This is a genomic window from Paracoccus sp. TD-10 (assembly GCF_048270675.1).
In the GTDB taxonomy this organism is placed as follows: Bacteria; Pseudomonadota; Alphaproteobacteria; order Rhodobacterales; family Rhodobacteraceae; genus Paracoccus; species Paracoccus pantotrophus.
In genome coordinates this window covers 1,542,501-1,651,924 of the sequence record NZ_CP182418.1, presented here as the reverse complement: position 1 = coordinate 1,651,924, position 109,424 = coordinate 1,542,501, and the positions used below count along the sequence as shown (strand labels likewise).

At 67.9% G+C, this 109,424-nt stretch carries 102 protein-coding genes, 4 tRNA genes and 1 pseudogene; 66 read left to right on the top strand and 41 right to left on the bottom strand.

Annotated elements, in window-relative coordinates; translation table 11 throughout:
* The first annotated feature begins 86 nt into the window (after positions 1 to 86).
* The 5 genes from ACNKFW_RS08155 (at position 87) to ACNKFW_RS08135 (ending at position 8,861) form a co-directional block, all read left to right on the top strand.
* On the top strand, positions 87 to 1,838 hold the full coding sequence (locus ACNKFW_RS08155; protein ID WP_418024118.1) for a sigma-54-dependent Fis family transcriptional regulator: 1,752 nt from the start codon (positions 87 to 89) through the stop codon (positions 1,836 to 1,838).
* Between the two features lie 157 nt (positions 1,839 to 1,995).
* Positions 1,996 to 4,143, top strand: a complete 2,148-nt coding sequence (locus tag ACNKFW_RS08150) for a hydantoinase/oxoprolinase family protein (RefSeq protein ID WP_147428333.1) — start codon at positions 1,996 to 1,998, stop codon at positions 4,141 to 4,143.
* Positions 4,144 to 4,163: 20 nt separating this feature from the next.
* The gene (locus ACNKFW_RS08145) at positions 4,164 to 6,479 is read left to right on the top strand and encodes a hydantoinase B/oxoprolinase family protein (RefSeq protein ID WP_147428115.1); all 2,316 of its coding nucleotides are present in this window, start codon (positions 4,164 to 4,166) and stop codon (positions 6,477 to 6,479) included.
* Positions 6,480 to 6,546: 67 nt separating this feature from the next.
* Positions 6,547 to 7,047 (top strand): acetone carboxylase subunit gamma, encoded by a 501-nt coding sequence (locus ACNKFW_RS08140; protein ID WP_024845000.1) that lies wholly within the window; start codon positions 6,547 to 6,549, stop codon positions 7,045 to 7,047.
* A gap of 161 nt (positions 7,048 to 7,208) precedes the next feature.
* On the top strand, positions 7,209 to 8,861 hold the full coding sequence (locus ACNKFW_RS08135) for an acyl-CoA dehydrogenase family protein (RefSeq protein WP_418024117.1): 1,653 nt from the start codon (positions 7,209 to 7,211) through the stop codon (positions 8,859 to 8,861).
* Here the strand turns inward: ACNKFW_RS08135 and ACNKFW_RS08130 are convergent.
* Genes ACNKFW_RS08130 through ACNKFW_RS08100 form a run of 7 tightly spaced genes read right to left on the bottom strand, consistent with a single transcriptional unit; the run spans position 8,846 to position 14,503 of the window.
* A complete protein-coding gene (locus ACNKFW_RS08130; protein WP_167521765.1) occupies positions 8,846 to 9,775 on the bottom strand; it encodes a DNA/RNA non-specific endonuclease in 930 nt (309 codons plus the stop codon). The genes ACNKFW_RS08135 and ACNKFW_RS08130 overlap by 16 nt on opposite strands.
* Complete coding sequence (locus ACNKFW_RS08125) at positions 9,775 to 10,029, bottom strand: hypothetical protein (protein ID WP_143091259.1); 255 nt, start codon at positions 10,027 to 10,029, stop codon at positions 9,775 to 9,777. The genes ACNKFW_RS08130 and ACNKFW_RS08125 overlap by 1 nt, the downstream gene beginning before the upstream one ends.
* Positions 10,030 to 10,047: 18 nt before the next feature.
* Positions 10,048 to 11,595 (bottom strand): S8 family serine peptidase, encoded by a 1,548-nt coding sequence (locus ACNKFW_RS08120; protein ID WP_231493200.1) that lies wholly within the window; start codon positions 11,593 to 11,595, stop codon positions 10,048 to 10,050.
* 30 nt (positions 11,596 to 11,625) lie between these two features.
* Positions 11,626 to 11,913, bottom strand: a complete 288-nt coding sequence (locus ACNKFW_RS08115; RefSeq protein ID WP_418024116.1) for a hypothetical protein — start codon at positions 11,911 to 11,913, stop codon at positions 11,626 to 11,628.
* Positions 11,910 to 13,436, bottom strand: a complete 1,527-nt coding sequence (locus tag ACNKFW_RS08110) for a xylulokinase (protein ID WP_418024115.1) — start codon at positions 13,434 to 13,436, stop codon at positions 11,910 to 11,912. Before ACNKFW_RS08110 ends, ACNKFW_RS08115 begins: the two co-directional genes overlap by 4 nt.
* A gap of 38 nt (positions 13,437 to 13,474) precedes the next feature.
* Positions 13,475 to 13,804, bottom strand: a complete 330-nt coding sequence (locus tag ACNKFW_RS08105; protein ID WP_418024114.1) for a cupin domain-containing protein — start codon at positions 13,802 to 13,804, stop codon at positions 13,475 to 13,477.
* Positions 13,805 to 13,828: 24 nt separating this feature from the next.
* Complete coding sequence (locus ACNKFW_RS08100; protein ID WP_418024113.1) at positions 13,829 to 14,503, bottom strand: hypothetical protein; 675 nt, start codon at positions 14,501 to 14,503, stop codon at positions 13,829 to 13,831.
* A 115-nt stretch (positions 14,504 to 14,618) separates the two neighbouring features.
* Here ACNKFW_RS08100 and ACNKFW_RS08095 point away from each other — a divergent pair.
* From ACNKFW_RS08095 to ACNKFW_RS08085, 3 genes and pseudogenes are all read left to right on the top strand, one after another.
* Positions 14,619 to 15,376 (top strand): IS5-like element IS1248A family transposase gene (locus tag ACNKFW_RS08095; RefSeq protein WP_114669439.1). Its coding sequence is split into 2 segments (ribosomal slippage): positions 14,619 to 14,940 and positions 14,940 to 15,376, totalling 759 coding nucleotides; the frame shifts between segments, so codons are not numbered across the junction.
* 73 nt (positions 15,377 to 15,449) lie between these two features.
* Positions 15,450 to 15,737, top strand: a pseudogene (locus ACNKFW_RS08090) (transposase); the annotation flags it as partial.
* Positions 15,635 to 16,237: an IS5 family transposase gene (locus tag ACNKFW_RS08085; RefSeq protein ID WP_230998488.1), complete on the top strand. Its 603-nt coding sequence runs from the start codon at positions 15,635 to 15,637 to the stop codon at positions 16,235 to 16,237. The pseudogene ACNKFW_RS08090 and the gene ACNKFW_RS08085, both read left to right, overlap by 103 nt.
* A gap of 359 nt (positions 16,238 to 16,596) precedes the next feature.
* Here ACNKFW_RS08085 and ACNKFW_RS08080 read toward each other — a convergent pair whose 3' ends face one another.
* Positions 16,597 to 17,553: an IS5 family transposase gene (locus ACNKFW_RS08080; RefSeq protein WP_147427392.1), complete on the bottom strand. Its 957-nt coding sequence runs from the start codon at positions 17,551 to 17,553 to the stop codon at positions 16,597 to 16,599.
* 30 nt (positions 17,554 to 17,583) lie between these two features.
* Positions 17,584 to 18,201 carry a transporter substrate-binding domain-containing protein gene (locus tag ACNKFW_RS08075; protein WP_418024112.1) on the bottom strand — a complete coding sequence of 206 codons (618 nt, stop codon included), beginning with the start codon at positions 18,199 to 18,201 and terminating at the stop codon, positions 17,584 to 17,586.
* A 205-nt stretch (positions 18,202 to 18,406) separates the two neighbouring features.
* Between ACNKFW_RS08075 and ACNKFW_RS08070 the strand changes: the two genes are divergently transcribed.
* Positions 18,407 to 19,186: a hypothetical protein gene (locus ACNKFW_RS08070; protein ID WP_418024111.1), complete on the top strand. Its 780-nt coding sequence runs from the start codon at positions 18,407 to 18,409 to the stop codon at positions 19,184 to 19,186.
* 254 nt (positions 19,187 to 19,440) lie between these two features.
* On the opposite strand, the gene ACNKFW_RS08065 is transcribed toward ACNKFW_RS08070, so the two are convergent.
* Positions 19,441 to 19,517 (bottom strand) — tRNA-Arg (locus ACNKFW_RS08065).
* 93 nt (positions 19,518 to 19,610) lie between these two features.
* Positions 19,611 to 21,041: an ATP-binding protein gene (locus ACNKFW_RS08060; protein ID WP_024845329.1), complete on the bottom strand. Its 1,431-nt coding sequence runs from the start codon at positions 21,039 to 21,041 to the stop codon at positions 19,611 to 19,613.
* 239 nt (positions 21,042 to 21,280) lie between these two features.
* Between ACNKFW_RS08060 and rpmH the strand changes: the two genes are divergently transcribed.
* From rpmH to ACNKFW_RS08010, 10 genes are all read left to right on the top strand, one after another.
* On the top strand, positions 21,281 to 21,418 hold the full coding sequence (rpmH, locus tag ACNKFW_RS08055; RefSeq protein ID WP_011747211.1) for a 50S ribosomal protein L34: 138 nt from the start codon (positions 21,281 to 21,283) through the stop codon (positions 21,416 to 21,418).
* 32 nt (positions 21,419 to 21,450) lie between these two features.
* On the top strand, positions 21,451 to 21,894 hold the full coding sequence (gene rnpA, locus ACNKFW_RS08050; RefSeq protein WP_147428109.1) for a ribonuclease P protein component: 444 nt from the start codon (positions 21,451 to 21,453) through the stop codon (positions 21,892 to 21,894).
* Entirely contained in the window at positions 21,891 to 22,133 is a 243-nt protein-coding gene (gene yidD / locus ACNKFW_RS08045; RefSeq protein ID WP_024845327.1) for a membrane protein insertion efficiency factor YidD, read from the top strand. Before rnpA ends, yidD begins: the two co-directional genes overlap by 4 nt.
* A 63-nt stretch (positions 22,134 to 22,196) precedes the next feature.
* Positions 22,197 to 23,090, top strand: coding sequence for a tRNA 2-thiocytidine(32) synthetase TtcA (gene ttcA, locus ACNKFW_RS08040; protein ID WP_024845326.1), 894 nt, complete (start codon positions 22,197 to 22,199; stop codon positions 23,088 to 23,090).
* 60 nt (positions 23,091 to 23,150) lie between these two features.
* Complete coding sequence (locus tag ACNKFW_RS08035; RefSeq protein WP_418024110.1) at positions 23,151 to 24,431, top strand: EAL domain-containing protein; 1,281 nt, start codon at positions 23,151 to 23,153, stop codon at positions 24,429 to 24,431.
* Between the two features lie 437 nt (positions 24,432 to 24,868).
* Positions 24,869 to 26,788: a membrane protein insertase YidC gene (gene yidC, locus ACNKFW_RS08030; RefSeq protein WP_024845324.1), complete on the top strand. Its 1,920-nt coding sequence runs from the start codon at positions 24,869 to 24,871 to the stop codon at positions 26,786 to 26,788.
* Entirely contained in the window at positions 26,785 to 27,543 is a 759-nt protein-coding gene (locus tag ACNKFW_RS08025) for an MOSC domain-containing protein (protein ID WP_024845323.1), read from the top strand. Before yidC ends, ACNKFW_RS08025 begins: the two co-directional genes overlap by 4 nt.
* Complete coding sequence (yihA, locus tag ACNKFW_RS08020; protein WP_024845322.1) at positions 27,540 to 28,190, top strand: ribosome biogenesis GTP-binding protein YihA/YsxC; 651 nt, start codon at positions 27,540 to 27,542, stop codon at positions 28,188 to 28,190. Before ACNKFW_RS08025 ends, yihA begins: the two co-directional genes overlap by 4 nt.
* Before the next feature lie 61 nt (positions 28,191 to 28,251).
* Complete coding sequence (argB, locus tag ACNKFW_RS08015) at positions 28,252 to 29,151, top strand: acetylglutamate kinase (protein ID WP_024845321.1); 900 nt, start codon at positions 28,252 to 28,254, stop codon at positions 29,149 to 29,151.
* A 107-nt stretch (positions 29,152 to 29,258) separates the two neighbouring features.
* Complete coding sequence (locus tag ACNKFW_RS08010; protein WP_024845320.1) at positions 29,259 to 29,777, top strand: SixA phosphatase family protein; 519 nt, start codon at positions 29,259 to 29,261, stop codon at positions 29,775 to 29,777.
* Here the strand turns inward: ACNKFW_RS08010 and ACNKFW_RS08005 are convergent.
* Together ACNKFW_RS08005 and ACNKFW_RS08000 are read right to left on the bottom strand one after the other, a co-directional pair.
* A complete protein-coding gene (locus ACNKFW_RS08005; RefSeq protein ID WP_024845319.1) occupies positions 29,774 to 30,739 on the bottom strand; it encodes a 1-phosphofructokinase family hexose kinase in 966 nt (321 codons plus the stop codon). The genes ACNKFW_RS08010 and ACNKFW_RS08005 overlap by 4 nt on opposite strands.
* On the bottom strand, positions 30,739 to 31,146 hold the full coding sequence (locus ACNKFW_RS08000) for a metallopeptidase family protein (RefSeq protein ID WP_024845318.1): 408 nt from the start codon (positions 31,144 to 31,146) through the stop codon (positions 30,739 to 30,741). The genes ACNKFW_RS08005 and ACNKFW_RS08000 overlap by 1 nt, the downstream gene beginning before the upstream one ends.
* A gap of 77 nt (positions 31,147 to 31,223) precedes the next feature.
* On the opposite strand from ACNKFW_RS08000, the gene gltX reads away from it, so the two are divergent.
* Positions 31,224 to 32,549 (top strand): glutamate--tRNA ligase, encoded by a 1,326-nt coding sequence (gltX, locus tag ACNKFW_RS07995; protein WP_147428107.1) that lies wholly within the window; start codon positions 31,224 to 31,226, stop codon positions 32,547 to 32,549.
* A gap of 782 nt (positions 32,550 to 33,331) precedes the next feature.
* Positions 33,332 to 34,666 carry a trigger factor gene (tig, locus tag ACNKFW_RS07990; RefSeq protein WP_147428106.1) on the top strand — a complete coding sequence of 445 codons (1,335 nt, stop codon included), beginning with the start codon at positions 33,332 to 33,334 and terminating at the stop codon, positions 34,664 to 34,666.
* A gap of 192 nt (positions 34,667 to 34,858) precedes the next feature.
* Here tig and ACNKFW_RS07985 read toward each other — a convergent pair whose 3' ends face one another.
* From ACNKFW_RS07985 to rpsF, 4 genes are all read right to left on the bottom strand, one after another.
* Positions 34,859 to 35,674 carry a hypothetical protein gene (locus ACNKFW_RS07985; RefSeq protein WP_024845315.1) on the bottom strand — a complete coding sequence of 272 codons (816 nt, stop codon included), beginning with the start codon at positions 35,672 to 35,674 and terminating at the stop codon, positions 34,859 to 34,861.
* A 156-nt stretch (positions 35,675 to 35,830) separates the two neighbouring features.
* Positions 35,831 to 36,415 carry a 50S ribosomal protein L9 gene (gene rplI / locus ACNKFW_RS07980; protein ID WP_024845314.1) on the bottom strand — a complete coding sequence of 195 codons (585 nt, stop codon included), beginning with the start codon at positions 36,413 to 36,415 and terminating at the stop codon, positions 35,831 to 35,833.
* Between the two features lie 12 nt (positions 36,416 to 36,427).
* Complete coding sequence (rpsR, locus tag ACNKFW_RS07975) at positions 36,428 to 36,655, bottom strand: 30S ribosomal protein S18 (RefSeq protein ID WP_011747229.1); 228 nt, start codon at positions 36,653 to 36,655, stop codon at positions 36,428 to 36,430.
* Positions 36,656 to 36,673: 18 nt separating this feature from the next.
* Positions 36,674 to 37,069 (bottom strand): 30S ribosomal protein S6, encoded by a 396-nt coding sequence (gene rpsF / locus ACNKFW_RS07970; RefSeq protein WP_024845313.1) that lies wholly within the window; start codon positions 37,067 to 37,069, stop codon positions 36,674 to 36,676.
* Between the two features lie 288 nt (positions 37,070 to 37,357).
* On the opposite strand from rpsF, the gene ACNKFW_RS07965 reads away from it, so the two are divergent.
* Entirely contained in the window at positions 37,358 to 37,939 is a 582-nt protein-coding gene (locus ACNKFW_RS07965; protein ID WP_147428105.1) for a YceI family protein, read from the top strand.
* Between the two features lie 69 nt (positions 37,940 to 38,008).
* Here ACNKFW_RS07965 and ACNKFW_RS07960 read toward each other — a convergent pair whose 3' ends face one another.
* Complete coding sequence (locus ACNKFW_RS07960) at positions 38,009 to 39,031, bottom strand: cytochrome-c peroxidase (RefSeq protein WP_147428331.1); 1,023 nt, start codon at positions 39,029 to 39,031, stop codon at positions 38,009 to 38,011.
* A gap of 191 nt (positions 39,032 to 39,222) precedes the next feature.
* Between ACNKFW_RS07960 and prfA the strand changes: the two genes are divergently transcribed.
* The 3 genes from prfA (at position 39,223) to ACNKFW_RS07945 (ending at position 42,167) form a co-directional block, all read left to right on the top strand.
* Complete coding sequence (gene prfA / locus ACNKFW_RS07955) at positions 39,223 to 40,278, top strand: peptide chain release factor 1 (RefSeq protein WP_024845310.1); 1,056 nt, start codon at positions 39,223 to 39,225, stop codon at positions 40,276 to 40,278.
* A 4-nt stretch (positions 40,279 to 40,282) separates the two neighbouring features.
* Positions 40,283 to 41,110, top strand: coding sequence for a peptide chain release factor N(5)-glutamine methyltransferase (gene prmC / locus ACNKFW_RS07950; RefSeq protein ID WP_147428329.1), 828 nt, complete (start codon positions 40,283 to 40,285; stop codon positions 41,108 to 41,110).
* 247 nt (positions 41,111 to 41,357) lie between these two features.
* The gene (locus ACNKFW_RS07945) at positions 41,358 to 42,167 is read left to right on the top strand and encodes a DUF4167 domain-containing protein (protein WP_024845308.1); all 810 of its coding nucleotides are present in this window, start codon (positions 41,358 to 41,360) and stop codon (positions 42,165 to 42,167) included.
* A gap of 3 nt (positions 42,168 to 42,170) precedes the next feature.
* Here ACNKFW_RS07945 and rsmA read toward each other — a convergent pair whose 3' ends face one another.
* The 6 genes from rsmA to lptF all read right to left on the bottom strand — a co-directional run bounded on the left by rsmA (position 42,171) and on the right by lptF (position 50,031).
* A complete protein-coding gene (rsmA, locus tag ACNKFW_RS07940) occupies positions 42,171 to 43,019 on the bottom strand; it encodes a 16S rRNA (adenine(1518)-N(6)/adenine(1519)-N(6))-dimethyltransferase RsmA (protein WP_024845307.1) in 849 nt (282 codons plus the stop codon).
* On the bottom strand, positions 43,016 to 43,984 hold the full coding sequence (pdxA, locus tag ACNKFW_RS07935; RefSeq protein WP_024845306.1) for a 4-hydroxythreonine-4-phosphate dehydrogenase PdxA: 969 nt from the start codon (positions 43,982 to 43,984) through the stop codon (positions 43,016 to 43,018). The genes rsmA and pdxA overlap by 4 nt, the downstream gene beginning before the upstream one ends.
* Before the next feature lie 69 nt (positions 43,985 to 44,053).
* A complete protein-coding gene (locus ACNKFW_RS07930; protein WP_028710119.1) occupies positions 44,054 to 45,328 on the bottom strand; it encodes a peptidylprolyl isomerase in 1,275 nt (424 codons plus the stop codon).
* A 31-nt stretch (positions 45,329 to 45,359) separates the two neighbouring features.
* The gene (locus ACNKFW_RS07925; protein WP_147428103.1) at positions 45,360 to 47,765 is read right to left on the bottom strand and encodes an LPS-assembly protein LptD; all 2,406 of its coding nucleotides are present in this window, start codon (positions 47,763 to 47,765) and stop codon (positions 45,360 to 45,362) included.
* A complete protein-coding gene (gene lptG / locus ACNKFW_RS07920) occupies positions 47,765 to 48,886 on the bottom strand; it encodes an LPS export ABC transporter permease LptG (protein ID WP_024845303.1) in 1,122 nt (373 codons plus the stop codon). The genes ACNKFW_RS07925 and lptG overlap by 1 nt, the downstream gene beginning before the upstream one ends.
* Positions 48,883 to 50,031: an LPS export ABC transporter permease LptF gene (gene lptF / locus ACNKFW_RS07915; RefSeq protein ID WP_147428102.1), complete on the bottom strand. Its 1,149-nt coding sequence runs from the start codon at positions 50,029 to 50,031 to the stop codon at positions 48,883 to 48,885. The genes lptG and lptF overlap by 4 nt, the downstream gene beginning before the upstream one ends.
* A gap of 130 nt (positions 50,032 to 50,161) precedes the next feature.
* Between lptF and ACNKFW_RS07910 the strand changes: the two genes are divergently transcribed.
* The gene (locus ACNKFW_RS07910; RefSeq protein ID WP_024845301.1) at positions 50,162 to 51,763 is read left to right on the top strand and encodes a leucyl aminopeptidase; all 1,602 of its coding nucleotides are present in this window, start codon (positions 50,162 to 50,164) and stop codon (positions 51,761 to 51,763) included.
* A complete protein-coding gene (locus ACNKFW_RS07905) occupies positions 51,763 to 52,212 on the top strand; it encodes a DNA polymerase III subunit chi (protein ID WP_024845300.1) in 450 nt (149 codons plus the stop codon). Before ACNKFW_RS07910 ends, ACNKFW_RS07905 begins: the two co-directional genes overlap by 1 nt.
* A gap of 589 nt (positions 52,213 to 52,801) precedes the next feature.
* Here the strand turns inward: ACNKFW_RS07905 and ACNKFW_RS07900 are convergent.
* The 3 genes from ACNKFW_RS07900 to ACNKFW_RS07890 all read right to left on the bottom strand — a co-directional run bounded on the left by ACNKFW_RS07900 (position 52,802) and on the right by ACNKFW_RS07890 (position 53,926).
* Positions 52,802 to 53,074 carry a hypothetical protein gene (locus tag ACNKFW_RS07900; RefSeq protein WP_028710120.1) on the bottom strand — a complete coding sequence of 91 codons (273 nt, stop codon included), beginning with the start codon at positions 53,072 to 53,074 and terminating at the stop codon, positions 52,802 to 52,804.
* Complete coding sequence (locus ACNKFW_RS07895) at positions 53,074 to 53,760, bottom strand: DUF6538 domain-containing protein (protein WP_147428101.1); 687 nt, start codon at positions 53,758 to 53,760, stop codon at positions 53,074 to 53,076. The genes ACNKFW_RS07900 and ACNKFW_RS07895 overlap by 1 nt, the downstream gene beginning before the upstream one ends.
* 91 nt (positions 53,761 to 53,851) lie before the next feature.
* Positions 53,852 to 53,926 (bottom strand) — tRNA-Thr (locus ACNKFW_RS07890).
* Between the two features lie 144 nt (positions 53,927 to 54,070).
* Between ACNKFW_RS07890 and ACNKFW_RS07885 the strand changes: the two genes are divergently transcribed.
* The 7 genes from ACNKFW_RS07885 (at position 54,071) to ACNKFW_RS07855 (ending at position 59,098) form a co-directional block, all read left to right on the top strand.
* Positions 54,071 to 54,259, top strand: a complete 189-nt coding sequence (locus ACNKFW_RS07885; RefSeq protein WP_074990784.1) for a hypothetical protein — start codon at positions 54,071 to 54,073, stop codon at positions 54,257 to 54,259.
* Entirely contained in the window at positions 54,260 to 55,543 is a 1,284-nt protein-coding gene (gene murA / locus ACNKFW_RS07880; protein ID WP_024845535.1) for a UDP-N-acetylglucosamine 1-carboxyvinyltransferase, read from the top strand.
* The gene (locus tag ACNKFW_RS07875) at positions 55,536 to 56,015 is read left to right on the top strand and encodes a DUF2948 family protein (RefSeq protein WP_024845536.1); all 480 of its coding nucleotides are present in this window, start codon (positions 55,536 to 55,538) and stop codon (positions 56,013 to 56,015) included. The genes murA and ACNKFW_RS07875 overlap by 8 nt, the downstream gene beginning before the upstream one ends.
* A 210-nt stretch (positions 56,016 to 56,225) precedes the next feature.
* Positions 56,226 to 57,536 (top strand): histidinol dehydrogenase, encoded by a 1,311-nt coding sequence (gene hisD / locus ACNKFW_RS07870; RefSeq protein ID WP_024845537.1) that lies wholly within the window; start codon positions 56,226 to 56,228, stop codon positions 57,534 to 57,536.
* On the top strand, positions 57,533 to 58,021 hold the full coding sequence (locus ACNKFW_RS07865; protein ID WP_024845538.1) for a UPF0262 family protein: 489 nt from the start codon (positions 57,533 to 57,535) through the stop codon (positions 58,019 to 58,021). Before hisD ends, ACNKFW_RS07865 begins: the two co-directional genes overlap by 4 nt.
* A 66-nt stretch (positions 58,022 to 58,087) precedes the next feature.
* The gene (locus ACNKFW_RS07860) at positions 58,088 to 58,483 is read left to right on the top strand and encodes a low molecular weight phosphatase family protein (protein ID WP_231486904.1); all 396 of its coding nucleotides are present in this window, start codon (positions 58,088 to 58,090) and stop codon (positions 58,481 to 58,483) included.
* A gap of 78 nt (positions 58,484 to 58,561) precedes the next feature.
* Entirely contained in the window at positions 58,562 to 59,098 is a 537-nt protein-coding gene (locus ACNKFW_RS07855; protein ID WP_147428100.1) for a PAS domain-containing protein, read from the top strand.
* Between the two features lie 36 nt (positions 59,099 to 59,134).
* Here the strand turns inward: ACNKFW_RS07855 and edd are convergent, their stop codons facing one another.
* Positions 59,135 to 60,937, bottom strand: coding sequence for a phosphogluconate dehydratase (gene edd, locus ACNKFW_RS07850; protein WP_024845541.1), 1,803 nt, complete (start codon positions 60,935 to 60,937; stop codon positions 59,135 to 59,137).
* A gap of 115 nt (positions 60,938 to 61,052) precedes the next feature.
* On the opposite strand from edd, the gene ACNKFW_RS07845 reads away from it, so the two are divergent.
* The 6 genes from ACNKFW_RS07845 (at position 61,053) to ACNKFW_RS07820 (ending at position 68,066) form a co-directional block, all read left to right on the top strand.
* Positions 61,053 to 62,249 (top strand): RSP_2647 family RNA methyltransferase, encoded by a 1,197-nt coding sequence (locus tag ACNKFW_RS07845; protein ID WP_147428099.1) that lies wholly within the window; start codon positions 61,053 to 61,055, stop codon positions 62,247 to 62,249.
* Positions 62,246 to 62,830: an RSP_2648 family PIN domain-containing protein gene (locus ACNKFW_RS07840; protein WP_028710123.1), complete on the top strand. Its 585-nt coding sequence runs from the start codon at positions 62,246 to 62,248 to the stop codon at positions 62,828 to 62,830. The genes ACNKFW_RS07845 and ACNKFW_RS07840 overlap by 4 nt, the downstream gene beginning before the upstream one ends.
* Positions 62,831 to 62,905: 75 nt before the next feature.
* The gene (gene zwf / locus ACNKFW_RS07835) at positions 62,906 to 64,357 is read left to right on the top strand and encodes a glucose-6-phosphate dehydrogenase (RefSeq protein ID WP_024845544.1); all 1,452 of its coding nucleotides are present in this window, start codon (positions 62,906 to 62,908) and stop codon (positions 64,355 to 64,357) included.
* Positions 64,354 to 65,028 (top strand): 6-phosphogluconolactonase, encoded by a 675-nt coding sequence (gene pgl / locus ACNKFW_RS07830; RefSeq protein WP_147428098.1) that lies wholly within the window; start codon positions 64,354 to 64,356, stop codon positions 65,026 to 65,028. The genes zwf and pgl overlap by 4 nt, the downstream gene beginning before the upstream one ends.
* A gap of 1 nt (position 65,029) precedes the next feature.
* Positions 65,030 to 66,634 carry a glucose-6-phosphate isomerase gene (gene pgi / locus ACNKFW_RS07825; protein WP_147428097.1) on the top strand — a complete coding sequence of 535 codons (1,605 nt, stop codon included), beginning with the start codon at positions 65,030 to 65,032 and terminating at the stop codon, positions 66,632 to 66,634.
* Between the two features lie 142 nt (positions 66,635 to 66,776).
* Positions 66,777 to 68,066: a PQQ-dependent sugar dehydrogenase gene (locus ACNKFW_RS07820; RefSeq protein ID WP_024845547.1), complete on the top strand. Its 1,290-nt coding sequence runs from the start codon at positions 66,777 to 66,779 to the stop codon at positions 68,064 to 68,066.
* A gap of 13 nt (positions 68,067 to 68,079) precedes the next feature.
* Here ACNKFW_RS07820 and ACNKFW_RS07815 read toward each other — a convergent pair whose 3' ends face one another.
* Both ACNKFW_RS07815 and ACNKFW_RS07810 read right to left on the bottom strand, forming a co-directional pair.
* Complete coding sequence (locus ACNKFW_RS07815; protein ID WP_024845548.1) at positions 68,080 to 68,955, bottom strand: glycosyltransferase family 2 protein; 876 nt, start codon at positions 68,953 to 68,955, stop codon at positions 68,080 to 68,082.
* Positions 68,952 to 69,581 (bottom strand): hypothetical protein, encoded by a 630-nt coding sequence (locus tag ACNKFW_RS07810; RefSeq protein WP_167521767.1) that lies wholly within the window; start codon positions 69,579 to 69,581, stop codon positions 68,952 to 68,954. Before ACNKFW_RS07810 ends, ACNKFW_RS07815 begins: the two co-directional genes overlap by 4 nt.
* A 224-nt stretch (positions 69,582 to 69,805) precedes the next feature.
* Between ACNKFW_RS07810 and infC the strand changes: the two genes are divergently transcribed.
* From infC to ACNKFW_RS07785, 5 genes are all read left to right on the top strand, one after another.
* Positions 69,806 to 70,345 (top strand): translation initiation factor IF-3, encoded by a 540-nt coding sequence (gene infC, locus ACNKFW_RS07805; protein WP_036748168.1) that lies wholly within the window; start codon positions 69,806 to 69,808, stop codon positions 70,343 to 70,345.
* Between the two features lie 12 nt (positions 70,346 to 70,357).
* Entirely contained in the window at positions 70,358 to 70,819 is a 462-nt protein-coding gene (gene dut / locus ACNKFW_RS07800; RefSeq protein WP_024845551.1) for a dUTP diphosphatase, read from the top strand.
* A 22-nt stretch (positions 70,820 to 70,841) separates the two neighbouring features.
* Positions 70,842 to 71,873 carry a HesA/MoeB/ThiF family protein gene (locus tag ACNKFW_RS07795; RefSeq protein ID WP_147428327.1) on the top strand — a complete coding sequence of 344 codons (1,032 nt, stop codon included), beginning with the start codon at positions 70,842 to 70,844 and terminating at the stop codon, positions 71,871 to 71,873.
* Positions 71,874 to 71,902: 29 nt separating this feature from the next.
* Positions 71,903 to 73,939, top strand: coding sequence for a M3 family metallopeptidase (locus ACNKFW_RS07790; protein WP_024845553.1), 2,037 nt, complete (start codon positions 71,903 to 71,905; stop codon positions 73,937 to 73,939).
* 254 nt (positions 73,940 to 74,193) lie between these two features.
* Positions 74,194 to 74,970 carry a class I SAM-dependent methyltransferase gene (locus ACNKFW_RS07785; protein ID WP_147428096.1) on the top strand — a complete coding sequence of 259 codons (777 nt, stop codon included), beginning with the start codon at positions 74,194 to 74,196 and terminating at the stop codon, positions 74,968 to 74,970.
* 16 nt (positions 74,971 to 74,986) lie between these two features.
* On the opposite strand, the gene ACNKFW_RS07780 is transcribed toward ACNKFW_RS07785, so the two are convergent.
* Positions 74,987 to 75,589 carry an SH3 domain-containing protein gene (locus ACNKFW_RS07780; protein WP_024845555.1) on the bottom strand — a complete coding sequence of 201 codons (603 nt, stop codon included), beginning with the start codon at positions 75,587 to 75,589 and terminating at the stop codon, positions 74,987 to 74,989.
* Positions 75,590 to 75,680: 91 nt separating this feature from the next.
* Here ACNKFW_RS07780 and ACNKFW_RS07775 point away from each other — a divergent pair, with 91 nt between their 5' ends.
* A complete protein-coding gene (locus ACNKFW_RS07775) occupies positions 75,681 to 76,691 on the top strand; it encodes a 2-hydroxyacid dehydrogenase (protein ID WP_024845556.1) in 1,011 nt (336 codons plus the stop codon).
* A gap of 160 nt (positions 76,692 to 76,851) precedes the next feature.
* Positions 76,852 to 79,344 carry a GcvT family protein gene (locus ACNKFW_RS07770; protein WP_024845557.1) on the top strand — a complete coding sequence of 831 codons (2,493 nt, stop codon included), beginning with the start codon at positions 76,852 to 76,854 and terminating at the stop codon, positions 79,342 to 79,344.
* 56 nt (positions 79,345 to 79,400) lie between these two features.
* Here the strand turns inward: ACNKFW_RS07770 and ACNKFW_RS07765 are convergent, their stop codons facing one another.
* The 4 genes from ACNKFW_RS07765 to lipB form a co-directional block, all read right to left on the bottom strand.
* Entirely contained in the window at positions 79,401 to 79,892 is a 492-nt protein-coding gene (locus ACNKFW_RS07765; RefSeq protein WP_024845558.1) for a DUF2244 domain-containing protein, read from the bottom strand.
* A 16-nt stretch (positions 79,893 to 79,908) separates the two neighbouring features.
* Positions 79,909 to 81,585, bottom strand: coding sequence for a cytochrome c oxidase subunit I (gene ctaD / locus ACNKFW_RS07760; RefSeq protein ID WP_074990786.1), 1,677 nt, complete (start codon positions 81,583 to 81,585; stop codon positions 79,909 to 79,911).
* A 171-nt stretch (positions 81,586 to 81,756) separates the two neighbouring features.
* Positions 81,757 to 82,221, bottom strand: a complete 465-nt coding sequence (locus ACNKFW_RS07755) for a c-type cytochrome (protein ID WP_147428095.1) — start codon at positions 82,219 to 82,221, stop codon at positions 81,757 to 81,759.
* A gap of 144 nt (positions 82,222 to 82,365) precedes the next feature.
* Positions 82,366 to 83,022, bottom strand: a complete 657-nt coding sequence (lipB, locus tag ACNKFW_RS07750) for a lipoyl(octanoyl) transferase LipB (protein ID WP_147428094.1) — start codon at positions 83,020 to 83,022, stop codon at positions 82,366 to 82,368.
* Between the two features lie 225 nt (positions 83,023 to 83,247).
* Between lipB and metH the strand changes: the two genes are divergently transcribed.
* From metH to ACNKFW_RS07730, 4 genes are all read left to right on the top strand, one after another.
* The gene (metH, locus tag ACNKFW_RS07745; protein WP_147428093.1) at positions 83,248 to 87,009 is read left to right on the top strand and encodes a methionine synthase; all 3,762 of its coding nucleotides are present in this window, start codon (positions 83,248 to 83,250) and stop codon (positions 87,007 to 87,009) included.
* 77 nt (positions 87,010 to 87,086) lie between these two features.
* Positions 87,087 to 87,173: transfer RNA gene (locus ACNKFW_RS07740), tRNA-Leu, on the top strand.
* A 437-nt stretch (positions 87,174 to 87,610) separates the two neighbouring features.
* The gene (locus ACNKFW_RS07735; protein ID WP_374327593.1) at positions 87,611 to 87,910 is read left to right on the top strand and encodes a translation initiation factor 2; all 300 of its coding nucleotides are present in this window, start codon (positions 87,611 to 87,613) and stop codon (positions 87,908 to 87,910) included.
* 628 nt (positions 87,911 to 88,538) lie between these two features.
* Positions 88,539 to 89,825, top strand: a complete 1,287-nt coding sequence (locus ACNKFW_RS07730; protein WP_024845587.1) for an O-acetylhomoserine aminocarboxypropyltransferase/cysteine synthase family protein — start codon at positions 88,539 to 88,541, stop codon at positions 89,823 to 89,825.
* A gap of 40 nt (positions 89,826 to 89,865) precedes the next feature.
* Here ACNKFW_RS07730 and ACNKFW_RS07725 read toward each other — a convergent pair whose 3' ends face one another.
* Positions 89,866 to 90,714 (bottom strand): SIMPL domain-containing protein, encoded by an 849-nt coding sequence (locus ACNKFW_RS07725; protein WP_147428092.1) that lies wholly within the window; start codon positions 90,712 to 90,714, stop codon positions 89,866 to 89,868.
* 209 nt (positions 90,715 to 90,923) lie between these two features.
* Between ACNKFW_RS07725 and ACNKFW_RS07720 the strand changes: the two genes are divergently transcribed.
* Positions 90,924 to 93,881, top strand: a complete 2,958-nt coding sequence (locus ACNKFW_RS07720) for a hypothetical protein (RefSeq protein ID WP_147428091.1) — start codon at positions 90,924 to 90,926, stop codon at positions 93,879 to 93,881.
* A gap of 363 nt (positions 93,882 to 94,244) precedes the next feature.
* Here ACNKFW_RS07720 and ACNKFW_RS07715 read toward each other — a convergent pair whose 3' ends face one another.
* A complete protein-coding gene (locus tag ACNKFW_RS07715; RefSeq protein WP_114669493.1) occupies positions 94,245 to 95,513 on the bottom strand; it encodes a bifunctional folylpolyglutamate synthase/dihydrofolate synthase in 1,269 nt (422 codons plus the stop codon).
* A gap of 16 nt (positions 95,514 to 95,529) precedes the next feature.
* Positions 95,530 to 96,462: an acetyl-CoA carboxylase, carboxyltransferase subunit beta gene (accD, locus tag ACNKFW_RS07710; protein WP_024845591.1), complete on the bottom strand. Its 933-nt coding sequence runs from the start codon at positions 96,460 to 96,462 to the stop codon at positions 95,530 to 95,532.
* A 112-nt stretch (positions 96,463 to 96,574) separates the two neighbouring features.
* On the opposite strand from accD, the gene cls reads away from it, so the two are divergent.
* The 5 genes from cls to ACNKFW_RS07685 all read left to right on the top strand — a co-directional run bounded on the left by cls (position 96,575) and on the right by ACNKFW_RS07685 (position 101,326).
* Positions 96,575 to 97,978: a cardiolipin synthase gene (gene cls, locus ACNKFW_RS07705; RefSeq protein WP_231493251.1), complete on the top strand. Its 1,404-nt coding sequence runs from the start codon at positions 96,575 to 96,577 to the stop codon at positions 97,976 to 97,978.
* Positions 97,979 to 97,989: 11 nt separating this feature from the next.
* Positions 97,990 to 98,313 carry a 4a-hydroxytetrahydrobiopterin dehydratase gene (locus ACNKFW_RS07700; protein ID WP_024845593.1) on the top strand — a complete coding sequence of 108 codons (324 nt, stop codon included), beginning with the start codon at positions 97,990 to 97,992 and terminating at the stop codon, positions 98,311 to 98,313.
* A 69-nt stretch (positions 98,314 to 98,382) separates the two neighbouring features.
* Positions 98,383 to 100,116 (top strand): dihydroxy-acid dehydratase, encoded by a 1,734-nt coding sequence (gene ilvD, locus ACNKFW_RS07695; RefSeq protein WP_024845594.1) that lies wholly within the window; start codon positions 98,383 to 98,385, stop codon positions 100,114 to 100,116.
* An 11-nt stretch (positions 100,117 to 100,127) separates the two neighbouring features.
* Positions 100,128 to 100,913, top strand: a complete 786-nt coding sequence (locus ACNKFW_RS07690; RefSeq protein ID WP_024845595.1) for a DUF6478 family protein — start codon at positions 100,128 to 100,130, stop codon at positions 100,911 to 100,913.
* 26 nt (positions 100,914 to 100,939) lie between these two features.
* Complete coding sequence (locus ACNKFW_RS07685) at positions 100,940 to 101,326, top strand: hypothetical protein (RefSeq protein WP_024845596.1); 387 nt, start codon at positions 100,940 to 100,942, stop codon at positions 101,324 to 101,326.
* A 24-nt stretch (positions 101,327 to 101,350) separates the two neighbouring features.
* On the opposite strand, the gene ACNKFW_RS07680 is transcribed toward ACNKFW_RS07685, so the two are convergent.
* On the bottom strand, positions 101,351 to 102,070 hold the full coding sequence (locus tag ACNKFW_RS07680; RefSeq protein WP_114669496.1) for a GNAT family N-acetyltransferase: 720 nt from the start codon (positions 102,068 to 102,070) through the stop codon (positions 101,351 to 101,353).
* Positions 102,067 to 102,807, bottom strand: coding sequence for a competence/damage-inducible protein A (locus tag ACNKFW_RS07675; protein ID WP_147428089.1), 741 nt, complete (start codon positions 102,805 to 102,807; stop codon positions 102,067 to 102,069). Before ACNKFW_RS07675 ends, ACNKFW_RS07680 begins: the two co-directional genes overlap by 4 nt.
* 125 nt (positions 102,808 to 102,932) lie before the next feature.
* Here ACNKFW_RS07675 and map point away from each other — a divergent pair, with 125 nt between their 5' ends.
* Entirely contained in the window at positions 102,933 to 103,736 is an 804-nt protein-coding gene (gene map / locus ACNKFW_RS07670; protein WP_024845599.1) for a type I methionyl aminopeptidase, read from the top strand.
* 170 nt (positions 103,737 to 103,906) lie between these two features.
* On the opposite strand, the gene ACNKFW_RS07665 is transcribed toward map, so the two are convergent.
* Entirely contained in the window at positions 103,907 to 104,926 is a 1,020-nt protein-coding gene (locus ACNKFW_RS07665; protein WP_024845600.1) for a LacI family DNA-binding transcriptional regulator, read from the bottom strand.
* Between the two features lie 98 nt (positions 104,927 to 105,024).
* Between ACNKFW_RS07665 and ACNKFW_RS07660 the strand changes: the two genes are divergently transcribed.
* The 8 genes from ACNKFW_RS07660 to ACNKFW_RS07625 all read left to right on the top strand — a co-directional run bounded on the left by ACNKFW_RS07660 (position 105,025) and on the right by ACNKFW_RS07625 (position 109,224).
* A tRNA-Arg gene (locus tag ACNKFW_RS07660) sits at positions 105,025 to 105,101 on the top strand.
* Positions 105,102 to 105,158: 57 nt separating this feature from the next.
* Positions 105,159 to 106,322 (top strand): hypothetical protein, encoded by a 1,164-nt coding sequence (locus ACNKFW_RS07655; protein ID WP_147428088.1) that lies wholly within the window; start codon positions 105,159 to 105,161, stop codon positions 106,320 to 106,322.
* The gene (locus tag ACNKFW_RS07650) at positions 106,315 to 107,037 is read left to right on the top strand and encodes a hypothetical protein (protein WP_147428087.1); all 723 of its coding nucleotides are present in this window, start codon (positions 106,315 to 106,317) and stop codon (positions 107,035 to 107,037) included. Before ACNKFW_RS07655 ends, ACNKFW_RS07650 begins: the two co-directional genes overlap by 8 nt.
* 87 nt (positions 107,038 to 107,124) lie before the next feature.
* Positions 107,125 to 107,637 (top strand): DNA packaging protein, encoded by a 513-nt coding sequence (locus tag ACNKFW_RS07645; protein ID WP_147428086.1) that lies wholly within the window; start codon positions 107,125 to 107,127, stop codon positions 107,635 to 107,637.
* The gene (locus ACNKFW_RS07640; RefSeq protein WP_244314580.1) at positions 107,627 to 108,004 is read left to right on the top strand and encodes a phage terminase large subunit family protein; all 378 of its coding nucleotides are present in this window, start codon (positions 107,627 to 107,629) and stop codon (positions 108,002 to 108,004) included. Before ACNKFW_RS07645 ends, ACNKFW_RS07640 begins: the two co-directional genes overlap by 11 nt.
* Before the next feature lie 6 nt (positions 108,005 to 108,010).
* The gene (locus tag ACNKFW_RS07635) at positions 108,011 to 108,682 is read left to right on the top strand and encodes an HK97 family phage prohead protease (protein ID WP_418024109.1); all 672 of its coding nucleotides are present in this window, start codon (positions 108,011 to 108,013) and stop codon (positions 108,680 to 108,682) included.
* Positions 108,682 to 108,900, top strand: coding sequence for a phage head-tail joining protein (locus ACNKFW_RS07630; RefSeq protein WP_147428084.1), 219 nt, complete (start codon positions 108,682 to 108,684; stop codon positions 108,898 to 108,900). The genes ACNKFW_RS07635 and ACNKFW_RS07630 overlap by 1 nt, the downstream gene beginning before the upstream one ends.
* 3 nt (positions 108,901 to 108,903) lie before the next feature.
* Positions 108,904 to 109,224 carry a DUF2190 family protein gene (locus ACNKFW_RS07625; protein WP_147428083.1) on the top strand — a complete coding sequence of 107 codons (321 nt, stop codon included), beginning with the start codon at positions 108,904 to 108,906 and terminating at the stop codon, positions 109,222 to 109,224.
* Positions 109,225 to 109,424: the final 200 nt, after the last annotated feature.

Sequence of the window (109,424 nt, the reverse complement as noted above, 5' to 3'; positions counted from 1 at the left end):
GCAGAGACATGCCGGAAAGCATCCAGAAGGAGGACTGGGAGCGATTCCGCGCGCTGGGGAGCGTGCCCCCCAGCATACGGGAGGTCGTGCTCAGATCCTGGGTCAGGTCCAGGGGGCGGAAAGAGATCGAGACCCTCAAGCGCGCGCCCAGCGTCGCCCAGGACGAGTTGCGCGTGATCCGCCACCGCAACCAGCGCCTGCGCTCGGCCGCGCAGACGGCGATCCGCCGCGCCGGCTACATGCTGAACGATGCCGGGATGATGCTGCTGCTTTGCGACCGCAGCGGCGTGGTGATGGAGGCCGAGGGCGATGCCCGCATCCTGTCGCGCGGCCAGGAAAACCACCTGCATCCCGGCGGCCATTGGGACGAGGACGCCATCGGCACCAATGCGATCGGAACCGCGCTGCACCTGGCCAAGCCGGTCACCATCTCGGGCGTTGAGCATTTCTGCGAGGCGATCCAGCGCTGGTCCTGCGCCGCCGCGCCGATCCGCGATCCGTTCAACGGCGCGCTTCTGGGCGCCATCGACATCTCGGGGCCCTCGGGGCAGCCCTTTGGCCAGGTCGCGGCCTTTTCCGTGACCCTGGCCATGCAGATCGAGGAGGCGATGCGCAATGCCGGGCTGCAGGAGCATCGCCGCCTGGTCGAGCGGCTGCTGGCCGAGCGCCGCGAGCGCGCCGGCGATGCGATCATGGTGCTGGACCGTTTCGGCCAGCCGGTCTGGTCCAGCGCCGGTTTCGACGCGGCGGCGGGCCGGGCCTGGGACGGCGAGGGCAGGGCGCTGCACCTGCCGGCCGAAGCGCGCGACGGCGATCCGGGCCATCTGGCCGCCCGGCTGCGGCAGGTTCTGCCCCATGCCGACGTGGACGTGCTGGCGGATCGCGGCGACATGCTGGGCGTCATGCTGACCCTGCCGCGGCCCGGCTTGCGCAGCCGATGCCCGGCTGATCCGGCCGTCGGCCTGGCGCAGATCGCCCAGAGCGGCGCCTGCCTGGGCCCGATCTGCGCCGCCGCGGCGAAATATGTCGAGGGTGGCGTGCCCCTGCTGATCGAGGGACCGGTGGGAGCGGGAAAGGAGACCCTGGCCCGCGCGCTGCACGGTGCCGGTCCGCAGGCCGGCCAGCCCTTCGAATTCGTCGATTGCAGCCTCTTGGACGCCGATGCGCTGCGCGACGACCTGGTCGACGCGGGTGCGCTGACACGGCTGGCCGAAAGCGGCGGGACGCTGTGCCTGGACGAGCCGGGCCAGGCGCCGCCGCCGGTGCAGGCGCTGCTGGCGCAGGTGCTGGCCCATCTGCGCCGCGCGGCCGGGGCGCCGCTGCAGTTTCTGTCGCTGTCCTCGGTCGGCCTGGCCGAGCGGATGGCCCAGGGCGAGCTGCGCAGCGACCTGTATTTCCGCCTGGCCGCCGCCACGCTGCGCCTGCCCGCGCTGGCCGAGCGGCGCGACGACCTGCCCGGCCTGATTCGCCGCTTTGCCGCGGCCTATCCGCAGCAGCGCCATGGCCGGGCGCTGCGCTTTACTCCGGCGGCGATGCTGCATCTTCAGGCGCATGACTGGCCGGGCAACCTGCGCGAGTTGCGCAATCTCATGGAATCGCTGGGCGCGACCTCGCTGAGCGGGCTGATCGACGTGGCGGACCTGCCGCGGCACCTGACCCGGCCCGCCGGGCCGCGGGCCGAAAGCACCCTGCGCGACCGCGAGCGGGCCGAGATCGCCGCCGCCCTGGCCGAGGCGGGCGGCAACATGACCGAGGTCGCCCGGCGGCTGGGGATCGCGCGCTCGACGCTGTATCTGAAGCTGGACCAATACGGCATCCCGCGCCCCCGCCGCGACTGACTGACGCCCGCGACTGGCGCCCCGGCATCTGTCCGCCCGCTGTCCGCCTATTGTCCGATGCATCGTCCGAAAACCGGACAACACGGGGCCGCCCCCCGGTTCCATCCTGTCATCACGCCACGGGAGGGTGGCGCAATGGGAGGAGAAAACCGTGCCATTGGACAAATCCAACAATCGCAAGGTGCAGGTGCTGGGCATCGATGCCGGCGGCACCATGACCGATACGTTCTTTGTCGACAGCGAGGGCGATTTCGTCGTCGGCAAGGCGCAATCGACGCCGCAGAACGAGGCGCTCGGCCTGATCGCCAGTTCCAAGGAGGGGCTGGAACATTGGGGCCTGACGCTGGAGGAGGCGCTGTCCGAAATCCAGACCGGCGTCTATTCCGGCACCGCCATGCTGAACCGCGTGGTGCAGCGCAAGGGCTTGCGCTGCGGGCTGATCGTCAATGCGGGGATGGAGGATTTCCACCGCATGGGCCGCGCCATCCAGGCCTATCTGGGCTTCGCCTACGAGGACCGCATCCACCTGAACACGCATTACTACGACGAGCCGCTGGTGCCGCGCCACCTGACGCGCGGCGTGATGGAGCGGGTGGACATGTCCGGCACCGTGGTGATCCCGCTGCGCGAGGACACCGCCCGCCAGGCCGCCCGCGACCTGATCGCCCAGGATGTCGAGGGCATCGTGATCTCGCTGCTGCACAGCTATCGCAATCCCGGCCATGAACGCCGGGTGCGCGACATCGTGCTGGAGGAGATCCAGAAATCCGGCAAGGCGATCCCGGTCTTCGCCTCGACCGACTATTACCCGGTGCGCAAGGAAACCCACCGCACCAACACCACGATTCTGGAAGCCTATGCCGCCGAGCCCTCGCGCCAGACGCTGAACAAGATCACCAGCGCCTTCAAGGAGAACGGCTCGAAATTCGACTTCCGGGTCATGGCGACGCATGGCGGCACCATCAGCTGGAAGGCCAAGGAACTGGCGCGCACCATCGTCTCGGGCCCCATCGGCGGGGTGATCGGGGCGAAATATCTGGGCGAGGTGCTGGGCTATTCCAACATCGCCTGTTCGGATATCGGCGGCACCTCCTTCGACGTGGCGCTGATCACCCAGAACGAACTAACGATCCGCAACGACCCGGACATGGCGCGGCTGGTGCTGTCGCTGCCCTTGGTCGCCATGGATTCGGTCGGCGCGGGGGCGGGCAGCTTCATCCGGCTGGACCCCTATACCAAGGCGATCAAGCTGGGGCCGGACAGCGCCGGCTATCGCGTCGGCGTCTGCTGGGCCGAGTCGGGGATCGAGACCGTGACCATCTCGGACTGCCATGTCATCCTGGGCTATCTGAACCCCGACAACTTCCTGGGCGGGCAGGTCAAGCTGGACCGCGAACGCGCCTGGAACGCCATGAAGGAGCAGATCGCCGACCCGCTGGGCCTGACGGTCGAGGATGCGGCGGCGGGCGTGATCGAGCTTCTGGACAGCGACCTGCGCGACTACCTGCGCTCGATGATCTCGGGCAAGGGCTCGACGCCGGGCAACTTCGTCTGCTTCAGCTATGGCGGCGCCGGTCCGGTCCATACCTACGGCTATACCGAGGGGCTGGGCTTCGAGGACGTGATCGTGCCGGCCTGGGCCGCGGGCTTTTCCGCCTTCGGCTGCGCGGCGGCGGATTTCGAATACCGCTATGACAAGTCGCTGGACATCAACATCGCCAGCGACGCAAGCGCCGATCTGAAGGCCAACCAGGCCAAGACCCTGCAAGCCGCCTGGGAGGAGCTGCGCGAGCGGGTGCTGGAGGAGTTCGAGATCAACGGCTACAGCCCCGACCGGGTCAAGCTGCAACCGGGCTTCCGCATGCAGTATCGCGGCCAGCTGAACGACCTCGAGATCGAAAGCCCGATCATGCAGGCGCATTCCGCCGAGGACTGGGACAAGCTGGTCGAGGCCTTCAACGACACCTATGGCCGGGTCTATGCCGCCTCGGCGCGTTCGCCCGAACTGGGCTATTCGGTGACCGGCGCGATCATGCGCGGCACGGTGCCGATCCCGAAGCCGAAGATTCCGAAAGAGCCCGAGGCCGGCCCGACCCCGCCCGAGGAGGCCAAGCTCGGCACGCGCAAGTTCTACCGGCACAAGCAATGGGTCGATGCCCAGCTTTACCGGATGGAGGCGCTGCAGCCCGGCAACCGCATCACCGGCCCCGCCGTGATCGAATCCGACGCGACGACCTTCGTGGTGCCGGGCGGGTTCGAGACCTGGCTGGACGGTCACCGCCTGTTCCACCTGAAAGAAGTCTGATTTCCCGGGGAGGAAACATCATGAACATGCAATCCAAAGTCGAGACGCGCGGCATCGTCCGCGGCGGCGAGACGCTGAAGCAGCATCGCGACCGGTTGATGGAGGCCACCAAGCGCACGAAACATTACGCCGGCCTCGACCGGCTGGAGCTGCGCGACAGCGACCCGATCAAATACAACAAGCTGTTCTCGCGGCTTCGCGCCGGGGTGGTCGACGCCCGCGAGACCGCCAAGAAGATCGCCGCCTCGCCCATCGTCGAGCAGGAGGGCGAGCTGTGCTTCACCCTCTACAACGCGGCGGGCGATTCGATCCTGACCTCGACCGGCATCATCATCCATGTCGGCACCATGGGCGCGGCGATCAAATACATGATCGAGAACGGCTGGGAGCATAACCCCGGCATCCGCGACAAGGACATCTTCTGCAACAACGACAGCCTGATCGGCAATGTCCATCCCTGCGACATCCACACCATCGTGCCAATCTTTCACGAGGGCGAGCTGATCGGCTGGGTCGGCGGCGTGACCCATGTGATCGACACCGGCTCGGTCGGGCCGGGCTCGATGTCCACGGGGCAGGTGCAGCGTTTCGGCGACGGCTATTCCATCACCTGCCGCAAGATCGGCGAGAATGACGAGCTGAAGCGCGACTGGCTGCATGAAAGCCAGCGCATGGTGCGCACCACCCGCTACTGGATGCTGGACGAGCGCACCCGCGTCGCCGGCTGCCACATGATCCGCGACCTGGTGCAGGAGGTGATCGCCGACGAGGGCATCGAGGCCTATTGGAAATTCGCCTATGAATCGGTCGAACACGGCCGCATCGGCCTGCAGGCCCGCATCAAGGCGATGACCATCCCCGGCAAGTATCGCCAGGTCGGATTCGTGGACGTGCCCTATGCGCATGACGACGTGCGGGTGCCCTCCGACTTCGCCAAGGTCGATACGATCATGCACACGCCCTCCGAGATCACCATCCGCGGCGACGGCACCTGGCGGCTGGATTTCGAGGGATCAAGCCGCTGGGGCTGGCACACCTACAACGCCCATCAGGTCAGCTTCACCAGCGGCATCTGGGTGATGATGACGCAATCGCTGATCCCGACCGAGATGATCAACGACGGCGCCGCCTACGGGACCGAGTTCCGCCTGCCCAAGGGCACCTGGATGAACCCGGACGACCGGCGCGTCGCCTTCAGCTATTCCTGGCACTTCCTGGTCAGCTCCTGGACGGCGCTGTGGCGGGGTCTCAGCCGCGCCTATTTCGGCCGCGGCTATCTGGAAGAAGTGAACGCCGGCAACGCCAATACCTCGAATTGGCTGCAGGGAGGCGGCTTCAACCAGTATGACGAGATCCATGCCGTGAACTCGTTCGAATGCGCCGCGAACGGCGTGGGCGCCAGCGCGCATATGGACGGCATCAGCCATGCCGCCGCGGTCTGGAACCCGGAAGGCGACATGGGCGACATGGAGATCTGGGAACTGGCCGAGCCGCTGGTCTATCTGGGCCGGCAGATCAAGGCCAGCTCCGGCGGCGCCGGCAAGTATCGCGGCGGCTGCGGCTTCGAAAGCCTGCGCATGGTCTGGAACGCCAAGGACTGGACGATGTTCTTCATGGGCAACGGTCATATCAGCTCGGACTGGGGGCTGATGGGCGGCTATCCGGCGGCCTCGGGCTATCGCTTCGAGGCGCATGACACCCGGCTTCAGGAGATCATCGCCCAGGGCGGCGCCATCCCGCATGGCGGCGACACCGACCCCGAGAACCCGAGCTGGGAGGCGATGCTGCCCGATGCGCGGATCAAGCGCGACAAGCAGGCCATCACCACCGAGGCGATGTTCAAGGATTACGACCTCTATCTGAACTACATGCGCGGCGGGCCGGGCTTCGGCGATCCCCTGGACCGCGAGCCGCAGAAGGTGGCCGACGACGTGAACGGCGGCTATCTGCTGCCCCGCTTTGCCGACAGCGTCTATGGCGTGGTGCTGAAGGGTGCCGGCGACGGCATGAAGGGCGTGGACGCCGCCGCGACCGAGGCCCGGCGCCGCGCCATCCGCAAGCAGCGGCTGGAGGAATCGGTGCCGACGCAGGAATGGATGGCGGGCGAGCGCCAGCGCATCCTGGCCAAGGAGGCCGGCGTGCATGTCCAGCAGATGTATGCCGCCTCGTTCAAGCTGGGCCCGCGCTTCGAGCAGCAGTTCCGCAGCTTCTGGAACCTGCCGGCGGACTGGAAGCTGATGGAGGCCGACCTGCCGATCCCGTCCTACGGGCGCGAATACTCGATGGACATCTCGGAACTGCCGGACGTCCGGACCGTGCAATTCGTCGAGGAATGACGCCCGGGGCTGCGCCCGTCCCCCTCGGGCGCAGCCGTTCTTTCAGGCCCATCCAATGGAGGAAAAGATGGCCTATACCAAAGCCAAGATCAAAGACCTGGTGGACGGCAAGATCGACCGCGACACGCTGCACACCATGCTGTCCACGCCCAAGGACCGCGAACGCTTCCAGATCTACCTGGAGATCCTGCAGGAACAGGTGGACTGGGACGACCCGATCATCCTGCCGCTGGGGCCCAAGCTTTACATCGTGCAGCGCCAGTCGGACCGGAAATGGATGATCCGCAGCCAGGCCGGCCATGATTTCTGCGAATGGGACCAGAACTGGAAGCTGCACGCCCGCATCCGCGTGCGCGAGACCGCCGAAAGGATGGAGGAGCTTTATCCCCGCCTGATGGCGCCCTCGCCGGAATGGCAGGTGATCCGCGAATATTTCTGCCCGCTTTCCGGCGATCTGCTGGATGTCGAGGCGCCGACGCCCTGGTATCCGGTGATCCACGACTTCGAGCCGGATATCGAGACCTTCTACAAGGACTGGCTCGACCTGCCCGTCCCCGAACGCGCCTGACCGCCGGCCCGAACCATGCCTGATGCCGCGACTGCCCCGATGCGGGCGGCCGCGGTTTTCCATGCGCTTCGCGCGGGCCGCCTATTTCCCCGTCGGGACTCGCGGCGCGGTGGCCTTCCGGGTTAGGATCGCCCGGCAGGCGGCAGCAGGAGGGCCTGGCCATGCATATCGATCCGACGGCGGATCTGGGCACGCATGAGGTGCTGAACCAGCCGGCCGCGCCCGGCGACCGCGACCTGTGGCGCGACGATCCGGCCCTGCGCGCCATGCTGGAGGCCGGCGGCGGGCAGGCCGAGGGGCCGGCCCGTTACGGCGCGCTTTTGGGCCGGGCCGAGATGGCGGGGGCGGCGCGCGATGCCAACCGCCACCCGCCCGAGCTTGTGCTGTTCGACAGCGGCGGCAGGCGGCTGGACGAGCTGCGCTTTCACCCCGCCTGGCACCGTTTCATGCGCGATTCCATCGCCGCCGGCTATCATTCGGTCGCCTGGGAGGGCCGGCCGGCCGGTCACCTGACCCATGCCGCCATGGTCTATCTGGCCAGCCAGGTCGAGCCGGGGCATTGCTGCCCGCTGACCATGACCTATGCCGCCATCCCGGTCGTTTCGGGCGCCGGCGATCTGCCGGGCGACTGGCGGGCGGCGCTGCTCTCGCGGCGCTACGACCCGGCGGTGCTGCCGCTTTCCGCCAAGCAGGGCGCGACGCTGGGCATGGCGATGACGGAAAAGCAGGGCGGCTCGGACCTGCGCGCCAATACCACGCGGGCCGAGCCGGACGGGGGCGCCTGGCGGCTGACCGGGCATAAATGGTTCTGCTCGGCGCCGATGTCGGACGGGTTCCTGACCCTGGCGCGGACCGGGCGCGGGCTGACCTGCTTTCTGGTGCCGCGCTGGCTGGAGGGCGGGCGCAACGCCATCCGCATCCAGCGGCTCAAGGACAAGCTCGGCAACCGCTCGAACGGCTCGGCCGAGATCGAATATCAGCGCGCCCTGGCCTGGCGGATCGGCGAGGAGGGCGCCGGCATCCGCACCATCCTTGCCATGGTGCATCACACCCGGCTCGACACCGCCATGGCGCCGGCCGGGCTGATGCGGGCGGCGCTGCGCGAGGCGCATCACTGGACCGCCCATCGCAGCGCCTTCCAGCGCCGGCTGATCGACCAGCCGCTGATGCGCTCGGTGCTGGCCGATCTGATGCTGGACTGGCTGGGCTGCCTGGCGCTTGGCCTGCATGTCGCCGCCAGCTTCGACGGCCAGGCGGCCGAGGATCGCGCCTTTGCCCGCATCGGCGTGGCGCTGGCGAAATACCTGTCGAACAAGCTGTGTCCCATGGTCGTGGCCGAGGCGATGGAGGTGCTGGGCGGCATGGGCTATGTCGAGGACACGCCCCTGCCGCTGCTGTACCGCGAGGCGCCGCTGAACGGCATCTGGGAAGGATCGGGCAATGTGATCTGCCTCGACGTGCTGCGCACGCTGGCGCGCGAACCCCTGGCGGCCGAGACGCTGGCGGCGCGGCTGGATGGCGCGCGGGGGTTGGACCCGGCCTTTGACGCGGCGCTGGCCGCGCATCGCGAGTGCTGGGGCGGCGGCGTGCCCGAGGCCGAGGCGCGCTGGTTCACCGAGCGCAGCGCCCTGCTGCTGGCCGGTGCCGTGCTGCTGCTCCAGGGCGATGCCGACCTGGCCGGGGCTTTCGTGCGCACCCGCCTGGGCGCCGAGCGCGGCCGCACCCCCGGCGCCATCCCCGCCGTCCTGGCCGAGCGCATCCTGGCCCAGGGCTTTCCGGTCGGGGCGGAAGCGGCGGATCAGCGCGACAGGTAGAAATCGGTGGCGCGGGCGACAGCGATTTCCATCTCGGGCGAAGCACCGGCCATCACGTCCAGCGCGGCATAGGCGGCAAGCTCCAGCCCGCTTTCCTGCGCGATGGCGCGGATCGGCACCTGGCTGTCGCGGAAATCGCCGAAGACGAAGCGCCCGCCCGCCGGCCGGGGCAGGTAGTCCATCTGCGAACGGCGATAGCCGATGGTCGTAAGCTCGCCGGTTTCGGCATGGACGAAGGCCAGGATCTTCCAGAAGGCGGTGGGGATCTGGCGGTTGTAATAGACCGGATCCCCGGCCGAGAGCATGGGGCCGGTGATCACCGTCACCTTCAGGTTGGCGCGGTCGGCATTGTCCAGCACGTAATCCTCGAGTGCCAGCCAGATGCCGCCGTTGAAGCCCTGGCGCTGCGGGGCGGCATTGGTGATGTGGAAGGTGTCGGCATCGGCCTGCCGCGCGATCTCGGGCGCACCCCAGTTCGGATCCTCGCGCCGGGTCAGGTGGCCGCGGCTGAACAGGCCCTGGTGGTCTTGGCCATAGCCTTCGCGCAGGTTCTGCACCTGCGGGTCGATGCGCGGATCGCGCCGCCAGACGTCGCTGCGCGGCAGGCCGCGCCGGGACCGGCTGCCGTCGATGTTGCAGGCGCTGTAAAGCGGCAGGCCGCGCGAACGCGACATGCGGACCGAAAAATGGGTATAGCGGATCTCGGTCCCGTCCCCGCCGGGATCGCGCGCCTCGGGAACCAGGTCCACCAGATCGTCCGCCCAGCGGCCCGGTCCGGGCAGGGGCAGGGGCTGGTCGGGCAGGATGAAGCGGGGGTCATAGCCCTGCCGGTCGCCATAGCTTTCCAGCGGCAGCGGCGTCTCGGCCACCCGCAGCGGGTCCGGCCCGGCGGGCGGGCCGAAGCCGCGCCGCATCAGCGCAGCTGTGCCTTGTGCGGGGGATTGAGCCGGAAGATCCTTTCCTGCGCCAATCGCCAATGCGCAAGATCGCCCAGGCATTTGCGCACGTCCTGCACGCTGCCCTTGACCCGGATCGTGCCCGGCACGACCTCCTCGGCGGGAAACGGCTTCAGCTGGTCCAGCACCTCGGCGGTTTCCTCGCGGCTGGGGTCGCGGTCATCGGAATAGACGAGCATGCAGCTCGGGGTCTTCTTGCGTTCGGCCTTCATGGTCATACCTCTGCGCCGTCATTTCTGGTCGATCAGGCCGGCACCTTCGTAGCGGGGGCCGAAACCGATCGGAACAGCATGGCTGTTCGCCAGCTTGATAATATCGTCAGAGCGCTGCTGGTTGCGCTCTGCCGAAAGGATTTCGGGGGTGCGGGACAGCAATCGCGCCATCAGCCCGGCCACGGCGGGACAGGCCATCGAGGTGCCGTCCATCACCCCTTTCGAGGTCTTGTCGACCCAAGATATAATACCGACCCCCGGTCCGATAAAGTCCACTTCCGGTCCGATATTGCTGAATCGGGCGAAAAAGCGGTCCTGGACGGGGGCCGGGTCGGCTGCGACATTTCGTCCGGTGATCGCGCCCTTTGGCCAGGCGTCCAGCACGCCCCCGGCCGAGACCGCCGCCACCACGCCCGAGCGCGCCGGATACGAGACGGGCGACATGTAGTCGTTGCCCGCCGCCGCGACGCAGACCACGCCCAGGGCGCGGGCGCGGCGAACCTCGCGCGAGATCGCGATGGGCTCCGAGGATTGGCCCAGGCTCAGGTTGACGATGTCGCAGCCGTCCTCGACCGCCTGGCGGATGGCGCGGGCGATGGCAAATTCGCTGGCCCCGCCCGCGCCCTTTTCGAAGACGCGATAGGAATGCAGCACCACGTCGGGCGCGACCCGCGCCACGATGCCGGCGACATGGGTGCCGTGGCCGGTGCCGTTGTCGAACCATTCGTCGGCGGGCTCGGTCCCGGTGGTGTTCAGCCCGCGCTCAAGGTTCAGCCCTCTGGCGGGATCGACGCCGGTGTCCACGATGGCGACGCGGACGCCGCGCCCGTCGGCCTTTTTCGCCGGCGCCAGCATCCGCTCCAGCCCGTCCGGGAAATCCGCCGCGATGGGCACCAGCGGCAGTTCCAACTCCGTCACGCCCTCTGCCTTGACGGGGATGTCCTCGGTACCGCCGGGCCAGTATCCGGCCAGCGGCTGGCAGATCACTGCGTCGATCCGGGTCTGGCCGGCGGGCAGGGGCGTGCGGAACCGCCCGTCCTTGTCCGTCACCGCATCCGAGATGCCGAAGCTACGCCGCCTGTCCAGCACCACCACCACCGAGGCCCCGGCGACCGGCTTGCCGCTGGCCGCATCGACGCAGCGCAGCTCAAGCGCCTTGGCCGAGCGGAAGGCGGCGGGCTTGGCTTCCTTGCGGATGATGTTGAGCCGGCCGTAGCGCAGCGGGTAAAGCCGCAATTCGCGCCGCACGCGCAGGCCGGGATAGGCGCGCTGCAATTCGCGGGCCTGCTCGGGGGTCATGCTGACCAGCGAGGCCTCGTTCTCGCCGATGGAATCGAGCAGCCGGATGCGGCCGACCTCGGTCTCCAGCATCCGCAGGCGTGGCCTTGTCGCCGGCGCCGAGCCTTCGCAGGCGCCCTGCACCATGCTGTCCGCGGGTCTTGCCCCGGAGGCGCGAAACAGCCGCCGGTGCATGGCGCGAAACAGCTGGAAGCTGGTGGTCTCCATGCTGTCGTTGAAGACGTTGTCGTCGGGAACGATCACATAGCGGGCGGTCTTTCGGGACATGCGCATCGGCTCCTTGCTGCAAGAACAAGGCTACACCTTTGACGCGATTTCGCCAGATGCGGTTTTGCGGCCCGGCTGGCAGATGCGCTGTTCTGCGAAGCGTGAAATGACCTTTCCCAACCTGACTGCTCTGGCAGGGCATTGAAAATTATGAGAGATTTTTTCCGGCTCCTGCCGGGTGTTCAGGTCTTTGCCCTTGACCTGCACATTTGGCAGCAGGCCACGCATGCTGCAGCAAGACCGTTTCCAGGCCGGCTGCGCGCGCAATAAGGGACAGGCAAGGGACAGATTCCCTTGCCTGTCGGAACGGTGGATCATGCCGCCGCGAGCTTCCTGAACAACGGTGAGGCTTCCGTCATCAGCAGCTTGTAGTCGGAAAGCATTCTCTCATAGAGCGCCCGATGCGATGTGTCCGGGCTATATTCCAGGTCATATTCAGCCAATCGCATTGCCGTCTCTTCGACGGATCTCCATATTCCGGCACCGACACCCGCCAGAATGGCTGCGCCGAGACAGGCAGCGGCTTCGGTGGTTTTCATGGTGTGAACCGGCAGGCCGGAGGCATTTGCCTTGATCTGGCACCAGGCACGGCTCTTGGCCCCTCCGCTGAGAGAGCGGATTTCCTTCACATCCACACCCAGGATCCGGGTTGACTCGATCATCCGCAGAAGCACCATGGTGACCCCCTCCATGATCCCGCGTGCGAAATGAGATTTGGAGTGCGCAAGAGTCACGTTCAGGAAAACGCCTTTCGCTTCGTCATCGGTATCCGGCGGCCCCGAGCCCTGGAGATGGGGCAGAACCCGCAAACCATCCGCGCCCGGTGGGATGGACTCCACCGCTGCGTCGATTGCCTGATAGGCGTTGATCCCGCCCGCATGTTCAGACGCCAATTCGCCGGCGCAGAAGGTGTCGCGATACCAGCGGATCGCCATGCCACCGGTGGAATAGGAATGCACCATATACATTCCCGGAATTCCGCTGGCAAAACAAGGCATTTCCCCGGCGGGATCAATGACCGGTTCGGTCGCCATGGCGACCGAGGCAAGTGCCGCCCCCGTGCTTTCTGAAAAGATACCGGGTTTGACATTTCCCACGCCGACGGCGCCGCAAGCCTGATCCAGCGCGCCAAGGCAGATCAGTGTATCAGTGGATAAACCGAACTCCGATGCCGCCTCGGGGGTCACATTGCCGATGGGCGTGCCGGGGTGGTGGATCTGCGGCAGCTGCGCTTCCTGAATGCCCAGCAACCTCAGCATATCAGGCCAGTATCCGCGCGTATTGATATCCCAATACATCGTGGAGCAGAGAAGCGAATCCTCCGATGCGTATTGGCCCGTCAGAAGCAGGATGAAGAAATCCTCGATCAGCAGGAACTTCGCAGTCTTCGCAAAGGTCTCGGGTTCGTTGTTCCTGAGCCACAGGATCTTGGAGGCGGGCCAGATGGCGGACATGCCGACCTGACCCGTCGTGCTGTGAATGGTCCTCCTCCCAAGCTGTTCTTCGATCCAGTCGGCTTCCTTGTTGGCGCGATTGTCCATCCAGACGATGGCCGGCCGAAGCGGTTGGTCATTTCCGTCCAGGCAGAACAGCGTCTCACCCTGGGCCGAGATTCCCAGGGAGGCGATCTCCGCCCTGGAAACCCCGGAAACCTCGATCGCCTTCGTGACGGCGCGCTTGAAAGCGTCGATATAGGCCTGTGCGTCAAGCTCGACCCAACCCGAGGCCGGGGTCTGGAGCTTGTACTCGCAAGTATAACTTCCCTTGATCGAGCCGTCCTCGGCGAACAGCGCCGCCTTGATCGCTGTCGTCCCGACGTCTACTCCCATGACGTATTTCATATTACTCTCTCTCCCTGCATCAGAGCGCCGAGCGGCGATCAGTTCTCACTCGGCGCCAGGCTCCAGGTAACCAGCGCAATTTCGGAGCCGATGTTCGTCAGCTGATGAGGTTCGGACGGCGGGACCAGAACCGCATCGCCCTCGTGCATCTCGTAATATTTGTCGCCGCACATCAGCAGGACCGTGCCACGGGCGCAGAAGAATACTTCATGCGAATTCGGATGGCCCTTGTCGACCGCGCCGGTCTGGCCGGGGCTCAGTTGCGACGAGCCGAAGGTCAGCTTGTCGGTCTTGTAGTAAAGGCGGCACATTTCGGCGCCTTCCATGAAGATCGTGGTCTCGGATTGCTTCTTGATTTCGCTATTCATGACTCACCTCGTTGGTTTGGGGTTTCAGATCGAAGCCATGACGTCGACAACGGCTTCGAGGTTTTCGCGAAAATCGCCATCGGGCGCGAATTTCCCGTCGAAAAGGGCGCCCCCCATGGTGAAGGCAAAGGGATTGATGTTATCGACAACGCGCAGCCTTTCGACACTCGAAATGCTGCCGGCGATGATCACGTCCGCAGAGGCAGCCGCGACCAGCTTTTTGGCAAGCTCGACCGGGTCGCCATCCGCATAGCGATAGGCAACCAGATCCAGGCCACTCACTCCGGCTTTCTCCAGGCGCTTTGCATCCGCCAGGATTTCTTCGAGCGCTCCTTTCAGGGTTACGGGGCTGCCGCCGACATCACCGACGAACGGATAATATTTGATACCCGTTCCTTTCAGAAGTTCGACCACGGAAGGGTAAAACAGCGTTCCGGTCAGATATTCGAACCCTGCATCGATGGCGAGCTGGGCGCTTTCCAGGCATTCCTCTTCGCTATAGGTAACGACCTCCAGGAAGGTCACCTTGCCGTTCTTCTTCATCAGATCGACGAGGGCGATGGTTTCTTCCCTCGATATCCCGACATCCTTGAAGCCCCAGAACCTGACGGGAAGATCCTTGCAGGATTCAAAGAGTTCTTTCGCATTATCGACGGTGATGTCGTTATGCGTCAGCATGACGATAAGTTCGGCCTGCATGTGTTTCTCCGATATTGGCAAAAATTCTGAATTGGGAGCGGCACTCGCCTAGGGTCAGGATGCATTGATTTTCAGTGTGCTACGTGATTCACGGCTCGGAAAACGGAGCGGTGACATGAGCGACCTGTACTGGCTGACCGACGAGCAGATGACCAAGCTTGCCCCTTTCTTCCCGAAGTCGCACGGCAAGCCACGCGTCGATGACAAGCGTGTTCTAAGCGGGATTATCTTCATCAATCGCAATGGTTTGCGCTGGCGAGATGCCCCCAGGGAGTATGGGCCGCACAAGACGCTCTACAGCCGGTGGAAGCGTTGGAGCGAGAAAGGCATTTTCGCCAGGATGATGATCGGGCTGGCCGCCGACCACGGCGAGGAAAAGACCGTGATGATCGACGCGACCTATCTGAAAGCGCACCGCACCGCGACCAGCTTGGCCGTGAAAAAGGGGGGCGTGGACGCCTCGTCGGCCGGACCAAGGGCGGCATGAACACGAAGCTGCATGCCATCTGTGACAGCCAGGGCCGACCGCTCGACCTGTTCGTCACCGCAGGGCAGGTCAGCGACTACATCGGGGCGCGGGCGTTGCTCAGCAGCCTCCCAAAGGTCGATTGGCTGCTCGGGGATCGCGGCTATGACGCCGACTGGTTCCGGGAAGCCTTGCAGGACAAGGGGATACGAGCCTGCATCCCCGGCCGAAAGCAGCGCAAGACACCGGTCAAATACGACAAGCGCCGATACAAGCGGCGCAACCGCATCGAGATCATGTTTGGCAGGCTCAAGGACTGGCGGCGCGTGGCAACCCGATACGACAGATGCCCGAAGGTCTTCCTCTCGGCCATCGCGCTCGCGGCAACCGTCATTTATTGGTTATGAATCCTGACCCTAGGGCGTGTTGACAAAAGGGATTCACCGGGCGCGGTGATCGTGATTCAAGCTGGTATCTGCAATGGAGACCAGCGTGGCACGAAACCTGATGTCGAACGACGAGTGGGCGTTCTTTGAACGCTTCATCCTGGCTGTCCGTTCTCCGAACGGCCGCAAGCCCACGAACCATCGGCTTGTTCTGGATGGGATTTTCTGGATCGCCCGAACGGGGTCGCCCTGGCGCGACCTGCCGGAAGAGTTCGGCAAATGGTCGTCTGTCTATCGGCAGTTCCGGCGCTGGACGTTGGCGGGGCTGTGGGAACAGATCCTGGAGGCGCTGAACGAGAGCCGGATCGTGCCGGATGCGCTGCAGATGATCGACAGCACCGTGGTTCGCGCTCATCATCAGGCAGCGGGCGCAAAAGGGGGACTCCGCGCCAAGGTTTCGGCCGCTCGCGAGGTGGCTTCACGACCAAGATCCATCTGCGGGTCAATGCGGCAGGCCTGCCCATGAGAACCGAGATCACGGCCGGGCAGACATCGGACTACCTCGGCTTCGATCTGGTCATGGCTGACAACCTGCCCGAGCCAAGCGTTCTGCTCGCAGACCGCGGCTACGACTCCGACAACATCCGCAAGACCATGGAGGTGCGCGACGTGGTGCCGGTCATCCCCATGCGCAAAACCCGGAAGCTACGGGTCGCCGTTGACCGCAGGCTCTACCGCCTGCGCAATCTCGTTGAGCGGTGCTTCAACAAGCTCAAGAATGCCCGTCGCGTCGCCACCCGCTACGACAAGACCGCCGAAAGCTTCCTGGGCTTCATCGACATCACGTCGATCCGCCTCTGGCTCCGCCATTTGTCAACATGACCTAGCCCCCATTTTTCCTCAAGCTCCACGATCATCCCGCTCTTGTGCCATTCGATGATTGCATCGGACACCGCTGCGGCGATCGGCGATTCGAGATTCTGTTTCCGAACCCCGACCCCCCAAGGCGCATCGGCGACGACCGGCGTGGCAATCGTGTAGTTTTCCCATTTCTCAGGATTGCTCTGAAGGCGCGCCCGGAACGATGCGTCGTCATAAGGATCGTCTGAACTACCGCTTCGGCTTCGCGGATTTTCGGGCAGAGGCGGTCTGACGAGGGCACGTCGACCGGGTATGCCGACGATTTCCGGGTATCGGCCCGTTCGAAGGGCCGGGATCGGCACCTGTGGGCAGACTCCACCTCATGCCAGCAGCCTTCGTCGGACGAGGAACAGGTTGCCGAGGGCGAACAGGGTGAAGAGCTGAGCACGGTTCTTTGCAAGCCCGCGGTAGCGGGTCTTGAGATACCCGAACTGCTGCTTGATTACCCGGAAGGGATGCTCGACCCGAGCGCGCACCCTGGCGATGACCCGGTTGATGTCCGCGTCGACGGGATGCAGCGCACCGCCCCTTGGCGCCTTGCGCATGACGCCCCAGAACTTGCCCGGCCCGGAGAACGCGGCCTCCCGCGCCGCGCTGACATAGCCCCTGTCCGCCCAGACTGATGTCTCCCCGCCGTGCAGGAGCGCGTCCCAGACCTGGCTGTCATGGACCTTCGCCGTCGTCGTCTCGAGGCTGTGCACGATGCCGCTGTCAGCATCGACGCCCACATGCGCCTTCATGCCGAAGTACCAGGTATTGCCCTTCTTCGTGGATGACATCTCGGGGTCGCGGGCCTTTGCCTCGTTCTTGGTCGACGAGGGCGCGTCGATGATGGTTGCGTCCACCAGTGTCCCGGAGCGCAGCGTGATCCCCTGATCGGCCAAATGGCTGTTCACCTCGGCGAACAGCTGCTCGGTCAGTCGGTGCTTCTCCAGCAGGTGGCGGAAGTTCAGGATCGTGGTCTCGTCGGGGATCCGATCGTCGCCAAGCTCGATGCCCGCGAACTGCCGCATGGCGTCGCTGTCATACAGTATCTCCTCGGCCAGCGGATCGCTCAGGGCGTACCACTGCTGCAGGAAGTAGACCCGCAGCATCGTCTCCAGCGGCATCGGGGGTCGCCCGCCCTTCGGCCCAGCCTTGGGGTAGTGCGGCTCGATCAGTGAAAGGAGGCGGCTCCACGGCACCACAGCCTCCATCTCGGCGAGGAACTTCTCCCGCCGCGTCTGCTTCTTCTTCATCGATTGGCGGAGGCCGGGAAAGGCAGGCTGCTTGGGCATCGGGGCGCATCCTCTGATGTCCCGCCCAGTCTACCTCAAGGCGCGCGAGGCGCGAGGTTTTTCAGACCTTCCATAAAGCCAGCCTTCGCAACGTCCGGCGAGCAGCGCGGCTTCCGCTTCCGCATTGCCTGCGAAGACAACCATTTCGGCGCCGTTTTTCAGGCCGTAATCCTTGTTGAACCATGACCCCTGAATTCCGCAGAGGGTTTTCCCATCGAGGCTTTCCCAGCCGTCAATCCCGCTGTCCTTTTTCGCAAGGACAGCGATGCCGGACGAGTAATAGCTGGGCTGCAGGATGCCGACGACCTTTCTGCGCTCGGGTGTATCTGCCATGGTTGCAAGAAGGACGTCGATCCGGCCCTGCTCCAGGAACTCCATCCGGTTGGACGTCGTGACCACGACGGTTCTTGCGGTAATCTCTTTTCCCGCCTGCTCGCTCAGCTTGCGGGCAAGATCGTTGGCCAGGTCGATTTCAAGGCCGACGACGTTGCCGTTCGTGTCGCGCATCCCCCATGGGGCAAAGTCGGCCTTGACGCCGATCGCGACTTCGCCCTTGTCGATGATGTTCTGGAGGGTATCCGCATGGGCGGCTGAGGACATCGCCATGACGAGGCCCAGGCCGATGGTGGTCGCTTTACCAGATTTCAATTCGTCGTCTCCCTGTTGTTGCGTCCCTTTGCCGGGATCTGGCGGCGTATGCGTCCCTTACGGGTCACGCGTCATGTGCAGGTCCAAGACTGGTGTCTGGCTGGGGCTGGATTGCCGCCTGCATCGTCCGGACCATGGCACCGACGCAATTTCGTATTGGTTTAGATGTTTTTGTATACGATAAAGTAAACATGGAATGAGATTCGTGTCAATCGCCAATGCCGCGTGCGAGAGCATCATTTCCGCGCGTCCCATGTTCTTGCACTGCCATGAACAGTCCGAGATGAAACGGCGTTTGCGCGGGGAGCGGAACCGCGAACGCGATGCCCTGCGCGGCCGCATCGGCGCCGGCCGGTTTCGCGCCATGGTCAAGGATCTGGCCGGGCTGGTGCGCCTGGCTTTCGAGACGGGCGAGACGGCATCGATCTTCGGTCTTGAGGGGCCGCTACGAGCCGCGCTCCGCGCCGATTCCTGCCGCCAAGGCTGGGGCTGGACCTCGGCCGACCTGATGGTGCGCGACCTGATGGCTGAGGTTTTTCAACTCGTCGGGGCCGAGCGCCCGGATTGGCATGAGGGGCAACCGGAATGGACGATCAACGCAGGAACCCTGACCGAGCGGACGCGCTGCGTTCGCTGCTACAAGCCCTTGCCGGAAGGGCACTACAAGTTTTGCAGCCGGTTCTGCAACACGAGCCATGCGCACCTGGGCAGACTGCCAGGGCGAAACGATCAGTCTGCGCCAGAACAAGACCAAGGCGCGCGTGACGATCCATGTCTCGCAAGCCCTGCGGCGGATGCTGGACGGCATGAGCCGGGCAGGGCCTTATATCCTGACCCGCCCCGATGGCCGTCCCTGGTTCACCGAGGGCAACGACAAGGAACCGGGCAAGCAATGGTCGGCGCACATGGTCGCCTGCGGTTTGCGTCCGGAAGGCTATGCCGAGCTGCCGAAGGCGCAGAAAGCCGAGTATCTGCGCTTCAATGATGTGCGCGGCACGGCTGTCACGTTGCTGCCCGAGGCCGGGAACGCCATCCCGCAGATTTGCGCCGTCACCGGCCGCACGCTGCAATCGGCCACCCGGATCTTGGAGAAGTATCTGGCCATGACCCCGGCGCTATCCAAGGCGGCGATCCTGGCATTTGAGAACAGCCCGGCAACAGCTTTTGCAAACCGGCTGCAAGCCACCACATCCCCAGTAAGGAGGCGCTTTAATTGTCTAGCATCTTCAATGGGAGAAATGGCGGACCCGGAGCGATTCGAACGCCCGACCCCCAGATTCGTAGTCTGGTGCTCTATCCAGCTGAGCTACGGGTCCGCTGTGAGCCGGTGATTTAGAGTGAGCGCCGGGGGGGTGCAAGGCCAAAACGACCTTCATCGCAAACTTTTTCTGAAAATCCGCGCGAACAGCCTAACCCGCCGTGGTCTCGGCCTGCGAGGCCAGCCCGGCCAGCTCGCGCGGCAGGTGCAGGATGAACTGCGTGCCCTCTTCGTCGCTGCGCAAAAGCTCCAGCCGGCCGCCATGGTTGCGCACCAGGTCGGCGGCGATGGCCAGGCCAAGCCCGGTGCCGCCCTTGCGCGATCCGCCCGAGAAGGGCTGGAACAGGAAGTCCCGCGCCTTTTTCGGCAGGCCGGGGCCGGTGTCGCCGATGCGGATCCACCATTCCTGCTCGTCCTCGCCGGCGCCGATCTCGATGGTGCCGGGCCGGCGCGTGGCCTCGATGGCCTGGCGGGCATTGCGCACCAGGTTCGACAGCACCCGGAACAGCTGGTCGCGGTCGGCGCGGATCGTCAGGCTGGCGGGCACGTCGGTCAGGAACTCGATCGGCTCGGCGCCCTCGGGATGGTCCGAGGCCAGCGCCTCGCCCTCGGTCACCTCGCTCACCAGCGCCGAAAGGTTGAAGCGCGACAGCGCCGGTGCCGGCTCCTCGGCCTTGCCGAAGGCCAGCGTCGTCTCGCACAGATTCACTGCCCGGCTGATCGAGTTCACCAGCTTGGGCGCGGCGCGGCGCACCGCCGGGTCGGCGCTGGTCTCCAGCCGGTCGGCGAAGATCTGCGCCGTGGTCAGGATGTTGCGCAGGTCGTGGCTGATGCGGGCCACCGCCTGGCCCAGTTGCGCCAGCCGGTCCTTTTGCTTGAGCGCCGAGGTCACGGTACGCTGCATGGCGGCAAGCGCCGTCTCGGCCTCGTTCAGTTCGGTTAGCCGGGCGTTGGGGGTGATGATCGAGCGCGCGTCCTCGGGGGCGCTGGCATAGGCGGTCATGTGGCTGATGACGCGCCGGATCGGCACCAGCAGCAGCCGCTGCGCCGCCAGGTTCAGAAGCAGTGCGGTCAGGACCGAGAAGGCGGCCGAGATCAGCAAGAGCCGCAGGCCGTAATCGATCATCTCGGTGCGCAGCCGCTGGGTGTCGGTGGTGATCTCGATCAGCTGCCCGGCCTGGTTCACCGGCGCGCCGATGACCCGGATCACCCGGTTCTGCGGGTCGGCCAACTGCGCCAGCCCGTCGCGGATCGAGGTCCAGAACGGCTGGTCGCGCAGGTCGTAGGTGGCCGCGATCGGTCCCGGAATCGGCGAGGACAGCACCAACTGGCGCACGTCGTTGCGCCGCAGCACGACGTTGAAGACGCCGGCATTCTCCAGCAGTTCCGATTCCAGGTCCGCGGCCAGCGATTCGTCGGTCGCCAGCAGCGCCAGGCTGGCGATCTGCGCCCGCTCCAGCCGCGATTCCAGGAAATCCAGCCGGTAATTCGCGATCGAGGGCAGCAGGATCAGCAATTCGGCCAGAAGCACGAAAATGCCGGTGATCACCGCGAATCGGCCCGATAAGCTATTCAGGGACATGGTCGGTTCTGCTATTCCCCTCGTCGCGGCGCCGTTGCATCACATAATGGTTGGTATTGTGCAGTTCAAACCTGCGTGACACGGTCCCGGTTCCCCTCGAACCTGCCGCAGCCGCGAAATCCTTTCAACGTGGTTGACTTGGCCCGCGGGGGCGACTATCCAGCGGGCCTCGAATGACCGGCGCGTCCTGCGTGGGCCGATGGCCCATACCCTGACCCGCCCCGACCCGGAGTTGAAAGATGTCGAAACGCACCTACCAGCCGTCGAACCTGGTTCGCGCCCGCCGCCACGGCTTTCGCGCGCGCATGGCGACCAAGGGCGGCCGCCGCGTGATCAACGCCCGCCGCGCCAAGGGCCGCAAGACCCTCAGCGCGTAAGCCCGCGCGCCGCAGGGCGTGGGCTTGCCGTGATGGACAGCACCCCCAAAGCCGCCGCCGCTGACCGGACCCGCGCAGATGCGATGCCGGACAGGGCGGCTTCTGCCGTTTCGGGCGTGCGGCTGGAAACCCTGTGCAAGCGGGCGGATTTCCTGCGTGCCGCCTCTGCCCGGCGGCAGGGCACGGCCGGCTTTCTGCTTCAGGCCCGCCGCCGCCCCGAGGACGAGGCGGGGCAGGCGATCCGGGTCGGCTTCACCTGTTCGAAAAAGCTGGGCAATGCCGTGACGCGCAACCGTGCCAAGCGCCGGCTGCGCGCGCTGGCGCGCGAGGTCATGCCGGGCGCGGCGCGGCCGGGTTGGGATTACGTGCTGGTCGGGCGTCCCGGCGCCACGGTCGAGCGCGGCTTTGCCGAATTGCGCGCCGATCTGGCGGCGGCGCTGTCTCGGGTGCATGGCGCGCGGGGCGAGGGGAAGTGACCCCGCTGGCGCAACTTCTGGCGCTGCCGGTACGGGCCTATCGGCTGGTGGCCAGCCCCTGGGTCGGGCATGGCTGCCGCTTCCAGCCGACCTGCTCGGCCTATGCGCTGGAGGCGCTGGAGCGGCATGGCGCGGCCAAGGGCGGCTGGCTGGCGGCGCGGCGGGTCTGTCGCTGCCATCCCTGGGGCGGGCATGGCTTCGACCCCGTGCCGGGCAGCGAGACGCCGCCGCAGGACTGAGGCGCAAGGCGCAGGACCAAGGCGGCGCTTTCATCAGGGCGCAAAGGCGACAAGGATCGACAGATGCGGGACGAGACCGGCGAAACCCAGGACCATGAGGCGGAGGAAATCCATCCGCTGTTTTCCGGCGCGCCCGGCTCGACCGAGTTCCGCAAGCTGCGCAAGCGCCTGGTGCGCGAAACCCGCGCCGCGATCGAGACCTATGACATGGTTCGCCCCGGCGACCGCTGGCTGGTCTGCCTGTCGGGCGGCAAGGACAGCTATACGCTGCTGGCCGTGCTGCACGAGCTGAAATGGCGCGGCCTGCTGCCGGTGGAACTGCTGGCCTGCAATCTCGACCAGGGCCAGCCGGGCTTTCCGGCGACGGTGCTGCCGCAATTCCTGACCGAGCGCGGCGTGCCGCATCGCATCGAATACCAGGACACCTATTCCATCGTGAAGGAAAAGGTGCCCGCGGGCCGGACCTATTGCAGCCTGTGTTCGCGGCTGCGGCGCGGCAATCTCTACCGCATCGCCCGCGAAGAGGGCTGCCAGGCCGTGGTGCTGGGCCATCACCGCGACGACATCCTGGAGACCTTCTTCATGAACCTGTTCCACGGCGGCAGGCTGGCCTCGATGCCGCCCAAGCTGCTGAACGAGGAAGGCGACCTGAACGTGTTGCGCCCGCTGGCTTTCGTGGCCGAGGCCGATTGCGACCGCTTCGCCCGAGCGATGAACTATCCGGTGATTCCCTGCGACCTTTGCGGCAGCCAGGAGGGCTTGCAGCGCATGCAGGTCAAGAAGCTGCTGGACGAATGGGAAACGCGCGCGCCCGGCCGGCGCCAGGTGATGTTCCGGGCGCTGATGAACGTGCGCCCCTCGCATCTGCCGGATCCCAAGCTGTTCGATTTCACCGCGCTGATGCCGGATATGTCGGATTTTAGCGAAAAAGACGTGCCGATCCTGCGCGAACATTAACGGAGCGAAAAGCGTCCTCGGCCTAGGCTGCGATCCGTGGAACAAGATTCGGATCAGGCAATGGCTTACGGAATCGCTGGGGCCGCCTCGGGGCTGGCAAGGCTGGTCAGGGGGCAGGGTGCGGCGCAGGGCAGAACCCGGCTGGCGCTGGTGCTGCGGGTCGAGAATGTCGAGATGCTGCGCGCCAGCATCGGCCCCGCGGTGCTGGAGCGGATGCTGGACAGGCTCATGCTGCGGCTGGTGGGGGAACTGCGGCTTTTGCCGCAGGGCCGCAGCCCTGGCTGTGGCGAAATCCTGGGGCTGATCGCCATCGGGCGCCAGCAGGCGGTGCCGGGCTTGCTGGCGCGATTGCAGGCCATCTGTTCGGAGGGGATCGATCTGCCGGACCTGCGCATCTGCCCGGTGGTGAACGCCGCCATCGTCAGCGACGAAACCGGCCGACAAGAGGCGGCGGCGCTTTACGTCCATGGCCGCATGGCCCTGCAGGGGCTGAGCCCGTTCTCGGCCGCGGGCCAGATCCGCTTCGTCGAGACGGGGCCGCAGGCCGAAACCGGCGGGCTGGCGGGCTCGGCGCTCGACCGGGTGGGGGTACTGTTCCGGCCACAGCTTTGCTGCGACACCGGGCAGGTGCGGGCGCTGCGGGCCTTGCCGCGGATGCGGATGGACGGCGGCGACGATTGCGACCTGGCCGAATTGGCGCCGCGGCTGGACGACGCGGTGCTGGGACAGGTCGTGGCCGAACTGCTGCGCCAGGCTTTCACCGGCCTGCGCGGCTGGGATCGCCTGGGCCGGCCGGTGCCGCTGCTGTCCTTGCCGCTGTCCGACCGCATGCTGGGCGATCCTGTCCTCGCCGACATGATCCTGTGGGAGCTGGAGCGCAACGACCTGGCCCCGCAGCGCCTGGAAATCGAGGTGAGCGAGCCGATCGGCCGCGGCGGCGGGCGCCGGCCGGTCACCGCCAGCTTGCAGCGCCTGACCGCCGCGGGCTGCTCGCTGGCCCTGGGGGAGTTCGGCACCGGCAGCGCCAGCCTTGATGATCTGCGCCGCTTCGGCATCGGGCGGGTGCGGATCGGGCGCGAATTCATCGCCGGCTGCGACCTGCGCGCCGACCAGCGGCGCATGATCCTGGCCATCCTGGCGCTGGCGGAACACCTGGGCCTGGCGACCGTGGCCGACGGGGTCGCCACGCCGGAGGAGAACGCCTTCCTGGCGCAGATCGGATTCGACGCGGTGCAGGGACCGGCGGTGGCCCTGCCGTTGGACGCCGGGGCGGTCGATGAATTCCTGCTGGACCACGACCATGCGCTGCCCGCACCGTTCGACCTGCGCCGCAAGGCGTGACGGCCGGGGCCGGTTGCGACGTCGGGGTAAAGTCTCGCGTCCGCGCCGCATGGGGTTTGGCGGCTGCGCCCGGCCGGGGCCGGTCGCGCCGTGAAACGATGCGCCCGCGGCGCCCGCGCCTTGGTGCCGGGCCGCGCCGCGCGCGGCCCCTGCCGAGGCCGCGACCCGGGCCGGCGGGACGGGGCTGGGCGCAGGAGGGCCGCGCCGCCTGTCCGGCAGGCCCCGGACGATTGGGGGCCCGGCCGAGCGAAGGCCCGGACGGGTGGGGCCAGGATGAGCCGAGGAACCGCGTCGGACGCACCGGGTCGGAGGGCGGGACATCCGATCGGCGCGGAAACTGAGCCGGTTTTCCGGCAAATTCCCTTGACCTTTGCCGGTCGCTTCTGTTGAAGCGGCCCGAACCCTCAGACTGGGTGACGACGAAGGGCTGGTCCGGCATGCAAGACAACAACCGCAACCTCATCCTGGCGATGGTGCTTTCCGCCCTCGTCATGCTCGTCTGGTCGATTTTCTTCGCCCCCGAGCCGGTGCCGCCCGCGCAGGATACGGTGCCGGCCAGCAGCCAGGGCGTCCCCCAGCCCGAAACCGGCGCCCCGGCGACGCCCGGCGCGGTGCCGCAGGGCGCGGCGCCGGAGCTGGAGCCCGCGGCGGCAAGCAACGATCCTTCCGCCAATGCCGGGCGGGTCAGGATCGAATCTCCCTCGCTCGCCGGCACGATCTCGCTGGCCGGCGGCCGCATCGACGACCTGGAGCTGACCGGCTATCACGAGACGCTGGATTCCCGCTCGCCCTATGTCCGCCTGCTGTCGCCGACCGCCCAGACCACCGTGCAGGCCGAAGGCAGCCCGGTCGCGCCGGGCGGCAATGCCGAGGTCGCGGTGCAGAAACCCTATTACGCGGTCTATGGCTGGATGCCGGCCGCCGGCACCGATCCGGCCCTGGTTCCCGGCCCGGCCACCATGTGGGAGGTCGAATCCGGCTCGACCCTCGCGCCCGGCCAGCCGGTCACGCTGCGCTGGGACAACGGCGCCGGCCAGATCTTCCGCCGCACCTATGAGCTGGACGACAAGTTCCTGTTCACCGTGACCCAGTCGCTTGAAAACACCGGGGCCGCGCCCTTCGCGGCGGCGCCCTATGGCATCCTGGCGCGGCACGGCAAGCCCGATACCCAGAATTTCTTCGTCCTGCACGAGGGCGCGGTCGGCATGACCGATGGCAAGCTGCTGGAAGAAAAATACAAGGACATGGCCAAGCTCGACCCGCTGCCGGGCGAGGGGCCGGCCCAGCTGATCGAGGTGCAGGAAAACGGCTGGATCGGCTTTACCGACAAGTACTGGATGACCACGCTGGCGCCCGCGCCCGGCCAGTCCTTTACCGCGGTGGTGAAATACGCCCCCGGCGCCGACATCTACCAGACCGAGGCGCGGATGCCGGTGCAGACCGTCGCCCCCGGCGCGACCGGCACCAGCTCGAGCTATCTCTTCGCCGGCGCCAAGGTCTGGGAGGTCATCAACGGCTACCAGGAAGCCCCCGGCATCGACCGTTTCGTCGATTCCATCGACTGGGGCTGGTTCTATTTCCTGACCAAGCCGATCTTCCGCCTGCTGCACTGGCTGCACGGTATGATCGGCAACATGGGCTGGGCGATCATCGCGCTGACCTTCGTGCTGAAGCTGCTGGTCTTCCCGCTGGCGCGCAAATCCTACATCTCGATGGCCAAGATGAAGGAGCTGCAGCCCGAGATGGAGGCGATCAAGCAGCGCACCGGCGACGACCGGATGAAGTTCCAGAAAGAGGTGATGGAGCTTTACAAGCGCGAGAAGGTGAACCCCGCCGCGGGCTGCCTGCCGGTGCTGCTGCAGATCCCGATCTTCTTCGCGCTCTACAAGGTGATCTTCGTCACCATCGAGCTGCGCCATGCGCCCTGGATCGGCTGGATCCGCGACCTTGCCGCGCCCGACCCGTCCAGCCTGTGGAACCTGTTCGGCCTCTTGCCCTGGGCGGCGCCGGGCCAGGGCAGCTTCCTGCACAGCTTCACCCTGCCGGTGCTGGCGATCCTGCTGGGCATCTCGATGTGGATGCAGCAGAAACTGAACCCGGCCCCGACCGATCCGGCGCAGAAGATGATCTTCGCCTGGATGCCTTGGGTGTTCATGCTGATGCTGGGCGGCTTCGCCTCGGGTCTGGTGCTGTACTGGATCACCAACAACACCATCACCATCATCCAGCAATACACGATCATGTCGATGCACGGCCACCGGCCCGACTTCTTCGGCAATATCCGCTCCAGCCTGCCGTCACGCGCCAAGACCGAGGCCAAGGCGGGCGAAAAGGGCGGGGACAAGGGCGGCAAATGACCGCCCGCATTGCCCGGATCCGCCGGCACCCGATCAAGGCGATCGGCGGCGAGGATCTGCGCCGCACCCGGCTGGATGCGGCGCGGCGCCTGCCGGGCGACCGGCTCTGGGCGCTGCTCACCGCAGCGGGCGAGCGCCACGCCGGCGAGGTGCCGGGGCGCTGGCTGCCGAAATCCTGCTTTCTGCGCGGCGCGGCCTCGGCCGGGCTGCAGGCGGTGCGCGGCGGCTGGGGCGAGGGCGCGGAAGGGGGCCGCATCCGCCTGACCCATCCCGACCTGCCCGAGCTGGAGTTCGACCCCGAGACCGAGGGGTCGCGCCTCGTCGAATGGGTGCGCCCGCTCTGGCCTGCGGACAAGCCGGCGCCGACGCGGCTGGTGCGCGGCCCGACAGGCTGGACCGATGCGAACCAGCCCTGGATCTCGATCCTGTCGCTGTCCAGCCTGGCCGATCTGGAAGGGCGGCTGGGCCAGCCGCTCGGTATCGAACGCTGGCGCGGAAACCTGTGGCTTGAGGGCTGGCAGCCCTATGCCGAGCGCGAACTGATCGGCCATGTCCTGACCCTGGGCGAGGTCGAGTTGCGCGTGACCGAGACCATCGGCCGCTGCCCCGCGACCAGCGCCGATCCGGCCACCGGCCGCATCGACATCGACATGCCCGAGACGCTGGAGGCGCAGTTCGGCCATCGCGATTTCGGCATCTATGCCGAAGTGGTGAGTGGCGGCGAGATCGCGCTGGGTGACGAGGTGCGGGCATGAAGGTCGCCTTTCCCGTCGCCCCCGAGCCGGATGCCGAGACCGCCGAGGCGGCGCGCAAGCTGTTCGCCGGCCCGGTCGATTTCCTCAAGGGCGTGGTCGCCATGGATGGGCTGCCGCCCGCCGACCGGCCCGAGGTCTGTTTTGCCGGCCGCTCGAATGTCGGCAAGTCCAGCCTGATCAACGCGCTGACCGGCCGGAACGGGCTGGCGCGGGCGTCGAACACGCCCGGCCGCACGCAGGAGATCAACTATTTCACCCTGGGCGAGCAGGCCTATCTGGTCGACCTGCCGGGCTATGGCTTTGCCAAGGCGCCGGTGGCGGTGGTGGCGAAATGGCAGGCGCTGCTGAAGAACTACCTGGCTGGCCGGGCGACCTTGCGCCGCGCCTTCACGCTAATCGATTCGCGCCATGGCGTGAAGGATGTCGATCACGAGATCATGAAGCTGCTCGACCGCTCCGCCGTGCCCTTCCAGGTGGTGCTGACCAAGGCCGACAAGATCGGCAGAGAGGCGATGGAGGCCACCGTCGCGCAGGTGCAGGAGGCGCTGCAAAAGCATCCTGCCGCCTATCCCGAGCTTGTGATCACAAGCTCGGACAAGGGGCAGGGCATTGCCACGCTGCGCGCCATCATAGCCGCTCTGGACTGATCGGCGCCCGCGTCCTAGGGTCGGGTGCGACGAACAGGGGCCCCTGATGAGAAAGCAGAACATGAACCGTGACTGGATCGCCACCGCCCGCACTTTGTCCGAAGCGCTGCCCTATATGCAGCGATATTCGGGCGCGGTGGTGGTGGTGAAGTTCGGCGGCAATGCCATGGGCGACGACGAGGCGATGGCCGAATTCGCCCGCGACATCGTGCTGATGCGGCAGGTGGGCATCCATCCGGTCGTCTGCCATGGCGGCGGGCCGATGATCAACGACCTGCTGGGCAAGCTGGGCATTGAAAGCCGCTTCGTGCGCGGCAAGCGCGTCACCACCCGCGAGACCGTCGAGGTGGTCGAGATGGTGCTGTCCGGGCTGGTCAACAAGCGGATCGTGCAGGCGATCAACGATGCCGGCGGCCGCGCTGTCGGCATTTCCGGCAAGGACGACGACCTGATGGTCTGCGCGCCGGACGACCCGGAACTGGGCTTCGTCGGCCGCCCGGTCGAAATGAACGTGCAGATCATCCGCGACCTCTACAATGCCGGGCTGATCCCGGTCATCGCCCCGGTGGCCACGGGGATGGAGGATAACGAGACCTTCAACGTCAACGGCGACACCGCCGCGGGGGCGATCGCCGGTGCGCTCAAGGCTGACCGGCTGCTGCTTCTGACCGATGTCTCGGGGGTCAAGGACGCTTCGGGCGAGGTGGTGACGGCGATGCATCCCGACCAGGTGCGGGCGATGATCGCCGACGGCACCATCGCCGGCGGCATGATCCCCAAGACCGAGACGGCGCTGAAGGCGCTGGAGGAAGGCGTGCGCGCCGTGGTGATCCTGGACGGGCGGGTGCCCAATGCCTGCCTGCTGGAACTGTTCACCGAACATGGCGCCGGCTCGCTGATCCGCTCGACCGAGCCGCGGGTCAAGCCGCGCGGCTTGCGCCAGGGGGACAGCGGCCTGTGACCGGCGCGGCATCGCGCCCGAAAGAGAGGGCTTGCCCGCCCGGCGGAAGCTATGGCAGGCTCGGCGACGTCGCGTAATTTTAACCGTCTGGCCGAAAAGGCAATTCGATGACTCCACTCGGGCACTGCCGTCTGATCCTGACCCGCCATGCGAAATCGTCCTGGGACGATCCGGCGCAGCCCGACCACGACCGGCCGCTGAATGCGCGCGGCCGCCGCTCGGCGCGCGAGCTGGGCGACTGGCTGGCCAGTCGCGGCTACGAGCCCGAGGAAGTGCTGTGCTCGACCGCCGAGCGCACGCGCGAGACCTGGGCCGGCATCGCCATGGCGCCCCTGGAGGTGCGGCCGCATATCCGTTACGAGCCGGGCCTTTACCACGCCGCGCCCCAGAAGATGCTGGAGATCCTGCGCAGCGCCTCGGCGCCGACGGTGATGATGATCGGCCACAATCCCGGCATTGCCGAATTCGCCGCCATGCTGCCGGCGCGGGCACCGCTGGACCCGGATTTCCGCCGCTATCCGACGGCGGCGACGCTGGTCGTCGATTTCCAGATCGACGACTGGTCGGAACTGGCCCCCGCGCAGGGCAGCGTGCTGGATTTCGTCCGCATGGACGGGCGCGACTAGCTCGGGCCTCGCATCTGCGTCACCACGCGGGCGGCGAACAGCCGTTCGACATCCTCGCCCCGGCAGAGCTCGGTCGCCGGCGTCTGCACCGCGGCCGAGGCGGCGGCGGCCGCCAGCCCCAGCGCATCGCGGACCGGCCAGCCGCGGGCATGGCCCAGCGTGAAGCCGGCCAGGAAGCTGTCGCCGGCGCCGACCTTGCTGACCACCTGCACCCGCGCGGCCTCGGCATGCCAGATGCCCTGGTCGGTGGCGATGATATTGCCATCGCGACCCCGCGCCACGATCACCCCATGCGCGGCCCCCGAGGCCACGAGACTGGCCGCGAAACCGGCGGTGTCGGCGCGGAAGGGCAGGGGATGGCCGGCCAGTCCCGCGGCTTCCTCGTCGTCCATGCGCAGGATCTCGACCCGGCGGTCGGTGGCGGCGGCCACCTCGGCCAGCGCCTCGCCCGACGTGTCCACGACCAGCCGTGCGCCGGTGCCGCGCAGCCGCTCGGCCAGCATGGCCGCGAAGCGCGCCGGCACGCCCGGCGGGTTCGAGCCGGACAGCACAACCAGCGCACCGGGCTCGGCGGCGCCGGTGGCGGCTTGCAGCGCGGTCTCGACATCGTCGGCGGACCATTCCGGGCCGGGCATGACGAAACGGTATTGCTGGCGGATGGTGCGGTCGTCCACGGTCAGGGACTGACGCGTCTCGCCCGGCGCGGGCAGGGTCATCAGCGGGACGCCGGTTTCCGCCAGCAGCTCGGCGATGCGCTGCCCGGTGGCGCCGCCAAGCGCGACCAGCGCCGTACTGTCGCCGCCCATGGCGCGGATCGCGCGGCTGACATTGATGCCGCCGCCGCCCGGATCGAAGCGCGGCGCCTCGCAGCGCAGCTTGATGTCGGGCACCACCTGGCGCGTGCCGGTGGTCACGTCCAGCGCCGGGTTCAGGGTGATGGTCAGGATCGGCGCCTGCTCCATCATTCCCACCAGCGGTCGATGGCGGCGATGTCGTCGTCCGACCAGCCGAAATGATGGGCGAATTCATGCACCACGACATGCGCGACCAGCTGGCCCAGCGTTACGTCCCCGCGCGAGGCCCATTCGTCCAGGATGGCGCGGCGAAACAGCCAGACCGTGTCGGGAAAATGCTGCGGCGCGCTGGCGGATTTCTCGGTCATCGGCACGCCGTCATAGAGCCCGGTCAGCTCCAGCGGGTCGTCGATCTCCAACTCGTCCAGGAATTCCTCGCTGGCGAAATCCTCGACGCGCAGCACCACCTGGGCGGCCGGACCGGCGAATTCCGGCGGCAGGCCGGCGATGGCCTCGCGCGCCAATTCCTCGATCATGGCCGCGTCGGGGGCCTCGGCATTCTTCCAGTCAAGCATCGGCTCACCTCGTCTTTGGTCCCCGATATGGACAAAAACCGCCGTTTGTGAAAGAGCGAAGCCGACAGGAGATCCCCATGACCACCACCCGTTTCGCCCCTTCGCCCACCGGCCACATCCATGTCGGCAACCTGCGCACGGCGCTGATGAACTATCTGATCGCGCGCAAGGCGGGCGGCACCTTCATCCTGCGCCTGGACGATACCGACCGCGAACGGTCGAAGCAGGAATATGCCGACGGCATCCAGCGCGACCTGGAATGGCTGGGCCTGCAATGGGACCGGATCGAGCGGCAGTCGGATCGCCTCGACCGCTATGCCGAGGCGGCGCAGGGACTGCGCGCAGCCGGGCGGCTCTACGAGGTGTTCGAGACCCCGACCGAGCTGGACCTGAAGCGCAAGAAGCAGCTCAACATGGGCAAGCCGCCGGTCTATGACCGCGCCGGGCTGAGGCTTTCGGCCGAGGACAAGGACCGGCTGCGCGCCGAGGGCCGCGCCGGCTATTGGCGCTTCCTGCTGGACCGGGAGCGGATCGAGTGGCGGGACGGCATCCTGGGCGAGATTTCCATCGACGCGGCCTCGGTCTCGGACCCGGTGCTGATCCGCGCCGACGGGCAGGTGCTTTACACCTTCGCGAGTTCGGTCGACGACGCCGAGATGGGCGTGACCCATATCGTGCGCGGCGCCGACCATGTGACCAATACCGCGACGCAGATCCAGATCATCCGCGCGCTGGGAGCCGAACCGCCGACCTTTGCCCATCACAGCCTGCTGACCGGCGCGCAGGGCGAGGAACTGTCCAAGCGCCTGGGCACGCTGTCGATCCGCGACCTGCGCGAAAACGGCGTGGCGCCGGAGGCGCTCTTGTCGCTGATGGCGCGGCTGGGCTCGTCGCAGCCGGTCGAGTTGCGGATGTCGCTGGACGAACTGGCCGAGGGGTTCGACCTGTCGCAATTCGGCGCCTCGCCCACCAAGTTCGATGCCGAAGACCTGTGGCCGCTGACGCGCGAGGCCAACCAGTCGCGCCCCTTCGCCGAGGTCAGGGACCGGATCGCCGCGCTGGGCGTGCCGGACGAGCTGGCCGAGCGGTTCTGGCGCGTCGCCTCGCAGAACATCACCCGGCTGGACGACCTGGCGGGCTGGTGGCAGATCTTCTCGACGGGGGCCGAGCCGCAGATCGACGCCGAGGATGCCGATTTCATCGCCGAGGCGATGAAGCTCTTGCCGCCGCCGCCCTATACCGATGCGAGCTGGGGCGAGTTCACCAATGCGGTCAAGCAGGCGACCGGCCGCAAGGGCAAGGGCCTGTTCATGCCGTTGCGCAAGGCCCTGACCGGCCAGGCGCATGGGCCGGACATGTCCGAGGTCATGCCGCTGTTGCAGGTTGTGCGCGCGCGCGGCTGAGCCTGCGGCGTCAATCACGCGCAAAGGCCGCCTTTAGGGGCGGCCTTTGTCGTTTCAGGCCGGCCGGACCCTGCCGCTGCAAGGACCGGTCCGCTGTTTATTGTTCGATATGTATGGGCAAGAGGAATCGCCAGACGCGAGTAGGGATCCGGCCGTGCCCAATAAAGACGCAACCATGTCAGGAACGGATCCCGCGACCTCTTGCCGGTTCACGACCGGGCGGGAACAAGGATGCGCACCCGCCCGGTCAGTTTTGAACACATGACCAAAGACCATTTACCAAGGTTAACAAACAACCGCTTACGCAACGATGCCTGTATGCACCGTCACGCCGCGGAAGGGAATATATCCATAAGTTAGGTGCCGTTTGCTGACCTAATAACGGCAGCCCGTTGATTTTGCGGCGGCTGCAACTTGCGGCTGCAAGGCACCCAGGCCGGCGGAAGATCGCTTATCGCCGCTTCCCTGGGGTCAACCGGTTCGGCGGCCGATGGGACGATAATGCCCATTTCAACCAAAGGATGTCCTCTGGCCTCAGTTCTCGCGGCGAGGGTGGGCGGGGGGCGGGCGTTTTCCGGCACCACCCCTGGCGCGGCCCAGCCGGAAACACCGTGCGAAACCCGGCCGGGACGCGGCGATTCCTGCCTTCCTCCTTGCTATGCCGGCCGAAATCCCATAGCTAGCGCGCTGAAACAGGCGGAGGCGCGGAACGTTAGGTTCCGGCGTCGGCGAGGCTGTAATGCCTCGGACCCGCAAGACGGTTCGTGGATGAAGGAAGACAAATGCAGGTCAAGGAAACCCAGAACGAAGGGCTGAAGCGGGGCTATGAATTCACCCTGCCTGCGGCCGATCTGGCGGCGCAGGTGGATGCGAAGCTGAAAGAGGCCCAGCCCGAGGTCGAGATGAAGGGCTTCCGCAAAGGCAAGGTGCCGATGGCGCTGCTGAAGAAGCAGTTCGGCCAGCGCATCATGGGCGATGCCATGCAGGAGGCCATCGACAAGGCGCTGCGCGACCACCTGGAGAAATCCGGCGACCGCCCCGCCCTGCAGCCCAAGATCGAGATGGTCAACGGCGAGACCTGGAAAGAGGGCGACGACGTCGTCGTCACCGTCGCCTACGAGGCGCTGCCCGCCATCCCGGAAACCGACCTGTCCGGCGTCGAGCTGGAGCGGCTGGTGGTCGAGGCCAGCGAGGAGCAGGTGACCGAGGCGCTGGAGAATCTGGCCAAGAACGCCCAGAGCTTCGAGGATCGCAAGAAGGGCAGCAAGGCCAAGGACGGCGATCAGGTCGTGATCGACTTCAAGGGCATGGTCGATGGCGAGGCCTTCGAGGGCGGCTCGGCCGAGGATTACCCGCTGGTGCTGGGCTCGGGCAGCTTCATCCCCGGCTTCGAGGAGCAGCTGGTCGGCGCCAAGGCTGGCGACGAGATCAAGGTCGAAGTGAAATTCCCCGAGGATTACGGCCATCCCGGCCTGGCCGGCAAGGACGCGATTTTCGAGACCGCCGTCAAGGCGGTGAAGGCGCCGAAACCGGCCGAGATCGACGACGAACTGGCCAAGAAATTCGGTGCCGAAAGCCTGGACGCGCTGAAGGGGCAGATCCGCGAGCGGCTGGAGGCGGAATACAAGGGGGCCTCGCGCCAGGTTCTCAAGCGCGCGCTGCTGGACAAGTTGGACGCGCTGGTCAAGTTCGACCTGCCCGATTCGCTGGTCGAGGCCGAGGCGCATCAGATCGCGCACCAGCTCTGGCACGAGGAGCACCCCGAGGAACACGGCCATAACCATGGCGAGATCGAGCCGACGGAGGAGCACAAGAAACTGGCCGAGCGCCGTGTCCGGCTGGGTCTGCTCTTGGCCGAAATCGGCCAGAAGGCCGAGATCACCGTCTCGGACCAGGAGATGACCCAGGCCGTGCTGCGCCAGGCGCGCCAATATCCCGGCCAGGAGCGCGCCTTCTTCGAGTTCATCCAGCAGAACCCGCAGGCGCAGCAGCAGCTGCGTGCGCCGATCTTCGAGGACAAGGTCGTGGACCATATCGTCGAGGGTGCCAAGGTTTCGGAGAAATCCGTGACCAAGGAAGAGCTGGAAAAGGCCATCGAGGCGCTGGATCAGCTCTGATCCGCTGCCTTGCCGCGACGAGAAGGGCCGTCCCGCTGGGGCGGCCTTTTTCATTGCCGCACCCGGCTGGCCAGGGCGGGGTCGGAATGCGGTGGTGCAGATGGGTATTTGTGGAACGAAGAAGCCGGCTCAACGGGTCGCGCCTTGCTGGCGGCACCGGCGGGCGGCGGCCCATCCTGGGGCCCTTCGGCGTCAGAGCCGATGCACGCGCGGGTCGTGATCGGCAGGCCCGCCCGGATCGGGGCCCTCCATCGGGTCGTGCAGCAGCGGGTCGTCGCGCAGATCCGGCATTCGTGCGTCGTGGTGGACATTGGCGGTGATGTCATCGGCGCGGTCGGCCTGTGCGCCTTGTCGGCGCTGCGACGGGCCGCGCCGCTGCGGCGCCGGCTTGCGGTCGATGATGCTGCGCATGATCGTCGCGGCATCGCCGAATTCCTGCATGATGGTGCTGGCCTGGCCCGCGACCGAGCGGAAGCCGGTCACGGCGGCGGTCAGTGCCTGCATCACGTTCTCGACGCCGCTGGTCAGGCTGGCGGTATTGGCCTCGACCTCTTGCAGCAGGCTTTGCCGCGGCGGGCGGCGCTGGCCCTGCGGGACATGCCGGGCGGCGGCCTTTGCCTTGGGCCGACGGTCTGGCTCGGGGCGTGCCTGGCGTTCCATCGGGCCGGATCCGGGCCGCCGGTCGGCGTCGGGCCTGCGCGGCCGGCCGGGGTCATCTCCCGCAATGAGGTCGATCATATGCCGCGCCGCGATCACCGTGCCGGCGGTCAGGGCGGCCGCCGCCAGGCCGGTGCCGCCCCAGACCAGCCATTTCGCCCCGCGCGAGGGGCGCGGCCATGGATGGCTGCCATCGGGAGAGACATCGCCATGCGGCGGGATGCGGCGCGATTCCGCCGGGCCCGGCGGGCGGCGATGGCCCTCGGGGACCGGGCGGGGGCCGAAGCGGGTCTGGCTGGTCTCGTCGGCCGGGGTACGGGTGATGGGCGGCTGGTCGTCCTGGTGGTGCATGCCGGCAAATCCTCTGGCGAAGGGCGCTTTGCGGCTCAACCCCGCAGCCCGGCGAATGTTCCGCCGAACCCGAGACGCGGGCAAGGGGTGCTGCCATGCGGGCATGAAAAAACGCGCCGGTTGCGGCGCGTTTTCCCTGTTCCGACAAAGGCGCGATCAGTTCGCGGCTTCGTCCTCGTCGCGGCCGGCCGAGCCGATGTCGTCGAACAGCTCGGCGATCTCGAATTCGGCGGCGGCTTCCTCTTCGGCGGCCAGTTCCTGGATCGACTTGCCCGAGGCCTGCAGTTCGGCTTCTTCGGCCGAGCGGGCGACGTTCAGCTTGATCGTCACATCGACTTCCGGGTGCAGGTGCACGCGGACCTCGTGCAGGCCCAGATCCTTGATCGGGGCGGTCAGCACGACCTGGCGGCGCTCGATCGCGAAACCTTCGGCATTGGCGACATCGGCGGCGTCACGCGGGGTGACCGAGCCGTAGAGCGCGCCGGCATCCGAGGCGGAGCGGATGATGACGAAGGTCTGGCCGTCGAGCTTCGCGGCGATCTTTTCGGCTTCGGCGCGGCTCTCGTCGTTGCGGGCGGCGAGTTCGGCCTTGCGGGCTTCGAAGGCCTGGATATTGGCGTCCGAGGCGCGCAGCGCCTTGCCCTGCGGCAGAAGGTAGTTGCGCGCGAAACCGTCCTTGACCTTCACGACTTCGCCCATCTGGCCCAGCTTGGCCACGCGTTCCAGCAGGATGACTTGCATGATCGTCTCTCCTTACTTCACGGCATAGGGCAGCAGGGCGAGGAAGCGGGCGCGCTTGATAGCGCGCGCCAGTTCGCGCTGCTTCTTGGCCGAGACGGCGGTGATGCGCGAGGGCACGATCTTGCCGCGTTCCGAGATGTAACGCTGGAGCAGGCGCGTGTCCTTGTAGTCGATGGCGGGGGCGTTGTCGCCCGAGAAGGGGCAGACTTTCCGGCGGCGGAAGAAGGGCTTGTTGGCCATGATCCTGGTTCCTTTCCCTTAGTTCCGGTCGTCGCGGTCGCGCCGCTCGCGGCGTTCGCCGCGGTCGCTGCGATCACCGCGCTCGCGCTCGTCGCGCTTCTGCATCTGGACCGAGGGGCCTTCCTTGTGCGCGTCCACGCGGACGGTCAGCACACGCATGACGTCGTCATGCAGGCGGGCCAGGCGCTCCATCTCCTGCACGGCGGCCGAGGGCGCGTCCGAACGCAGGAAGGCGTAATGGCCCTTGCGGTTCTTGTTGATCTTGTAGGCGAGGGTGCGCACACCCCAGTATTCGTTGTCCACGACCTTGCCGCCATTGTCGGCGATCACGGTCGAGAAATGTTCGATCAGCCCCTCGGCCTGCGCGTTCGACAGGTCCTGGCGGGCGATCAGCACATGCTCGTAAAGCGGCATGTCTGCACCTTTCTTGGGGGCGCGCTTCAACGGCGGGACAGCCCTTCCGCGCCCCGCCACGAGAGGCTGCGCCGGTTTCGCATTTGCGGAAGGATGCGGCCTTATAGCGATCATGCCGGGGAATGCAAGGAAAAAGGCCGGGAAATCCCGGAAAGTCGCCCCTGCGGCGATACTGTTTCCGCGCTGCGGCGAAACACGAAATTGTCAGGGGTTTTGTCGGAAACCCTTGTTGATGCTGGGGCATTTTCTGGCAGAACCGTGCATGACATTTTCAATCCGGAGACCAGAATGAAACCCATCCTTGCCCCCGTCGCCGCGATCACCCTGCTTGGCGCCACCGCCGCCATGGCCGAGCCCGTGGTCTATGATTTCGACCCCTCGCACAGCCAGGTCGTCTTTGAATACAATCACATGGGCTTTTCGACCAGCACCGGCATCATCAACGGCATCACCGGCAAGCTGACGCTGGATGCCGAGAACCCGGCCAATTCCAGCGTCGAGGCGACCATCCCGCTGTCGGGGCTGCGCACCGTGTCCGAGGAGCTGGACAAGCACCTGTTCGGGCCGGATTTCTTCAACACCGATGCCAGCGGCGCGGTCGCGACCTTCAAGTCGACCAATGTGGCGCCGGACGATGACGACGAGGCCAAGGTCACGGGCGATCTGACGCTGAACGGCGTGACCAAGCAGGTGGTCCTGGATGTCGACCTGAACCTGCTTGCCGCCCATCCGATGACCGGCAAGCAGGCCGTCGGCTTCGATGCCGAGACCGAGATCAGGCGTTCCGAGTTCAACCTGGGCAAGTTCGCCCCGGCGGTCGAGGACGAGGTCGAGATCAAGATCACCGTCGAGGCTGTCAAGGCCGAGTGATCCACCGGCCGGACCGCAAGCAGAAGGGGCCCCGCGAAGGGCCCCTTTTCGTTTCTCGCCTTGCCCGGCTTACATCGGCGTGGGCAGCGGCGTCGTCTCGGTGCGCACCGGCAGGATCGGATGGTCGATCACCGGCTGCTCGCCGGTCAGCGTGCCCAGGAAGGCGGTGATGTCTTCGGCCTGCTGGTCGGTCAGCTCGGTGCCGATCTGGGCCGAGGACATGATCTTGACCGCTTCCGCCAGTTCCCAGACCACGCCCGAGTGGAAATAGGGAGCGGTCAGCGCGACGTTGCGCAGCGGCGCGGCGCGGAAGACATACTCGTCGTCGGTGGTCCGCGTCACCTCGAAGCGGCCGGTGTCGCCCGCCGGCAGCACCTCGGCGCCGGGCTTGGCGATCAGGCCGAAGGGGTGATAATCCTGCCCGCCGAAGTTCACGCCATAGTGGCAGGCGGTGCAGCCGGTTTCCATGAAGGCCTGCAGCCCGCGCTTTTCCTGGTCGGTCATCGCCGCATCGTCGCCGGCAAGGAAGCGGTCAAAGGCGCTGTTCGGCGTGATCAGCGTGGCCTCGAACTGCTCGATCGCGGCGGCGAAATTGTCGAAGGTCACCGGGTCCGCTTCTTCGGGGAAGGCGGCCTTGAAGGCTTCGACATATTCCGGCATCGAGTTGATGGTCTTGACCACCTGGTCGGGGGTGTTGCTCATCTCGACCCCGGCCTGGACCGGGCCCTTGGCCTGTTCGGCCAGGTCGGCGGCGCGGCCGTCCCAGAATTGCGCGGCGTTGAAGATCGCGTTCAGCATGGTGGGGGCGTTGCGCGGCCCCTTCTGCCAGCCGTGCCCGATCGAGGTCGGAAGGCCGTCCACCCCGCCCAAGCCGACGTTGTGGCAGGTCTGGCACGAGATCAGCCCCGAACTGGACATGCGCGGGTCGAAGAACAGCACCTTGCCCAGTTCGATCTTCTCGGCGGTCAGCGGAACGCCCTCGGGATTGTCCTCGGTCTGCTTGATGGCGGTCATCTTTCCGGGAATCGCCTCGAACACCCCCTTGGCTTCCTCGCGCAGGGCGCCGTTGTCGATGGCTTCAGTCTGCGCCATGACCGGCAGAGCGGACAGGGCAAGACTCGTCGCTGTCAGAAAGGGGACGAGTTTCACGTTGGGCCTCCTTTGGCTTGGTGGGCGCGTTTGGCGATACCCTGCACCACGGCGGCCGGCCTTGCTTTGATCTGGGTCAGATGCCCGCAAGGTTCCGCCTTGTCGGCCCGCGGTTCAACGGCTAATTGCATCAAATGCTGCCGGAAGACCGCCTTGCCCAGATCGTCGCGCGTTTCGAATATCTCGAGGCGCGGCTGCATGCCGGGCCCGCGGCCGAGGAAATCGCCGCGATCAGCCGCGAATATGCCGAGCTGAAGCCGGTGGTGGCGCAGATCGCCGAATGGCGCGCCGCGCAGGCCGGCCTGCGCGAGGCCGAGGCCCTGCTGGTCGATCCCGAGATGCGCGAACTGGCGCAGGACGAACTGTCGCGCCTGCGCGCCGCGCTGCCCGAGCTGGAACATGCGCTGCGCATCGCGCTGTTGCCGCGCGACGCCGCCGATGCCCGCCCGGCCATCCTGGAGATCCGCCCCGGCACCGGCGGCGAGGAGGCGGCGCTGTTCGCCGGCGACCTGCTGGCCATGTATCGCCGCTTTGCCGAATCGCAGGGCTGGCAGTTCCAGATGCTCGAACTGGCCGAATCCGACCTGGGCGGCGTGCGCGAGGCGGTGGCGCGGATCGAGGGCGAGGGCGTCTTCGCCAAGCTGAAATACGAATCGGGCGTCCACCGCGTCCAGCGCGTCCCCGAGACGGAATCGGGCGGGCGCATCCATACCAGCGCCGCCACCGTGGCCGTGCTGCCCGAGGCCGAGGCGGTGGATATCGACATTCCCGCCAGCGATATCCGCATCGACACCATGCGCGCCAGCGGCGCTGGTGGCCAGCATGTCAACACCACCGATTCGGCAGTGCGCATCACCCATCTGCCGACCGGCATCGTGGTGACCAGTTCGGAAAAGTCCCAGCACCAGAACCGCGCCAATGCCATGGCCGTGCTGCGGGCGCGGCTTTACGACATGGAGCGGTCGCGCGCCGATGCCGAGCGCGCCGCGGACCGCAAGAGCCAGGTCGGCTCGGGCGACCGCTCGGAACGCATCCGCACCTACAACTTCCCGCAGGGCCGGATGACCGACCATCGCATCGGCCTGACGCTCTATGCGCTCGACCGCATCATGCAAGGCGAGATCGGCGAGATCGTGGCGGCGCTGACCGCGCATGACCAGGCCGCGCGCCTGGCCGCGCAGGGCGAGTGATTCCGTGACCGGGGCCGAGGCCCTGCGGCAAGGCGCCGCTCGACTCGCCCAGGCCGGGGTGCCCGGTGCGGCCGAGGATGCCCGGCTGCTTCTGGCCCATGCCCTGGACCTGCCGCGCCACCAGTTGACCGGCGTGCTGGCCGCGCCGCTGCCGCCCGAGGCGCTGCGACGTTTCGACGCATCCCTGGCCGCCCGCGCCGCGCGCCAGCCGGTCAGCCAGATCCTTGGCCGCCGCGCCTTCTGGAAGCACGAGTTCCGTGTCACCCGCGATACGCTCGACCCCCGCCCTGAAACCGAAACCCTGGTCGAGGCGGCGCTGGCCGCGCCCTTCGCCTCGGTGCTGGACCTGGGCACCGGGACCGGGGCGATCCTGATCTCGCTTCTGGCCGAACGGCCGGGCACGCGCGGGCTTGGCACCGACATTTCGCCGGCCGCTCTTGCCGTGGCGCGGGAAAATGCCAAGGTCATGGGGGTTTGCGCGGATTTTCTCGAATCCGACTGGTTTGCCTCGGTCACGGGGCAATTCGACCTGATCGTCTCCAACCCGCCCTATATCGCGCTTGCGGAAATGGCGCAGCTTACGCCCGAGGTGCGGGAATGGGAGCCGCAGCAGGCGCTGACCGACGGGGCGGACGGGCTTTCCGCCTATCGCGCCATCGCCGCCGGGGCGCCCGCGCATCTGGCGCCCGGCGGCCGGCTGATGGTCGAGATCGGTCCCACGCAGGGCGCGGCCGTGGCGGCGCTGATGCGTGCAGCCGGGCTGGCCGAGCCCCGCATCCTGCCCGACCTGGACGGGCGCGACCGGGTCGTCGCCGCCCGAAAGCCGCTTTGATCCGGCAAGGTTCCGCGCCTTTCGCGGGTTTTGACGAAATTTTCGCTTGTAAGCGGCGCTGCGGCGTGTTTATTCGCAATTGTGACGGGGGCGCGCCGCCCACGCACGGGTCAGTCATACTCAGATAACCCAGCCTTTCACTGGTGACGCGGGAGCCGGAGCAAACGCCGCACCTGCGCTGACACCCGCCTTAGGAATGACCCCAACCTCAGCCGGCCCTTGCCGGACATAAACTGACAACAAGCTGATGAGATCATCCAAATCCCGTTCGCGTAACAAGTCGAACCGACAGCGTTCGCTGGGCAATATCGTCAACCGCGTCTTCGATTCCTCGGGCCCCGAGGGCAAGGTGCGCGGCACGCCCCAGCAGATCATCGAGAAATACCTCACGCTCGCCCGCGACGCCCAGCTTTCCAACGACCGGGTGGCCGAGCAGAGCTTTCTTCAACACGCAGAACATTACACCCGCATGCTGGGCGAGGCGCAGCGCGAGCAGGCCGAACGCCAGGGCCACCAGCAGCAGGGGCGCGACGACGATGCCCAGGATGGCAACACCTCGGCCGCGTCCGAGAACGGCAATGGCCAGAACGGTCATCACGGCCACCGCCAGGATCGTCAGGATCGCCACGACCGGCGCGAGGACCGCCGCGACGAGCGTCGCGACGACCGCCGCGAGGAACGCCAGCAGCCCGCCCCCCGCATGGAAGCCCGCGCGGAAGAGCGCGCCCAGCCGGCTGCCGCGCCCATCGATTCCGGGCTGCCGCCGGTGATCACCGCGGACGAGGATGCCGCCGGCCCGGTCGAGACCCCGGAAAGCGCCGCGACCTCTGCCGATGTGCCGGCCGAGCCCGCCGTGGCCCCGGAAGCCTCTGCCGCGATCTCGGCCGAGCCCGCCGCTGCCGAATCGGCCCCGCGCCGCCGCAGCCGCAGCACGACCGCAGCGCCGCGCAGCCGCAAGAAACCGTCCGAAGACGGCGGCAAGGCTCCCGCCGCGAAATCCTCGGGCCGCGGCACCAAGGCGGCGAAGACCCAGCCCGAAAGCGCCTCGGGCGAATGAGGCTCAGCGCGGTGCGGCGGCCAGGCCCCGCGCCAGCGCGCAGAACTGCTCCAGCCCGATCTCTTCCGCGCGGGCGGTGGGGGCGATGCCGGCTTGGACCAGCAGCGATTCGATCTCCGGGTGCAGGCCCTTCAACGAGGCGCGCAGCATCTTGCGGCGCTGGTTGAACCCGGCCGCCACCACCCGGTTCAGCACTGCCGGATCGGCCGGATAGCGCGGCTCGGGCAGGGCGGTCAGGTGGACGACCGCCGAATGCACCTTGGGCGCCGGGACAAATGCCTCGGGCGGCAGGGCCATCACGATCCGCGCCTCGGTCCGCCATTGCGCCAGCACGGCCAGGCGGCCGTAAGCCTTGCCGCCCGGCTGCGCCACGATGCGCTCGGCCACCTCTTTCTGGAACATCAGCGTCAGCGACTGCCAGAAGGGCGGCCATGCGGCCGGCGTCAGCCAGCGGATCAGCAACTCGGTGCCGACATTATAGGGAAGGTTCGCGACGATGCGGATCGGCGGGGACAGATGCGCCAGCGGATCGACCTCCAGCGCATCGCCATGGATCACCTCCAGCCGGCCGGGATAGGCGGCGGCGATCTCGGCCAGGGCGGGCAGGGCGCGGGCGTCCTTCTCGATCGCCAGCACATGCCGCGCACCCTCCGCCAGCAGCCCGCGGGTCAGGCCGCCCGGACCGGGCCCCACCTCGATCACGTCACAGCCCGTCAGGTCGCCGGCCGTCCGCGCGATCTTGGCGGTCAGGTTCAGATCCAGCAGGAAATTCTGCCCCAGCTGCTTCTTCGCCCGCAGATCGTGGCGCGCGATCACCTCGCGCAGCGGCGGCAGCCCGTCGATGGCGCTCATCGCCGGCCCGCCATCTCATGCGCCATGCGCAGCGCCGCGATGACGCTTTGCGCATCGGCGATCCCTTGGCCGGCGATGTCGAAGGCGGTGCCGTGATCGGGCGAGGTGCGCACGAAGGGCAGGCCCAGCGTCACGTTCACGCCCCCGGCGAAATCCAGCGTCTTGATCGGGATCAGCGCCTGGTCGTGATAGGCGCACAGCGCCGCGTCGTAACGCGCCCGTGCCGCCGGATGGAACATGGTATCGGCCGGCAGCGGCCCGCGCAGGTCGAAGCCTTCGCGGCGCAGCCGCTCGATCAGCGGTGCCATCCAGCGCGCCTCCTCGTCGCCCATGACGCCGTTCTCACCGGCATGCGGGTTAAGCCCGGCGATGGCCAACCGCGGCCGGGCCAGGCCGAAATCGCGCCGCATCGCGGCATCGGTGATGCGGATCGCCTGCTCCAGCCGCAGGGGCGTCAGGGCCAGCGGCACCTCGGACAGCGGGATGTGGATGGTCACCGGCACCACCCGGCAGGGCGGCTCGACCGTGGTCGAGGCCAGCATCATCACCACCGGCACGTCGCCGGCCAGATGCGCCAGATATTCGGTATGGCCGGGAAAGCCGAAGCCGGCCCCGCGCTTCAGCGCCTCCTTGTTGATCGGCAGGGTGCAGATGCCGCCCGCCGCGCCCGACAGGGCCAGGTCGACGGCGCGGGCGATGACCTCGACCACCGCGGGCGCATTGGCGGGATCGGGCCGGCCCGGCACCGCCGGCGCCGGGAAATCATGCCGCAGCACTGCCAGCAGGCCCTCGGGCACCGACTCGCCCGGAGCTGCGACCTCGGCCCAGGGGGTTCCTTCGGGGAGATGCCGCGGATCGCCCAGGAACACGAAGGGCACGCCCGAGGCCAGCGCCTTGGGCGCCAGCTCCGGCCCGACGCCCGCCGGCTCGCCGCAGGTCAGGATGATGGGACGGGCTTCAGTCATCTTCTCCGTTTCCCAAATACCCTCTGGGGGTCCGGGGGGCGAAGCGCCCCCGGTGGCGGGGCCGGGGGCTCACGGCCGCCGGATGATCGCATTGGCGCGCAATTCGGCCAGGTAGTTGTCGGCGGCCTGGCCGACCTTGCGGCTGAAGATCTGGTTGCGCATCTCCTCGCGGTCCGGCAGCGCGTCGGGGTCGGGCGCGGCGGCCGTCTCGCCCTCCGCCGTCACCGCCACCGGCGCCTCCGGCGCAGCGCCGGAGGCCAGCAGCGCGGACTGGCGCTTGCACAGCATCAGCAGCTCGGCCGCGCCGCCCTGGCTGACCACCGAGGTTTCGTTGTCGTCCAGCACGGCCAGCCGCAGCGCCTCTGTGGCCGGGATCTGGCCCTGGGACAGGGTCTGGCGCTGGATCTGTTCGGGCGGCAGGCCGCGGGCATGCACGAAAAGATCGGCGCAAGTGTCGGAAAGCGCCGCGATCCGGTTCGCCTCGGCCAGGCTGGCCAGCCGGAAGCGCACGTAATCCAGCACCTGTTCCCTGGCGCCGGGGCGCAGCGTGCCGCGGCTGTCGCGCAGGTAGAACAGCACCACCGCGCCCTCGACGGTCAGGGGCTGGCTGATCTGGCCGGGCTTCATCGACAGGATGATCGGCCGCAGCGAGGGCGGCAGGTTCTCCAGCGGCATCCAGGGCAGCCGCCCGCCTTCCCCGGCCGAGGGCGTGGCCGAATGCCGGCGCGCGGCCGCGGCGAAATCCGCCTCCGAGCGCACGCTCTGGACCAGCGATTCCGCCAGGCCCATGGCCTGCGCCTCCTGGCCGGGCGGGGCGGGGATGATCAGTTCCGACAGCGCGACATGGGTGATGCGCGGCGTCTCCAGCAGGCGCTGCATTTCCTGGTCCAGTTCGGCATCGCTGACCTGGACCTGCGGTACCAGGCGCTGGCGCACCACCTCGCGCCAGACAATGCCGGCGGCGACGAAATCGCGGAAGGTCTGCCGCTCGACCCCGGCCTGGGCCAGGGCGCGGGTGAATTCCTCGACGCCAAGATTGGCGCGGCCGGCGAACTCGGCCAGGCCGGCGTCGATCTGGGCGTCGCTGGCGGCAATGCCCATCTGCTCCGCGGCAAACAGGCGCAGCCGGTCGTCGATCAGCGCCTGCTCGGCCGAGGCGCGGTCGGCATCGGGCGCGCGCAGGATCTGCAGGAAGCGGATGCGCTGCTCCAGCTCATAGCGGGTGACGGCCGAATCGTTGACATAGACCAGCGGCTGGAACGGATTGCCCTGCGCAAAGGCCGGGGCCACCCCGCCTGCTGCCAGCATCGCGGCCATGGCCGCCCCCAGAAGAATTCGCCGCATCAGCTCCCTCGCCGCATGGTTTTGCCGGACATTAGCGCAGGCAGGCGCGGCGCGCCACCGTTCCCGGACCGGGCTTTTGCTGGCCGAAGCCGCCCAGCCGGATACCCAGGTCGAAACGGGTGTCGGGCCGCACCTCGTCCGAAGAGGTAAAGCGCCGCTCGACCGACATTTCGACGGTTATGCATTCATTGCGATATTCCAGGCCCAACTGCGCCTTTTGCGCGCGATCGGCGGTGAAGTCATAGCGCGTCTCGGTCGTGGCCCACCAGCCGGGCGCGACCTGCCAGCCCCCGGCCATGGTCAGTTCCGACACATCCTCGGGCCGGCTTTCGCCCTCGTCCGAATCAAGCCAGAGATAGCCGGCCGAGACCTGCAGGCCCGGCTGGAACCAGCCCAGCCGCAGCTCGTTGCGGCTGATCGAGAAGCCGTCGTCGAACAGCGCCCGGTTGACCAGTGCCAGCCCGTTCATGCCCTGATAGGTGGCCGAGACCAGCCAGTCCGACCGCTTGCCGCCCAGCGGCCCGCCGTCCCAGAAAGCCGGGTCCGCCGGGTCGTTTTCGAAGGCCGGATCGGCCTTGTTGCGAAAGACCCGCCCGGCGGTCAGGCCGATCGACCAGCCGGCCGGGTCGATCCGCGTCCAGCCGATGCCCAGATTGGCGCGCCAGCCCGATTCGCGCGCGTCCCAGCCCGGAAAGCGGTTCAGCGCGAACAGGTTGCCCTCGTCGAACTCGATCAGGCGGCTGTCCTCGTTCGGCACCTTGTCCTCGGCATCGCGTTCGGGCGACCAGACCAGCTGCGCCACCGGCTCGACGATATGCGTGACGCCGCCGGAATGGCGGGCCAGGGGCCAGCGCAGCTCGGCGGCCAGCACCGGATCGGTGCGCATCACCCAATCCTCGTAATCGCTGTCCTGGTTGATGCGATAGAAATCGGCATCAAGCCGGGTCTCGACCGCGCCGACCAGCCCGCCGGGCAGGATCGCGCTGCGATACCAGTCCAGCGCGACCGAGCCGCGGGCCATGTCCCGGCCGTCATGATCCGTCGAGGACGCACGGCGATGGGCGTGCAGCGACCATTCCAGGCTGGCGATGCCGCCGATCCGGTCGGGGGTCCAGCGCCGCTTCCACAGCGCATCGGCGACCACCGAGGGTGTGACCTCCTCGGGTTCGTCCTCGCGCAGCGATTCGTAATTGCCGATCCGGGCCATCATCATGCGGTCACGGCGCACGCGGTCCAGCGTCAGTCCGCTCCATAGCCGGTCGGCGTTGGAGATGTCGTAATCCAGCAGATAGGCGCGGTTGCTGGCCATCTGGATCTGCAGGCCCAGCATGTAGCCGCGCGGCAGCTCGAACCGTGCGCCGCCGAACAGATAGCCGCGGGTCTCGCCCTCCTCGATGTCGTCGCGCGAGATGGCGCCGTTCCATTCCATCGCGCCGTTGCTGAAGGCCTGGCGATAGCGCAGCTCCAGCGTGCGGGTGCGCGACAGCGCGACATAGGGCGTCAGCGTGACGTCGGCATGATCGCCCAGCGTGACGAAATAGGGCAGCTTGATGCCGAAACCCAGCCCCGAGGTGGTGCGGAACTGCGGCCGCAGGAATCCGGTCATGCGCTCGACGCTGGGATCGGGCGCCGTCAGCCAGGGCAGGCTGGCGATGGGCAGGCCAAGCGCGCGAAACTGCGGGCGGTCGAAATGCAGCTTCTGCGTGCGCGCGTCATGGGTGATGGCTCGGGCGCGGATTTCCCACAGCGGGATCGGGTTCTCGGCACAGATCTGGCAGCTGGAGGCGACGACATTGTCCAGCCGGGTGACGGCGCCGTTCTCGCTGCGGCGCATCTCGCGCGCGGCCATCTGCATCTCGCGCGCCAGCACCAGCCGGGCGCCGCGCAGGATGCCGTCCTGCATGTTCGGGTCCAGTTGGGCGCTGTCGGCGATCAGGATGGTTTCCTGGGGCGTGCCGGCGCGGGCGGGTTCGGTCAGGTGGATCGGCCCCTCGATCACCGCCGTCCCGCTTGCGTTGTCATAGACCACGCGCGAGGCGATTAGCCGCGCGCCGCGATACCAGATCACCACCCCGCCCGAGGCGGTCAGCCGGTTGTCCGCGCCCAGCGTCACCTGATCGGCCAGCAGCGTGGCCGGGCTGCCCGCGCCCTCGCCATCGCCGCCGGCGATGCGCAGGCTGCCGGGCCGTGCGGCGAGGCTGGGCGTATGCGACGCCTCGGTGCCGTCGGCGAAGCGGGCGGTGCCGTCGGGGCTTTCGGTCGGGGCCAGCGCCGGGCCGTCGGGGCCCTGCGGCACCTCGTCGGGCTGGTTATAGACCGGCAGGGTCTGGCCCTCGGGCGTCAGGCTCTGCCCCGGGGCCATGCCGGGCAGCAGGACCGCCAGCAGCGCGGCGCTGGCCGTTTTCGCAGTCTTCCGTCCCCTGTGGCCACGCGCCATCAACCGTCCTCCAGCCGCAAGAGTGCCCCCAAGGCGAAAAGCAGCGCCACGATGGGCGGCGCCCAGCCGGCCAGGGCCGGCGGGATGCCGCCATTGTCGCCCAGCACCTGCGCCAGATTGCGCAGGAAGAACAGGGCGATGCCGCAGCCGAAGGCCCCCAGCACCAGAAGCCCCATCCGGCGCCCGCGCATATGGCGCATGGCGAAGACCGCCGCGATGGCGATCATGGCCGCCATCAGCAGCGGCCGGGCCAGCTCCATCTGGAACCAGACCTTGTGCCGCTGGGCGGAAAAGCCCGCCCGCTCCAGTCCCTTGATGAAGGCCGGCAACTGCCAGACCGGGATCGCCTCGGGCCGGCCGAAACTGTCGCGGATGCGGGCGGCGGTCAGGTCGGTCGGCAGTTCCAGCCGCGGCGCGGTGCGGGCCATCGCCTCGGGGTTTGGCTGGGTCAGCGGCCATTCCTTGGTGTCGGTCAGTTCCCACGCCCCCTGGGTCAGCCGCGCCGTGGCGGCGTCGATGCGCCGGGTCGGCCCGATCTGGGGCGAATAGACCGTGAAGGTCGCGTCATAAAGCGTCGTGGCATCGGGGCTGGCGCGGCTGGCGCGGATGACGACCTGGCCCGCGGTCTCGGTCCCGTTCGCGCCGGGCGCGGGCAGGGCCTGGCGCAGCCAGACCGCATTGTCGCCGACGCTGACGGTCTGGCCGCCGCCGCTGCGCATCTGCGCGACCGCGTCGTCATAGCGTTTCGTGGTCGCCGCCACCATCGGGTTCAGCACCGCGACCGCCAGCATCCCGGCCAGCGCAGCGGTGATCGCCGGGGCGCAAAGCACCCGGATGCCCGAACGCCCCGAGGCCCGGATCGCGACCAGTTCCGACGTGCGCGACAGGCCCAGAAACAGCGCGATCCCCGCCAGCACCGTGATGAGCGGCAGGATGGAATAGAAGCTGGCGGTGATGTTCAGCAGCGACAGGCCCGCGGCGCCCGAAAGCCCGATATTCTCGTCCGAGAAGCGGCGGATCTGCTCGACGATGTCGATCAGGAACAGGATGGCGCCGAAGATCGCCGCGATCATCACCAGCATGCGCAGGAAGCGCCGCGCGACATAGGTGGACAGGATCATGCCGCGCGCCCTTTCGCCGCCCTGGGCTTCGGGCTGCCGCGCAGCCGCCGCGGCCGGGCGGCAAGCCACAGCACCGCGGCGCAGATCGCCGCCCCGGCCAGGGGCGAGACATAGATCAGCGGCCAGCGCGCGGCATTGCCGGCGACCTGGTTCTCGGCCGCGGTGCCGAGGAACTGCACCACGATCAGCGCCACCACCGCCCAGATCACCTGCCGCCAGACGCCGAAGCGGCTGAAGCCGCCCAGCAGCAGCATGCCAAAGCCCAGCAGCGCCGCCACCGGCGCCTGGAAGGGCTTGGCCAGCCGCTCATGCGCCTCGGCCAGGGCGCGGTCGGGGGTGGCGCCGGTCGCGGCCAGCAATTCCGGATCGGGGTCCATCAGCCGCAGCGTCGAATAGGCGCGCAGGTCGCGCTTGCGGCTCGCCCCGGTGTCGATCAGGCTGCCCAGGTCATAGGCCAGTTCGGAAAACCGCGTCACCGACAGGCTTTGCCGGTCGCCGGCATGGCGCAGATCCTGCACCATGCCCTGCATCATCACCAGCCGCGGCCCCTCGTCGGTCCTGACCAGCAGCGCCTCGGCCGCGGTATAGGTGGTCTGGCTGCCGGGGTCGCGGGCGTCTTCAAGAAAGAAATCAACCAGCCGCCCGTCCGCCGCGATGTCGCGGATGTAAAGCGTGACGCCCTGCGCCGGATACTGGAACGAGCCGGCGCGTAGGAATTGCGCGGTGACGTTCTGCGCGATCTCGGCCTGGCGGTCGGCCAGCCGCCCGCGCGCCATCGGCACCACGGCATGGACGAGCAGCGCCACCATCAGCCCGACCAGCACGCCGAAGACCAGCACCGGCCGCGCCAGCCGCCAGGGCGAGATGCCGGTCGCCTGCATCGCCACCAGTTCCGATTCCGAGGCCAGGCGGTTGGTGCCATAGGCGCTGGCCGCGAAGGCCGCGATGGGCAGCACGACCGAGATCACCAGCGGCAGGGTCAGCGCCGTGAATTCCAGCACCACCAGCGCGGTCTGCCCGTCCGAGATCAGCTGCTCGAACAGCGAGACGGCGCGGTTGATCCAGTAGACCGACACCAGCACCAGCGCAAAGAACCCGAACAGGGTCATAAGTTGCGACAGGATGTAGCGGTCGATGCGGGGCATGGGGGCTTTCGCGGGCTCGGACCCCGCCTGATTAGCCGTTGCGCGGGCGTTGGGAAAGCCCCGGCTCTGGTCAAGCCGCGCGGGCGTGACTAGTTTCCGCCAGGACGGAGCAACGCGAGGGGGCAGGACCATGACTCATCCAGTCGAAATTTCCTTTACGGCGACGGATGTCGCGGGGCTGGCCGAGCGGCCCGGCCGCATCGCCATCCTGGTGCCCAAGACCGGGCGGCTGCCCGCCGGCCTGCCGCGCGCCACGCGCGAGGCGGTGGGGCGGGCCTTCGCATCCGAGGCCTGGAAGGCGGTCAAGCCCGGCAAGGCGCTGGAGCTGGCCTTTCCCGCCGGGCTGAAGGCGGAATCGTTGCAGATCGTGCTGCTGCCGTCCGGCGCCGACGTGGCGACGTCGCGGGCGGCGGGTGCCAGCATCGGCGCCCGGCTGGGCAAGGCCGATACCCTGGTGCTGGCCGGCAACCATGCGCGCGCCGCCGAGGTGGCGCTGGGGCTGGCGCTGCGGGCCTATGACTTCTCGGCCTACAAGACGAAGAAATCCGGCAATGGCGCCGCCGCCGAGGGCGAGACCCCGGCCGAGCCCGCCGCGACCACCAGCCACACCGGCGCGCCCCAGGATGCGCGGCTCTCGGATGCGGCAGGCACCGACGAGCCGGCGTCCGGGCCGGCTCAGGGCGCCACGCCGCGCGGCCGGGTGATCTTCATGCACCAGGATCCCGAGGCGCTGGCCCGCGCGGCCACCGACGGCGCCGCCCTGGCCGAGGGCGTGTTCTTCACCCGCGACCTGGTGAACGAGCCCGCCAATGTGCTGACCACCAGCGATTTCGCCGACCGGCTGCTGGCCATGCGCGAGCTGGGCCTGGAGGTCGAGGTGCTGGAGGAGGATGAGCTGGCCAGGCTGGGCATGCGGGCGCTGCTGGCCGTGGGGCAGGGGTCCGAGAGCCCCTCCAAGGTCGTGGTCATGCGTTGGAACGGCGGCGGTGATGCCGCGCCGCTGGCGCTGGTCGGCAAGGGCGTGGTCTTCGACACCGGCGGCATCTCGATCAAGCCCGCCGCCGGCATGGAGGAGATGACCATGGACATGGGCGGTGCGGGCGTGGTCGCCGGCGTCATGCGGGTGCTGGCGCTGCGCCGGGCCAAGGCCAATGTCGTGGGTCTGGTTGGCCTGGTCGAGAACATGCCCGACGGCCGCGCCCAGCGTCCGGGCGACATCGTGCGCTCGATGAAGGGCGACACGATCGAGGTGATCAATACCGATGCCGAGGGCCGGCTCGTGCTGGCCGATGTGCTTTGGTATGCGCAGCAACGCTTCAAGCCCGCCGCCCTGGTCGATCTGGCGACGTTGACCGGCGCCGTCATCATCGCGCTGGGGCACGAGAATGCCGGGGTATTCTCGAATGACGACGCCTTCGCCACGGCGGTGCTGAATGCCGCCAAGGCCGAGGGCGAGGGCGCCTGGCGGCTGCCGCTGGGCCCGGCCTATGACAAGCTGATCGATTCGCGCCTGGCCGACATCAAGAACACCGGCGGGCGTGCCGCCGGCTCGATCACCGCGGCGCAGTTCCTGCAGCGTTTCGTGGGCGAGGGCATGCCCTGGGTGCATCTGGACATCGCCGGGGTGGCGCTGCCGCCCGCCGAGACCGGGCTGGCGCCCAAGGGGGCATCCGGCTGGGGCGTGATGACGCTGGACCGGCTGGTGCGCGACCGCTTCGAGAAGCAGGGCTGATGGGCTCGGCCCTGTTCTACCACCTGACGCGCTCGGGTCCGGCGCAGCTCTTGCCGATGCTGATCGGCAAGAGCCTGCAAGCGGGCTGGCGGGTCGAGCTGCGGGGCAGGGACCGGGCGCGGCAGGTGGTGCTGGACGAGAGGCTGTGGCTGGACGAGGGCTTCCTGCCGCATGGCCTGGCCGGCGGGCCGCATGACGCCCGCCAGCCGGTGCTGCTGACCGTCGAGGGCCAGGCGGCCGTCAATGCCCCGCGCTGCCTGATCGCGCTGGACGGGGCCGCGGTCTCGGGCGCGGAATGCCTGGCGCTGGAACGCGCCTGCATCGTCTTCGACGGCAATGATCCAGAGGCATTGGAACGCGCCCGGACGCAATGGCGGGCGCTGAAGGCCGAGGATATCGCTGCGGAATACTGGTCCGAGGCCGGCGGCCGCTGGGAGCGCAAGCAGTAGGGCGGGGCCGGAAGTTCCCGAACCCCTCGGCGGGTCATCGTCGCTGTCCCGCTTGCCCGGCCGCGGGTTCGAGGAACGGGGTGCAGGGGTGGGAAAGCATCCCCTCGATCTCGCCGCCACAAGGTCGCGCCAGAGAGAGGCGGCGGCCGCTTCCAATGGGCGCGATTCACGCGACGCGCCGGAAATCGCGGCGCTTCCTGCCGCAGAGGTCGTTGCAGAGCTCCGGGCGGCGTCCTGCCCCGGAACCGGCTCGAAAGCGGGTTTGCGGGCGGCCCCGCTTGCGCTTTCAGGCCGCCTGTCGGCAACCGCGCCACAGCGTCGGCAGGCTTGCGGGAATGACCCGGTAACTGCGGCCCGGCGCGCATCGACCGCACCGGCAGGCCCTGCAATGCAGGAACTTTCTGGGTCTGAGGGAATGGGATGGTGCTGCGAGAGAGGATTGAATTTTCGATTATAAAAGTAAAATCAATTAGTTACAAGAGGTTCCGGCACCGATTCTGGCACCAATTCTGGCACCGAATTGACGTTACGTCATGCCATGAGAAAGCCCCGGTCGCGGGTGCGCCGGGGCCTCGGTCGTCGTGGTGGATCAGACGGCTTTTTTCGCCTCTGCCATCAGTTCGCGAAGCAACATTTCTGCGACCTGTTCGGCCCGCAAGCCGCCTGCTTGGGTGGTCTTGGTCTTGCCGTCGATAGTGGCGACGGAAACAAGATTAGTATTCAGGTTGTGCTTGTAGATCGCTACCGGATCGCCATTGAAGGCAATAGCACCGCGTTCGACAGTTCCATGCTGGTTGCCGGCATTAGGACCAAACCAGAAAGTGAAGCCTTCAAAGGGGTTCTTGGTATCTGCGTTCGCCATTATGCGGCCTCCTTCTGTTCGATCACCGGCAGGACGTAGCGGGTAGAACCGTCATCCTTATCGAATACCCAGGCGGCATCATCCTTATCGCATACCAAGGGGACGGCATCCTTCACCCCGTGAAAGTCATAGCTTAGCCGCCGCAGCATACGGGCGGCATCTTCCAGAGCTTCTGCCATATTATCCATGGCCGACTCTGACGCTTCATGTAGTCCAACCTCTTCCAGAATGATTTCTGCGAAGGCGTAAGGGTTGGTAACGCCAACCTCGGGAAAGCACGTCACAAACCAGTCGCGCGGAGTGATCAACTCACCATCATCCTGCACCAGCGTTGACGTGGTAAGATTGAAGCGCATATCCCCGCTCGGCAGGCGATCCCGTTTCGCTTCGTCCTCGGCCAGCATTGCCTGATACCGTTTCCAGACCGCGCTGCCATAATCTGCCGTGGTGATGGGTGTGCGCAGGTCGTCCATCCGGTCGCCCGCCGTCTTTGCCTCTGCCGCCGCGATCTGGCGCTGTAGGGTCGCCACGGCAGCGGGCAGCGCCCTCATGGCAGCGCGGCGCTCGCCGCCTAGCGCCGTGACCAGTTCCGATTTGCCGAGGGTGGGGCGAAGATGCGCCGGGACTGAAACACGGGCATAGAATCGCCCGCCCTTGATCTTCAAATTCTTCACCTGCCCAGCCATCCGCAGACCTCATTCTGGCACCAACACCGGCACCAAAAGAGGCACTAACCCCAGCAAAGCAAAGGCTTTTTTAGATTTCAATAGGATAAAATGGTGCTGCGAGAGAGGATTGAACTCTCGACCTCTCCCTTACCAAGGGAGTGCTCTACCACTGAGCTACCGCAGCGCCGTGGACGGGGCTTTAGACCGACTGTGCCGGGGGTGCAAGAGGGAAGATCGGGAAAAATGCATTTCGCCGATCGTTGCCGATCGCTGTGCGGCCAGGGCGCCGCCGCTGGACGCAAGCCGGCAAGGACGCTAACAGAAAGCCATGACAAGGACACCCCGCGATCCCCAGGACGACACACGCGAAGCGCGGCTCAAGGCGGCGCTGCGGGCCAATCTTGCGCGACGCAAGGCGCAGGGGCGCGCTCGGGCCGGGACGGCGCAAGAAACCACGAACGAGCAGCACGGGTCGGAGATGCCGCCAAGCAGGCAAGTGCCCGGAAACGAGGAATAGATGGACCAGATCATTGTAAGGGGGAACGGGCCGCTCAAGGGCGAGATCCCGATCGCCGGGGCCAAGAACGCCTGCCTGGCGCTGATGCCGGCGACCCTGCTGACCGACCAGCCCTTGACGCTGACCAATGCGCCGCGGCTGTCGGACATCCGCACCATGACCGCGCTTTTGCAATCGCTTGGGGCCGAGGTCGCCAGTCTTCAGGACGGGCAGGTGCTGGCGCTGTCGAGCCACGACCTGACCAGCCACCGCGCCGATTACGACATCGTGCGCAAGATGCGCGCCTCGATCCTGGTGCTGGGGCCGATGCTGGCGCGGGACGGCCATGCCGAGGTCTCGCTGCCCGGCGGCTGCGCCATCGGGGCGCGGCCCGTGGACCTGCACCTGCGCGCGCTGGAGGCGATGGGGGCGGAGCTCGACCTGCGCGAGGGCTATGTCCATGCCAAGGCGCCTTCGGGCGGGCTCAGGGGCGCGGTGATCGACTTTCCGCTGGTCTCGGTCGGCGCGACCGAGAACGCGCTGATGGCGGCGACGCTGGCGCGGGGCACCACCGTCATCAACAATGCCGCGCGCGAGCCCGAGATCGTGGACCTGGCCGAATGCCTGCGTCGCATGGGCGCGCAGATCGAGGGCGAGGGAACCTCGACCATCACCGTCGAGGGCGTGCAGGCGCTGGGCGGCGCCACGCATCCGGTGGTGACGGACCGGATCGAGCTGGGCACCTACATGCTGGCCCCGGCGATCTGCGGCGGTGAGGTCGAATGCCTGGGCGGCCGCATCGATCTGGTCGCCGCCTTCTGCGAGAAGCTGGACGAGGCCGGCATCGAGGTGGTCGAGACGGCGCGCGGGCTGAAGGTCGCGCGCAAGAACGGCCGTATCCGCGCGGTCGACGTGGTGACAGAGCCCTTCCCCGGTTTCCCGACCGACCTGCAGGCGCAGATGATGGCGCTGCTTTGCACCGCCGAGGGCACCTCGGTGCTGGAGGAGAAGATCTTCGAGAACCGCTTCATGCATGCCCCGGAGCTTGCGCGCATGGGCGCCCGGATCGAGGTGCATGGCGGCCACGCCACCGTCCACGGCGTCGAAAAGCTGCGCGGCGCCCCGGTGATGGCGACCGACCTGCGCGCCTCGGTCAGCCTGATCCTCGCCGGGCTCGCCGCCGAGGGCGAGACCATCGTCAGCCGGGTTTATCACCTCGACCGCGGCTACGAGAAGGTGGTGCGCAAGCTGCGCGGCGTCGGCGCCGATATCGAACGCATCAAGGAGGTTCCCGCCGATGGCTGACGCCCGTTTCACCGATGCCGATCCCGCGCCGCTGGCGCTTATGGCCGGCGACGCCGACGACCTGACCGTGATCTCGACGCTGGTGCAGGACGCGATCCTGCCGGTGACCGAGATCGTCTATGATGGCCGACACCGGCAACTGGCGCTGCTCCTGAACCGTTTCCGCTGGGAGGATGCCGATCTCGCCCGCCGCGACGGCCGCCCCTATGAACGGGTGCGCGCGGTACTGCTGGTCTCGGACGTGCGGCGGGTGCAAAGCGACGGGATCGACCGCACGGACAAGGACCTGATCCTGGAACTTCTGACCCTGACATGGCAGGCGGGCGAGGACGGCACCGGCCTGCTGCTTCTGCAGTTTGCCGGCGACGGCACACTGGCTGTCGAAGCAGAGTGCCTGAATGTCGAACTGCGCGACGTGACGCGGCCTTATATCGCCCCCTCGCGCCGCGCGCCGCAGCATCCAGACAGTTGATCCGGCGAATCTTCCCGGTCCGGCACACTGCCGGTCGCCAGGTCGCATGGGTATTTGAGGAACGAAGAAGGCCACCTGACTTCTCTGTTCCCCAAATACCCGAATTCGGCCCTGCAACCGGCGCTGAACGGGCTGGTTCGGTGCTGCCATAGCCGCTTGAGCCCCCTGGCCCTTGCCGCTAACAAGGTCGGGTCATTGAAGGCCTGACCCATGCCCATCCATCTTTCGACCGCCCAGCCCGATTTCGCCGAACGCTTCGCCGCGCTTCTGTCCATGAAGCGCGAGGATGCGGCCGATGTGAACGATGCCGTGGCCGCGATCATTGCCGATGTGCGCGACCGGGGCGATGCGGCGCTGGTCGAGCTGACCGGGCGTTTCGACCGCCTGGCGCTGACGCCGGAGACGCTGGCCTTCTCGAAGGAGGAGATTGCCGCGCAGACGGCGCAGGTCTCGGCCGAGGATCGCGCCGCCCTGGCCATGGCTGCAAGCCGCATCCGTGCCTATCATGCCCGGCAGATGCCCGAGGATCTGAGCTGGACCGATCCCGAGGGCGCGACGCTCGGCTGGCGCTGGACGCCGGTCTCGGCCGCCGGGCTTTATGTGCCGGGCGGGCAGGCGAGCTATCCTTCCTCGGTGCTGATGAATGCCATTCCCGCGCGGGTGGCGGGGGTCGAGCGGCTGGTGGTCTGCGTGCCGACGCCCGGCGGCGCGGTGAACCCGCTGGTGCTGCTGGCGGCCGAGCTTGCCGGGGTGGACGAGATCTATCGCATCGGCGGCGCGCAGGCGATTGCCGCCATGGCCCACGGCACCGAGACCATCCGGCCGGTGGACAAGATCACCGGGCCGGGGAACGCCTATGTCGCGGCGGCCAAGCGGCAGGTCTTCGGCCGCGTCGGCATCGACATGATCGCCGGCCCCTCGGAGGTGCTGATCATCGCCCAGGGCGCGCAGAACCCGGAATGGCTGGCCTTGGACCTGCTCGCGCAGGCCGAGCATGACGCCGATGCCCAGTCGATCCTGGTCACGCCGGACGAATCCCTGGCCCGCGCCGTGGTGGCCGAGGTTGAGCGCATCCTGCCGACCCTGCCGCGCGCCGAGGTGGCGGGGGCGAGCTGGCGCGACTATGGCACGGTGATCGTGACGCGCGATCTCGACGAGGCGGCGGCATTGTCGGACCGGCTGGCGCCCGAGCATCTGGAGCTTTGCGTCGACGATCCCGAGGCGCTGGCGCAAAAGACCCGCCATGCCGGGGCGATCTTCCTGGGCGGCTGGACGCCCGAGGCGGTGGGCGATTACGTCAGCGGCCCCAACCACGTCCTGCCGACGGCGCGCTCGGCGCGGTTCTCGTCCGGCCTGTCGGTGATGGATTTCCTCAAGCGCAGCACCATCGCCCGGCTTTCACCCGAGGCGCTGGGGGCGATCGGCCCCGCGGCGGTGCGGTTGGCTGAATCCGAGGGGCTTTCGGCGCATGGCCGCTCGGTCTCGGCGCGGCTGGCGGTCCTGAACGGGGGGCAAGGATGAGTCAGTCCGCCAACAGGCTGTGCCGGATCGACATCGACGACAGCGCGCTGCCCCCTCCCACGCCCGAGATCGAACAGGACCGCCGCGTCGCGGTCTTCGACCTGCTCGAGGACAACAGCTTCACCCTGCCCGGCCGTGAGGGGCAGGCGGTTCCCGCCGGTCCCTATGCCCTGGCCCTGGCGGTGCGCGAGAAGCGGCTGGTCTTCGACATCGCGACCGAATCGGGCGACAAGGTGGCGGAGTTCCACCTGTCGCTGGGCCCGTTCCGGCAGACGGTCAAGGATTACTTCCAGATCTGCACCAGCTATTTCGATGCGGTCAAGCGCCTGCCTCCGGCGCAGATCGAGGCGATCGACATGGCCCGCCGCGGCATCCATAACGAAGGGGCCCGCACCTTGCAGGAGCGGCTGGAAGGCAAGGCCGAGGTCGACATAGACACCGCCCGGCGCCTGTTCACCCTGATCTGCGCGCTCGTTCCGGAGTGATTCGTGGCCGGACCGATTCCCCATTCGGTGCTGTTCTGCTGCGACCACAACGCCATCCGTTCCCCCATGGCCGAGGGGATGATGAAGAAATTCTACGGCCGCGCTGCCTATGTGCAATCGGCCGGTGTCAGGAACGACATGGAAATCGACGGCTTTGCCATCGCCGTCTGCAAGGAGATCGGGGTCGAGCTTTCCACCCATCGCGCGCGATCCTTCGAGGAAATGAAGGCCTGGGGGGACGATCTGACCAGTTTCGACCTGGTGATCGCGCTGTCCCCGGCCAGCCAGAGGCAGGCCCTTGAACTGACGAGGGTTTCTCATCTGGACGTGGAATATTGGCCGATCATGGACCCCAGCGGCCTGGCCGAGGGGCGAGAGGCGAAGCTGGCGCTTTACCGCGGCGTGCGCGACCAGATCCGCAAGCGGATGATCGAGCGGTTCGGCCCGCCGACCGAATGCTGAAGAAAACTGGCGCGTGCTAACGGAATCTTAGCCTATTGGCGCAATCCTGCCGGAAATCCTTTGCAGGAGTTATCCGGGATGACCCAAATCCAGCGGCTTCACCACGATCTCGAATGGGCGATGCGGGCGATGGGCTCGCATCGCGCGGTGCTGATCCTCGACCGGGCCGGCCATATCGTCGCGGTGAACCAAAGCTACCTGGGCATGTGCGGCTATCGGCGCGAGGAGTTGGTCGGTCGCCCCGTGGTGATGCTTCTGGACCCCGCGGACTGGGTGCCGGACCGGATCCGGCGCATGCTCGGGATGCCGGATGGGTGCGAGGCGCGGCTCCATGATCTGGTGCAGGTCGCCAAATCCGGCCGGCGCTTTCGGGTCGATGCCCGGATCTGTCCGATTCGGGACGACGGGGGCCGGGTCTGCCTGACGGTGCTGTTCCTGCGCGAGCCGGTGGAGGAGGCGGGGTCGCAGCGCCCGGCCCTGCCGCGTATCGCAGGCATGGGGCAGGTCATCCCGCTGCCGCGGCACCGGCCTGCCTGGCCGCGTGCGCGGCCAGGCCGATCCGGCTGGTCTGGCACCGACATGGCCCTGTGCGCCCCGGCGCGCCGCGACCATTGACGCCGGCCGGGCGCGGGGGACGAAACTGGCAGGAGGTCAGACGACGACCGCGGCGCCCTCGGTGGCGGGGCCGACATTGCGGCGGAAAGCGGCGAAAAGCTCGCGCCCTAGCCCCTCGGCGGAAGGCGAGGGGTCATGCGTGATCGCCGGCCGGTCCTCGAAGCCGGGGGCCAGGCAGGTCAGCGTGCCGGCCACCGCGTCGAGCCGGACGGGATCGCCGTCGCGCAGCCGCGCCAGCGGCCCGCCATCCGCCGCCTCGGGCGAGATATGGATCGCCGCGGGAACCTTGCCCGAGGCGCCGGACATGCGGCCGTCGGTGACCAGGGCCACCCGCAGCCCGCGGTCCTGCAGCACGGCCAGCGTCGGGGTCAGCGAGTGCAGTTCGGGCATGCCGTTGGCACGCGGGCCCTGGAAGCGGACGACGACCACCACGTCCTCGGTGAACTCGCCGCGCTTGAAGGCGGCCTTGACCTCTTCCTGGTCGGAAAACACGCGCGCCGGCGCCTCGATGACATGGCGCTCCGGCGCCACGGCCGAGACCTTGATGACGCCGCGGCCCAGGTTGCCCGACAGCTGCTTCAGCCCGCCGGTGGCGGCAAAGGGACTGGCGGCCGGGCGCAGGATCTTGTCGTTCAGCGTCTGGCGCGCGCCCTCGACCCATTCGATCCGGCCGTCCTTCAGTTTCGGTTCGCTGGCATAGGCGCCAAGCCCGCCGCCGGCGATGGTGCGCACGTCATCATGCAGCAGCCCCGCCTCCAGCAACTGGCCGATCATGAAGCCAAGGCCGCCCGCGGCGTGGAAATGGTTCACGTCGGCCAGGCCGTTGGGATAGACGCGGGCCATCAGCGGCACGGTTTCGGACAGGTCGTGGAAATCTTCGAGATCCAGGATCACCCCGGCCGCCCGCGCCATCGCCGGCAAGTGCAGCACCAGGTTGGTCGAGCCGCCGGTGGCCATCAGCCCGACGATGCCGTTCACGAAGGCGCACTCGTCCAGCACCTCGCCCGCCGGCAGGTAGTCGTTGCCCAGCCGGGTGATCGCGGCCACGCGCTGGACCGCGGCGCTGGTCAGCGCCTCGCGCAGCGGCGTGTTCGGATTGACGAAGCTGGAACCGGGCAGGTGCAGGCCCATGAACTCCATCAGCATCTGGTTGGTGTTCGCCGTGCCGTAGAAGGTGCAGGTGCCCGGCGCGTGATAGCTGGCCATCTCGGCCGCCATCAGCGCCTCGCGCCCGACCTCGCCGGTGGCGAATTGCTGGCGGACCTTGGATTTCTCGTCATTGGGCAGACCCGAGGGCATGGGCCCGGCCGGCACGAAGACCGCCGGGATATGGCCGAAGGTGGCGGCGGCGATGATCAGCCCCGGCACGATCTTGTCGCAGACGCCCAGGTAAAGCGCCGCATCGAAGACGTCATGCGTCAGCGCCACGCCCGAGGCCAGCGCGATCACGTCGCGCGAGAACAGCGACAATTCCATCCCCGGCCGGCCCTGCGTGACGCCGTCGCACATCGCCGGCACGCCGCCCGCGACCTGCGCCGTGGCGCCCGCCGCATGGGCGGCCTGGCGGATCAGGTCGGGATAACGCTCATAGGGCTGATGGGCCGAGAGCATGTCGTTATAGGCGGTGACGATGCCGATATTGGGCTTGCGGGTGGTGGCGAAATCCGCCTTGTCGGGCATGGCGGCATAGGCATGGGCCTGGTTGCCGCAGGACAGATGCGCGCGGCGCGGCCCCGCCTCGGCGGCGCGGGCGATCTTGGCCAGATAGGCGCTGCGGCTATGGATCGAACGCTCGCGGATGCGGTCGGTCACCCGGTCGATGGTGGCGTGCAGGGTCATGGCTCGCTTCTCCTTTGGCGCCAATGTAGCCTGTTAGCGGTAACATTGCAACCGGCCTGCTCTTGCCCGCGGGCGCTTGCCGTGGCAATCCTGCGCCGTTTTGCACGAGGCCGCCATGACCGCCGATCTGCCCATCATCCGATTGCGCCCGAAATCCAAGCCCCAGGCGATCCGCCACGGCTTTCCCTGGGTCTTTGCCGACGAACTGGTCACGGACCGGCGAACGCGCGCCATTCCGCCCGGCAGCTTTGCCGTGCTGGAAGATGCCGAGCGCCGGCCGCTGGGGCTGGTCACGGTGAACCCCGATTCGCGGATCATCGCCCGCGTCATGGACCCCGACCCGCAGGTGCGGATCAGCCGCGGCTGGATCGCCGCGCGGCTGCACCGGGCACTGGCGCTGCGCGAACGGCTGTTTGATGCGCCATTCTACCGGCTGGTCCATGCCGAGGCCGACGGGCTGCCCGGCACCATCATCGACCGTTTCGGCGATGCCGCGGTGATCCAGCCCAACGCCGCCTGGGCCGAGCGCATGGTCGAAGACATCGCCGCGGCGCTGCGCGAGGTTGCCGGCGTCTCGACCGTGATCCTGAACGGGCAGGGGCGCGCACGCGGGTTGGAGGGCCTGCCCGAGCGGACCGAGATTCTGTCGGGCGCCGTCGACGGCCCCGTCGAGGTGCCGATGAACGGCGCGATCTATCTGGCCGACCTGGTGCAGGGGCAAAAGACCGGGCTGTTCTATGACCAGCGCCCCAACCATGCCTTTGCGCAGCGGCTGGCGCAGGGCCAGCGCGTGCTGGACGTGTTCTCGCATGTCGGCGGCTTCGGCCTTGCCGCGCTGGCGGTGGGGGCGGCCCATGCCACCTGCATCGACGGCTCGGCCGCGGCGCTGGATCTGGCGCGGGGCGGCGCGCGCGCCATGGGCGCCGAGTCGCGGCTGGCCACCCGCCAGGGCGACGCCTTCGAGCAGATGGAGGCGCTGGCCGCCGAGGGTGCGCAGTTCGACCTAGTGATCTGTGATCCGCCGGCCTTCGCGCCCTCGAAACCGGCGCTGGAGGCGGGCCTGCGCGCCTATGAGCGGGTGGCGAAGCTGGCCGCGCCCCTGGTCGCACCGGGCGGCTATCTGGGCCTGTGTTCCTGCAGCCACGCCGCCGATCTGGCCGCATTCCGCAATGCCAGCGCCCGCGGCATCGGCCGGGGCGGGCGGCGGATGCAACTGCTGCATACCGGCCAGGCCGGCCCGGACCATCCGACGCTGCCCCAGTTGGCCGAGACCGGCTATCTCAAGGCGCTGTTCTTCCGGCTGGACGGATGAAGGCGGTCCTGGACGCCTGCGTGCTGTTCCCGACCGTGCTGCGGGAAATCCTGATCGACACGGCGGCGGCGGGGCTGTTCCAGCCGGCCTGGTCGCGCCGCATCCTGGACGAATGGCGCCACGTCGCCACCCGCCAAGGCGCCGAGGCCGGGGCCGAGATCGCGCTGCTGCAGGCGCGTTTTCCGCAGGCCCTGGTCGAGCCGGGGCAGGGGGGATTCGGCCTCGACCTGCCCGACCCGGCCGATCGGCATGTGGTGGAATGCGCGCTGGCCGCCGGGGCAGCGGCGATCGTCACCGCGAATCTGCGCGACTTTCCGCGCGGCGCGCTGGCATCGGTCGGGTTGCGGGCGATTCATCCCGACGAGTTCCTGCGCGACCTCTATCTGCGGGCGCCGGACCCCGTCCTGGCCGCGGTCCAGGCGACCGAGGCGCGCGCCCGCGCCGCCGGCGGCGACATGACCCGCAAGGAACTGATGCGCCGTGCCCGCCTGCCGCGCCTGGCCAAGGCCATCGCGCGTCTTGATACAACCCAGGCCGCGCCCTTCCCGTGGCCTGGCGCAACCCCGCGGGAACCGAACTGAAAGGGGACGGATTTGAAGGACTTGATGTTACCGCTAACATCAGCTAATCGGCAGATCAGCGATGAGGAGGCAGCGATGGTTTCACGCATCATTCCGGTTGAGGATTTCGACCTGGTGATCTTTGGTGCTACCGGCGACCTGGCCCGGCGCAAGATCGTGCCGGGCCTGTATCGCCGCTTCGTGGCCGGGCAGGTGCCGGCCAGCGCGCGCATCATCGGCGCGGCCCGCACCCGCCAGGACGACGAGGCCTTCCGCGCCGAGATGCGCGCAGCGATCGAGGAATTCATCGGCCCCGGCCAGGACCAGGCGCAGCTTTCGGCCTTTCTGGACATGCTGGGCTATGTCGCCATCGACGCGCGCGGCACCGATGGCTGGGCCGAACTCAAGGCGCGGGTGCGGCCGGGGGTGGTGCATGCGTTCTATTTCTCGGTGGCGCCGGCGCTGTTCGGCGACATTGCCGAACGCCTGGCCGGCAACGGCATCGCGGATGCGGACAGCCGCATCGTGGTCGAAAAGCCTTTCGGCCGCGACCTTGCCACCGCGCGCGCGCTGAATGCGACGCTGGCCCGACATTTCGACGAGAACCAGATCTATCGGATCGACCATTACCTGGGCAAGGAAACCGTCCAGAACCTGATGGCGGTGCGCTTCGCCAATATCCTGTTCGAACCCTTGTGGAACGCGCAATATGTGGACCATGTCCAGATCACCGTGGCCGAGACGGTGGGCGTGGGCGGGCGCGGCGAATATTACGACCATTCCGGCGCCATGCGGGACATGGTGCAGAATCACCTGATGCAGCTTCTGTGCCTGATCGCCATGGAGCCGCCCTATCATTTCGACCCCGATGCGGTGCGCGACGAAAAGCTCAAGGTGATCCGTGCGCTGGAACCGCTCGCGGCCGAGGACATCGTGCGCGGCCAGTACATGGCCGGCCCCGATGGTCCCGGTTATCTGGAGGATGCCGAGAATCCGCTCTCGCGCACCGAAAGCTTCGTGGCGCTGAAGGTGCGGATCGCCAACTGGCGCTGGACCGGCACGCCCTTCTACCTGCGCACCGGCAAGCGGCTGCGCGCCCGCACCAGCGAGATCGTCGTGACCTTCAAGGAGCCGCCGCATTCGATCTTCGACGACGGCGGCACGCACAAGGCCAACCAGCTTGTCATCAAGCTGCAACCGAACGAGGGCATGCACCTGACCGTGATGATCAAGGAGCCGGGGCCGGGCGGCATGCGCCTGGTGCAGGTGCCGCTGGACATGAGCTTTGCCGATGCGCTGGGGGCCGAAGGCTCGGACATGCCCGACGCCTATGAGCGGCTGATCATGGACGTGATCCGCGGCAACCAGACCCTGTTCATGCGCGGCGACGAGGTCGAGGCCGCCTGGGCCTGGACGGACCCGATCATCGCCGCCTGGGAATCCGGCTCGAAGCGGCCCGAGCCCTATGACCCCGGCTCAAGCGGCCCGGAAGAGGCGTTGCGCCTGCTGCATCGCGACAACCGCCGCTGGAGGGAGATCCGGCCATGACGCTCGAGTTCATCGAATATCCCGACCGCGAGATGCTGTTTCTGTCGCTGGCCGACCGGCTGGCGGGGCAGCTGTCGCAGCACCTGCGGGTGGATGACGGCGCCAGCCTCTGCGTGCCGGGCGGCACCACCCCGGCACCACTTTACGACTATCTTTCGGGCAGCGAGATCGACTGGCCGCGCGTCACCGTGCTGCTCAACGACGAACGCTGGGTGGATGGCGAGCATGTCCGCTCGAACGGCCGGCTGCTGCGCCGCCACCTGCTCAAGGACAAGGCGGCTACGGCGCATTACATCGACCTCTATACCGGCGACGAGCGCCCCGAGGATGCGGTGCCGGCGCTTGCCGAGACCATCGCCCCGCATCTGCCGCTGACCGTGCTGCTCTTGGGCATGGGCACCGACATGCATACGGCAAGCCTGTTTCCCTCGGCTTCCGAGACCGTGCTGGCGCTGGCCTCCGACGCGCCCACCGTCATGGCAATCAACAGCGTGAAGGACGAGCCGCGGATCACCCTGACCGCCTCGGCGCTGAAGGGCGCGATCAACACCCATCTGCTGATCGCCGGCGCCGACAAGCGCGAGGCGTTCGAGCGCGCGCAGGGCCTCGACCCGACCGAGGCGCCGATCCGCGCCTTCCTGGGCGACATCACCGTGCATTGGGCAGAGTGAGATGACCGATATCTGGACCAGACTGACCGACCACCGCAAATCCCAGGGCGCGCTGCGGATCGAGGCGCTGTTTGACGCCGATCCGGCCCGCGCCGCCGCCTTTTCGACCAGCGCCGAAGGGCTGGTGCTGGACTGGTCCAAGACCAGCATCGACGCGCGCGCCCGCGACCTGCTGCTGGACCTCGCCGCGCCGGTTCCGGAACGCCGCGAGGCCATGTTCACCGGCCAGCGCATCAACGAGACCGAGGATCGCGCCGTGCTGCACACCGCGCTGCGCAATCTCGACGCCAGCGTCACGGTGGACGGCCGCGACGTGATGCCCGAGCTGCGCCGCACGCATCAGCGGATGCGCGATTTCGCCGCCGCCGTCCGCGACGGCAGCTTCCAGGGGCAGGGTGGCCGCATCACCGATGTCGTCAATATCGGCATCGGCGGTTCGGACCTCGGCCCGGCCATGGCCACGCGGGCGCTTTCGCCCTGGCATGACGGGCCGCGGGTGCATTTCGTCTCCAACGTGGACGGGGCGGACATTGCCGATACGCTGAAGGGGCTCGACCCGGCGACCACGCTGGTCATCGTCGCTTCCAAGACCTTCACCACCATCGAGACCATGACCAATGCCCGTACGGCGCTGGACTGGATGGCGAAGACCGTGGCGCAGCCGGCGGCGCAATTCGCTGCGCTGTCCTCGGCCACCGACCGCACCGCCGAATGGGGGATCGAGCCGTCCCGCGTCTTCGGCTTCGAGGATTGGGTCGGCGGGCGCTATTCCATGTGGGGCCCCATCGGCCTGTCGCTGATGATCGCCATCGGGCCCGAGAACTTCGACCGCTTCCTGGCCGGCGCCGCGGCCATGGACCGGCATTTCCGCCAGGCGCCGCTGGCGGAAAACCTGCCGGTAATCCTGGCGCTGGTCGGCATCTGGCACCACCAGGTCTGCGGCTACGGCACCCGTGCCGTGCTGCCCTATGACAACCGCCTCGGCCGCCTGCCGGCCTATCTGCAGCAGCTGGAAATGGAATCGAACGGCAAGCGCGTCGCCATGGACGGCAGCGACCTGACCCAGCCCTCGGGGCCGGTGGTCTGGGGCGAGCCGGGCACCAACGGCCAGCATGCCTTCTACCAGCTGATCCACCAGGGCACGGCGGTGGTGCCCTGCGAATTCATCGTCGCCGCCCGCGGCCACGAGCCAGAACTGGCGCATCATCACCTGCTGCTGGTCGCCAACTGCCTGGCGCAATCCGAGGCGCTGATGCGCGGCCGTTCGCTGGACGAGGCGCTGGACCTCATGCGTGCCAAGGGCCTGACCGGCGCGGAACTGGAGCGCCAGGCCCGCCACCGGGTCTTTCCCGGCAACCGCCCCTCGACCACGCTGCTGATCCCGGAACTCGCCCCCTACACTCTGGGCCAGATCGTCGCGCTCTACGAGCATCGCGTCTTTGCCGAAGGGGTGATCCTGGGCATCAACAGCTTCGATCAATGGGGCGTGGAACTCGGCAAGGAACTGGCGCTGAAGCTGGCGCCGCTGCTTGAGGGCAAGCCCGCCTCCGGCCACGACCCCTCGACCGAGCGTCTCGCGGGGCTGGTCCGCGACGCGCGCGGCTGAACGCTTCTCTGTTCCCCAAATACCCCAGGGACGGCGCCACCCGCGCCGCCCCCGCCGATTTGCTCCGGTCTCGACGCATTCCGGGATTGACCCGCGGCGCATCCCGATTAGCCTGCGGCTTGCAGAGACAGGAAGGAAAGCCATGGATCTTCTGGCCAGGGCGACGGCCGCCATCGGCGGCGCGATGGTGCTGATGCGGCGCATGGGCGCGCCGCGAATGGCGGCGTTCGGGCCAAGCCCCGCTATCCCCGAGGCGAAGAAACAGGGCATCATGACGCTGAAGATGCCCACCGCGCGGGGCTGGGCGCCGGACCAGCGGCCCGAGGCCGCGCCGGGCCTGCGCGTGGATGCCTTCGCCCGCGAATTGCGCCATCCGCGCTGGATCGAGGTGCTGCCCAATGGCGATGTGCTGGTGGCCGAGGCCCTGCAAGAGGCAAGCCCGCCGAAATCGCTGCTCGACCGCGCCGCCCAGGCCACCATGCGCCGCGCCCGCGCCCTGGGCACCAGCGCCAACCGCATCACGCTGCTGCGCGACGGCGACGGCGATGGCGTGGCCGAGACGCGCCAGGTTTTCCTCGAGGGCCAGCGCCAGCCCTTCGGCATGGCCCTGGTCGGCGATACCTTCTATGTCGGCAATACCGACGGCATCGTCGCCTTTCCCTATGCGCCCGGCGCGACGCGGCTCGACGGGCCGGGGCGCCGGCTGGTCGATTTCAAGCCGGGCGGGCATTGGACGCGCAGCCTGATCGTCTCGCCCGACCGCAAGCGGCTCTATTGTGGTGTCGGCTCGCTGACCAATATCGCCGACGAGGGCATGGAGGCCGAAGAGGGCCGGGCCGCGATCTGGGAACTGGACCTGGAGACCGGCCGCGCCCGCATCTTCGCCTCGGGCCTGCGCAACCCGGTCGGCCTGGCCTGGGAGCCCGCGACCGGTGCGCTCTGGACCGTGGTGAACGAACGCGACGGGCTGGGCGACGAGACGCCGCCCGATTACCTGACCTCGGTGCAGGAGGGCGGGTTCTACGGCTGGCCCTATTGCTATTGGGGGCGGATCATCGACGACCGGGTGCCGCAGGATCCGGCCGAGGTCGCCCGCGCCATCACCCCCGATTACGCCTTGGGCGGCCATACCGCCTCGCTCGGCCTGTGCTGGATGCCCGAGGGCACGCTGCCGGGCTTCCCGGACGGCATGGCGATCGGCCAGCACGGCTCGTGGAACCGCTCGACCCTGTCGGGTTACAGGCTGATCTTCGTGCCCTTCCGGGACGGCCGGCCTGCCGGCCCACCGCGCGACATCCTGTCGGGCTTTCTCTCCGAGGACGAGAAATATTCCTATGGCCGGCCGGTGGGCGTGGCCATCGGCCCGGACGGCAGGTCGCTTCTGATGGCCGATGACGTGGGCGACGTGATCTGGCGGGTCAGCGCCGCCTGATCCGCGGCCGGTCCTAGAACCACTGGCCGGGCTCCATCAGCCCCAGGTCCATCAGCTGCTGCGAGTTCCAGCGGAAGGGATGCGAATTGCGCCAGCGGAAGCCGCGGATCTGCCCGCGCGAGCCGGGATTGCGGGCCAGCGCCTTGGCCACCCGGAAGGACGCAACCGCCGCGGTCAGGTTATTGTGCCAGGGGCAGGCATAGGTGTTGTATTCCTCGACGTTGAAGCGCAGGTCCGGCAAGAGCCGCAACCCCGGCTGGCTGCGAAACAGCGCGATGCGGTCGATGCGGCGGCGGTCGGCGGGCAGGTGCTCCTCGAATCGCCAGCGCAGCCCGCCGTGGAAATCCAGTTGCCGTTCCTTGTGGCGCCCCTCGCGATCCATGCGGCCAAGCGCGTAATAGCCGGTGCGGTCGAACATCGCCTCGTCCAGGCTGACCGCATCGGGGAAACGCTCCAGGTCCGGGGCATAGAGATCGATGACATAGGTCAGCATCGCCCGCCGGCGTTCCTCGGCGTGAAAGGCCAGCATCTCGCCCACGCTGCGGCTTTCCGAGAAGGGATAGAACAGGAACTCGGCATTATAGCCGTAGTAAAGCCAGGTATCGGCGGGCGCCGCCGCGATCACCGCATTGACCGCTTCGACCGCCGCCTGGCCGCGGCGCGCATCGTGGCGCAGGTTGAGGATCCGTTCCGCGCCTTCCCTGGGCAGGACATGGGCGGGCAGCGGCTCGGGCGACAGCGCCAGGATCAGCCGGAACCCGGCGGCTAGGTGATGCGCCAGCGTCCTTTGCACCGCTGCCTGGTCCTCGATCAGCAAAAGCGCGACCGGCCCCTTGTCCAGCCGGCCGCGCGGCGCCGTCAGGAAATCCTCCAGGCTGGGAAAGCTCATGGCAGGGCAGCCTTGATCTGCGCCAGCACCTGCGCCAGCGCCGCCGGGTCCAGCGTCGTCCGCTCCAGCTGGGCCAGGAGTTCGGCCTTGTGCTCGGGCGTCAGCGCCGAGCCCTCGATCATGGCGCGCACCTTGGCGGCATCGAAGCCCTGCGGGGTCAGGGCGGCGTCGATCTGGACCGCTTCGCCCGCCGCCGCGCCGGCTTCGCGCGTGGCGCTGGCGGCCTCGCGTGCGGCGGTGCTGGCGGCGATGGCGGCGGCCTCGGCCTGTTCGGGGGTGGCATTGGCTCGGGCCGCGGCGTCGGCGGCGCGGTCGGCGGCGGCTATGGCCGCCTCGGCCGCCGCTTCGGCCTGGTCCGCGGCCGTACCTGCCGCGCCGACCGCCGCCTGTCCGGCCGAGGCCGAGGCTTCGGCCGCCGCATCCGCCGCGACGGCTGCCGCATCGGCCGCGGCATCGGCTGCGGCATTGGCGCCTTGCTGGGCGGCGGTCGGGGCGGCGGCGGGGGGCTCGGCCGGTGGAGGCGGCGCATTGCCAGCCAGCCGGGCCAGCGGATCGCCGCCGCTCCCCAGCCACAACCCGCCGAACGCAAGGGCAAGAATCACGATCACGGCCAGGAATTTCTGCATCGGTTTCTCCGTCAGGGCTGCGGCGGGTCGGCTCTTCTATGCCATGCTGCGGCAAGCGGGGAAAGCGTTCCGGCGACAGCAGCACGGCAGCGGCGCCGGCCACCATGGGAAAGCGCGCAGAACACCGGCCAAACCTTGGCGCGCGCAACCGAATCCGGTTGAAAATCCGCCTGCGCAGGACTATTTAACCGCCCGGAACCCCCGGCAATACAAGGAAGACAGCCATAGCCCGCAGACCGCATAACGCTCCGCCCACCCGTGACACCGGCCCCCGCGTCAACGAGCGCATCCGAGTCGCCGAAATCCGCCTGATCGGTCCCGAAGGCGAAAATATCGGCGTCGTGACACCCGCCCGCGGTCTGGAGCTTGCACAGGAAGCCGGGCTGGATCTTGTCGAGATCTCGCCGAATGCCACGCCCCCGGTCTGCAAGATCATGGACCTGGGCAAGTTCAAGTATGAACAGCAAAAGCGCGAGGCCGAGGCCCGCAAGAAGCAGAAGATCATCGAGATCAAGGAGATCAAGTTCCGTCCCGGAACCGATACCCATGATTACGACGTCAAGATGCGCTCGGTCATGAAGTTCCTGGCCGAGGGCGACAAGGTCAAGATCACCCTGCGCTTCCGCGGCCGCGAGATGGCCCACCAGCAGCTTGGGGTCGAGCTTCTGAACCGCGTCGCCGCCGATGTCGGCGAGGCGGGCAAGGTCGAATCCATGCCCAAGCTGGAAGGGCGCCAGATGGTCATGATGATCTCGCCGAAATAAGGGGCTTTGGGAATGGCGGCCGAGGTGACGATTCTGGTTCTGCGCGAACCGGGCGCCGATCCGGCGCTGCCGCTGCCCGAATACCAGACCCGCGGCTCGGCCGGCGCCGACCTGCGGGCCGAGCTGGGCGGGGGCGAGCTGCTGCTCGAACCCGGCCAGATCCGCCTGGTGCCCACCGGGCTGCGCGTGCAGATCCCCGAGGGCTACGAGATGCAGATCCGCCCCCGCTCCAGCCTGGCGCTGAAGCATGGGGTGACGCTGCCCAACACGCCTGGCACCATCGACAGCGACTATCGCGGGCCGCTGGGGGTGATCATGATCAACCTGGGCCCGCAGCCCTATGCGATCCGTCACGGCGAGCGCATCGCCCAGGCGGTGATCGCCCCCGTGACCCGCGCCGCCTATGTCATGGCCGAGGCGCTGGAGCAGACCGCGCGCGGCGAGGGCGGCTTCGGCTCGACCGGGCGGGGCTGAGCCCGTGCTGATCCTTTTCCTCATGCTTGCCGTGCTGGTCGCGGCGCGCCTGCTTGGCTGGCCGGAATGGCGCGGCTGGGCGGGGGTCGCTGCGCTGTGGCTGGCCGCCATTGCCGCGCTGGCCCTGGCGCCTGGCAGCACTGTTGCGCGGCTGGTCGGCGGCGATCCTCGGGTCTGGGGGCTGGCCGGCGGCGTGGTGGCGCTGGGACTGGGCTATCGTCTGCTGCTGCGGCAGTTGCATCGCCGCGCCGTCCCGCTGCCCGATCCGCCCGCGCCCGTGCGGTCCGGCCCGCTTTCGGACCCCGAGCTTGACCGCTATGCCCGCCATATCGTGCTGCGCGAGCTGGGCGGGCCGGGACAGGCGGCGCTGCGTCGCGCCCGCGTGCTGGTGGTGGGCGCCGGTGGGCTGGGGGCGCCGATCTGCCTTTATCTGGCGGCGGCCGGTGTCGGGCGCATCACCGTCGCCGACGACGATCAGGTCGGCCTGTCGAACCTGCAGCGCCAGGTGATCTTTCGCAGCGCCGATGACGGCCGCCCCAAGGCCGAGGCCGCGCGCGATGCCATGCTGGCGCTGAACCCGCATGTCGAGGTCACGGCGCTGAACCGCCGCATCGGGGCCGAGGATGCCGCCCTGGTCGCCGAACATGACCTGGTGCTGGACGGCACCGACAGTTTCGCCGCGCGCCGCGCAGTGAACGCGGCCTGCGCCGCCGCCGGCGTGCCGCTGGTCGCCGGCGCCATCGCGCAATGGGAAGGGCAGGTGACGATCTGGGATCCGGCCCGCGGTGCGCCCTGCATGGCCTGCATCTTTCCCGAGGCTCCGGCACCGGGCCTTGCCCCCGCCTGCGCCGAAGCCGGCGTCGTCGGTCCCCTGCCCGGCGTCGTGGGCAGCCTGATGGCGCTGGAGGCGATCAAGCTGATCGCGCGGGCGGGCGAGCCCCTGCGCGGCCGCATGCTGATCTTTGACGGGCTTTACGGCGAGAACCGGCTGATGAAGATATCGCGACGCGCCGATTGCACTGTCTGCGGCTCTGGACATTTCCGCGCAGGCTGAAACACTCGCCCCCGGAAAAGGAGGCTCGCATGAACCCCGAACTGACGCATTGGACCGGCCCCCTGGGCCTGCCGCGTTTCGACCTGATCCGCGACGAGGATTTCGACCCGGCCTTCGACGCCTGCCTGAAATTGGCCGAGGAGGCTGTCGAGACCATCGCCGCCAATCCCGCGCCGCCGGACTTTGCCAATACCGTCGCCGCGCTGGAGACGGCCGAGGAGCCGCTGAACCGGCTCTGCGCCATCTTCTTCACCCTGACTGGCGTCGATTCCAACCCGGCGCGCGAGGATCTGCAGCGCCGCATCGCCCCGCGCCTGGCCGCGCATGGCAGCAAGGTCAGCATGGACCCGAGGCTGTTCGACCGGGTCGAGGCGGTGATGCAGGATGCGGGCGGGCTTGCGCCCGAGGACTGCCGCCTGACCGAGCTGACCCTGCGCGGGCTGCGCCGGGCGGGCGCGGGCCTGACCGGCGCGGCGCGCGAGCGCATGGCGGCGATCCGCGAGCGGCTGGCGGTGCTGTCGACCGATTTCGCCCAGAACGTGCTGACGGACGAGCGCGACTTTGCCATGGGTGTCGCCGACGACCAGCTGTCCGGCCTGCCGGATTGGCTGGTCCGCGCCATGCGGGCGGCAGCGCGCGAACGCGGGATGCCGGGGCAGGTGGTGACGCTGAACCGCTCGCTGATCGTGCCCTTCCTGGAATATTGCGAAGACCGCGCCCTGCGCGAGGCGGCCTGGCGGGCCTGGTGCGCGCGCGGCTCGGGGCAGGGCGCGGGCGGGGCCGCGACCGACAACCGCCCCATCGCCGCCGAGATCCTGCAATTGCGCCACGAGCGCGCCCGGCTGCTGGGCTATGAGGATTTCGCCAGCTACAAGCTGGAGCCCGAGATGGCCCGCAATGCCGGGAATGTCGAGGCGCTGCTGACCCAGGTCTGGGCTGCGGCCAAGACCAGGGCCGAGGCCGATGCCGAGCGCCTGACCGCGATGCTGCGCGAGGACGGGGTGAACGGCGTGCTGGAACCCTGGGACTGGCGCTTCTATGCCGAGCGCCGGCGCAAGGCCGAACACGATCTCGACGAGGCCGAGGTCAAGCCCTATCTGACGCTGGAGGCGATGCTGGGCGCAGTCTTCGACACCGCGCAGCGCCTGTTCGGGATCGAGATGCGCGCGTTCACGGCGCCGCTCTGGTCGCCCGATGCCCGCGCCTGGGAGGTGACGCGGGACGGCCGGCGCATGGCGGTCTTCGTCGGCGATTACTTCGCCCGGCCCGGCAAGCGGTCGGGGGCCTGGTGTTCGTCGCTGCAACAGCAGCACAAGATCGGCGCGGGGCAGCGGCCGATCGTCACCAATGTCTGCAACTTCACCCCGCCCGAGGCCGCGGGCGCGCCGGCTTATCTGTCCTGGGACGATGCCCATACGCTGTTCCACGAATTCGGCCATGCGCTGCACCATATCCTGTCGGACGTGTCCTGGCCCTCGATCTCGGGTACCTCGGTGGCGCGGGATTTCGTCGAGCTGCCCAGCCAGCTTTTCGAGCATTGGCTGGAACAGCCCGAGGTGCTGGACCGCCATGCCCGCCATGCCGAGACCGGGGCGCCACTGCCCGCGGCGCTGCGCGACCGCATCCTGGCGGCCGGCAATGCCGACCAGGGCTTTGCCACCACCGAATATCTGGAAAGCGCGCTGGTGGACCTGGCCTTTCACCGCGGCGCGCCGCCCGCCGACCCGATGGCGCGGCAGGCCGAGGTGCTGGCGGAACTGGGCGCGCCGGCCGCTATCCCGATGCGCCATGCCACGCCGCATTTCGCGCATGTGTTTTCCGGCGACGGCTATTCCTCGGGCTATTACAGCTACATGTGGTCCGAGGTGATGGATGCCGACGCTTTCGCGGCCTTCATGGAAAAGGGCGATCCCTTCGACGCCGAAACCGCGTGCCGGCTGGAGCAATGGATTCTTTCCAAGGGTGATTCCCGGCCGGCCGACGAGCTGTGGCTGAAGTTCCGCGGCCGTACCCCCGGCGTCGAGGCATTGCTGAAGGGACGCGGGCTTTTGTCCGAGGCCGGCTGACCGCGGCTTGCGCAGGATGCGTTTCGCCGGACAAGGGCTTGCGCGAATCCGCCGCCGGGCGGCGATCCGGCGGCCGTGGCGGCCGATGTCACAACTGCAAGGCAATATGACCTGGAGGCTGATCGCCGCCAGGTCGGCATCAACCCGTCCATTCCGGCAGGAAAGGCGCCAATTTCTTGATGGCCCGGCTGCACCGGCCTATCCTTCCCGTGCAGTTTCTGGAATGTAGGCGGTAATCTGTCCGGGAGGATGGCATGCAGGTTTTCAAGGCAGCCTCGATGAAAAGCGTCGATGAAGTGCCGATCGACAAGATGGGACTTCAGCATTACTTCGCCAATTACGAAAAATATATCGGCCCCCTGCGTATGCAGCCGCTGCGATTGCTGGAATTGGGAATAGCGCGGGGCGATTCGCTGAGATATTGGGAATCCTGGCTGCCGAACGCCGAAATCACCGGGCTGGACATCAATCCCTGCTCGGCGCGCTTCGAAAGCGGGCGGGTGCGCTGCTATGTCGGCGAACAACAGGACAAGGCGCTTCTGGACCGGATCGCGGCGGAACGGGCGCCGCAAGGTTTCGACGTCATCATCGACGATGCCTCGCATGTCGGGCAATTGTCCCGCATCAGCTTCTGGCATCTTTTCGAACACCACCTCAAGCCGGGCGGATATTACTTTATCGAGGATTGGGGCACCGGTTATTGGCGGCAATATCCCGACGGCAAATCCTATCGTCCCCGGCCGCCCCGGCTTTCCCCGCATGAACGGCTGCTCGACAGGTTGCATCGGTCGCGGCCGGTGCAGGCGGTTTATCCGCTGGGCAAGCTGACCGGCTGGATGCGCTGGCACCTGGTGCGCCGGCGGTTCCACGGCCATGACCGCGGCATGGTCGGCTTCGTCAAGGAACTGATCGACGAATGCGGGGCCGAGGACATGACCCATCCCGATTTCGGCACCGGCACGCCACGCGCCTCGCGCTTTGCCTGGATGCGCGTCTCGCTGGGCCATGTGGTGATCCGCAAGGCCGGCTGACCTGCCGGCACGGGTTTCAGTCGCGGATCTCGTCGGGATCGACGCCCCAGATCGTGGTCTTGGGCACCCAGCCCTTTTCGCCGCCGCCCGAGACCCGGCACCAGTCGGGATTGCATTCATGCAGCCGGACGATGGCGCCGGCCTCGGCCCGCGCCACCACCTCGGCGCGCGGCTCGGGGCGGGCCTGCAGGTCCAGCATGTCCTTGGTCACGATGGCGGTGCGCACGCCCGACAGCAGGGAATAATGCACCCAGCCGCCGGCGCCGTCCTGGTCTTCGACCCGGCGCCAATGACCGAACTCGGCCACCACGCGCAGGGGCATGCCGGCATGGCGGAACACCCAGTCGATGCGATGCGACAGGCTGGGACCGCGCCGCGCATTGCCCTCGCTGCCCTTGAGGCTGACATAGCGCGGCAGCGGCAGGTTGGTGACAGAGCCGCGATTCGGGTCGCGCCGGCCGTCCTGGTGGCGGCTGATCGTCGCATCGGCCGAGAGGCCGGGGATCTGCTTGGCATCCAGCGTCTCGCCCGGATCGGTGGCTTGCGCCAGCGCCGCCGATCCCAAGCACGCCCCCGTCGCCAGTATCGCGGCGCCAAGCCAGACCTGTCCTTGCTTCATCTGCCCGTCCTGCTTTTTCGGGGTCTTGTGCCTGCCCCGCATCGCGGGCACTTTGCCAAAAGCCGCCCGGCTTTGGAAGAGAGGAGCGACCATGCCCGCCGTTCATGCGACCGATCCGACCCGCTCGCGCCTTAAAGTTACCGTGACCCGGCGCCTGCCGGAGGCGGTCGAGACCCGGATGTCCGAGCTTTTCGACGTGTCGCTGAACACCGACGACCGCAAGATGAGTCGCGATGAACTGGTCGCCGCCATGCGCGTCTCGGACGTTCTGGTGCCGACGATCACCGACCAGATCGACGCCACCATGCTGGCCCAGGCCGGGGACAGGCTGAAGCTGATCGCCAATTACGGTGCGGGCGTGGACCATATCGACGTGCATTCCGCCCGCCAGCGCGGCATCCTGGTCAGCAACACGCCGGGCGTCGTGACCGAGGATACCGCGGACGTGGTCATGGCGCTGATCCTGGGCGTCACCCGCCGCCTGCCCGAGGGCATGGCCGAGATGCAGGCCGGCCGCTGGCATGGCTGGTCGCCGACCGCGCATCTGGGCGGGCGGCTGGGCGGGCGGCGCCTTGGCATCCTGGGCATGGGCCGCATCGGCCAGGCGGTGGCGCGGCGGGCGAATGTCTTCGGCATGCAGGTGCATTACCATAACCGCCGCCGCCTGCGCCCGGAGGTCGAGGCCGAATTGCAGGCGACCTATTGGGAAAGCCTGGACCAGATGCTGGCGCGCATGGACATCGTTTCGGTGAATGCGCCGCATACGCCCTCGACCTTCCACCTGCTGAACGCGCGGCGGCTGAAGCTGATGAAGCCCTCGGCCGTGGTCATCAACACCTCGCGCGGCGAGGTGATCGACGAGAACGCGCTGACCCGGATGCTGCGCGCGGGCGAGATCGCCGGCGCCGGCCTTGACGTTTTCGAGCATGGGCACGAGATCAACCCGCGGCTGCGCGAGCTGCCCAATGTCGTGCTGCTGCCGCATATGGGCTCGGCCACCATCGAGGGGCGGATCGAGATGGGCGAGAAAGTCATCATCAACATCAAGACCTTTGCCGATGGCCACCGGCCGCCGGACCTGGTGGTGCCCTCGATGCTGTGACGATGCGCCCCGGTTTTCCGGGGCGTTTGCTTTCCCGGACCGCCCGGATGCGCCATGTCGTTTTTTGCCAAGAACATGTCGCCGGGAATGCGGGCCCGGCGCGCGGTTCGGGCTCTAATCGCCACAGGTAGCCCATGCGCGGAATAAGGAGTCGCTTGCGATGAAAACCCATGTGAAGGCCCTGGTGGTCGGAGGCGGCGCCGTCGGCTGCGGCATCGCGCTGCATCTGGCCCGCGCGGGCTGGGAGACGATGCTGGTCGAGCGGGACGAGCTGACGGCGGGCTCGACCTGGCATGCCGCGGGCCTGCTGCCGCTGTTCAACATGGGCTATGCGACCAGCCATATCCACGACTATTCGGTCAAGCTCTATGCCGGGCTCGAGGCCGAGACCGGGCTGAACGCCGGCTTTACCCGCTGCGGCAACCTGCGCATGGCGCAGACCGATGCGCGGATGGACGAATACATGCTCTATTCCGCCACCGCCGAGACGGTGGGCATCGAGCATGAATTCCTGACGCCCCAGCAGATCAAGGACCGCTGGCCGCTGGTCCGCACCGAGGATCTGAAGGGCGCGCTGTTCCATCCGACCGACGGCTATATCAACCCCGCCGACGTGACGCAGGCCATGGCGCGGGCCGCGCGCATGGCCGGCGCCAGCATCGAGCGCAAGATCCAGGTCAACGGCTACCGCTGGACCGGCGAGGAATGGATCGTCACCTGCGAGAAGATGGTCGAAAGGGGCGGCAACCTCGTCCCCTCGGGCGAGCAGTTCGAGATCCGCGCCGAACATGTCGTGACCGCGACCGGCAACCATGCGCAGCGCACCGCGCGGCTGCTGGGCATCAAGATCCCGGCGATCCCGGTCGAGCACCAGTATATCGTGACCGAGCCCGACCCGGCGCTGGTCAAATGGCGCGCCGAGGGCAACCCGGAGCACCCGGTGCTGCGCGATGCGGACGCCAAATGGTATGTGCGCGAGGAACGCGGCGGCTGGATCCTGGGCCCCTATGAGCGCAATGCCCCGGCGCGCTTCCTCTACGACGTGCCGGAAAGCTTCCGCGCCGACCTGTTCCCGCTGGACCTGGAGCGGATCGAAGAGGAATACATGTCGATGATCCACCGGCTTCCCAGTTCGGAAACCGTGGGCCTCAAGGACGATTTCAACGGTCCGATCTGCTACACGCCCGACGGCAACCCGCTGGTCGGCCCGGCGCCCGGCCTGCGCAACATGTGGCTGGCCGAGGGCTTCAGCTTCGGCATCACCGCCGCCGGCGGCACCGGCCATTACCTGGCGCAGATGATGACCGAGGGCGAGGCCGAGATCGACATGGCGAGTCTCGATCCCCGCCGCTTCGGCGGCTGGATGACCACCGAATACGCCGCCCGCAAGAACGAGGAGGCTTACGAGCATGTCTTCGTCCTGCACCACCCGGACGAGGAGCGCGAATCCTGCCGTCCGCTGCGCACCGCGCCCGCCTATGACCGGCAGAAGGAAGCCGGCGCGCAATTCGGCCAGGTGAACGGCTGGGAGCGGCCGAACTATTATGCCCCCGCCGGTTTCGACGACCATGCCAGCCGCAGCTTCCGCCGCGGCGGCTGGTGGCAATATGCCAAGGCCGAGGCCGAGGCGATCCGGGGCGCGGCCGGGCTGATCGACGCCTCGGCCTTCGCCAAGCATCGCGTCCATGGCAAGGGGGCGACGGCCTTCCTCGACTGGTTCACCACCAACAAGCTGCCCAAGGTCGGCCGCATCAACCTGACCTATGCGCTGACCGAGGCCGGCACGACGCGGACCGAATACACCATCGTGCGGCTGGCCGAGGACGACTACTACCTGATTTCGGCCGGGGCCTGGGCGGATTACGACGGCGACCACCTGCGCAAGATGGCCGAGGAGATGGAGGGCGAATTCGGCCAGGTGATCGTGCAGGACGTCACCACGCAATGGGGCGTCTTTGCCCTCGCCGGGCCGAACAGCCGCGCCATCCTCAAGGAGCTGGTGCGCGATGCCGACCCCGAGACGGTGCTGGGCAACAAGCGTTTCCCCTGGCTGTCGATGCGCAATATCGAGCTGGGCATGTGCCCCGTCCGCGCCATCCGCGTCGCCTATACCGGCGAGCTGGGCTGGGAGTTGCATCACCCGATCGAGTTCGGCCGCTACCTCTGGGACCAGCTGGTCGCGGCGGGCGAGAAGCACGGGCTGAAGCTGGTCGGCGCGCGTGCCCAGAACTGGCTGCGCCAGGAGAAATCCTATCGGGCCTTCGGCACCGAACTGGGCCGCGACGCGACGCCGCTCGAGGCCGGGCTGGACCGTTTCGTCGATCTGGACAAGGCGTTCAACGGCAAGCAGGCGATGCTGGCGAAGGGCATCCGCTCGAAATGCGTGACCCTGCTGATCGACGGGCCCGCCGATGCTGATCCCTGGGGGCGCGAGGCGCTTTATGCCCAGGACGGCACCAGGATCGGACGGCTGACCTCGGGCGGCTGGTCCGTGGCCTTTGGCAAGTCCATCGGCATGGGCTATGTCCGCCCCGATCTGGCCCAGCCGGGCACCCGGCTCAAGCTGCGGATGCAGCGGGAGTTGTGGGATGCCGAGGTGACCGAGGACAGCCCCTATGACCCGGAAAACAAGGTGATCCGCGTCGACGGCTGACCTCCTCCCCGGCCGTTGCAGGCGAAGGCCCGGACCGCGTGTCCGGGCCTTTCGGTTCAGCGCAACCCGTTCAGCCGCCGCTCCAGATCGTCGCGCAGCGCCACCCGTTCCTCGGGCGCAAGGAACGCGCCCAGTTCCACCTCGCGCTGGCCGTCGGTCAGGACCAGGTAATCCTCGACCGGGCCGTTCCGGCGCAGGGCGGTGCGCACCCAATAGGGGTTGGTTCGCCAGATGCGGTCCGGCCGTCCGGGATCACTGCGGGTCAGGATCAGGCGGTCGCGGTCAAGCAGCATGACCTCGCGCGCGGTGCCATAGCTGCGCACGATGCCCTGCCACAACCCCCAGACCGCCAGCGCCGCAAAGGGCAGAAGTCCCCATAGCACCTTCGATCCGACCACCGCCAGCAGGGGCAGCGCCAGTCCTGCGGCGGTCAGCCCGATCACCCAGACAAAACCCTGCCGGGACAGCGAGCGGTGAGGCCAGATCTCGAGCCGAAAGCAGACGGCCCCGGATTGCTCCGGGGCCGCGTCGTGCCATGCATAGGGCATCGTTCAATGCGCGGGATTAATGCGCCTGGGCGCGATCCCAGTCCTCGCGCTTGGGCAGCGTCTCGAAGGTATGCTCCGGCGGCGGCGAGGGCAGGGTCCATTCCAGCGTGTCGGCATGCTCGTTCCAGTAGTTCGGCACGTTCACGCGCTTGCCGGCGAAGAGCGTGTAGAACACGATGCCGATGAAGAACAGGAAGGAGGCGAAGGAGATATAGGCGCCGATCGACGAGATGTTGTTCCAGTACGAGAACTCGACCGGGTAGTCGATATAGCGGCGCGGCATGCCCTGGCGGCCCAGGAAGTGCTGCGGGAAGAAGATCAGGTTCGAGCCGATGAACATCATCCAGAAATGCAGCTGGCCCGCCCATTCCGGGTATTGCCGGCCCGACATCTTGCCGATCCAGTAATAGACCCCGGCGAAGATCGCGAAAACCGCGCCCAGCGACATCACGTAGTGGAAATGCGCCACGACGTAATAGGTGTCGTGATAGACCCGGTCCAGCGGCGCCTGGCTCAGCACCACGCCGGTCACGCCGCCGACGGTGAACAGGAACAGGAAGCCGAAGGCCCAGAGCATCGGCGTCTTGAACTCGATCGAGCCGCCCCACATGGTGGCGATCCAGGAAAAGACCTTGATGCCGGTGGGCACCGCGATGGTCATGGTCGCCAGCATGAAATAGGCCTGCTGGGTCAGCGACATGCCGGCGGTATACATGTGATGCGCCCAGACCACGAAGCCCAGGATGCCGATCGCCGCCATGGCCAGCACCATCGGCAGATAGCCGAAGATCGGCTTGCGCGCGAAGGTCGAGATGACGTGGCTGATGATGCCGAAGCCCGGCAGGATGATGATATAGACCTCGGGATGGCCGAAGAACCACAGGATGTGCTGGTAAAGCACCGGGTCGCCCCCGCCCGCCGGGTCGAAGAACTGGGTGCCGAAGTTGCGGTCCATCAGCAGCATGGTGATGGCGCCCGCCAGCACCGGCAGCGACAGCAGGATCAGCCAGGCGGTGATGAAGACCGACCAGGCAAACAGCGGCACCTTGAACAGCGTCATGCCCGGCGCGCGCATGTTCAGGAAGGTGGTGATGATGTTGATTGCGCCCAGGATCGAGCTGGCGCCCGAGACGTGGACGGCAAAGATCGCCAGGTCCATGGAATAGCCGGCCTCGGTCGTGGAGAGCGGCGGGTAGAGCACCCAGCCGACGCCCGAGCCGGGCTGGTCGTTGCCGCCCGGCGCCAGGAGCGAGGCGACGCCCAGGGCCACGCCGCAGACATACATCCAGTAGCTGAGGTTGTTCAGCCGCGGGAAGGCCATGTCCGGGGCGCCGATATGCAGCGGCATGAAATAGTTGCCGAAACCGCCGAACAGTGCCGGGATCACCACGAAGAACATCATCAGCACCCCGTGATAGGTGATCATGACGTTCCACAGATGCCCGTTGGGCGTGCATTCCGCCGAGGCGTCGGCGATCAGGCGCGCGCCCTCGAGGCACATGTATTGCACGCCGGGATGCTGCAATTCCATCCGCATATAGACGGTGAAGCAGACCGAGATCAGGCCGACGATGCCGGCCGTGAACAGGTAAAGGATCCCGATATCCTTGTGGTTGGTTGACATGAACCAGCGGGTGAAGAACCCGCGGGTGTCATGATGGTCACCGTGGCCGTGAACGGCTGCGTCTGCCATGCGTGGACTCCCTAGACATGCGGCTGGCCGGCCCAAGGGCCAGCGGACTCGCTGGTTTCTAGCCCACAATCCTACCCCTCGCAATGCGAAGAAGGGACTAAAAGTCGCGCCCCCGCGTGGTTTTGTCGCAGGCAGGGGCACGCCGTTTCAGCGGCACGGCGACGCCGCGCATCAATCCGCGGCGTCTTCGGCCGGGGCCGCCTCGGCTCCTGCATCGGGCGAGTTCTGGGCCAGGAAGGCCACCACGTCGGCCTGATTCTTGCCGAGCTTGAAGGTCATCTTGGTCTTGGCGGCCGAATCGCCGGTCTTCTCGACCAGCCAGGGCTTGGGATCGGTGACGTATTCGATCAGGTCGGCCTCGGTCCAGACCAGGTCGGGGTTCTTTTCGGCCACTTCAAGGATGCCGTCGCCGTATTTGAAGCCTTCCTCCGAGGCGATCTTGCGGCCGACGACGCCGTAGAGGTTCGGCCCGGTCTTGCCGCCCTTGACGATGTCGGTGCCGTCCGGTGCCTGGACCATGTGGCAGGCCTTGCACTTGTTGAATTCCTTCTCTCCCTTGGCGGCGTCGCCCTCCTGGGCCACGGCGGGCAGGGCGAGGGACAGGGCGGCGAGAGTGGCACAGATGCTGATCTTCATCGCGTTTCCTCTTGGGTAATCGCTTTTGTCTGGGGAACGGACCTCTCCGCTTCCCGCGCTGACAGGGCTATCACGCGCCAAGCAGCCCGAACACCGGAAAAAGGTCGCAGGAACGCGGAAGGTGAATATGTCGCAGGGTGAAAATCAGCCGCCGAGCGGCGGGAAGTTTCGCGCGAAGCTGCGGCGCAGCGCCAGGTCCAGGTCGTCCATGCCGACCGGCAGGCCCATGTCCACCAGGCTGGTCACGCCGTGGCCCGAGATGCCGCAGGGCACGATGCCGGCGTAATGGCCCAGGTCCGGCTCGACATTGATGGCAAGGCCGTGAAAGCTGACCCATTTGCGCAGCTTGACGCCGATGGCGGCGATCTTGTCCTCGCGCATGGAGCCGTCGGGCAGTGGCGCCTTGTCGGGCCGGGCGATCCAGACGCCGACCCGGCCGTCGCGGATCTCGCCCTTCAGGTTGAACTCGGCCAGCGCGTCGATGACCCAGCTCTCCAGCGCCTTGACGAAGGCGCGCACGTCGCGGCCGCGGCGGTTCAGGTCCAGCATGACATAGACGACGCGCTGTCCCGGGCCGTGATAGGTATATTGCCCGCCGCGCCCGGTCTCGTGCACGGGAAAGCGCGCATCGAGCAGGTCGGCGGCCCTGGCCGAGGTGCCGGCGGTGTAAAGCGGCGGATGCTCGACCAGCCAGACCAGCTCGCCCGCCCGGCCATCGGCGATGGCGGCGGCGCGCGCCTCCATGAAGGCTGTGGCCTCGGCATAATCGGTCAGTCCGGGAGCGGTGATCCATTCGGTCATGGCCGGCAGATAGTCCCGGCGCGCGGAGGGTGCAAGGGCGATGCCGGTGGCGCGGTCGCGCCGGGGGCCGTCTGCCCCCGGACCCCCGAGGGTATTTGTGAAACGGAGAAAGCAGGGTGGTCCGAGATCATGAATCCGGTGCAAGATCATTGTGCGGATGTTGAATTTCACTAAATGCCGATCTGCCTATATACAGCCCTTTCGATACAACGCGCGGACCGAACCATGACCCTGCCCCTTTCCCCCGTCTTCGACGCCCTGCGCGCGGCTGCGCGCGACCGTATCCTGATCCTCGACGGTGCGATGGGGACGCAGATCCAGCAGCTTGGCCTGGGCGAGGCGGATTTCGCCGGCCATGGTTCGGGCTGCGCCTGCGGCTGCCATCCGCCTGCGCCGGGCGAGCATCCGCAGCAGGGCAACAACGACCTGCTGAACCTGACCCAGCCCAAGGCGATCGAGGAGATCCATTGCCGCTATGCCAAGGCGGGCGCCGATATCGTCGAGACCAACACCTTCTCGTCCACGACTATCGCGCAGGCCGATTACGGCATGGAATCCGCGGTTTACGATCTGAACCTCCACGGCGCCCGCATCGCCCGCCGGGCGCTGGACCGTGCCACCGCCGAGGACGGGCGGCCGCGCTGGGTCGCCGGCGCGCTGGGGCCGACCAATCGCACCGCATCCATCAGTCCGGACGTGAACAATCCCGGCTATCGCGCCGTCACCTTCGACGATCTGCGCATCGCCTATGCCGAGCAGCTGCGCGGGCTGGTCGACGGCGGCGCCGATCTGATCCTGATCGAGACCATCTTCGACACGCTGAACGCCAAGGCCGCGATCTTTGCCTGCGAGGAGGTGTTCGAAGAGAAGGGCCAGCGCCTGCCGGTGATGATCTCGGGCACCATCACCGACCTGTCCGGGCGCACGCTGTCGGGCCAGACCCCGACCGCCTTCTGGTATTCCATGCGCCATGCCGCGCCGATCACCGTGGGCTTGAACTGTGCGCTTGGCGCGGCCGCCATGCGCCCGCACCTGGCCGAGCTGTCCTCGGTCGCCGATACGCTGATCTGCGCCTATCCCAATGCCGGCCTGCCGAACGAGATGGGCCAATACGACGAATCGCCCGAGGAGATGGCGGCGCAGGTTGCCGAATTCGCCCGCGAGGGGCTGGTGAACGTGGTCGGCGGCTGCTGCGGCTCGACGCCCGAGCATATCGCGGCCATCGCCCGCGCCGTCGAGGGCCTGCCGCCGCGCGCGATCCCCGAGATCGAGCCGCGCCTGCGCCTGTCGGGGCTGGAGCCCTTCGTCAAGACCGACGACATCCCCTTCGTCAACGTGGGCGAGCGGACGAACGTCACCGGATCCGCGAAATTCCGCAAGCTGATCACCAACGGCGACTATGCCGCGGCGCTGGACGTGGCCCGCGACCAGGTCGAGAACGGCGCGCAGATCATCGACGTCAACATGGACGAGGGGCTGATCGATTCGAAGCAGGCGATGATCGACTACCTGAACCTGATCGCGGCCGAGCCGGACATCGCCCGCGTGCCGGTGATGGTCGACAGCTCGAAATGGGAGGTGATCGAGGCCGGGCTGAAATGCGTCCAGGGCAAGGCCATCGTGAACTCGATCAGCCTCAAGGAGGGCGAGGCGAGCTTCCTGGCGCAGGCCCGGCTTTGCCGCCGCTACGGCGCCGCGGTGGTGGTGATGGCCTTCGACGAGACCGGCCAGGCCGATACCGAGAACCGCAAGGTCGAGATCTGCGCGCGCGCCTATGACCTGCTGGTGAACACGGTCGGCTTCCCGCCCGAGGACATCATCTTCGACCCGAACATCTTCGCGGTGGCGACCGGGATCGAGGAGCATGACAATTACGGGCTCGATTTCATCGGCGCGACGCGGCGCATCACCCAGTCCCTGCCGCATGTGCATGTCTCGGGCGGGGTCTCGAACCTCAGCTTCAGCTTCCGCGGCAACGAGCCGGTGCGCGAGGCGATGCATGCCGTGTTCCTCTATCACGCCATCCAGGCGGGGATGGACATGGGCATCGTCAATGCCGGCCAGCTGGCGGTCTATGACCAGATCGACCCGGACCTGCGCGAGGCCTGCGAGGACGTGGTGCTGAACCGCAAGCCCGCCAAGGGCGGCACCGCGACCGAGAACATGCTGGAGATCGCCGAGCGGTTCCGCGGCGAAGGCGGGGCGAAGGCGCGCGAAAAGGATCTGACCTGGCGGACATGGCCGGTCGAGAAGCGGCTGGAACACGCCCTGGTCAATGGCATCACCGAATATATCGACGAGGATACCGAGGAGGCGCGGCTGAGGGCCGAGCGCCCGCTGCACGTGATCGAGGGGCCGCTGATGGCCGGCATGAACGTCGTGGGCGACCTTTTCGGCTCGGGCAAGATGTTCCTGCCGCAGGTGGTGAAATCGGCGCGGGTGATGAAGCAGGCGGTGGCGCATCTGCTGCCCTATATGGAGGCCGAGAAGGCCGCGGCGGGCGGCGCGGGCGGTTCCTCCAGCGCCGGCAAGGTGCTGATGGCGACGGTCAAGGGCGATGTGCACGACATCGGCAAGAACATCGTCGGCGTCGTGCTGGCCTGCAACAATTACGAGATCATCGACCTGGGCGTGATGGTGCCCGCGACCAGGATCCTGGAGACCGCCAAGGCCGAGAAGGTGGACATCATCGGGCTTTCCGGCCTGATCACCCCGTCGCTGGACGAGATGGTGCATGTCGCCAGCGAAATGGAGCGCGAGGGTTTCGACATCCCGCTGCTGATCGGCGGCGCCACCACCTCGCGCGTGCATACCGCGGTCAAGATCCATCCGCGCTATGCCAGGGGGCAGGCGGTCTATGTCACCGACGCGAGCCGCGCGGTGGGGGTGGTCGGCAGCCTGCTCTCGGGCCAGAAAAACGCCTATGTCGAGACCATCCGCAGCGAATACATGGACGTGGCCAACAAGCATGCCAGGGCCGAGGCGGACAAGAAGCGCCTGCCGCTGGCCTCGGCCCGCGACAATGCGTTGCGGATTGACTGGTCGGGCTATCAGGTCAAGGCGCCCGAATTCCTGGGCCCGCGGGTGATCGAGGATTTCGACCTGGCCGAGATTGCCCGCTATATCGACTGGACGCCGTTCTTCCAGACCTGGGAGCTGAAGGGGGTCTATCCGCGCATCCTCGAGGACGAGAAGCAGGGCGCGGTGGCGCGGCAGCTCTTTGCCGATGCGCAGGCCATGCTGCAGCGCATCATCGACGAGCAATGGTTCCGTCCGCGCGCGGTCATCGGCTTCTGGCCGGCGAACCGGGTCGGCGACGACATCCGGCTGTTCACCGGCGAGGACCGGGCGGCGGAACTGGCGACCCTGCATACCCTGCGCCAGCAGGTGAGCAAGCGCGACGGCCGCCCGAACGTGGCACTGGCCGATTTCGTCGCCCCCGAGGGCACCCGCGACTATGTCGGCGGCTTCGTGGTGACAGCGGGCGGCGAGGAGCAGCAGATCGCCGACCGGTTCAAGGCCGCGCATGACGATTTCTCGGCCATCCTGGTGCAGGCGCTGGCCGACCGCTTCGCCGAGGCACTGGCCGAGATGATGCACGAGCGGGTGCGCAGGCAATATTGGGGCTATGCCGAGGAAAACTTCACCCCCGAGGAGCTGGTGGCCGAGCCCTACAAGGGCATCCGCCCGGCGCCCGGCTATCCGGCCCAGCCCGACCACACGGAAAAGGTCACGCTGTTCCGGCTGCTCGACGCCACCACGGCGACCGGGGTCGAGCTGACCGAGTCGATGGCGATGTGGCCCGGCGCCTCGGTCTCGGGCCTTTATATCGGCCATCCCGAGGCCTATTACTTCGGCGTCGCCAAGGTCGAACACGACCAGGTTCTGGACTATGCCGAGCGCAAGGGGATGCCGGTGCGCGAGGTCGAACGCTGGCTGGCGCCGATCCTGAATTACACGCCGCAGGCGGCGGTCGCGGCCGAGTGAAAAGAAACGCGCGGCGGGCGAAAAATGCCCTTTTCATCCGCCGCGCAAGCGTCTATGAGACGCGAGCCTACGAAAGTGCGGTCGTGGCGGAATTGGTAGACGCGCAGCGTTGAGGTCGCTGTTCCTTAACCGGAGTGGAAGTTCGAGTCTTCTCGACCGCACCATTTTCTTTCCCCGAGAATCTGGAAGAAATCGCCCGCGCGCCGCGGCGTTCGACGGCTTGCGGCTGCCGCGACACGGCCTGTCGCCGAAGCGGCGCGGCGGGATCGTCTTGGGCTTTCCTTCCTGCTGCGCCGGCCCTTCTCTCATGCGAAATGATGAGAATTCCGCTTTTGTCACTTCGAGGAAACCTTCCTATCCGCTTGCCGTTAATGATATTTTTCTCCGGTCTGTCGCGCGCGGAACGGGCCGGCGTCGCTTGAAGAAATGCTGCTGGATACAGGGCAAACTGGCGAGGGATCCGCTTGTATTTAGACAAATTTGACAATAATACGATCTCACTTTTATTGTGAGGTTTCCTGTGATCGGACGTGTTTTTGCGCTTTGCGCAGCCTTTTCATTGGCTGGCTGCGCCACAATTACCCGCGGGACGAAGGACGTGTTGATCGTCAATACGACCCCCGGCGGGGCCCAGGTCAAGCTCAGCGACGGGCAGACCTGCGGGAATACCCCCTGTTCCTTCAAGGTGCCGCGCAAGTCGGAGCTGAACGTGCTGGTCACCAAGGACCGCTGCAAGCCGCAGCAGATCCGCGTGACCAACCGCGTGGCGGGCGGCGGCGGCGCGGCGATGGCCGGCAATGTGCTTGTCGGCGGCATCATCGGCGCGGGCGTCGACGCCTCCTCGGGGGCGATGCTGGAACTGGTGCCCAATCCGGTCAACGTGCAGCTTGAATGCCGCTGAGCCATCGGCTCGGCCGACGCGCGAAGCCCGCCGAATATTGGCGGGCTTTTCCATTGGGGGAATGTCCGTCAAGAACTCTGACGCGGTAGCCTCTGCTATGGGGAAGGAACCGGACCGTCACCTTCCCGCCAATGATCCGACGAGAGGCATGATGGCGCCGATGATGAGGCCGGGCACCCATGCTTGCCAGGAGCGAGCGAAGCCGCAGCTTTTCAAATGTGCAGGTCGGATACGCCGACATACTCCCCAAATGCGCGTCGCGAACCTTCGTGGCTGTTCCGGGCCATCACCTGGATCGATCATGGAGTGAGCATAGCTTGCCCCCGGCAGGCCGCAAGGGGCTCAGGCTGACCTTCCGCCCGGTCCGCGGGCTGGCCTTGGCTTGCCAACGATCTCACCACGCATGATGGCCGATCCCGGCAGGTGTCTTTTTCATGCCCCGCGCGCGGGAACGCCCGGCGGGGCGGTCGCCGCAGGCCCGCCCTTGGCGAAACGGCAGGGGAAATTCCCCGGTCCGGGGGGTGCCCCCGCGCGAGGGGCCGGCTTTTCCGGCCGGCCGCGGCGGGTTTGCTGTTCCCTTCGCCGCCCGCTTGCGCCTAGTCTCTGCCCGAAGAAGGGGAGAGTTTCCATGTCCGAGAAATGGGGTTTCGACACCACCGCCATCCATGCAGGCAGCGCGCCCGATCCGGCGACCGGGGCGCGGCAGGTGCCGATCTATCAGACCACGGCCTATGTCTTTCAGGACGCCGCCCATGCCGCGCGGCTCTTTGGCCTGCAGGAGGTCGGCTATATCTATTCCCGCCTGACCAACCCGACCGTCGCGGCGCTACAGGCGCGGGTCGCGGAACTCGAGGGCGGGGCGGGGGCGGTCTGCTGTTCCTCGGGCCACGCGGCGCAGATCATGGCGCTGTTCCCGCTGATGGGGCCGGGGCGCAACATCATCGCCTCGACCCGGCTTTATGGCGGCACCATCACCCAGTTCAGCCAGACCATCAGGCGCTTCGGCTGGTCGTGCAAATTCGTCGACCTGGACGATCTGGATGCGCTGCGCGCCGCCATCGACGACGACACCCGCGCCATTTTCTGCGAATCGATCAGCAATCCGGGCGGCTATGTCACCGATATCCCGGCGGTCGCCAGGGTCGCGGATCAGGCCGGTCTGCCGCTGATCGTCGACAACACCCTGGCCACGCCCTGGCTGTGCAAGCCCATCGAAATGGGCGCGACGCTGGTCGTCCACAGCCTGACCAAATACATGACCGGCAACGGCACGGTGACGGGCGGCGCCATCGTCGATTCGGGCCGGTTCGACTGGTCGGCCTCGGACAAGTTCCCGAGCCTCTCCCAGCCCGAGCCCGCCTATCACGGGTTGAAGTTCCACGAGACCTTCGGCGCGCTGGCCTTCACCTTCCACGGCATCGCCATCGGGCTGCGCGACCTGGGCATGACCATGAACCCGCAGGCCGCGCATTACACGCTGATGGGGATCGAGACGCTGGGCCTGCGCATGGCCCGCCATGTCGAGAACGCGCTTGAGGTCGCGGAATGGCTGGAGGCGGATCCGCGCGTGACCTCGGTCACCTATGCCGGCCTGGCTTCCTCGCCCTGGAACGAAACGGCGCGGCGGGTCTATCCCAGGGGGGCGGGGGCGCTGTTCACCTTTGCGATCAAGGGCGGCTACGACGCGGCGGTGAAGCTGGTGGATAACCTCAAGCTTTTCAGCCATGTGGCGAACCTGGGCGATTCGCGTTCGCTGGTGATCCATTCCGCCTCGACCACGCACAGCCAGCTGACCGACGAGCAGAAGATCGCGGCCGGCGCCGGGCCCGATGTGGTGCGGCTCTCGATCGGGATCGAGGACGCGGCCGACATCATCGCCGACCTGGATCAGGCGCTGGCCGCGGCCACGGCCTGAAGCGAAAGGGCGGCGCATCGCTGCGCCGCCCGTCGGGGGGTCAGTTCGCCGGAGGCTCGACCGGGGGCTCCTCGGGTGCGATTTCACCCTCGGGCTGCCCGCCGCCTTGCGGCGCATCGGCCGGGCGCATGGCGAAGACCGCGGTGACATCGGCGCGGACGGCCAGTTCGCCCGCCTCGATGGGGGTATCGGCCGCTTCGGCCGCCTGGGCGCGCATGGCCATCATCGGGCGCGGCCCGCCGCCCGTCGGCGCCTCGGAAAGCGAGATCAGCCGGCCAAGCCGCATGCCCGCCGCCTCGGCCATCACCTCGGCCCGGCGGCGCGCTTCGGCCACGGCCTCGGTGCGGGCCTGGTCCTCGGCCTCGGTCATGTCCTCGCGCGAAAACGCGATGCCGCTGATCTCGTTGGCGCCCGAGGCGACCAGCTTGTCCAGCACCGCGCCGAGCCCGGCGATGTCGCGCACCCGCACGGTCACGCTGTTTTGCGCGCCATAGCCGGTCAGCTTCGGCGGCTGGCCCTGGTCCGAGTAATCCATGACTGGCGACAGGTTCAGCCCCGAGGTCTGGATGTCGCGCGCCTCGATCCCCTCGGCCTTCAGCGTCTCGATGACCTTGGCCTGCGCCTCGGCATTCTGCGTCATCGCCTCGGCGGCGGTGGCGGCGCGGGTGCTGACGCCCAGGGTGATCGTGGCCATGTCGGGTTGCACCGTGGCATGGCCGGTGCCGGTCACGCTCAGCCTGGCGAAGGGGGCGGCATGTTTCATGGCGTGATGTCCCATCTGCGCGGGCGGAGGCGGCGGCGCGTCGGCCGGGGCGGTCTGGGCCATCAACGGGCCGGCGCCCAGAACGATCAGCGTCGCGGCAGCCATCAGGGGTCGGAATCGGGGCATCTGGTCTTTACTCCTTGGCGCATCGGGTGCCTTGCCCTTGCGCGGTTGTCTTCACGAGCCCCTATAACGCCGCAAATACGTCTCGGGATGCCTCACAATCCGGTGTTCGGCTTTTCACGGATCGTGTTCTGGGCTAGTTCAGGATCATCAATCACGAAGATGCGTCCGGGCCAGCCCAGGGCGCCCGGAACCGAAAGCAAAGCCTGTCGATGTCGCTTGATTCCGTCACCGAATACGCCCTCTCCTTCAGCGAGGATGCCGTGCATCTGGAACGTCGCGAGCGGGGCCCGCAGGGGCAGGGCGGCGCCGCTCCGGCGGCCTGGCGGCACCTGGGCTCGGTCGATTTCGCCTCGCCGGACTTTCACGACGAGCTTGCGCGCCTGCGCAGCATGGCCACCGGAACCGAGGCGGTGCTGCCCGTCGTCCTGATCATTCCCGACGACCAGATCCTTTACACGACGCTGACCGTCGCGCCCGGCGCGGACCGCGACCATGCGGTGGGGCGCGCGCTGGACGGGCTGACCCCCTATGCGATCGAGGATCTGGCCTTCGACTGGCAGGGCGAGGGCGACAGCGTCCGCGTCGCCGCCGTGGCCCGCCAGACCCTGCGCGAGGCCCGCGATTTCGCCCGGCAATACGGATTCGAAGGACAGGGTTATTGTGCCGCGCCGGCTGCGGGGCTCTATCCGGGCGAGCCGGTCTTCGTGCTGGAAGCCGCTGCGCGCAGCCGGCCGCAGGTCGATCCGGCGCAGGCCGGGGTGACGGCCTCGGCGCTGCTGATCGAGGAAGAACCGGACGCAGCGCAGGACACGCTGGATCTTGACGGCGACGGCGACGGCGCCGAGGCGTTGGAGGATGCAGCCGCGGAAAGCCCCTCCCAGGCCCAGCCCACGCCGGCGGCCGACGGGGAAGCCGACGCGGCCGAGGAGGTTTCGGCCCCGCCGGCAGAGCCAGAAACCGTGGCGGGATTTTCCGAGGATGCCGAAGTATTCACCGGGAATGACGACGAAAAAACGGAATCATCCCTGATCGGGGCGCCCGATCCCGTCTCGTTTCCCGCGGCCGATGAAAAGGCCGCCACCCCGGAGGAAGGCGATGCCTCGGGAATCGCCGAAGCGGCGGAACCGGACCAGCCGGCGGCTTTCGCGGCCGCGGCTACGGCGCCAGAGGCCGGACCCGGCACACGGTCTGCCGCCGCGCCTCAGGCCGGTGCCGCGCTGAACCCGCGGGCCCGTGCCGTGCATGAACGCGCGGCCGACGCCCGCCGCAGCCCTCGGCCGGCGGGCAGCGCCCCGGCGCAGCCCCGCCGCCCCGGCGAACGCGGCGGCCTTGCCGGGCTGATCGCGATGCTGGGCACGCTGGTCGTCGGGCTGATCCTGATCTGGGCCTTTTTGGTGCCGGATCGGCAGGAGCCGCAGCTTGCGGCCGCCGCACCGGCCACGCAGCCTGCCGAACAGGCCCCGGTGCAAATCGCCGAGCCCGCGCCCGCGGCTTCTCAGCCCGCCACCGCCATGACCGAGCCCGATCCTGCGCCGACGCCTGCCTTGGAACCTGTCGCGGCACCGCAACAGCGCGTGGCGGTCGCACCGGCACCCGCGCCGCCCTCGGCCCTGACCGAGGAGGAGCGGCGCCGCGTCATGGTCGCCGCTGCCGCGGTCGCGGCCGCCGTGGTGCCGCCCCCGGCGCAGGTCACCGCAGCTGCCCCGGCGCCGGAACCCGCCCCCGCGCAGGACAGCACGCAGGACAGCACGACCGCCAGCGTCGCAGCGGCCGCCACGCTGCCCGCCGCGAGATCGGCCCCCGCTGCCGCGCCGGCCCGGCCCGGCCCAGCGGCCGCTCCGCTGACCAGTTCGGCCCGGCCGCAGCTGGCGCCGCGCCGCAGCACGCCGCAAACCACGGTGCCGCGCGCCGATACCGCGCCGCGCGTGCCCTCGGACCCGCTGCCCTATGAGGCCAGCCGGTCCCGCGTCCAACCCGTCGGCAGCGCGCGGCCCCCCGGACGCAGCCGCCCCGCAGCGCCGGCGCCCGCCTCGGCGGCGCCGGTATCGGCCCCCGCCCCCGCCCAGGTCCAGCCCGTTGCCGCGACCGGCAATGCGATGCTGCGCGGTTCGGCCCGGCCGCCGTCGCGCCCCGAGGGCTCGACCCCCGAGGTTCCGGGCGCGGGCCTGCCCGCCGACGACTTGACCCCGGCCGAGCAGGGGCATTTGCGCGACCTTATCCGCGACCTGGGCCGCAATGGGTTGGCGATGCAGCAATCCCCGCTGCGCGGCGAGCGGCTGGCTCAGGCACGGCCGCAGCGCAAGCCCGGCTCGGCCAGCGATGCCGTCAGACCATCGGCCATCGACGCCGCGCTGCGATCGGCGACCACGCCGCCACCGGACAAACCCGACCATGTCGAAAGCGCCGCCGCGCCCGCCCAGGATTCGGGCGGGCTTTTGCGTGGCTCGGCCCGTCCCCGTGCCCGTCCCGGCGCCCCGGCCGGCGGCGGGGTTTCGGGCAATGCGGTCGAGGCGGCCATCTCGGCCGCGGTCGCGGCATCGCCCACCACGCCGGGCGGGGTACAGCTTTCGGCGCTGGCCTCCTCGCCCCTGCCGCCCCGGCGGGGCGAGCGCGCGCCCCCGGCCCCCGACGCCGCGCCGGCGGCGGCCGCAGCCGCCGCTGCCGGACCCAGCGAGGCCGAACTGGCCGCCCGCCGCAAGCTTGACGAGCAGTTGCAGGCCCAGGCCGAGGCGCGCATCCGCGCCCGCGCCGCCGCCGATGCCAAGGCCGAGGCCGAGGCCCGTGCCCAGGCCGAAGCCCGCGCCCGCGCCCAGGCCGAGGCCGAGGAACGGGCCGCGCGTGCCCAACGCCAGGACTACAAGCCACCCGAGATCGACAACGAGCCCGAGATCGCCACCAATGCCCTGCCCAAGGGTACGACTTCGGCCTCGGTGGCCAAGGCGGCGACGCAGGCGCGCGGCATCGACATGGGCCGCACCACGGTCATCGGCATCATCGGCGCCGGCAAGGCCAGCCGGGCGCTGATCCGGCTGCGCAGCGGCAAGGTGGTGACGGTCCGGCTGGGCGACCGCATCGACGGCGGCACGATCAACTCCATCGGCGACGGACGGCTGACCTATGTCAAGGCGGGCCGCACCCACGAATTGAGGATGCTGGACGGGCGGTGACCAGGGTCCGCTGGCCGGCGCCTTTCCGGGTCGCTTGCCCGGCCCTTGCCCAAGCGGCAGGAGCGGTCCCGCCACGCGAAGGCGGGCGGTGGCCCAGCCTGCGGGATGGTTTCGTGGCTTGGGGACGCATCCTGCGCGCCGCGCCCCGCTGGCCGTTGCGGGAACGCCCGGGCGCCTGTCGGGGCTGGGCGCGGCCATGGCCCCTGCCGGGCCGAAGGCGGGCCGCTTCGCTTGGTGTCCACTGCTTCTGGCGTGATCGTCGCCGTCAACGCGCCGAGAGGCCCCGCGTGATAGCCGTCCAGGCGGTCGCGCACCGCGGCCCGCCCTTGCCGTTGCCGGGACGGGTACGAACCGCCCGCCGGGTCAGCCGTTCCGGCGCAGCACCTGCCCGGCAAGATAAAGCGAGCCGCAGATCAGGATGCGCGCGCCGGGCTGGTCTGCGGCGATGCGGCTGACGGCCGCCAGCGTATCCGGGGCGGTGCCGGCCGCAAGCCCTACCGAGGCTGCGGCCGCGGCAGTATCCTCGGCTGGCAGGGTGTTCGGTTCGCCGGGAATCGCCACGGCGGTCAGGCTTTGCGCGACGCCGGCCAGCGGCCGCATGTAGCCTGCGACATCCTTGGTGTTCAGCATGCCGCAGACGAGATGCACCGGCCGGCGGGGCAGGGCGGCCAGCGTCGCCGCCACCGCCTCGCCACCGGCCGGGTTGTGGCCGCCGTCAAGCCACAATTCGCAGGCCCCCGCCGCCTCGACCAGCGGGCCATGGTTCAGGCGCTGCATGCGCGCGGGCCATTCGACCTCGGTCACTGCGGCGCGGGCCTCGATGCGGCCGAAGCCCAGCTCGCGCAGCGCGGCGATGGCGGTGCCGGCATTCACGATCTGATGCGGGCCGGGCAGGACGGGCAGGGGCAGGTCCATCAGCCCGTGTTCGTCCTGGTAGACCAGGCTGTCGCCCTCGCGCCGGCTGTCCCAGTCCTGCCGGCCGATGCGCAGCGGCGCGAACAGCCGCTCGGCCTTCTGCTCGATCACCTCGCGGGCGACGGCCTCTTGCGGGGCGACGATGCAGGGCACGCGGCGTTTCATGATCCCGGCCTTTTCGCCGGCGATCTCGGCCAGCGTCTCGCCCAGGTATTGCGTATGGTCGATGCTGATGGGGGTGATGACGGTCAGGGCCGGCGCCTCGATCACATTGGTCGCGTCCAGCCGGCCGCCCAGGCCCACTTCCAGCAGCGTGTAATCCGCCGGCGTGCGCGAGAAGGCCAGGAAGGCCGCCGCGGTGGTGATCTCGAAGAAGGTGATCGGCGCGCCGGCGTTCGCGGCCTCGCATTCCTCGAGCGCCGCGGCCAGTTCGGCTTCCGAGATCAGCTCTCCGGCCAGCCGGATGCGTTCGTGGAACTGCGCCAGATGCGGTGAGGTATAGGCATGGACGCGCTTGCCGGCCGATTCCAGCCCGGCGCGGATCATCGCCTGGGTCGAGCCCTTGCCGTTGGTGCCGGCGATATGAACCACCGGCGGGATGCGGCGTTCCGGGTTGCCGAGTGCGGCCAGGATGCGGTGCATCCGGTCCAGCGACAGGTCGATGACCTTGGGATGCAGCTGCATGAGCCGCGCGAGAATGGCGTCGGAGGAGGTCATCGCGATGTCGTCCGGCCTAGGCGGATGGGCTGTCGGCCGGGGTCTCGGCGCGCGGGGCGGCGATGGTGCCGGGTGCGGGCAGGTCGCCCACCACCGGCGCGGGCAGGCCGCCCAGCATGCGCAGGATCGAGACCAGTTCCTCGCGCAGCTTCTTGCGATGCGTCACCCGGTCCAGCATGCCGTGTTCCAGCAGGTATTCGGCGCGCTGGAAGCCCTCGGGCAGCTTTTCGCGGATGGTCTGCTCGATCACGCGCGGGCCGGCGAAGCAGATCAGCGCGTTCGGCTCGGAAATCTGGATGTCGCCCAGCATGGCATAGCTGGCGGTGACGCCGCCGGTGGTCGGATGGGTCAGCACGACGATATAGGGCAGCTTCGCCTCTTTCAGCATCTGCACGGCGACGGTGGTGCGCGGCATCTGCATCAGCGACAGGATGCCCTCCTGCATGCGCGCGCCGCCGGCGGCCGAGAACAGCACCAGGGGCCGCTTCAGCTTCACCGCGCGTTCGGCCGCGGCGATGATGGCGTTGCCGACATACATGCCCATCGAGCCGCCCATGAAGGAAAAATCCTGCGCGGCGGCGACGATGGGGGTGCGGCCGATCTCGCCCTCGGCGACCAGCATCGCCTCTTTCTCGCCGGTGGATTTCTGCGCGGCCTTCATGCGGTCGGGGTACTTCTTCTGGTCGCGGAAGCCCAGCGGGTCGGCGACCGGCTCGGGCACCTTGACCTCGACGAAGACGCCGCCGTCGAACAGCGCGGCAAAGCGGCTGCGCGGGCTGATCGCCAGGTGATGGTCGCAATTCGTGCAGACGTTCAGGTTGTCCGACAATTCGCGGTGGAACAGCATGGTCCCGCATTCCGGGCATTTGGTCCACAGGTTCTCGGGCACTTCGCGGCGCGAGAACAGCGAATTGATGCGCGGACGGACATAATTGGTGATCCAGTTCATCGGCGGCCCCCTGCGCTGCGTTCAGGGGCTCAGATATGCAAAGCGGTGCCGAATTGCAATTCCGCGCTGTCCGGGCTTTCATGGCGGCATGTGGACCGAAGCCCTTGTGTTCATGCATTACGCAGCTGCGCTGGCCGTTTCGGTGCGCGTGCTGCTGCGCCCGCGGCTTGAGCCGACGGTCCGGCTGTCCTGGATCCTGGTGATCGAACTGGTGCCGCTGGTCGGCATCCTGGCCTATGTGCTGTTCGGCGAGATCCGCATGCGCGGCGCCGAGGTCGAGACCATGGCCAATGTCCGCTCGCGCCTGTCGGGCCTGTGGCAGCCCAGCCCCGAGGAACTGAAGGTGCTGCCCGATTTCGCCGAGCCGGTCATCAAGGCGAATCACGCCACGACCGGCTTTGCCGCCGTGGCCGGCAACCGCGCCGCGCTGCTGCCCGAGGACGACAGCGCCATCGCCGCGCTGGTCGAGGCGATCGACGGCGCGAACGAACATGTCCACATGCTGTTCTATATCTGGCTCGACGATGCCTCGGGCCGGGCCGTGGCCGAGGCGGCGATCCGCGCCGCGGGGCGTGGCGTCAAGGTGCGGGCGATCATCGACGCCTTCGGCTCGCGCGCCTTCGGCCGCTCGGATGCCTGGGCGCAGATGAAGGCGGCGGGGGTCGAATGCGTCGAGGCACTGCCGCTGAGCATCCCGGTGATCGGCGGCCTCTTTCAGCGTATGGACCTGCGCAATCACCGCAAGATCGTGGTGATCGACCATGTGCTGGGCTTTACCGGCAGCCGCAACTGCTCGGACCGGGCCTTTGCCGTCAAACCGCGCTATGCGCCCTGGATCGATGTTTTCCTGGCCATCGAGGGGCCGGTGGTGCGGCAGATGCAGGCGGTCTTCCTGCAGGACTGGATGAGCTATACCGGCGAAGACCTGGGCGAGATGCTGCGCATGACCCGCCCCGTCACCGCGCCGGGCGAGGTGGCGCAGGTCGTCGCTACCGGCCCGGACGAGCGCCAGGGCTCGCTGTCGGATTGCATGGTGACGATGATCCATGCCGCGCGCGAGCGGCTGGTGATCACCACGCCCTATTACGTGCCCGACGCCTCGCTCGATTCGGCGATCCGCACCGCGGCGCGGCGGGGCGTGGACGTGACCGTGATCCTGCCCGAGCGCAATGATTCGCTGGTGGTGCAGGCCACCTCCGAAGGGTTCTATTACGGGCTGGTCTCGGCCGGGGTGAGGCTGATGCTGTTCAGGGACGGCCTGCTGCATTCCAAGATCATCACCGTGGACGGGCGCATGGCGATGCTGGGCAGCGCCAACATGGACCGTCGCAGCTTCGAGCTGAACTACGAGATGAACATGCTGTTCCTGGGCGGCGATGTCACCGAGCGGCTGGATGAACGCCAGCAGGGCTATATCGACCGCGCCCGCCCGATCCACCTGGACGAGATCCGCGGCTGGTCGATCCGGCGGCGGCTGCGCAACAACCTTCTGGCGCTGGCGGCGCCGATCCTGTGACGGAGGAAGCGATGACGGACCGCAGCAAGGACAAGATCGTGGAGGGCGCGCCGGCGCTGTTGCCGGACGAATTGCGCAGGGCGCTGGCCGACCTGCCCGACTGGCGCCTGGCCGAGGACGGCAAGTCGATCTGCCGCGAATGGCGCTTCAAGAACTTCAGGCGGGCGGCGCAGCTGGCCAACCTGGCCGCCTGGCAGGCCGAGGCAGCCGGGCACCATCCCGACATCGCCTTTGGCTGGGGCCATGCCCGCGTCACCTATGCCACCCATTCGGCCGGCGGCGTGACGATGAACGACCTGATCATGGCCGCCCGGCTGGATACCGCCCTGGGCTAGGCACGAGCGCCAGCCCCTTGCTCCGCGGGCGGGCTGGGCCTATCCAGAATCCAGCCGGAGGATGCAGCCATGAAGAACAGCCGTTTCGACAAGTCGACCCTGCCCAGTCGCCATGTGACCGAAGGGCCGGCCCGCGCGCCGCATCGCAGCTATTTCTATGCCATGGGCATCTCGGAGGAAGAGATCCATTCCCCCTGGGTCGGCGTGGCGACCTGCTGGAACGAGGCCGCGCCCTGCAACATCGCGCTGGCCCGCCAGGCACAATCGGTCAAGCAGGGCGTCAAGAAGGGCGGCGGCTGCCCGCGCGAGTTCACCACCATCACCGTCACCGACGGCATTGCCATGGGGCATGAGGGGATGCGCTCGAGCCTGGCCTCGCGCGATGCCATCGCCGACACGGTCGAGCTGACCATGCGCGGGCATTGCTATGACGCGCTGGTCGGGCTTGCCGGCTGCGACAAGTCGTTGCCGGGCATGATGATGGCCATGGTGCGGCTGAACGTGCCCAGCGTCTTCATCTATGGTGGCTCGATCCTGCCGGGCAAGCTCAACGGCCGCGACGTGGTGGTGCAGGACGTGTTCGAGGCGGTGGGCCAGCACGCGGCCGGCAACATGTCCGATGCCGAGCTGGAGATCCTGGAGCGCGTGGCCTGCCCCTCGGCCGGGGCCTGCGGCGGGCAATATACCGCCAACACCATGGCCTGCGTCAGCGAGGCCATCGGGCTGGCGCTGATGAACAGCTCGGGTGCGCCGGCGCCCTATGAATCGCGCGACCAATACGGGCTGGCCTCGGGCGAGGCGGTGATGGCCCTGATCGAAAAGAACATCCGCGCCCGCGACGTGGTGACGCGCAAGTCGCTGGAAAACGCGGCGCGGGTGGTGGCTTGCACCGGCGGCTCCACCAATGCCGGGCTGCACCTGCCCGCCATCGCGCATGAGGCGGGAATCCCCTTCGACCTGTTCGACGTCTGCGACATCTTTCGCGACACGCCCTATTTCGTGAACCTGCGCCCCGGCGGCGAATACGTCGCCAAGGATCTGTTCGAGGCCGGCGGCGTGCCGGTGGTCATGCGCGAGCTGCGCCGCGCCGGGCTGATCCACGAGGATTGCCTGACTGCCTCGGGCCGCAGCATCGGCGAGGAGCTGGATCTGGTGGACCGCGACATCGACGGCAAGGTCATCCATCCGGTGACGGCGCCGCTGTCCAGGACCGGCGGCGTGGTCGGGCTGCGCGGCAACCTGGCACCCGACGGCGCCATCGTGAAGGTCGCGGGCATGGCGCCCGAACACCAGGTCTTTACCGGCCCCGCCCGCGTCTTCGAATGCGAGGAAGAGGCGTTCGAGGCCGTCACCCGCCGCGATTACAGCGAGGGCTGCGTGATCGTCATCCGCAACGAGGGCCCGGCCGGCGGCCCCGGCATGCGCGAGATGCTGGCGACCACCGCGGCGCTTTCGGGGCAGGGCATGGGCAAGAAGGTGGCGCTGATCACCGACGGGCGGTTTTCGGGTGCGACGCGCGGCTTCTGCGTCGGCCATGTCGGCCCCGAGGCGGCGCATGGCGGCCCCATCGCCCTGCTCTGCGACGGCGACATGATCACCATCGACGCGATCCGGGGCGAGATCTCCGTGGCGCTGAGCGACGAGGAGCTGGCGCGGCGCCGTGCCGCATGGGCCGGGCCGCGCAAGACGGATTATGCCTCGGGCGCGCTGTGGAAATACGCCCAGCTGGTCGGCAAGGCCCGCTACGGCGCCGTGACCCATCCGGGTGCGGCCGCCGAAACCCACGTCTACATGGATCAGTAACAGGCGGACGCATGGCAATACGCCCTGGTAAATGGTTTGAACGCAAGACCCGGGAACGGGCGGCACGGCAATGGACGGCGCTGGCCGGAAGGGTCGAGAGGCTGCACCCCGCCCGCCTGAGCCGTCTGCGCGACGAGGCGCGGGAATTGCGTGGCAGCCTCGATCGTTTCCTGATCGGCGCCGATCGCCACGCGTCGCGTTCGCGCGCGGCGCTGGACGCGCTGCACCTGCCCGGCGGCACCGACTGGCGCTGGCGCCCCGGCTTCATGGCCGGGCAGGTCTCGCCCCGCGGGCTGGCCGGGCCCGAGAGCGGGGATCGGCTGGGCGAGGGGGCGGCGGTCTGGCACGACTGCCCCGAAAGCGCGCTGATCCTGCAACAGCTGGCCAATGACGGCGCGACCGACCTGTCGCCCTTTGGCATGCGGCTCGAGGTGTTCGGCTTTGCCGGCAGTTTCCTGTCGCTGTCCATCGACCTGCCCGAAAGCGCGTTGCAGGGTCTGACCCGCAGCCATATCCTGCGGCTGGAAACCGGTATCTTCGCCGAGCGCGCGCTGGGGGTTTATGCGCGGCTCAACATCGGCCATGGCCCGAACACCGACCAGGCCACGCTGCAATTGCGCCGCTTCGAGGCAGGCCATTACAGTCGGCAGGTGACCGAGTTCGACCTTGCCTATATTCCGATGAACGAAAAGCGGCTGGAAAAGATCTGGCTGGACCTGATCTTCGAGGCGCCGCGCATGAACGCGGTCGAGATCCGCGAGCTGTTCTTCTCGCGCCATCTGCGAGCCCAGTTCTGACCCGATGCTGACCAAGGATGTTTTTAATGAGTGAATTTGAATCCCTGGGGCTGAAAAGCGGGATCTGGCAGGGGGTGATCCACCGTGACGCCCAGCCGGGCCGGCTGGTGCTGGTGCATATGGGCAGCCGCGTGGCCGAAGCCCGCCTGGCCGCCGAAGCCCCCGGCCGCTGGCGCGTCGCCGCCGCGATCCCGGCCGAGCGGCTGTCGGAGGGCGCGCAAAGCTTCCTTCTGCTCGAGGATGGGGGCGCCGAGGGCGAGCCGCCCCGGCCCGGTGCCCGCCGCCTGGCCAGCCTGACGCTGGTTGCGGGCGAGATCCTGGACGGCGACCTGCATGCCGAGCTGAGCCTGATGCGCAGCGAACTGGAACTGCTCAAGAAAGAGCTGCGCCGGCTGGCAGCCGAGCCGGCCTGAAGGCCGCGCGCGGTCCTTGTCCCTTCAATCCTTGCTCCAATAGCCGTAGCCGCCCAGCTCGGCGAATCCCAGCCGGTCATAGACGGCGCGGGCGCCGGTATTGGCGCGGCCGACCGCCAGCGCCAGCCGGGTGGCGCCCTGCGCCTCGGCCCAGGCCGCCGCCGTGCGGATCAGCCAGCCCGCCACGCCCTGCCGGCGCAGGGCGGGCACCACCTCGATGGCATGGATCATGGCGACCGGCCCGTCCAGCGCCACGAAGGCCGCGCCGGCCGCCCGGTCCTGCACCCGTCCCAGCAGCGCCGTCTTGGGCAGGGCCACCCGCTCCATCACCGCCTGGCGGGCGGCCGAGACATTGCCGTCGTTCCAGATGTCACGCTGCATGGCCAGCGGCGGCCAGATCGCAAAGGCGGTCAGCGGCGGGACGGGCAGGGCGGTCAGCCGGGCGCAGTCGGCGGCCAGGATCGCGGTCGGCGTGCCATGGCGAAAGCCCTGCGCCGCCAGGGCCAGCGCCAGCGCCGTATCGTCATCGGCGACGCGGAACATCGGCCGTTCGTTCCAGCCGCGCTGGATGGCTTCGGCCCGGGCGATATCGGCCTCGGTCCAGCCCGGCCGCGCGGCGCGGGCCGAGCTGACGCGACCGCCGCCGCCCCGGCCGCGGCCGACCAGGAAGCCGCCGGCCGGCGCATATTCGGCGGCGGGCCAGGTGGTCTCGAAGGCGCGGGCCAGGTCGGGATCGGCGATCACAGCGCCAGCCTTTCGCGCAGCAGGGTCATGGCATCGGTGACGCGCCTGCCGTCCAGCCCGCGGATCACCAGGCTGGTGCCATAGCGCTGCCCGCTCTGGAAGGGATAGGAGCCCAGCGACAGGTCCGGGAAGGCATCGGCCACGGCGCGCAGCTCGTCGGCCACGTCGGATTCCGGGCGCAGCACCTCCAGCGCCTCGCTGACCGAGGGGCGGCCGGTTGGCAGCTTGTCCACGATGGCCTCGACCATGGCGCGGAACACCTCGGGCACCCCGGCCATGACATAGGTATTGCCGATATGGAAACCGGGCGCGGCGGAATGGGCATTCGGGATCAGTGCCGCGCCAAGCGGGATGCGGGCCATGCGCAGGCGGTTGCCGGTCACTTCGACGCCGCGCGCCTGCCAGCGCTCGACCATGACGCGGCGGGCTTCCTCGTTGATCTCGATACCCACGCCGAAAGCCGCGGCCACGGCATCGGCGGTGATGTCGTCATGCGTCGGCCCGATGCCTCCGCTAGTGAACAGCATGTCCCAGGCGCCGCCCAGCGATTTGTCCAGCACCTTGATCGAGGCGACGATCTGGTCGTGGTCGTCGCCGACGATGCGCACCTCGCGCAGGTCGACGCCGATGCTGTTCAAGACCTGCGACAGGTAATGGGCATTGCCCTCGCGCGTGCGCCCCGAAAGGATCTCGTCCCCGATGACGAGGATGGCGGCGGTGGGATTGTCGGATTGCATCGGCGCGTTCCTCTGGCGATCTGCTGCGGTCCGCAAATGTATAGGTCCGCGCGAGGGGCTGGAACAAGTGGCGCCATGGGACTATCTGTGGAGGCGGACCAGCAGGACGACGCCAAGGGGACGCCATGAACGACGCACGCCAGACCCGCGAGGGGATCCGCATCCACGAGCCGCAGGACTTCCAGGGCATGCGGGCGGCCGGGCTGATCGCGGCGCAGATCCTGGACGAGGTCGGCCCCTTGGTGCAACCCGGCGCCACCACCGGCGCCTTAGACGATTTCATCCGGGGCCGGGTCGGGGAACTGGGGGCCACCAGCGCCACCATCGGCTATCGCGGCTACCAGCATGCCAGCTGCATCAGCGTGAACCATGTCGTCTGCCACGGCATTCCTGGCGACAAGATCCTGGCCGACGGCGACATCCTGAACATCGACGTGACCGTGATCGTGGACGGCTGGTTCGGCGACAGCTCGCGCATGTATGTGGCGGGCAAGCCCAGCGTCAAGGCGCGGCGGCTGATCCAGGTCACCCATGACGCGCTGATGCGCGGCATCGAGGCCGTCCGCCCCGGCGCCACCTTCGGCGACATCGGCTGGGCGATCCAGTCCTATGTGGAATCGAACCGCATGTCGGTGGTGCGCGACTTCTGCGGCCACGGCCTGGGCCGCAGCTTCCATGCGCCCCCGAACGTCCTGCATTTCGGCCGCCCCGGCAAGGGCCCGGTGCTGGAGGAGGGCATGTTCTTCACCATCGAGCCCATGGTGAACCTGGGCCGCCCCGAGACCAAGATTCTGGCCGACGACTGGACGGCGGTGACCCGCGACAAGTCGCTCTCGGCCCAGTTCGAGCATTCGATCGGCGTCACCGCGGATGGCTGCGAGATCTTCACGCCGTCGCCCAAGGGCCTGTTCTTCCCCGATCTGGGCTGAGTCCCCGGCCCGGCTTCTTCGTTCCGGAAATACCCATGCGACCGCGCAACCGTCGCTGCCGCATGGGTATTTGTGAAACGGAGAAACCGCAGGCCATCGCCCAAGGGCCGGGCCGGCGCCCGTTTCGCCGTTTGGCAGATACCCAAGCAGCGCCGCCCGCCGGCGCGGCATCAATGCTTGCGAATCGTCTCGCCTGGCATGATGGTTGGGGCCAGCGCGATGATGCCTTTTTCGGGCCGCGGCTCCTTGCCGGCGACGATGCGGGCCGCGCGCCGGCCGATATCGATGCGACGGGCATCGGTGGTGGTCAGCCGCATCGGCAGCCCGTCCAGCAGTTCGACGCCGTTGAATCCGGCAAGCCCCAGCCGGCCGGGAATGTCATAGCCCTTCTCCATGCACCACAGAAGCCCGCCGGCCCCGATCATGTCATTGGAGAAATACAGGAAATCCAGCTCCGGTTCGCGTGTCAGGATGCGCTCGGTCATCTCGCGCCCCTTCAGCAGCGACGAGCCGCCCTGGTAATATTCCCGCGCGGCCAGTTGCACGCCGTGCTCGCCCAGCCGCTCTTCGAAGCCGGCCAGCCGCTTGCGCGCCCGGTGGTCCTCCGGCATGTGGGTGCCGATGAAGCCGATGCGGCGATAGCCGGCGGCCAGGATCTCGTCGGCCATCTCGGCCCCGGCCCGGCGGTGCGAGATGCCGACGGCAGTATCGATCGGCGTGCCGTCCACATCCATGATCTCGACCACCGGCAGGCCGGCATTGTCCAGCATCGCCCGCGCCGCCCGGCTGTGCTCCAGCCCGGCCAGGATCACCCCCGAGGGGCGCCAGCTCAGCATGTCGTAAAGCACCGTGTCCTCGCGAGAGGGGCTGTAATTCGTTACCCCCACCACCGGTTGCAGCCCGGTATCGTCCAGCTCGGCCGAGATCCCGCCCAGCACGTCGGGAAAAACCATGTTCGATAGTGACGGGATGACCACCGCGACCAGGTTCACGCGCTGGCTGGCCAGGCCGCCGGCGATCTTGTTGGGGACATAGCCCAGCGTGCGGGCGGCGGTCAGCACCTTCTCGCGCGTGGCGGCCGAGACATCGCCGCGGTTTCGCAGCACGCGGCTGACAGTCATCTCGGACACGCCCGATGCTTCGGACACATCGCGCAGGGTCAGCGGGCGGCGGGGTCTTTTCGTGTTCATCGCAATTACCGAGACGCAATCATGTTACCGTTATCTTTTCCGTCCGGCCGCGGCAAGCTTGCCATTTTCGCAGCCAGGGGGCAAAAGGGGTCCTAGGCGGCCCCGTGGCTCAACTGGATAGAGCAGCCCCCTCCTAAGGGGCAGGTTGCAGGTTCAAGTCCTGCCGGGGTCACCAGAAAATCCTACAAATGCTGGGGAAATCGACACCGCAACCCCTGCGGCGGACGATGCCATGCAGAAAAATGCAGGCGATTGTGCGGAACGTACGCCGAACGCCCGTACAAATCCCGTACACGACGAGGCAGGGTGTTCCGGTGATGTTCGGGAAATAGAAACCCCCGGTGCGCTGGTAGGCGCTACCGAGGGCAAAGAGAAAGCGGATAAGCTTCACGGGGAAGGCTATCCGACCCGCTTGCGCGCCGCAAGCGCCATTCCTTTGATTGGCCCATGGAACCGCCGCCGCTGGGATTGGCTGGATGCGGTCCTGGATGCGCCGCACTTGTCCGACCGGGCGAAGGTGATGGCCGCAAAGCTGGTAACGAAAGCCGCGAGCAACGCTTCCGGGCGGTGCTTCTGGTCGAATGCGCAGTTTGCCGCGCGGCTGCACTATAGCCTGTCGAAGGTGAAGCGAGGTTTCGGCGAACTGGAGGAGGCAGAGTTTCTGGTTGTGGAGGGCGGGCAAGGCAAGAGCCTGCGTAAATTTCACTTCCTGATGCCTCTGTCTGCCCCGCCGCAACCGCATGACTTTGATTGCGACGGCCCGCCGGACGAGGACGCTACCGCCTTCGTGCCGCCCCCGGCGCCTGCCCGCAGCGTGTCCGTCAGCCATCATCGGCAGACGGTTCCGAGGGCGTCGGCCACCCCGCTGCGGACCATCGCCGGCCAGCCTGATACGACCCTTGACAGTGCGGATGAGCGGGAGGTGCCCAGCCTCGAAACGGCCACGCCCGATCACAGCGAAAGGGTCAAATCTGACCCCATCAAAACCCGCAGCGAACCGCGTCGAAAGGGTCACTTTGCAGCGTCGAAAGGGTCAGATGTGACCCCTTCTTATATTATTCCAAAGAAATTCCAAAACACGCGCGAGCGCGCCCGCGAGGCCGAGCCGCAAACGCGCCCTGCGTCCGGCGCCCATGGTGCCCCCCGGAAACCGAGGCTGAACCTCGTCAGCGTGGCGCACCACGGCAGCGACCGCGAAGCGGCATGGAATAGCTGGCTTGGGAAAAACGGCTTCCCGGACCTCTCCGCGCTTCGGATCAGGTCCAGCGATAAGCAGGGCGCCGGATGGGAAATCCCCTACCGCTATCCGCCGACCGAACATAACGCGTTCGAAATCCGAACCGCTCGCGCTTGGGCGGAATGGGCGACCGCAACCATGGAGACCAGAAATGGTTAAGAAACACACCAACCTCGCCCCGGAAGGCCCCGGCTGGTTCAAAGAACGCAAGTCGCAGTTCGAGGACGGGTATTTCCCTGCGCCCTGTGCGCATATTGATTGGCAGGACACGTTCACCCGATCCGGCAGCGTCTCGGAGGCGGCGAAGGTAGTGGGCACGCTGGTCGCCATCTTCGGCGCTGGCCGGACCCCCGAAGCCGCAGCGACGGCAGGCAGCGAGTGCCGCATGACGCTGGACGAAATCGCCAAGGGTTCCAGCTTGAGCCTCACGACCACCCAAGCGATCCTGACCGAGATGCTGGAAGCGGGCTGGCTTGCGCAGCGTCCCAGCCACGTGGACGGCGCGCCCGTGCTGGTTTTGTGGTTGCCTACCCTCAAGGCCATCGCCCCCGAGATGCTGGGACCGCAAGAGCGTTGCGCGGCGCTTACGATCGGCTGCGCCTTGGGTGAACTCGCCCGCCCGGATGGCCCGGATAAGTTGCCCGCGCCGGCCGTGTTGATCGGTGCGCTGGTCGCTGTCGCTTCGGCCATTGCGGCGGATCACGGCCCGGCCGAGGCGGCGCGCAGCCTGCGCGACCTGGCCGCGCTGATCGAGCACGGACCGTCCGCCTGGTCCGAACTGCCCCCGACCGATGCGGGCGATGGGTTCGAGGCGGAGGCCGAAGCGGCGCACGGGGCGGGCATCGACCCGGCGGCGGGTCCTTCCGCGGACTGACCGTATACGGGTGGCGAAGGCGCGAAGCATCAGGCGGTGCAAGATTTTACAAGGGCTTGAAGTAACAATCTGAAAAGGAAAGGGAAAATGAGGATCGTGACCGAGCTTGACCTTGCAGGCGATGGGCCGGTGCATCGCATCGACGGGCCGGGCTTGTGCGATCTTCTAGGGATTTCTCCGGCCATGCTGACCGAGTTGAAACGCCGGGGCATCGCCAAGCATCTCGGCCGCGATGCCTGGGACCTGGCGGTGACGGTTCAGGGATATTGCGCTCACCTGCGCGGCACCGCCAGCGGCCGCGGTGACGAAGCTGCAGTGCTGAACCTGACCGGCGAGCGGGCGAGATTGGCCCGCTTGCAAGCTGACGCGCAGGATTTGAAGAACGCCGCCCTTCGCCGCGAACTGGTTCCGGCGGTCGAGGTGGCCCGCGAATGGGGCGAGGCGCTGCGGGCGATTCGCGCGCGGGTGCTGGCGATCCCGTCGCGGGTCCGTTCGGCCCTTCCGCATCTGACCCCGGCCGATGTGGCGGCGCTGGATCGGGAAACCCGCGCCGCCCTGGATGATCTGGCCGATAATGCAGGGGCCGACGATGCCGCTTGACCGGATCACGGAAATCCGCCGCGAGGCTATGCAGGCTCTGCGCCCGCCGCCCAAGCTGCGCCTTTCCGACTGGATCGAGGCCAATGTGAGGTTGCCCGAAGGCGTATCTGCCCAGCCCGGCCCGGTGCGTCTCTGGCCGTTCCAGCGCGAGATCGCCGACGCCATCGGGGATCCGTTCATCGAGCGGGTGACGCTGGTCAAGCCGGTGCGCGTGGGCTTCGGTGCCTCTGCTGATTTTCGACCACCACACGCCCGTCATTTCGATCAACCTGGAACGGGACGGGCAGCGGTTGGTCAATGGTTTCGCCGCATACATGGTTCGCGATCATGGCGGACCGGCTGCGGACGCTGCCCTGCGCAAGTTTGACCGGGAATGCCGGGACATCGCAGCGGATCGACCCGCGACCAGCTCGGGGTGGTGGAAGCCGCCGAACTGCGTCCCGAAGGCCTCTGGGTGCGGATGAAGTTCCGCAGCAACGATGCTGCGCGGGCGGTGCTGGCCGACATTGCCGAGGGCACCCTGCGCGGCCTGTCGATCGGCTATTCCGTCCGCCGCTGGTCCGAGGGCCGCGAAAGCGGCCGGCGTGTCCGCAAAGCCCTGCAATGGTCGCCGGTTGAGGTGTCCATTGTTCCCGTTCCCGCCGATCCCGGCGCCCATTTTCGCAACGGAGAAACCCCCATGCCCGAGACGGCCGAAACCACCACGACCACCACCCAGGCCGGCGGCGAAACCGTCACCCGCGCCGCGATCAATGCCGAAATCCGCACCATCGCGGAAACCGCCGGCCTGACCCGTGCCTGGGCGGATGCCCAGATCGACGCCGAGGCCTCGGCCGAGGATGCCCGCGCCGCGGCCTTTACCGAAATGCGCAAGCGCGCCGAGGCCACGACCACCCGCACCACGCGCGCCGAGGTCGGTTTCTCGCACGACGATCCGACCGTAATCGCCACCCGCGCCGGCGAGGCGCTCTATGCCCGCAGCCATCCCGAGCATCAGCTTTCCGAGGCTGCGCGGCCTTATCGCAGCTGGTTCCGGGTCGGCTGATGGCTGTCCCGGCCGAGGAGCTGACCACCCTGCGCGATGCCCTGATCCGGGCGCGCGCAAGCGGGGTGCGCGTGACCCTCTATGAAGGGAAGCGCATCGAATATGCGACCGATGCCGAAATGGCCGCGGCCATTGCCGATCTGGATCGGCGGATCGCACAGGCGACCGGCCCGAGGCGGGGCGGCGCCGTCACCTTCACCACCAGCAAGGGGGTTTGACCCATGAAAAACTTCATCGAAAGCGGCGACGCGCTGACCATTCCGGCCCCTGCGGCCGTCTCCTCGGGCGGCGTGGTGGTCGCGGGGCAGCTGATCGGCGTGGCCGTCAGCGATGCCGCCAGCGGCGCGGACGTGGCCGTGCAGACGCGCGGCGTGTTCGATCTGCCCAAAGAGGCCGCGCTGGCGATCACTCTGGGCGCCGCCGTCTATTGGGACGCCACGGCGGGCGTCGTGACCACCACCGCCACTGACAACACGCCGCTGGGCTACGCCACCGCCGCCGCGCTGGCCTCGGCCGCCACGGTGCGGGTGCGGATCGGATAACCGGGCGGCGGGTTTCCCGCCGCCTCTTCGCTTCTGGATGGGTGATATGAGGGACCCCCGGCTGACCGGCTCGCAAATCCTGGACACAGGGAAAACGCCCGGGCAATGGGTCGAGATACTGGCGCGCCGTGGGCTTTCCGTATCGGAGCGGACGCTGCGCGAAAAGGCGAATCGTCTAGGGGCTTGCTGCAAGCTGGGCG

What these genes read in the sequence shown, in the direction of transcription:
- ACNKFW_RS07815 (WP_024845548.1), bottom strand. Translation starts at nt 68,955, where the DNA reads ATGAGCTTTCCCAGCCTGGAGGATTTCCTGACGGCGCCGCGCGGCCGG.
- lptG (WP_024845303.1), bottom strand. Translation starts at nt 48,886, where the DNA reads ATGATCCTGTCCACCTATGTCGCGCGGCGCTTCCTGCGCATGCTGGTG.
- ACNKFW_RS08120 (WP_231493200.1), bottom strand. Translation starts at nt 11,595, where the DNA reads ATGTCCCGAAAGACCGCCCGCTATGTGATCGTTCCCGACGACAACGTC.
- zwf (WP_024845544.1), top strand. Translation starts at nt 62,906, where the DNA reads ATGGTTTCACGCATCATTCCGGTTGAGGATTTCGACCTGGTGATCTTT.
- rpsR (WP_011747229.1), bottom strand. Translation starts at nt 36,655, where the DNA reads ATGGCCAACAAGCCCTTCTTCCGCCGCCGGAAAGTCTGCCCCTTCTCG.
- rpsF (WP_024845313.1), bottom strand. Translation starts at nt 37,069, where the DNA reads ATGCCGCTTTACGAGCATGTGCTGATCGCCCGCCAGGACCTGTCGAAC.
- ACNKFW_RS07645 (WP_147428086.1), top strand. Translation starts at nt 107,125, where the DNA reads ATGAGGATCGTGACCGAGCTTGACCTTGCAGGCGATGGGCCGGTGCAT.
- yihA (WP_024845322.1), top strand. Translation starts at nt 27,540, where the DNA reads ATGAAGGTCGCCTTTCCCGTCGCCCCCGAGCCGGATGCCGAGACCGCC.
- ACNKFW_RS07885 (WP_074990784.1), top strand. Translation starts at nt 54,071, where the DNA reads ATGACAAGGACACCCCGCGATCCCCAGGACGACACACGCGAAGCGCGG.
- ACNKFW_RS07945 (WP_024845308.1), top strand. Translation starts at nt 41,358, where the DNA reads ATGAGATCATCCAAATCCCGTTCGCGTAACAAGTCGAACCGACAGCGT.
- ACNKFW_RS08100 (WP_418024113.1), bottom strand. Translation starts at nt 14,503, where the DNA reads ATGCAGGCCGAACTTATCGTCATGCTGACGCATAACGACATCACCGTC.
- hisD (WP_024845537.1), top strand. Translation starts at nt 56,226, where the DNA reads ATGCCCATCCATCTTTCGACCGCCCAGCCCGATTTCGCCGAACGCTTC.
- rnpA (WP_147428109.1), top strand. Translation starts at nt 21,451, where the DNA reads ATGGACAGCACCCCCAAAGCCGCCGCCGCTGACCGGACCCGCGCAGAT.
- murA (WP_024845535.1), top strand. Translation starts at nt 54,260, where the DNA reads ATGGACCAGATCATTGTAAGGGGGAACGGGCCGCTCAAGGGCGAGATC.
- ACNKFW_RS07840 (WP_028710123.1), top strand. Translation starts at nt 62,246, where the DNA reads ATGAAGGCGGTCCTGGACGCCTGCGTGCTGTTCCCGACCGTGCTGCGG.
- ACNKFW_RS07770 (WP_024845557.1), top strand. Translation starts at nt 76,852, where the DNA reads ATGAAAACCCATGTGAAGGCCCTGGTGGTCGGAGGCGGCGCCGTCGGC.
- ACNKFW_RS07900 (WP_028710120.1), bottom strand. Translation starts at nt 53,074, where the DNA reads ATGGCGAACGCAGATACCAAGAACCCCTTTGAAGGCTTCACTTTCTGG.
- ACNKFW_RS07715 (WP_114669493.1), bottom strand. Translation starts at nt 95,513, where the DNA reads ATGACCTCCTCCGACGCCATTCTCGCGCGGCTCATGCAGCTGCATCCC.
- ACNKFW_RS07965 (WP_147428105.1), top strand. Translation starts at nt 37,358, where the DNA reads ATGAAACCCATCCTTGCCCCCGTCGCCGCGATCACCCTGCTTGGCGCC.
- ACNKFW_RS08130 (WP_167521765.1), bottom strand. Translation starts at nt 9,775, where the DNA reads ATGCGGCGCGGCTTCGGCCCGCCCGCCGGGCCGGACCCGCTGCGGGTG.
- ttcA (WP_024845326.1), top strand. Translation starts at nt 22,197, where the DNA reads ATGCGGGACGAGACCGGCGAAACCCAGGACCATGAGGCGGAGGAAATC.
- pgl (WP_147428098.1), top strand. Translation starts at nt 64,354, where the DNA reads ATGACGCTCGAGTTCATCGAATATCCCGACCGCGAGATGCTGTTTCTG.
- edd (WP_024845541.1), bottom strand. Translation starts at nt 60,937, where the DNA reads ATGACCCTGCACGCCACCATCGACCGGGTGACCGACCGCATCCGCGAG.
- ACNKFW_RS07785 (WP_147428096.1), top strand. Translation starts at nt 74,194, where the DNA reads ATGCAGGTTTTCAAGGCAGCCTCGATGAAAAGCGTCGATGAAGTGCCG.
- lptF (WP_147428102.1), bottom strand. Translation starts at nt 50,031, where the DNA reads ATGCCCCGCATCGACCGCTACATCCTGTCGCAACTTATGACCCTGTTC.
- ACNKFW_RS07845 (WP_147428099.1), top strand. Translation starts at nt 61,053, where the DNA reads ATGACCGCCGATCTGCCCATCATCCGATTGCGCCCGAAATCCAAGCCC.
- prfA (WP_024845310.1), top strand. Translation starts at nt 39,223, where the DNA reads ATGCTGCCGGAAGACCGCCTTGCCCAGATCGTCGCGCGTTTCGAATAT.
- rplI (WP_024845314.1), bottom strand. Translation starts at nt 36,415, where the DNA reads ATGCAAGTCATCCTGCTGGAACGCGTGGCCAAGCTGGGCCAGATGGGC.
- ACNKFW_RS08125 (WP_143091259.1), bottom strand. Translation starts at nt 10,029, where the DNA reads ATGAAGGCCGAACGCAAGAAGACCCCGAGCTGCATGCTCGTCTATTCC.
- ACNKFW_RS07820 (WP_024845547.1), top strand. Translation starts at nt 66,777, where the DNA reads ATGGATCTTCTGGCCAGGGCGACGGCCGCCATCGGCGGCGCGATGGTG.
- lipB (WP_147428094.1), bottom strand. Translation starts at nt 83,022, where the DNA reads ATGACCGAATGGATCACCGCTCCCGGACTGACCGATTATGCCGAGGCC.
- cls (WP_231493251.1), top strand. Translation starts at nt 96,575, where the DNA reads ATGCATTACGCAGCTGCGCTGGCCGTTTCGGTGCGCGTGCTGCTGCGC.
- ACNKFW_RS07725 (WP_147428092.1), bottom strand. Translation starts at nt 90,714, where the DNA reads ATGCCCCGATTCCGACCCCTGATGGCTGCCGCGACGCTGATCGTTCTG.
- ACNKFW_RS07755 (WP_147428095.1), bottom strand. Translation starts at nt 82,221, where the DNA reads ATGAAGATCAGCATCTGTGCCACTCTCGCCGCCCTGTCCCTCGCCCTG.
- accD (WP_024845591.1), bottom strand. Translation starts at nt 96,462, where the DNA reads ATGAACTGGATCACCAATTATGTCCGTCCGCGCATCAATTCGCTGTTC.
- ACNKFW_RS07665 (WP_024845600.1), bottom strand. Translation starts at nt 104,926, where the DNA reads ATGAACACGAAAAGACCCCGCCGCCCGCTGACCCTGCGCGATGTGTCC.
- metH (WP_147428093.1), top strand. Translation starts at nt 83,248, where the DNA reads ATGACCCTGCCCCTTTCCCCCGTCTTCGACGCCCTGCGCGCGGCTGCG.
- ACNKFW_RS07780 (WP_024845555.1), bottom strand. Translation starts at nt 75,589, where the DNA reads ATGAAGCAAGGACAGGTCTGGCTTGGCGCCGCGATACTGGCGACGGGG.
- dut (WP_024845551.1), top strand. Translation starts at nt 70,358, where the DNA reads ATGGCGGCCGAGGTGACGATTCTGGTTCTGCGCGAACCGGGCGCCGAT.
- ACNKFW_RS08085 (WP_230998488.1), top strand. Translation starts at nt 15,635, where the DNA reads ATGGTCGTCTGTCTATCGGCAGTTCCGGCGCTGGACGTTGGCGGGGCT.
- ACNKFW_RS08080 (WP_147427392.1), bottom strand. Translation starts at nt 17,553, where the DNA reads ATGCCCAAGCAGCCTGCCTTTCCCGGCCTCCGCCAATCGATGAAGAAG.
- ACNKFW_RS07855 (WP_147428100.1), top strand. Translation starts at nt 58,562, where the DNA reads ATGACCCAAATCCAGCGGCTTCACCACGATCTCGAATGGGCGATGCGG.
- ACNKFW_RS08010 (WP_024845320.1), top strand. Translation starts at nt 29,259, where the DNA reads ATGACTCCACTCGGGCACTGCCGTCTGATCCTGACCCGCCATGCGAAA.
- ACNKFW_RS07765 (WP_024845558.1), bottom strand. Translation starts at nt 79,892, where the DNA reads ATGCCCTATGCATGGCACGACGCGGCCCCGGAGCAATCCGGGGCCGTC.
- ACNKFW_RS07720 (WP_147428091.1), top strand. Translation starts at nt 90,924, where the DNA reads ATGTCGCTTGATTCCGTCACCGAATACGCCCTCTCCTTCAGCGAGGAT.
- ACNKFW_RS07775 (WP_024845556.1), top strand. Translation starts at nt 75,681, where the DNA reads ATGCCCGCCGTTCATGCGACCGATCCGACCCGCTCGCGCCTTAAAGTT.
- tig (WP_147428106.1), top strand. Translation starts at nt 33,332, where the DNA reads ATGCAGGTCAAGGAAACCCAGAACGAAGGGCTGAAGCGGGGCTATGAA.
- ACNKFW_RS07875 (WP_024845536.1), top strand. Translation starts at nt 55,536, where the DNA reads ATGGCTGACGCCCGTTTCACCGATGCCGATCCCGCGCCGCTGGCGCTT.
- ACNKFW_RS08025 (WP_024845323.1), top strand. Translation starts at nt 26,785, where the DNA reads ATGACCGCCCGCATTGCCCGGATCCGCCGGCACCCGATCAAGGCGATC.
- ACNKFW_RS07795 (WP_147428327.1), top strand. Translation starts at nt 70,842, where the DNA reads ATGCTTGCCGTGCTGGTCGCGGCGCGCCTGCTTGGCTGGCCGGAATGG.
- ACNKFW_RS07630 (WP_147428084.1), top strand. Translation starts at nt 108,682, where the DNA reads ATGGCTGTCCCGGCCGAGGAGCTGACCACCCTGCGCGATGCCCTGATC.
- ilvD (WP_024845594.1), top strand. Translation starts at nt 98,383, where the DNA reads ATGAAGAACAGCCGTTTCGACAAGTCGACCCTGCCCAGTCGCCATGTG.
- ACNKFW_RS07985 (WP_024845315.1), bottom strand. Translation starts at nt 35,674, where the DNA reads ATGCACCACCAGGACGACCAGCCGCCCATCACCCGTACCCCGGCCGAC.
- ACNKFW_RS08115 (WP_418024116.1), bottom strand. Translation starts at nt 11,913, where the DNA reads ATGATCCACCGTTCCGACAGGCAAGGGAATCTGTCCCTTGCCTGTCCC.
- ACNKFW_RS07910 (WP_024845301.1), top strand. Translation starts at nt 50,162, where the DNA reads ATGACTCATCCAGTCGAAATTTCCTTTACGGCGACGGATGTCGCGGGG.
- ACNKFW_RS08035 (WP_418024110.1), top strand. Translation starts at nt 23,151, where the DNA reads ATGGCTTACGGAATCGCTGGGGCCGCCTCGGGGCTGGCAAGGCTGGTC.
- ACNKFW_RS07685 (WP_024845596.1), top strand. Translation starts at nt 100,940, where the DNA reads ATGAGTGAATTTGAATCCCTGGGGCTGAAAAGCGGGATCTGGCAGGGG.
- ACNKFW_RS08060 (WP_024845329.1), bottom strand. Translation starts at nt 21,041, where the DNA reads ATGTCCCTGAATAGCTTATCGGGCCGATTCGCGGTGATCACCGGCATT.
- ACNKFW_RS07730 (WP_024845587.1), top strand. Translation starts at nt 88,539, where the DNA reads ATGTCCGAGAAATGGGGTTTCGACACCACCGCCATCCATGCAGGCAGC.
- ACNKFW_RS08135 (WP_418024117.1), top strand. Translation starts at nt 7,209, where the DNA reads ATGCATATCGATCCGACGGCGGATCTGGGCACGCATGAGGTGCTGAAC.
- ACNKFW_RS07655 (WP_147428088.1), top strand. Translation starts at nt 105,159, where the DNA reads ATGCAGAAAAATGCAGGCGATTGTGCGGAACGTACGCCGAACGCCCGT.
- ACNKFW_RS07635 (WP_418024109.1), top strand. Translation starts at nt 108,011, where the DNA reads ATGCCGGGACATCGCAGCGGATCGACCCGCGACCAGCTCGGGGTGGTG.
- ACNKFW_RS08105 (WP_418024114.1), bottom strand. Translation starts at nt 13,804, where the DNA reads ATGAATAGCGAAATCAAGAAGCAATCCGAGACCACGATCTTCATGGAA.
- ACNKFW_RS07675 (WP_147428089.1), bottom strand. Translation starts at nt 102,807, where the DNA reads ATGCAATCCGACAATCCCACCGCCGCCATCCTCGTCATCGGGGACGAG.
- argB (WP_024845321.1), top strand. Translation starts at nt 28,252, where the DNA reads ATGAACCGTGACTGGATCGCCACCGCCCGCACTTTGTCCGAAGCGCTG.
- ACNKFW_RS07860 (WP_231486904.1), top strand. Translation starts at nt 58,088, where the DNA reads ATGGCCGAGGGGATGATGAAGAAATTCTACGGCCGCGCTGCCTATGTG.
- rpmH (WP_011747211.1), top strand. Translation starts at nt 21,281, where the DNA reads ATGTCGAAACGCACCTACCAGCCGTCGAACCTGGTTCGCGCCCGCCGC.
- ACNKFW_RS07790 (WP_024845553.1), top strand. Translation starts at nt 71,903, where the DNA reads ATGAACCCCGAACTGACGCATTGGACCGGCCCCCTGGGCCTGCCGCGT.
- gltX (WP_147428107.1), top strand. Translation starts at nt 31,224, where the DNA reads ATGACCACCACCCGTTTCGCCCCTTCGCCCACCGGCCACATCCATGTC.
- pgi (WP_147428097.1), top strand. Translation starts at nt 65,030, where the DNA reads ATGACCGATATCTGGACCAGACTGACCGACCACCGCAAATCCCAGGGC.
- ACNKFW_RS07905 (WP_024845300.1), top strand. Translation starts at nt 51,763, where the DNA reads ATGGGCTCGGCCCTGTTCTACCACCTGACGCGCTCGGGTCCGGCGCAG.
- ACNKFW_RS07865 (WP_024845538.1), top strand. Translation starts at nt 57,533, where the DNA reads ATGAGTCAGTCCGCCAACAGGCTGTGCCGGATCGACATCGACGACAGC.
- ACNKFW_RS07960 (WP_147428331.1), bottom strand. Translation starts at nt 39,031, where the DNA reads ATGGCGCAGACTGAAGCCATCGACAACGGCGCCCTGCGCGAGGAAGCC.
- ACNKFW_RS07810 (WP_167521767.1), bottom strand. Translation starts at nt 69,581, where the DNA reads ATGCAGAAATTCCTGGCCGTGATCGTGATTCTTGCCCTTGCGTTCGGC.
- map (WP_024845599.1), top strand. Translation starts at nt 102,933, where the DNA reads ATGAACGACGCACGCCAGACCCGCGAGGGGATCCGCATCCACGAGCCG.
- ACNKFW_RS07930 (WP_028710119.1), bottom strand. Translation starts at nt 45,328, where the DNA reads ATGCGGCGAATTCTTCTGGGGGCGGCCATGGCCGCGATGCTGGCAGCA.
- ACNKFW_RS08000 (WP_024845318.1), bottom strand. Translation starts at nt 31,146, where the DNA reads ATGCTTGACTGGAAGAATGCCGAGGCCCCCGACGCGGCCATGATCGAG.
- ACNKFW_RS08005 (WP_024845319.1), bottom strand. Translation starts at nt 30,739, where the DNA reads ATGGAGCAGGCGCCGATCCTGACCATCACCCTGAACCCGGCGCTGGAC.
- yidC (WP_024845324.1), top strand. Translation starts at nt 24,869, where the DNA reads ATGCAAGACAACAACCGCAACCTCATCCTGGCGATGGTGCTTTCCGCC.
- ACNKFW_RS07650 (WP_147428087.1), top strand. Translation starts at nt 106,315, where the DNA reads ATGGTTAAGAAACACACCAACCTCGCCCCGGAAGGCCCCGGCTGGTTC.
- ACNKFW_RS08110 (WP_418024115.1), bottom strand. Translation starts at nt 13,436, where the DNA reads ATGAAATACGTCATGGGAGTAGACGTCGGGACGACAGCGATCAAGGCG.
- pdxA (WP_024845306.1), bottom strand. Translation starts at nt 43,984, where the DNA reads ATGACTGAAGCCCGTCCCATCATCCTGACCTGCGGCGAGCCGGCGGGC.
- ctaD (WP_074990786.1), bottom strand. Translation starts at nt 81,585, where the DNA reads ATGGCAGACGCAGCCGTTCACGGCCACGGTGACCATCATGACACCCGC.
- ACNKFW_RS07640 (WP_244314580.1), top strand. Translation starts at nt 107,627, where the DNA reads ATGCCGCTTGACCGGATCACGGAAATCCGCCGCGAGGCTATGCAGGCT.
- ACNKFW_RS07700 (WP_024845593.1), top strand. Translation starts at nt 97,990, where the DNA reads ATGACGGACCGCAGCAAGGACAAGATCGTGGAGGGCGCGCCGGCGCTG.
- rsmA (WP_024845307.1), bottom strand. Translation starts at nt 43,019, where the DNA reads ATGAGCGCCATCGACGGGCTGCCGCCGCTGCGCGAGGTGATCGCGCGC.
- ACNKFW_RS07925 (WP_147428103.1), bottom strand. Translation starts at nt 47,765, where the DNA reads ATGGCGCGTGGCCACAGGGGACGGAAGACTGCGAAAACGGCCAGCGCC.
- ACNKFW_RS07895 (WP_147428101.1), bottom strand. Translation starts at nt 53,760, where the DNA reads ATGGCTGGGCAGGTGAAGAATTTGAAGATCAAGGGCGGGCGATTCTAT.
- ACNKFW_RS08145 (WP_147428115.1), top strand. Translation starts at nt 4,164, where the DNA reads ATGAACATGCAATCCAAAGTCGAGACGCGCGGCATCGTCCGCGGCGGC.
- ACNKFW_RS07625 (WP_147428083.1), top strand. Translation starts at nt 108,904, where the DNA reads ATGAAAAACTTCATCGAAAGCGGCGACGCGCTGACCATTCCGGCCCCT.
- ACNKFW_RS08140 (WP_024845000.1), top strand. Translation starts at nt 6,547, where the DNA reads ATGGCCTATACCAAAGCCAAGATCAAAGACCTGGTGGACGGCAAGATC.
- ACNKFW_RS07690 (WP_024845595.1), top strand. Translation starts at nt 100,128, where the DNA reads ATGGCAATACGCCCTGGTAAATGGTTTGAACGCAAGACCCGGGAACGG.